Consider the following 108,676-nt stretch of genomic DNA (forward strand, 5'->3'; position numbering starts at 1 on the left):
CCCCGGGGGGCGTACCACCGCCATGGGGCCGCCCCCCGCCCCCCCCCTCCGCCCCCCCCCACCCCCCCCCGCCGGGGGGGCTTTGGCGCCCCGGGACAGAGGGGGGCGCGAAGGAACTCGACGGCGGGTGCTGGGTTCTTTCGCTCCGCTCACCCGATGCCACCCGTGACCGCATAAGCGCCAGCCGTGCGCCCGTCCCCCAAGCGCACCACCGCCGTCACGATCGAGCCATACGGGCCGCGCCAGGCGCTGTGGAACCGCTGATGCTCGGCGGCCGGGACAAACGCACGCCCGCTAAAGCGTGCCCCGCTCCGCTGCAGGGCGGCCGCCTCGCCGTTGATGTGCACTTTGACGCTGGCCGCCTCGGCGGCTTCACCCGGCAGGTCAAGGGTGATGACGATCTCGTCCTGATCGCCGGAAGGCCGCGTCTCCGCTGCGAGCGTGATGGTGAGCGGAGACGCCTTGGTGTCGGCGGCTTGGCCGGGGCGGTCCACAAACACATCGTCGGGCAGCTCGGGCGTGCGCGGCGGGCGGCTGCGGCGCTGCGTGGAGCGTTCGAAATCGCCGGCCATGCGCAGCAGTCTTTCATCGTCATAGGCCTTGCCAGCAAAAGTGAGGCCGACCGGCATTCCGATATCGGCCATGGTTCCCATCGGCACGGTGACGGTCGGGATGCCGAAATGGCGCCAGACCAGATTGCCGTTGGCGACCCAGGTGCCGTTGCGCCAGGCAAGGGTGGCGGATGCCTCGTTGACGTCGGCGTCGGACGGCCCGACATCGGCGGCGGCGGGCAGCACCACCGCCGCGATGTCCAGCGCATCCAGCCAGTCCTCGAAATCGATCCGTCTCGTCGCCTCCAGCCCCTTCAGGCCATCCTCGAGTGTCGGAATGTCTGCAAAAGGCGTGACGCCGGATTTCGCGCGCTCGACATACTCGGCCAGATCGAAGCCTCCTTCATAGCGGTCGGGCAGCGTGCCTGGCGGCCGCGGGAAGATTTTCGGGCCATCGACCGAGGCGAGATCGGGCAGCGCCGGGTCGGCATTGGCGCGTAAAAAGTCGTCCCAGCCCCAGATGCAGAGATCCCAGAGTTCGCGCTCGGCGAAATCCGGCGGCACCAATCCGCGCTCGACCATGCCGCGCGCGCCGGGGCGGTCGCGCTCGTAGTTGGAGACGACCGGGAAATCGACCTCGATCACCTCGGCGCCAAGCCGACTGAGATCGGCGGCGGCCTGCTTCCACAGGGCCAGCACGGACTCGCGGGTTTCGATCGGCTTGTCCGCTTCGCTGTCGCGGCCGATATACATTTTGGGCACTCCAAGCCGCATGCCTTTCAGAGATCCGGCTAGCGGAAGATCGGTATAGCGTGGCGGCCGCACCTCGGAGCTTTTCGGCAGGGTGACCCAAGGCTGCGCACGCCAGAAATCGCCTCGCGTCTCAGGGTCGTCGGCGACGATCACGTCGAGCAGTTCGAGCATGTCGGGGACGCTGCGCGTATGCGGCACAACGACATCCATGGTCGGCACAAGCGGCCAGTTGCCGCGCACCGAAATGACGCCGCGCGACGGCGTGTAGGCGACCAGCGCGTTGTTGGTGGCGGGCGCCCGGCCGGACGACCAGGTTTCCTCGCCCAACCCGAAGGCGCAGAAGCTGGCCGCTGTCGCTGTGCCTGATCCGTTGGACGAGCCCGACGCGAAGGCGGCGGTCAGGTAATCGGAATTGTAGGGGCTCTCGGCGCGGCCATAGACGCCGCGCTGCATGCCGCCATTGGCCATTGGCGGCATATTGGTCAGGCCGATCAGCACGGCGCCGCCGGCGCGCAGCCGGGCAATGGTGAAGGCGTCCTCATTGGCAATGAGATGTTCGAAGGCCGGCGAGCCGGCGGCGACCGTCAGGCCCGACACCTTGTAGCTGTCCTTGGCGGTGTAGGGGATGCCGTCGAGCGGCCCGAGCACAACGCCGTCGCGGCGCCGCCAGTCGGAGGCGGCCGCTTCAATGAACATGTCAGGATTGAGCACCGGGACGGCGTTGAGGGCTATGCCGTGCCGGTCGAAATGCGCGATGCGCCTGAGATACGCCCCGACCAGCTCGACGCTGGTGACGGTGCCGTCATCGAGCGCGCGGCGCAGCTGGTCGATCGTCGCTTCGACGAGATGAAGGCCGGCATCGGTCATCACGGGTCCCACATTTCCACGCACCATGGATGAGCGAGGTGGCCAGCTTCGGCAAGAGCCTATCGCGGTCCTCGTTGGAACTTTTGTCCGGCTGGCGATTTTGGATGTATGGTGCGATTCCGGACGGCCAGGAGGGTGTTGCCGATGACCTCGAAATGCGTTGCGATCCTAGCTCTCGCTGTGGCAATGGGCTCAAGCCTCTGCGTCCCGGCCTTCGCTGGCGACCGGCATCACGACCGCCGGGTCCAATCCGAACGCTACGTTCCCGCCGAAGGCGATCTCATCGACATCCTGTTCGGCGGTCCGCGTTACTACGACCAGCAACTGGTCACGACGGCGGCCGGCGCGTGCTCCTACCATCGCGTCGGACCCGACGCGAATGCGTTGAACAAGATCAACGATCATCACTGCGGGAAGTAAGGCAGTAGGCAGTAGGCAGTAGGCTATGCTTCAACGCCGGCCGCTTTCCTTCATCCGCTCGATGATCTCGGCCATCAGCGCCAAGTCGCGGCTGAATCGGCAAGGTCGGTCAGTGGCTTTCGCCACGGCATGCCCCTTTACGCCAGCGATTCCGCATGTCTTAGGCATGTCTTATAAGAAATTGAGACGCACCAAGATTTAAATTGGTGCTCAGAGATCTTGGCCAGCTTTCGCGTTGCATCCAATCCGCTTGAGGATGTCCTTTACGTGCCCACGTGTGGCTGGACCAACGTCCGTGCCGCGTCTTTGCCTGCCGCGAGGATGCGATCGGATAATTCGGTCCCTTTCACGGCGCGGGCCATTTGAAGCGCACCGATGAGCGTCGCAAAAACAGCAAGCGCCACGCCTTCCGGGTCCTTGGCCCGCGGAAATGCCTCGGCCAATTGGCGCACCAAAGCCAGCAAGTGGTCGGTATAGGCGTCGCGCGTTTCAGGTGGCTGACGCGCCAGCTCCGGCAGCAGCGCGGCTGACGCACACCCTTTTCCCGGATTGTCCCGATGCTCGGCCGACAGGTACGCCTCTATGGCCATCGACGGGCCACCCGAGGCCAATGCTTCCGCCAGTTGCTGCGCCTGAAGCTCCATGGCTGCCGCCACGCTTTCGCGCACAAGCTCCGCCTTGGATTGGAAGTGGGGATAAAACGCGCCGTTCGTCAGCCCGGCGTCGCTCATGATGGTCGCCAGTCCGGAGGCGGCTATGCCGTCGCCGCGAAAGCGGTCGGCGGCTACCTCCATGATCCGGCTGCGTGACGCGTCTTTCCGGCCCTTTTCGTAGCGCATGGCTGCTATTCCTCCTTGCTATTGCATTATAGCCATAATCTGATAGTATGACTGTAATTCAATGGGCACAAAAAAGCTAGCCCCCATGAGTTTGGAGCACGAAATGAATATGAATTCGGGAAAAACCGCGATCGTTACCGGAGCCTCCTCGGGCATTGGCCGCGCCAGTGCCGAGGCGCTAGTGCGGGCAGGGTTCACTGTCTTCGGAACGAGCCGCCGCAAGGCCAACGGCCCGGACGGGGTGACCATGCTGATTTGCGACGTGACCGACGGTGAGGCCGTCGCCGCACTTGTCTCAACGGTGCTCGCGCAGACCGGCCGGATCGACCTGCTGGTCAACAATGCCGGCGTCGGTCTGCTTGGAGGCGCCGAGGAATCCTCCGTGGCACAGGTGCAAGCCCTGTTCGATGTCAATCTGTTCGGTGTCATCCGCATGACCAATGCGGTGTTGCCGTCGATGCGGCGGCGCGGCGAAGGACGCATCGTCAATATCGGCTCGGTATTGGGACTCGTGCCGGCGCCGTATTCAGCGCATTATTCGGCGGTCAAGCACGCGCTCGAGGGCTATTCGGAATCGCTCGATCACGAGGTTCGTGCCTTCAATATCCGCGTCTCCGTCATCGAGCCGGCATTCGTCCGCACCGTCTTCGACCAGAACGGGCTCGAGCCGGATTCTCTGTTGAAAGAATACGATCGGGCTCGAGCCGGGCTCGAAGCGCTGCTTCGCGATGTGATGCCTGTAGCCGACCGGCCGGAAGTGGTGGCGCAGGTGGTCGTCAAGGCGGCGACCGATGCCAATCCGCGACGGCGCTATACTGCCGGCAGGGCAGCGCGGCAGGTCAGCCTGCTGCGCCGCTTTGCCCCCGCAGGAATATTCGACAAGAGCCTGCGCAAGCAGTTCCGCCTGCCGGTTTGAAGAACAGCGAGCAGAAGGTTTCACGCACATGCGATTAGCAACGACAACGCAATTGCCCGGGCCCCACCAGATGGAGGTGCCAAGCATGACGCATGGATTCAATCAGTCGCCCCGCTCACGGGCATCGTTCCAGGACACGCCAACGCGCTCGGTGGATGTCGGCGGCACGGCGTTCGTCTACCGGGAACTCGGCCCCAAGACCGGCGTACCGGTGATCCTGCTCAACCATCTCGGCGCTCAACTGGACAATTTTGATCCACGCATCGTCGATGGCCTCGCCGCGAACCGTCGAGTGATTGCCTTCGACAACAGGGGCATCGGTGCTTCGGGCGGCAAAACGCCGTCAAGCATAGCCGGGATGGCACGGGATGCGGTCGCCTTCATCAGGGCGTTGGGGTTCGAGCAAGTCGATCTCTTCGGCTTTTCGCTCGGCGGCTTCGTGGCGCAGGAGATTGTGCTGACCGAGCCCACGCTTGTGCGCAAGCTAATCCTGGCCGGCACCGGGCCGGCCGGTGGCGAAGGCATCGACAAGGTGACGCCGTTGACGATCTTCGACATGATCAAGGGGGCGCTCACTCTTCGGGATCCGAAATACTATCTCTTCTTCACAAGGACGGCGAATGGGCGCCGCGCCGCCAAAGCATTCCTGCAGCGGCTGACGGAGCGCCAGGCCGATCGCGACAAGCCGGTATCGCTGAGCGCGTTCGGCGCCCAGCTCAAGGCGATCAAGGCTTACGGACTGCAGGCGCCGCAAGACCTGAGCGCCATCCGCATTCCTGCCTTGGTTGCGAACGGCGATCACGACAGGATGGTGCCAAGCGGCAACACCCACGATCTCGCCCGGCGTATCCCTGGGGCGCAACTGGTGATCTATCCGGATGCCGGGCACGGCGGGGTCTTCCAGAACCACGCCGATTTCGTCTTGAAAGCCCTGGCCTTTCTCGATGCCTGACGCCTCTCCTCCGGGCGGTTCCCTCCCGGAGCATCAACAAACATTTTCAGAAAGTCACTGCCATGAAGGCATTCGTCGTCGACAAATATAGCAAGAAGGACACTCTGCGATTGGCCGAGATGCCGGAACCGGAACTCGGGGATAGCGATGTCCTGGTCGAGGTCCATGCCGCAGGGGTGAACCTCCTCGATTCCAAGGTCAAAACCGGAGAGTTCAAGCTTATCCTGCCCTATCGCCGGCCCTTCATCCTGGGCCATGACGTGGCCGGGACGGTTGTCCGCGTGGGATCGAAAGTCCGCAAGTTCAAACCTGGCGACGATGTCTATGCGCGGCCGCGCGATGGCCGGATCGGGACATTCGCCGAGTTCATCGCCATGGATGAAGCCGACGTGGCCTTGAAGCCCAAAAACCTCAGCATGGAAGAGGCGGCCTCGATCCCGCTGGTCGGTCTGACCGCCTGGCAGGCGCTCGTCGGAAGGGCAAACCTGAAGAAAGGCCAGAAGGTCTTCATTCAGGCTGGCTCCGGCGGCGTGGGGACATTCGCCATCCAATTGGCAAAGCACCTCGGCGCGACGGTTGCGACCACCGCCAGTGCGGCAAGTGTCGATCTGGTCAAGGGGCTCGGCGCCGATGTCGTCGTCGACTACAGGAAAGATGACTTCGAGAAAGTCCTGTCGGGCTACGACGTGGTCTTGAACAGCCAGGACGCCAAAACGCTTGAAAAGTCCCTGAATGTGGTGAAACCGGGTGGCAAGCTCATCTCCATCTCCGGTCCGCCGGATCCCGACTTTGCCCGGGAAAAGGGACTGAACCCCGTGCTGAGGCTGATACTACGCTTGTTGAGCCGCGGTATCCGGACCAAAGCCAAACGCCGGGGCGTGGGGTTTTCATTCCTTTTCATGTGGGCGCAGGGTGATCAACTGGGCAAGATCACGTCGCTCATCGAATCCGGAGCAATCCGCCCGGTTGTCGATCGCATCTTTCCGTTCGAAGCGACCAATGAGGCTCTGGCCTATGTCGAGACAGGACGCGCCAAGGGCAAGGTGGTCATCAAGGTCAGATAGCAACTCAGCTGCGAAAGAGCGTCAGCCGCGCCGGGCCGCGTCGATCGCCGCGACGTCTATCTTCTTCATGTCCATCATAGCATCGAACGCACGCTTGGCTTCGCCGCCGCCGGCCGCCATCGCCTCGGTCAGTGTGCGCGGGGTGATTTGCCAGGACACGCCCCATTTGTCCTTGCACCAGCCGCACGCGCTTTCCTGGCCGCCATTGCCGACAATGGCATTCCAGTAGCGGTCGGTTTCCTGCTGATCGTCGGTGGCGATCTGGAACGAGAAGGCCTCGCTCTGTTTGAACGCCGAGCCGCCGTTCAATCCGATGCAGGGAATGCCGGCGACGGTGAATTCGACCGTCAACACATCGCCCTCCTTGCCGGATGGATAGTCGCTCGGCGCACGGTGAACGGCGCCTACCTTGGTGTCTGGAAAGGTCTCTGCGTAGAAGCGAGCCGCGGCCTCGGCGTCCTTGTCGAACCAGAGGCAAATCGTGTTCTTCGGCGTCTTTGGCATTGCGTGTTCCTTTCGATCCGAAGCCGGGTTTCCGTCGGGTCCCACCCACGCTCTTGTGACATAGGTCGCCGACCGTCTCTCGCCACCCTGGCGGAAGCAAGCCGCCAAGCGCTGCCGACCGCTTCGCGTCATAGTCCTCAGTGGGTCGCCGTTTTTCCTCGTCAGGCAGAGATCAGCCCAGAAGATTGCGTGCCGTGCGCATGAAGATCCTTGAGCCGATCGGGATCAGGTCGTCGGGAAAATCATAGTCCGGATTGTGCAACGCAGAGTGCCGCTCGCCCGCACCCAGGAAGAACATCGCCGATGAAGCGCTGTGGCCGAACAGGCCGAAATCTTCCGAAGCGCGCATCGGCAGGGCTTCTTCGCCGTGCGCGACGCCCTCTTCGTTGAGCGCGCGTTGCAGGTGCTCCACCGCGTCCGGTGCATTGACGCTTGCGACGAAGACCTCGTGATAGTCCCACCGGGCAGCGAGGCGATGCTCGCCAGCAATCTTCGTGACCAGCGCCTCGGCGGCGGCGCACAGGTCTGCCATGCGCTCGTCGCGTCGGGTCCGCAGCGTCGCCCACACCTCGGCATGACCAGGCGCGATGCCGAACACGGCTTCGCCCATCGCGGCGTGGGTGACGGTGACCATGCTGAAGTCGTCATCGGCGAAGGTTCCGCGCCCGAGCGCGGGCAGGGCCGGCATCAGTTGGCTGATCGCCAGCATCGGCGAGACGCCGGTCTCCGGCATCGACGAATGCGCGGTCTTGCCCTCCAGCACGATGCGCATGCCGCGTGAGGCGCAGTTGACCACGCCGGTTTTGAGCCGCACCTCGCCGAACGGCACGCCGGGCAAATTGTGCAGCGAGAAAGCGAAATCCGGCGCGATCTCGCCGAAGCGGGGATCGGCGACGACGCCGGCCGCGCCGTTGCCGGTTTCTTCCGCCGGCTGGAACATCAGCACGACGCGGCCGCTTGCAGGCCTCTCGCGCCCCAACTGGCGGCCGAGGGACGCCAGGATCGCCGTGTGTCCGTCATGGCCGCACATATGCGACTTGCCCGGCACGCGCGACGAATGCGGCACGCCTGAAAGCTCCTCGATCGGCAAGGCATCGAGTTCCGAGCGGAACAGCACCGTCGGTCCAGGCCTGCGGCTGTCGTATATGGCCGCGACGCCGTGGCCGCCCAATCCGGTCAGCACCTTGTCCGGTCCCGTATCGGCGAGGAAGTCGACGACCTCCTTTGCCGTCTTCTCTTCTTCGTTCGAGATTTCCGGATGCTGGTGCAACTGGCGCCGCCACGCGGTCAATTCGACGATGTCTCGATTGGTCAGGGTCATGCTTTTTAGCCTCCGCTGCATTCTGACACGCCCGGACGCGGCGTGTCAGAATGCGATGACGAGTATCGACAAATGGCCGCGTCTGCCACACTCCAATCCTCAGGCTTTAGCGGGCCAGAAAATGCGGCACGTCCCGCGAATGGTCTTAGCGCACCCGGCTGGGGCACAGGGCTTTGAACTGGTCCAGCGTATAGTCGTATCCGGAAGCTCCCGAGCCATCCAGCACCACGTTTTCGTCGGTGTCCGATATCAGGTAATCCGTCGTCGCGCCTGCGTCGGGATTGCGGCCCTGGAAGAACATGTTCGCGCCGTAGAAGGTGGTGAATTTGCCGGTCCTGCAATTGGCTGATATCTCAAGATGCAAGGGCGTCTGCAACTCCTTGGCAATGCACTCCTCGGTCACCTTGCCAACATAGTCGCGGCAGAAGGCGGTCGCATTCCGCCTTGTGTGCTTGGCCACGATCCTGGCATCGGAGGACCCGATGCCGGATGTCTTGACGATGGTGACCTCCATTCCCGCCCTGGAACCGTAGTAGAGAGTTCTGGCCTCCGCCGATGTGGCCAGGATCAAAGCGGACAGCACGAGCAGCAAACGTCGCATGAAAGACCTCCCTTTGCCCGGGAAGGATTCCCGCGCACCATCGTTCGGTCAACCTCAATACGCGGTCGCCGCTGGCGCCGGGCTCCAGCTTATTGATTGATCTCGGGTTCGACGAGCCTTGCCAGGTTTCTGAGCGACTCCTGCCAGCCGAGATAGCAGGCCTCGACCGGAATGACGTCCGGAATGCCGGCCTGGGTGATGTCAACCTCAGTGCCGACCGACACCTTTTTCAAGACGACGGTCACCTGGATCTCGCCGGGCAGATTGGGGTCGTCGAACCTGTCGGTGTAGAGCAGGCGTTCGCCCGGAACGAGTTCGAGATACTCGCCGCCGAAGGAATGACTGTCGCCGGTGGTGAAGTTGCGGAAGGACATCTTGAACGTGCCGCCGACCTTTGCCTCGAGGTGATGGACCGTGCAGGTGAAGCCGTTCGGCGGAAGCCACTTCGCCAGCGCGTCCGCTTCAACGAATGCGCGATAGACTTTCTCGGGGCTGGTCGTCAGAACGCGATGCAAACGTACGGTGCCGGGCATATGCTGGATCCTTTCATGGTTGTTTGTTCAGTGCCCAAAGGACGAACGAGGCGTGGCCAGTCCGACATAGGCTCTCGAATTTTTTAAGGCGCGGGGCCGCAACCTGTCCGGCTGGCGCCCGCATGGCGTGCTCTGTTCAACCTCGCGCCCCGGCCAAATGGTCGGCTATTCGATCTAATTTCTTTGCAAGCCGTTAAGGCGACCATGCTGTTAATCAGCATTTGCTAATGTTCAATTCGAATCTGGGACAAGCCATGACCAAGAATCTCGGCAACGCACGTTATATGCCGCCAAAGGACGCCAAGGTCTCCGTGTTCAGCAAGGCCGCACCGGCGCTGTTCCCGCTGGTCGTGGCGGCACTGGGCTACATGATCGGCAAGCAGTTTTTCGGCCTCTAGGCTCGAAAATCGGTCTCCTGTGAAAGGGCAGATCAAGCGCCGATCTCGGTAACCATCTCTGCCCGGCCTCCGCGGAGCGGATACGCTCAAAACGCCTCGGCGGACTGACCATCCAATGTGCGGGCCGTCATTTGCGTTGCAGCCGGCTGTCGCCAGCGTCAAACATGGACGTCGCCGAAGGAAAGTTCGCCGTCGTCGCCGGCCGCGAAGAAGGCAATGGCGAACAGCCCGACATAGAATGCCGCAACAATTGCCACGATCGCCACACCGGGAATCGGGCCAAGGGCAGCGCTGTCGACGGCCTCGCGAAGCGAGCCGACAAAGCCGGTCCTGACACCTACGGCCTGAAGGCTGGGGGTCGATATCTTCACTACCCAGGCCAGCAGCAGGATCAGGAAGAGATAGAGGTAATTTCGCCGCAGGCGGCGCGCCAGCGCGACACGTTGCGACAGCAGGAATTTCGGCGCGCGCAGACCTTCGCCGACGATGAGCAGCCAATCCGAGGCGAAGTCGGGTTGGGGGGAGAAGATTTGTGCGAAATAGTGGCGCTCGAACTGACGCACGCGAGCCCGATAGAAATCGAAGAACCGATAGCGGCGCGCCTCGATCCACAGCAGCAGCAGGATCAGCAGCATGGCGAAAAGCAGCACGCCGTGATGGGCGCTGGCCGTCGACAGCGACACCGACAGCATGGCGGCGACAACGGTGATCGCCCAATTGCTCGTACGGTCGAGGCGGTCGCGCCAGCCGGCCATGCGCGCAATCTCCGCGCGGTGGAAATGCGACATCACGGTGACCAGTTCACTTGGCGAAAGCGATCTGCCGATGGGCGTTGCCGGCGCATCGTTCATGGCGCCCTCCAACCAGATAAAACGCCTCGCACGTGATCTCGTTCCGCGGCGTCCGGAATGGCCGAGGGATTTCGCACCGGCCGGCGGGCCCCCGCCACCGCGGTCAACGATCACATTGCATTGCCGGGTCTTGACCCCACCGCGACGAACCCCAAATCGATCATACCGGTGCCGACGCGGGTGCCGGCTTCATGGCGGCGCCGCGTTGGCCGATGGCGTTGTGACCATCGAACTCGGGCACCAGGTGCCGGAGGCGATGAAGGCGCGCGAGACCGGTCCGGGGCGCTTCCCAGGTGGAGCGGATCGGACCAGAAGGGAGCGAAAACAGCAAGCGCAAATGGGGTCTGGGTCAGACGGCGCATTGTCCCCGGAGCATGGCAGCAAGAGCATGTAAACGAACCAAACAGGATCAAGAAAGGAACAAATGCAATGACCATTCGTGATCTAATGCCATGGAGCCGCGACACCAACCAGGCTCCGACCCTCTTTCGCGACCGCGACCAGGACCCGTTCATGAGCCTGCATCGCGAGATGAACCGCCTTGTCGACGACATGTTTCGCGGCTTCGGTTCACGGCTTCCGTCCATGTTCTCTTCGGCCGGCGGTAGCTGGCCCAGCGTGGAAATCTCCGAAACGGACAAGGAGATCCGTGTGACGGCCGAAATACCCGGCGTGGAGGATAAGGACATCGAGGTGTTGCTCGATGACGGCGTCCTGACGTTGCGCGGTGAAAAACACGCCGAAACCGACGACAAGGAGCGTCAGTTCTCCGAGCGGTTCTACGGCCGTTTCGAACGTCGCATTCCGATCGGCTTCGAAGTCGAAGAGGGCAAGGTCGCGGCCGATTTCCGCAACGGCGTGCTGTTCGTCACTTTGCCGAAGTCCGAAAAGGCGCAGAGCAGGACAAAGCGCATCCCCATCGGCGGCAAGAGCACCAAACACTAGAACAGACCAGCCGGGCGAGCACGTCGCGCACGCCCGGCATCAGTCACCGGATTTCGCGCCGGTCACATGGACCTTGAGAATCCCGCTGCCTTGGGCAACATGGCGGTGATGGGCGGGGCGCGAAAATGAACAAGCCGATTTCTGCCGTTTCGCCGCGCAAGGCGCCGATGGCGCTGAGCGAGGAACTCGTCGCCCGCACGATGCGCGCCGTCGAGGATGCCGGGCCGACACCGGGCATGGTTCACATGACCGACGCCGACTATGCGCGTATCCGCGACGAGGTGCTGGCATCGGCCCCAGCGGGGCCGGCAAAACTGTTTGCCTATGGCTCGCTGCTGTGGAAACCGGTCGGCGAGGTGAGGGGCGGCGAACGGGCGGTGGCGACGGGGTGGCATCGGTCCTTCTGTTTCACAGTCAAGCGCTTTCGCGGCACGGTCGAGCAGCCCGGCCTGATGATGGCGCTCGATCGTGGCGGCCAATGCCAGGGCATGGTGTTCGAGATCGCCGAACCTATTGCGGCCAATCTCGAAGTGCTGCTGCGCCGCGAGATGACCGTCCTGCCCGCCGTCAACGTGCCGCGCTGGCTGCAGGTCAGGACAGGCGACGGCCTATGCCGCGCGCTCGGCTTCGTCGTCGATCCCGCCAATCCGCGCTATGCCGGCAAGCTCGACAAGCAGGTGATCGCGGCGACGCTGGCGAGAGCCGTCGGCCATTGGGGTTCGGGCGCGCAATATCTGTTCGAGACCATCCGCCACCTCGACGCGTGCGGCATCCGCGACCGTAATCTTTGGCGGCTTCAGGAACTGGTGGCCGAGGAGATACGAGGCGTACAGGCCAAGGATGCTTGAGGCCAAAGCATTTTGCGAAGCAATGCCCTTATTTCGGAAGTCGAAGTAGCGAGAATTTAATGAATTGAAAATAGTTCTGCCACCAACGATGACTTGAACACCGGCGCTAGACCCGGTGCGCGTGGGCCAAAGATGCGGTTGCGAGTTGGCGTCGGGTTTGCGGAGAGTGTTGATGAAGAGCTTTGGGGCCATGTTAGCGGGCTATGGTGGCTTTGGGCCGGGTTTCAATTTTCTACGCATTGCGCTGGCTTTTTCCATTGTTTTCTATCACGTTCTCACCAATTCCGACCACTGGGAGCTGGGGCACGGTCCGGTGCTGTGGTTCCTTGAATACAGCCTGGTGCCGATGTTTTTCGCCCTCAGCGGCTTTCTGATCACCGCCAGCGCCCAACGTCTCAGCCTGCAAGATTTCCTGGTCAATCGCGTCCTGCGCATCGTCCCGGCGCTCGCGGTTGATATTCTGGTGTGCGCCTTCATCATCGGTCCAGCCGTCACCACTCTGCCGCTAGCCGACTATTTCACCAATGTAGGGTTCTTCGGCTATATGCTGAACATTATCGGCTGGGTGCATTTTCAACTGCCAGGTGTGTTCACAGGCCACCCGGTGCCGCAGGTCAACGGCGCGCTGTGGACCATTCCATGGGAGATAGGCTGCTACACAATCATGTCAGTCATGATGGTGACAGGTGTGGTGCGGCGGGCGGTGGCGACCGTCCTGCTGCTAGCGGTCTTTGTCCTCGCGGGCCTTGCGGTCGAGCATTTCGCGTCCGCCGGGGCAGGGAACGCCTCAGGCCTACATACGCTCTTCGTCGGCCGCGGCGCCCATCTCATCACGGCCTTCCTGTGCGGCATCCTCGCGTATCAGTTGCGCGACAGGATCCCGATGAGCAGGATGCTGTTTGGTGCCTGCATTGCCGTTGCGGCGTCCGCCATACTCCTGCTTGAAACGAGCGCAACCGAAAGTGTTGCATACCGGCTGGTCCTGATGCCGGTCCTTACCTACATAACGATATACGCCGGCGTTTCGCGCCTGATGTTACCGAGGATTCTGGAGGGTGGTGATTATTCTTATGGCGTATATCTCTACCACATGCCCTTCATCCAGCTCGCTATCCTGGTCGGGCCGCCGATCCTCGTCGGCACGGTAGTCGGCATTGTCACGCTGACTTTGACGGTAGGTATCATCGTCCTCTGCGTCGCCGCAATCTCATGGCACTTGATTGAGAAGCCCGTCCTGTCGCTTAGGAAACGCTATTCACTGACGGGCAGGATGATTGCCGCAGGCGAGGGCCGGCAGTATCGGGAAGAACCCAGCGCCTGCGCTAAATCTGAACGGGCGAGCGTCGCGGCGCGGTAGTTGTTTGTGGACATAATTTCCTGACAGGTTTTGGCGTTCGGTTTCCGGTCGTTTAGCGGACATACGACCGAGCCGGGCGTCCAGCACTCAAGGGGGCCGCTGACACCAGCAGAAACACCGCAAAAAGCACCAGGTGGTTCACGCTGGAAGCGCACTTCTACCTGTTGCTGCCGTTTTTGCTGATGGCGTCCAGGCGTTTCCGCCGGAAAGCGCGGAACCAATCGTGCCTGGGATTCGATCCGTTGTCGCCATCGCCGATACACCAAACATCGTTCACCCGTCCCTGAGCCAAACCAGCATTTCGCCGGGCTCGCGGTTGTCCCAGGCGAAGTAGGGAATGGCGGTCAGGCGCGTCGCTGTCGTGGCCGGCGGTTCGGGCCTGTAGAGCTCGCTTTGCCATCCGTCTGTGGCATCGGCTTGCGCGACAGCCGACAGCGTCACCACGCCGCCGAGAAGCTCCGGCCGATCCCGCGCTTCGAGGCTGGCCGTCCTCGGCAGCGTCAGCCGATGCAGTTGGCTGTCATTGTCGGTCGCCTCGACGCAGTAGATCAGCGGACCGCGCGACAGCGCGACGCGGCCGGCATCCTGGCGCACCCGCGGGTTGGCGTAGAGCCGCTCGATCGGCATTTCGAGATCGAGCCGCACCTGGTCGCCCTTTTTCCATGTCCGCCGGATCGCGGCGTAGCCGTCGCTGGTGACATCCGCCAGCTTGACCGCCTCACCATTGACCTTGAGCGCGGCGCCGGTGCTCCACGCCGGGATGCGCAAATGCAGCGTGAACTCAAGCGGCGACCGCGGCTCGAGCGTGAACTCGACGGCGCCGTCCCAGGGATAGCGGCTTGCCTGCGTCAGGCTCACCGGTGTGCCTGATATGTCGAAGCGGGCGGTCGAGTCGCCATAGAGATGGACGGCCAGCGCGTCGTCGGCCAGGCTGTAGAAATAGCTGCCGATCGAGGCGACCATGCGCCCGATATTGGGCGGACAGCATGGGCAGCGGTGCCATTTCCAGCGATTGTGGGCGCCTCGGCTTTCGAGCGGGTTCTCGTAGAAGAACAGCGAGCCGTCAAGCGACAGGCCCGAGATCGAGCCATTGTAGAGGGCGCGTTCCATCATGTCGGCGTAACGGGCGTTCGGCCCCATGCCGAGCATGCGGCTGGCCCAGAACACCAGTCCGACCGCGGCACAGGTCTCGGCATAGGCGCTTTCGTTGGGCAGGTCGTAGTCGCTGGTGAAACCTTCATTGTGAGCCGACGGCCCGAGCCCGCCGGTGATGTAGAGGCTCTTGGTGGTGAGATCGTCCCACAGACGGTCGAGTGCCACGCGCAAGCTGTCGTCGCCATATTCGGTGGCGATGTCGGCCATGCCCGAATAGAGGTACATCGCCCTGACCGCGTGGCCGACGACCTTGTCTTGCTCGCGCACTGGAATGTGCGACTGGCTGTATTCATAGGTCTTGAAATGATAGGCCTTCGGGTCGGCGCCACGGGCGCGCGCCTCCTCGTCGAAATAATGCGGCTGCTGGCCGCGCTGGTCGATGAAGTATTTGGCGAGGTCCATGTATTTCCGCTCGCCGGTCACCCGCGCCAGCTTGACCAGCGCCAGCTCGATCTCCTCGTGGCCGCAATAGCCCTTCTTCTTGCCGGGCTCGGGGCCAAGCACCGATGCGATATGGTCGGCATAGCGGCACATGATGTCGAGCAGCTTGCGTTTTCCCGTCGCCTGGTAATAGGCGACCGCGCCCTCGATCAGATGGCCGGCGCAATAGAGCTCATGGCAGTCGCGCAGATTGGTCCAGCGCTTGCCCGGCTGGATGCGCTGGTACCAGCTGGAGAGATAGCCGTCCTCTTGCTGCAGCTTGCCGTACATGTCGATGACGGCATCGATCTTCTTCTCCAGTTCGGGGTTCTTGCGCCGGTAGAGCGAATAGGCCGCGGTCTCGATCGTCTTGCCGAGATCGGAATCCCAGAACATCTGCGTGGTCACCGTCGATCCCGTGAATTCCGCGCCCTGGCGGTCGGCCTCGTCGGGCGAGGGCGAGTGGAAAGGAATGACGACGCCTGGCGAGGGCCGGTCCGGGTCGATCTGCTCCAGCATCCGGGCCTCGACGCAGCGGTCGTAGAGGATATCGGCGGTGCGCGTGGCCACCGCGTCGGCGCGGTCGCCCCAGAAGCCGTGCACGTCGACCTGCGGCACCGGCAGCGGGCGGAAGGCGAGCTTTGGTTTCCCGGTTTTTGCGGATGGCGATGCGGTCATGAACTTACTCCATTCGGTCGGTCTATTTCACGGCCCCGGCCATCAGGCCGCGGATGTAGAAGCGCTGCAGGACCAGGAACAGGATGAGGCAGGGCACCATCATCACGGTGACGCCCGCCTGCACCGCACCCCAGTCGATGGCGCCGAAGCGGCCCGACTGCAGTGCCGTCATCATCACCGGCAGCGTGAACTTGGACTGGTCGGTCATCAGCACCAGTGCTGCCAGGAATTCGTTCCAGGCGCCGAGGAAGGCAAACAGCGCGATGGTGACGACGCCCGGCCAAACCAGCGGCAGCATCACCTTCAAAAGCATGGTGACATTGCCGGCGCCGTCCATGCGGGCGGCTTCCTCGATCTCGCGCGGCACGGCGTCGAAGGCGTTGCGCATCATGAAGATCGAGAACGGCAGTTGCAGCGTCACATAGACGCCGACCAGGCCGGTCAGCGTGTTGTGCAGGCCAAGCTTGGTCAGCACCAGGAAGATGGGCGTCAGGATCGACTGGAACGGGATCATGATCGTCGACAGGATGAGGATGAAGAACAGGTCCTTGAACGGAAACCGAAACCGCGAAAAACCGTAACCGGCCAGCACGCTGACGGCGACCGACAGCAGCACGGTCATCACCGAGACGTAGATGCTGTTTTGCGCCGAGACCCAGAGCCCGTCGCCGAAGCTGTTGAGCGTGGCGTAATTCTCCAGCGAGAAGCCTGAGGTTGGCCAGGGCGGCAGCGGCGGCAGGCGTGCTTCGGCCGCCGGCTTGAACGCCGACAGCACCGCCCAGACGATCGGCGCCGCAAACAGCACCGAGGCGATGATGCCGGTCGAATGCTCGCCGATGCGAGCCAGGAGCCGGCGGTTGCGGGAAGCGGCCTGCGCCATCAGTCGAGCCCCTCCGGCTTGCGCAGCAGCCACAGCTGGACGAGGCTAAGCGCCACCAGGACGACGAGCAGCACCATCGAGAGCGCGGCACCATAGCCGAGCTTGAACGAGACGAAGGACTGGTTGAAGATCCAGTAGACCGCCGTCAGCGTCTGGTTGCGCGGGCCGCCGCGCAGGATGATGTAGAACTGGTCGAAGGCGAGGATCGAGCCGGCGACAGACAATATCAGCGCGAGCGCCAGCGTGCGGCGCATCAGCGGCAAAGTGATCGCCCGGAACCTGGCGAACGGCCCGGCGCCGTCGATGACGGCCGCCTCCTGCAGGTCCTGCGGGATCGATTGCAGGCCGGCCATCAGGATGATCATGGTGAAGCCGGCAACCTTCCAGACGACCATGGCGATGATCGACCAGAAGGCCGGCTGGAAGGTGGCCAGCAGGTTGAATTTCTTGTCGATCAGGCCGAGATCGTAGGCAGCCGGGCTGAACAGGCCGGAATCGACATTCAAGAGCCATGACCAAAGCAGGCTGGCCGAGGCGAAACCGACAACCGCCGGCATGAAGAACATGGTCCGGTAGAGATTGGTCAGCGGACGCGGCCGTTCGACGAACAGCGCCAGCGGAAACGCCACCACGAAGATCGCGATGGTGACGATCACGGTATAGTAGGCGGTGAAGCGCAGCGCATTCCAGAACCTTGTGTCGCGCAGAATGGCGACATAGTTGCCCAGGCCGATGTAGCTGTGCTCGCCCATGAGCGGCCAGTTGTGCAGCGACATCCATGCCGTCATGCCGAGCGGGATGAGGAAGAAGACGACGACCAGCGCGACAGCCGGCGCGACATAGAGCAGGCCGATCCACTGCCGGCGGCCGGCGAGTTTGCGGGCGCGGGGCGGGGCGGTGGTTGCTGCGGTGATGACGGTCATGGCTGCTCATCCGTTGGCACTGCGTCCCCCTCCCCCTCGAGGGGAGGGTCCGGCCGAAGGCCGGGGTGGGGTCTTCTGCGAAGCGCGCCGACATCAAGAAAAACGTCGAGCACTTCCGAGGCGACCCCACCCGGACCTGCGGTCCGACCTCCCCTCAAGGGGGAGGTGGGGCGGCCACCCGCCCAGGGAGACAGGCGGGCGGCCGGCAGACGCCGCTTATTTCTGCGGCGCCTGGTCGATGATCGACTGCATCGTCTCCTGCGCATTGGCGATCGCGCCGTCGACATCGTCGCCGAAGAAGACCTCGTTGATCATCTGCGTCCACGGCCCGTTGGCGGAGTTGATCAGGTCGTTGAACACCACCGAATAGGGCGTGCGGCCCTTGGCCATGGCCTCGGCGGCGATCTGGTAGCGCGGATCGAGATCCTTCAGCGCATCCTTCGCGATGTCGCCGCGCACCGGCAGGCTGCCGTATTTGGCGAGGATCGTCTGGCCCTCGAGCGAGTAGGCGAAATCGAGGAACTCCTTCACCACGGGCAGTTTCGTTGTGCCCTTGGTGACGACGAAATTGTCGCCGCCGGCAAAGGACGACCAGCCGCTATCCTTGCCCGGCAGGAAGGTGACGCCGTAGTCGATATCGGGATACTGGGTGTTGAGCGCGCCGATGGCGAAGGCGCCGGACGGCGAGATGCCGATATTGCCGGCGGCGAAGGCAGCAAAGAAGTTGGCGCCGGTATCGGTCTGCGCGCCTGCCGGCACCAGGTCCTTCTTGACCATCGAGCGGTAGAGATCGATGGCGCCGCGCAATTGTGGGCTGTCCAGCGTCGCCTTCGAGCCGTCCTCCGACAGGATGTCGCCGCCCGACGCCCAGATCAGCGGCGTGAAGGTGAAGATGTTGCAGCCGCCGCAATTGCCCGAGAAGTAGAAGCCCTTGATGTTGCCGCCGAGCGCGTTGACCTTCTCTGCGTCGGTCGCGATCTCGGCCCAGTTGGCCGGGCCTTTTTCAGGGTCGAGCCCGGCCTGCTTGAACAGTTTCTTGTTCCAGATCAGCACCGAGGCGTCGGCCGAGAAGGGCAGGCCGTAAATGTGATCCTTGTATGTGCCGGTCTTCACATGCGCCGGCGACAGGCTGGCGAAATAGGGCAGGGACTTGGCCCAGTCGGTGATGTCCTCCAGCTGGCCGGCGGCGGCGAAGGACGGCGTGTAGATCAGGTCGAGCGATAGCGCGTCGGGCGCCGTGCCGCCGGCGGCCGCGGCACCATATTTCGGGATGATCTCGGCATTGGGGATGATGTCCAGCTTGACCTGGTTGGTGTGCGCCTTGTTGTAGGCGTCGACGATCCTCGGCATGAAATTCGAGCCGTCGGCGCGCACCCAGATGTTGGCCGTCTCGGCGGCGGCAGTGCCGAGACCGCTACCCAGAACGGCAGCGGCCAGGGCCAGTTTGGCAATCAGGTTCCTCATGTTCTCCTCCTCCAGGTTTGGCCGCGCTCCGCGGCTTGGCGCCGATTGCGCGGCGCTTGGTTTTCAGCCATCCAGCGGATGACCGCATGACTGCCGCACCACCAGCCGGCACGGCAGTTTTCGAATGCCCGGCGCGGCGGGCTTGCCGCCGACCAGCGAAAGCAGGGTCAATCCGGCTTCGCGCCCGAGTGCGACGAGATTCATGTCGACGGAGGTCAGCGGCGGGCGCGTCGCCTCGGCCACGATCTCCCAATTGTCGAAACCGATGACGCCGACATCGCCCGGAACGCTCAGGCCTCGCTCGCGCAAGGCATCGATGACGCCGCGCGCGATCTGGTCGTTGCCGCAGAAGAGGGCGTCCGGCTTTTCTTTCCCGCCGTCGAACAGGTGCGCCACCGCCTCGTGACCCCAGGCTTCCGACCAGGAACCGAGCAGCGGCTCGGTGACCGGCAGGCCGTTTTCGATGAGCACGTCGCGGTAAGCCCGCGCCCTGGCGTGCACCACGGCAAAACTCGCCGGGCCGGTGACATGGGCGATGCGCTTCCAGCCCAGCCGGCACAAATGCTCGACCGCCAGCCGGGCGCCGTCGGAATCGTCGGAAACAAAGGCGATGGCGTCTGGATCGGGCTGCGTGAAGGCATAGATCACCGGGACGCGCAGATTGGAGAGGTCGACAGGCAAATGGCGATCAATGCGCTTGCCGGTGGCGATGATGCCGTCGACGCGCTTGTCGAGCATGGCGTCGACATGCATCTGGCCCAGCCGCGGATCCTCCTCGACATTGCACAGGAACACCGAGACGCCATTGTCGACCAGCGCGTCCGAAATGCCCGACATCAGTGGCAGCGAGAAGCGGCCATAGGTGTCGTTGGTGAGCAGGCCGACGGTGAAGCTGCGCCGCCGGAGCAGGCTCTGCGCCAGGCTGTTGGGCCGGAAGCCGAGACGCCGGGCCGTCTCGCGAATGCGCTCGCGCGTCTCGCCGGTCATTCGTCCCTGGTCGTTGAGCGCCTTCGAGGCGGTGGCGACGCTGACGCCGGCTTCAGCCGCCACGTCACGCAGGGTGACTGGCTTGGAAAAGACCGGAACAGGCAGATCGTCCGATGCCATCGCGCCGAGAATCCTTAAGCTGGGAAAAGGTTTTCTCTTAAGGCCCGAAAAAGACCCGGCACATGGCCAAGCCTGATCGGAACTGTTTGGAAAAACCTTTTCTCAAGTCAAGGCTAGGCCAGATCGGGAGGTCGTTCAAGGGGAAAAGTGGTTTGGGTCAGGGCAATCGCGTCAGGTTCTGGCATTTGCCCCATCGCCCGAACGCCCGGCAGGCGGGTGAGGGGCGGCGCCAACTTCAACGATTGATGGGCTCGTCCAAAATTGTCGGCGGATACGCAGTCCGGTTCCGGCGAAGCAGCCCATCATCAGCGAAGTGTTAATCGCTTGCGCGCCATGGTGGTCTCCCGCCAAGACAGCAGAGCCTCGCCATGTCCGATACGCCCTACAGTCCGAAAGGCCCGGCGCGGGCCGCGCAGCCCGGCAGGCGCGCGGGGCACGACAGTTCCGACGAACGACACCGCGCCGTCGCCACCATCGCTCGGCTCAAGGCGGAGCTCGCCGCGCAGGCGGCACTGATCGCCAGGCAGGAGCTCTCGTTGGCGCACAGCCGCAAGATCTTCGACCGCGCCTCGGTCGCAGCGCGCCTCGGCGTGTGGGAATGCAGCCTGCCCGACGAGCAGCTGGCATGGACCGACGTGGTCTATGACCTGTTCGACCTGCCGCGTGGCGCAGTGCTCGATCGCTCGGAGATCATCAAATGCTACCCGGCGGAGTCGCGCAAGGCGCTGGAGACGATGCGCGGCCGCGCGATCGCCGAGCGCAGCGGTTTCAATCTCGATGCCGAGATCACCACTTTCGCCGGCCGCAGCCGCTGGATCCGCATCACCGCGACCGTCGAGTGCGAGGCGGGCGTTCCCGTGCGCATCTTCGGCATGAAGCAGGACATCACCGAGGAGAAGATCCTGTCGGACCGGATGCGCTATCTCGCCGAATATGACGTCATGACCGGGCTGGCCAACCGCTGCCGCTTCCAGGCGCGGCTGGCGCATGCAGACGAGGGCCGCCCGCTCGGCGCGCTGCTCCTGGTCGATCTCGACGGCTTCAAGGCCGTCAACGATACGTTCGGCCACGTCGTCGGCGACGAGTGCCTGAAGGAGGCGGCGAAGCGGCTTGCCGCCGGCTGCGGCGAGGCCGATCTGGTGGCGCGCGTCGGCGGCGACGAGTTCGCGGTGCTGCTTGGACCGCATCTCGACCGCGGTGCTGTCTCCAGCCTGGCGCGTCGCATCATCGAGGCGATGGGCAAGCCGGTCGCGGCCTGCGGCCAATCGCTCGGGCTCGGCGCCTCGGTCGGCATCGCCTTCATCGAAGCAGGCGCGTCCGGCGATCTGTTCACGCAGGCCGACACCGCGCTCTATGCCGCCAAGGCGGCAGGGCGCAACACGTTCCGCATCTTCAAGGTCGAGGCCGGCGTGAGAGGCCGCAGCGCCGCGGCCTGAGGGCTGGCGGTTGTTGCCGTACAGCTTCGCCGACCGGGCCTGCGCCTCTTCCACCGATGCAGTCGTTGGCGCCTATTTTTCACTTGGCATGCACAGCGCTCGCGAAAAGAGTGCTATGGAAGGGGCGTGAGCATCCTTTGCTCCGCTCTTCCCGACATTCGAGGTCATTTTCGTGCGTGAACCGTCGCTGCTGCCTGTCTTTGGAAAACTTGGCCTCAAGGCTCCTGTCGCCTTCGCGGCGGCGCCGGCCCGGCCGGCGGGTGTCGTGCCGCGCCTGCGGGAGCTTCTGGCCGCGCATGGCGGCATGGTGCTGAAACTGTCGGTCATTGCCTGGACGGTGCTGATCCTGGGCGCCGTGTTTTTCATGATGCAGGGCTGATCGGGATGGCCAACCGCTACACGCTGCGCATGGAGCTTCCCCAGAGCTGGAGCATCATCGACGTCTTCACCGGCCAGCCTGCCGTTGTCCGGCAAAAGGTGATGGTCGGAATGGGCCCGCGTGAGGCCGAGGACATGGTCATGCAGATGAATGTCCGCGACGTCAAACGCCGCGAGCGGGCCGAGCGCAAGCCCTGATCCGTAGCGGCCATTGCGTCAGGACAGCATTTCGCCGCCGCAAGAAGCCCGCCGCACCTCAAATCGAGGATTCCCGTGAGGCTGATCAGCCGAAATCGGCCGCCGTCAGCACATACATGCTCTTGTGGGTGCGGCCGTAGGCCTTCGATGCCACCTCGCGGATGGTGTTGCTCTCGGTGTCGAATGTGGCGAGGTAGCCGGCTTCATCGGCCGCGGCTCCCGGCCGCATCTTGGCCATGGCGTCGGCGGCGACGGAGAAGGAGATCTGGAACATGCCGTCATGTCCGACGAAACGGATACGCTGGCCGGCCTCGTCATAGCTGCGGCTGCGGTTGGGGAAGGTGAGACTCATGTCTTGGCCTCCGTGGCTTTCTTGGTCACCCGCTTCTTCTTCGGCGTCGGATTGAGGGCCTCGGCGACGCGGTCGGCCTCTTCCTTGGCCAGCCGCAACTCCCTCAGCCTTGCCGTCTTGATCTCCCGCGCCCTCGCTTCGGACATGTATTCGGCGGTTGCCTTGTTTTTCTCCGCTGTCTTTTTCTGCTTGTCGACAAAGCGGGCTTCGGCTTTTTCCATGATCGTCTGATTGCCTTCGGCCATCGAAGAAATCTCCCTTGTACCTGAAATCGTGAAAGTGAACTCGTCCGATAAATAGGCACTCGATCGGCAAAATTCAATCTTTTGAATTATTTGACACTCTGCGGATATCACGAAACCAGCTGCCGAAATAATACTTTTGAATATTTAATTTCGGGTGCGAATAATTTTTGGCACTCCTATCTATCGAGTGCCAATGCGTTTATAGAAAGGGGGCGTGGCCGCCTGTGCCGGCCCCAGAAAGAAAGTTCCCATGAAATTTCGGCCACTCCACGACCGCGTCGTCATTCGTCGCGCCGAAGGCGATATCAAATCCAAAGGCGGTATCATCATCCCCGACAATGCCAAGGAAAAGCCGCAGGAAGGCGAAGTCATCGCCGTTGGACCTGGCGCACGCGATGAAAATGGCGCGCTTGTTCCGCTCGACGTCAAGGCCGGCGACTTCATCCTGTTCGGCAAATGGTCGGGCACCGAGGTCAAGATCGACGGCGAGGACCTTCTGATCATGAAGGAAGCCGACATCATGGGCGTCATCGAGAAGGCCGTCGAGGCCAAGAAGGCCGCCTGACTGGAGCGCCATGCATCCTTCGGGGTGCGCTCCGAGCATTGATCATGGAGGGCAGGGCTCTGCCGTTCTCAACCGAACTGGATAAAAATTATGTCTGCCAAGGAAATCAAATTCTCCACCGATGCGCGCGACCGCATGCTGCGCGGCGTCGAAATCCTCACCAATGCGGTGAAGGTCACGCTCGGCCCCAAGGGGCGCAACGTCATCATCGACAAGGCCTATGGCGCGCCGCGCATCACCAAGGACGGCGTCACCGTCGCCAAGGAAATCGAGCTTGCCGACAAGTTCGAGAACATGGGCGCGCAGATGGTGCGCGAAGTGGCCTCGAAGACCAACGACCTGGCCGGTGACGGCACCACCACCGCCACGGTGCTGGCCGCCTCGATCCTGCGCGAAGGCGCCAAGCTGGTCGCCGCCGGCATGAACCCGATGGACCTCAAGCGCGGCATCGACCAGGCGGTTTCCGCCGTGGTCAAGGAAATCCAGGCGCGCGCCAAGAAGGTCAAGTCGTCGGCCGAGATCGCACAGGTCGGCACCATCGCCGCCAATGGCGATGCCAGCGTCGGCGAGATGATCGCCAAGGCGATGGACAAGGTCGGCAATGACGGCGTCATCACCGTCGAGGAAGCCAAGACCGCCGACACCGAGCTCGACGTCGTCGAAGGCATGCAGTTCGACCGTGGTTATCTCTCGCCCTATTTCGTCACCAATGCCGACAAGATGCGCGTCGAGCTGGAAGAGCCCTACATTCTCATCCACGAGAAGAAGCTCGGCAATCTGCAGGCGATGCTGCCGATCCTCGAAGCGGTGGTGCAGAGCGGCAGGCCGCTGCTGATCATCTCCGAGGACGTCGAAGGCGAGGCTCTCGCCACGCTGGTCGTCAACAAATTGCGTGGCGGCCTCAAGGTCGCGGCCGTCAAGGCGCCGGGCTTCGGTGATCGCCGCAAGGCGATGCTGGAAGATATCGCCGTGCTGACATCGGGCCAGATGATCTCCGAGGACCTCGGCATCAAGCTCGAAAACGTCACCATCGAAATGCTCGGCCGTGCCAAGCGCGTGCTGATCGAGAAGGACACCACCACGATCATCGACGGCGCCGGCACCAAGGCGACCATCCAGGCGCGCGTCGCCCAGATCAAGGGCCAGATCGAGGAGACGACCTCCGACTACGACAAGGAAAAGCTGCAGGAGCGGCTGGCCAAGCTCTCCGGCGGCGTTGCCGTCATCCGCGTCGGCGGCGCCACCGAGTCGGAAGTCAAGGAAAAGAAGGACCGCATCGACGACGCGCTGAACGCAACGCGCGCCGCGGTTGAAGAAGGCATCGTGCCTGGCGGAGGCGTGGCGCTGCTGCGTGCCAGGTCGGCACTGGCCGGCTTGAATGGCGCCAACGCCGATGTCACCGCGGGCATCTCGATCGTGCTTCGGGCGCTCGAAGCGCCGATCCGCCAGATCGCCGAGAATTCCGGCGTCGAAGGCTCGATCGTCGTCGGCAAGCTCACCGACAGCAAGGACCACAATCAGGGCTTCGACGCCCAGAACGAGGTCTATGTCGACATGATCAAGGCAGGCATCGTCGATCCGGCGAAAGTGGTGCGCACCGCGCTGCAGGATGCCGGCTCGATCGCGGCCCTTCTGATCACCGCCGAAGCGATGATCACCGACATTCCGCCGAAAGAAGCTGCCCCGGCAGGCGGTGGCGGCGGCGGCATGGGCGGCTACTAAAGATTCAGTCGGCCTGCGAAGGTGGCTTCATAAAAGCCACCTTTCAGACCTGACCTGAATCAGCCACCCCGGCTCTTCAATGGAGCCTGGATAGCTACCGCCGGGGGTGTTTTCTCCCGGCGTGCAGGCCTCTAGCCCAGGAGACGGATCCATGATCACGTTCGTGCGGAAGCCAGAGACGGTCGTCACGACCGAAAAAACCGAGGAAAGCCGCTTCGACCGCATCCGCAGGATTGCCGCCGACAAGCACAAGAAATCTGATTCCAACACGGCGACGCCATCAAAGAGCGAGCCCAAACGCCCGATGTGAAGCTGCGGCGCCGCCGCCACTTTCCGGCCCGAGCTCGATGCCATTGGCTGAGCCGAGATCCAGCCGATCACCTCCGCAATCCCGGTGGCTGCTATCGGCCTGTCTAGTATTGTCATTATATTAGCTAAGGCGCATATTTCACGGGCAGCGGGCCCTCGGCCGCCAACGCGTCCAAGGGCGCCTGCGTTCGTTACCGAAAAAATCACTCCGTGCCGCTCGAATTATGGAGCAGCCACGAGACAGTGACATTTGGAGGAAATACCCATGAAAGTGACTATTTTAGCAAACTATGCGCCTCATGCCGCCAAAGGATTGATGCAAGGCTCGGACAGGCAAGCCGCGGTCAAGGCGCTTTTTGAAAGCGTTGGCGGCAAGGTGACCAGCATGATGTTCACGCGCGGCATCTATGACGTCGTCGTCAATGGCGAGGTGCCGGACCAGTCAGCCGGGATTGGCATGTCCCTCGCGGTGCGAGCGAGCGGCTCGCTGACCGACATGGTCGTACTGGAAGAGCTCGACATGAAGGCAGTGCTCGCGGCCGCCAACAAGGCCGCCGGCGCGTACAAACCCGCCGGCTGATGGACTTGCCTTCTTGATCAAGGCAGCACGGTTCGATGGACGTGCCGTGCTGTCGGACAGGGCAGCATCACTCACCACTTGACGCGGAAGCCCAGCGAGCCGGTCAGCGCGTGACTATCACCGAAGTCTTCCAGGCCCGTTCGGGCGACGGCTTCGCCAAACACCGAGAACCTGTCGTCGGCCCAGTTGATGGTGCCGCCGATGCCGATGCCGCCCCAGAGCTGCTCGTTGCGGCTCGAAAGGCTGCTGCCGGCGAGGTCGACCGACGAGCCATCGCCGAAGTCGTAATAGAGGTTGGCGATGCCGTAGAGGTTCATGTGGCCGGCGCGGCCCGTGCGGTCCTGCCACTGCGTCTGGTGGTCGAGCGAGAGGCCGAGGCGGCCGAGCAGGCTGTCGTTGGATCCGGGGGTAACCCTTGCGCCGAAGGTATCGGTGAAGGCATCCATGTCGACGGAGGACCAGGCCAATTGAGCTTGTGGCGTCAGCGACCAGCTCGGGTCGAGCATGATGCGCCTGCCCGCTTCGACGCCGAGCGCGTAGCCGACGCTGTTGTTGCCGTCGGCGAGCCGCTGTCCGGCGGTCGCCGAGTCGAGATTGCTGTCGTACCAGATCACCTGTGCTTGGCCGTCGAGGTAGAAGCCCTCCGCGCCGTACCAGGTCAGCGAGCCGGAAACGCCGGTGCCGGTCGTATCGATCGACCCGCTGCCGAACACCGACGACACATCGGCGGACACCGTGCCATACTGGAAGGCAACGCCGCCGATGAGCCGACCGGCCGCGCTGTCGGACAAAAGCATGTCGGCGCCGGTCTGCAGCCTCCAGGTCGAGGTGTCGTAAGTCGTTGCGGTGGCGGAGCTTTGCGGATCGTAGGAGCCGCTGGTGCCTTCGATCCTGCCCCACAACCCTATGCCGGCCTCCGCCTTCACATCATCGGAGACCCCGTCGGCGCCTTGCGCTTCGATGGTCCGTGAGCGGTTGCCGAGCCGCTGCTGCAATGTGCTCAGTTGGTTGAAGCTCTGCAATGTACCGGCATAGGCCTCGTAGAGTGGCGCGCCGGCCTGATAGAGCGGAGTTCCGGGTCCGCCACCATCGATCAGCGCGGAGCGCAAATACCAGTCGCCGTCGGTTGGTGTGCTCGTGCCGCCCTGGTAGAGCCTGTAGGCATAGGCGCCGCCGACGACCGCCTTGTCGCCTTCGAAGGTGTAGTCGCCCTTGAGCGCGAAGGTTCCGTTCGAAACGCCGCCGACATCGACGATCTTGATGCCTTCGAGCGTTTGGTCTCCCGCGCCGCCGAAATTGGCGACCTGGAGCGTACCCGTCCCCGATGTGCCGCCTGCGACAACCAGCATGTCGGTCACCGAACCGTCGGCACCGAGCGCGGTGTTGAGGACGACGGTGCCGCCATCGCCGACATAATCGCCGCTGATGGTCAGCGTATTGCCGAGACCTCCGCCGGCGATGCGCACCGTTCCGGCGTTGGTCAAACCGGCAAGTGTCTGGGAGGTGCCGGCAAGGTCAAGCGTGGCGCCAGAGGCGACGGAGAACTGCGAGGAGGAACTGAACGCCTTGGCCGCGCCCGCGGCGAGCGTGCCGCCGCTGACCGACGTGGCGCCGGTAAATGCCGAGTTGTCCGAGGCGAGCACCAGCGTGCCTTGGCCATCCTTGACGAAAGTGCCGGCGCCCGAGAACACGCCGGCATAGCTGGCATTGGCCGTCTGGTCGAAGGTCAAGGAGCCGCCCGCGCCGATCGAGACATCGCCGCCGAAGCGCTCGGCCGCCGAGACGAGGCCACCCTGGTCGATGGTCCAATCGAGCAGCGAGGTGCCTGCAAGCGTCAGCGTGCCGACGCCGTCCTTCACCATCGCGCCTGTGCCGGAGATATCGCCGGCAAAGCTGGCGTCCGCCGTCTGGTCGAACACGACAGTGCCGGCATTGCCGATGTCGCCACGGATCGAAGCCGCATTGCCGACCAGCGTGCCGGCGGTGATCGAGGTGCCGCCAGTGTAGGTGTTGGCGCCCGTCAAAACCAGCGTGCCGTCGCCGGCTTTCGTGAGAACGCCTGCGCCGGAGATGACATTGCTCAGCGTGAGGATCGTGCCGGGATCGGTCAGGAACGTTCCGCTGCCGGTCAGCGTGACGGTCCTGGCACTGGTGATGTTGGTGGTGGTTTGCAGCGTGCCGCCATTGAAGGTCAAGCCGCCGCTCGAATTACCCAGATTGCTGTCGCTCGATATTTGTAGGATGCCGCCGCTCAGCGTCCACGGCGTGATGGCGGCCGTCGTCCCTGTCAGCGTCCAGGTGCTGTTCCCTGTCTTCTCGTAAAACCCGAACCCGTCGTATTTGGCGCCAGCGCCGATCTGGGACACAGCGAAACTGGTGCTGGTATCGCCGCCCAGCTTGAAAGTGTCGGCGGAGCTGAAGGCAACGACATTGCCCGTGATGGTCGAGCCGGCCTGAATCTCCAGCGAATTGACTCCGCCGGTGAACTCGATGGCTTTGCCGGCTATCGGTGTTCCGCCGCCTGCACCGACGGCGCCGCCGCTGATCGTGCCCGCATTGATGATGGCGATGTTGGCGCCCTTGATCCCCGCGCCGCCATCACCGGCTGTCCCGCCCTGACCACCAGTCCCGCCAATGATCGTCGCCCCTGACGCATTGATGATGGTTCCGCCCGACAGCAACAGAACACCGGCTCCGCCGTCGCCACCGCCGCCCGTGATGGTTCTTCCGCCTGTTCCCCCAAGCAGATTTCCGCTGTTCTCTATCGTTCCGCCACCGGTCAGGACGATGGCAGCACCGCCACCGCCACCGCCGCCCTGCGAGGTGCCGCGGCCGCCAACGCCGCCCCTGACGCTGCCGCCGGCTTCGACGATTACATTGGCTGACGAAAACATACCGACGCCACCACCTCCGCCACCGCCATTGGAGTTAGTGCCCCCAACGCCGCCGGTGCCACCTGTCACCGATCCGCCGCTGGTGACGATACTGTCCGCCGTGGCACTGACGCCGACACCGCCACCGCCACCGCCACCGCCCCTGGCGGTACCGCCCACGCCAGCGGCACCAGCACCGCCGGTCCCACCGCTGACGCTGGTGGAGATAGTCCCACTTGTGGAAATGACCTGGCCCGTAGCACCGGTCGCACCGGGAACGCCGTTTGGGTCGCCAAATGTCGTCGAGGTTCCTCCCGATCCTCCTGGAGCGCCGTTGCCCGTTGTGAGGTCAACGCCGCCGCCGCCGCCACCGGCGGTCGCGCCATTGGCGGCATTCTGACCTGTGGCACTTGCGGGCGCGCCGTCAACGCCTCCCTGTCCAGCACCTGCGCCGCTGCCATTGCCGCCATCAGCCCAAGCGGGCGCGGCGCTCAGCGCAAGGGCGACAGTAAGGATCGTAATGACAGAAGCGCTGGAACGGAGCGATACGGCCGGCTTGCGGCCGGAACGGATATGCGTGGCGAACATCGGTATGGCCCCTAATATCCGAGGCCGCCGCCCCGACTCATTTTTCTGATTTTTTACGACGCAGAACTTCGCCCCGCAATAGACCTATATTCGGGAGGACTACCAAATCGCTAATGTTGGCAAGGAAAGGCAAGCCTGTGATGTTTGCGCGACAGAATATTTTAAATTAGCTTCTGCTTGTTAAATGGAAGTTCTGTTAAATGACGTGGATCCGCTCGTCGGCTGCAACGTCGGGTATCAGTGACCGTCGCAAGGTTCGCCGTGAATACGGTGGCCGGTGCCGCGCGATGCTGCTGAAGGCAGGGGGCGGCACACGAGCCCGGACTATCAGTTGAATGCGCTTCTGCTGGCTTTGACCGGGATTCACGCTAGGTTGTTCCGGTGGTCGTTGGGCGCGGGGCTTGCCGGACTTTGGCAAGCGACCTGTGCGAAGCCGCGATCCTCGATACGGAGACAAGTTCATGTTTACGGCCAAGGCCATCGACACCTCGGACAAGGCCGCGTTCTACCGCGACCTCGCCACCCAACTGAAGGCGCTGCTCGAGGGCGAGCGCGATTCGATCGCCAATGCCGCCAACACCGCCGCGCTGATCTTCCAGATGGTGCCGGACCTCAACTGGGCGGGGTTCTATTTCCTGCAATCGGACGAGGAAATGGTGCTCGGGCCGTTCCAGGGCAAGCCGGCTTGCGTGCGCATCGCCGTCGGCAAGGGCGTGTGCGGAACGGCGGTCGAGCTCGGCACCTCGATGCTGATCAAGGACGTGCATGATTTTCCCGGCCACATCGCCTGCGACGCCGACTCGCGTTCGGAACTGGTGGTGGTGCTCGAGGACGATCAGGGCGTCTTCGGCGTGCTCGACCTCGACAGCCCGCTGCCGGCCCGCTTCGACAAGGCCGACCAGGCCGGCATCGAGACGCTGGCGGCGATCTACGTGGCGGCGAGTTCTTTCGAGGACTGAAGCGCGGCCTGACTGCAAGGCGGCCGAACCTACGGCCCAGCCTTCAGCGCGCGGTTGAAGGCCGCTGACACCATATCGATCAGCTGCGTGTGGATCTCACCGCGCGATCGTCCTGCACCATCATCGCACACCGGGTCGCCTATCTCTTCGGATACGATGATGCCGGAGGCGCCGGGTTTGCATTCACCGAACATGCTGTAGTGGCTTGCATCCTCGATCGTCGCATAGCTCGCCTTTGAAATTGCTTTTGCGATCCCGGATGCGTCGGCAGTCGCGGGGATCTTGCCAGGCCGGCCAAGGTTGACGATGTCGACCGGAATGTTGATGCCGGCAAAGCTTTTGGTGTCAAAGACATCGGAGGGGGCGGGATCAATTGCCATGGCGAAGCGAATGCGCCCGTCCCTGTTGTCACGGCCGGCGGGCCGCAAATCCATGGCGTGGAGATCGACTCCGCTTTGCCTGACCCATTCGCAAAGCGAAGCGTTGAGCAGGTCCGTATCGCAATAGGACGCGAGCAATTTCGGGTCGACGCGCGCACCGGCTATCGCGAGCGCGGTGTTGCCGCCCATGGAAAGACCGATGACGCCCACTTTGCCTTGCTCGAGATGCGCTGAGAAGAAGGCGTTCTTCTCCGTTGCGGTCAGGGTTGCCGTGAGATCGGCGGGCCGCAACCAGAGTTTCATCGTCTCGGCGGCGGAATTGTTTTTCCCCGTATTTCCCGGATGTGTGGGAGCGGCGACGACGAATCCCTGCCTGGCCAAGGGCGTCGCGATCCAACTCAGGGCTTGCGGGTTCCCCGCCAGACCGGCGCCGTGCGAAAGCAGGATGAGCGGAAATTTTCCGCCAGCGATCGGCGCGTCGCGCATGGCCGAAGTCCCGACGAAAAGCGCGGTGTCGCCTGATATAACCATCTCACCGCCCGGTTGCGCCGGATACCAGACCGTCACATCGAGATCGATGCCGCGCTCCTTGGATGGGGCGGGAAGCTGACGAACGCCGACAATGTCGCCGGCGTCGGCCGCGTGTTGCATCAGCGCCGTGGAAACAGCGATGGCACAGAGCGTGATCCAGAATTTCATTGAAATCTCCGTTGTCGAACACGGGCTTTGGCTGGCGAGCCCGGAGGCTCAGCGTCCGGGCAAGTGGCGGTCATGTTCGATTGCTGTGTTGACGCCCCGATATCAGCGGATCGGTGCGAAGCCCGCGACCTCGATCGCGTTCGAGGACGTGCTTTATCGCGATTGAGCACCGTTCAGTGCGGAATGGCGCTTCCTGGTTCAGCCACTCACGGCGCTCGCGAGCGCGGGCGATTGCGCGCTCCGGTCGCGCCAGGCGAGCGGCGTCATGTCGGTGACGCGGCGGAATTCGCGGTGGAAGTTCGACTTGGTCTGGAATCCGACCGCAAGCATGATTTCCGTCACCGACTGATCGGTCTCGCTCAACAGCCGGCAAGCCTCGGTGACGCGGTACTCATTGACATATTGCGACACGTTCCTGGCCGTGGCCCTGTTGATCGCGGCCGAAATCTGCCGTGCCGGAATTGCGGCACGCCGGGCAAGGCGGTTGAGGTTGAGATTGGCGTCGCGATAGAGCTTTTTCTCCTGCATCAGTTCGTTGACCCTGGCGATCGTCTCGGCATCTTTGCCGGCATCGGATGGGGACGAAGCCTCGGCGAACTCGGCGGCATTGATCGGCACATGGCTTTGGCTGGCAGCCGCCGCCGCCACGCCGACAAAGATGAGGATGAAAAGATTGGCGACACCGATCACGGTCGCCGCGCGAGCGCTTTGCCCGTACGCAACCTCGAAGGACACCAGCATGTCGACCATTCCCGACAGGCACAGCGTCACGGCCGCGGCAACGATGGCCCGATAGGCCGGGACCGCCCCGTCGAAAGGGGCAAGACGCAGGCCGTCGGCGCCGGAGCGAAGCAGCCAGAGAATGGCGGCGGCGTAGATGAACTCGATTGATATCAGCGCCACGTCGACCACATCGCGCCAGAAGAGGACCAGCACGAGGACGAGGGCGGCTGGCGTTGCGTGAAGCACCAAAAGGGCCGGCCATCGGCGGTCGCTGGTGCGGATGAGCTTCGAGACGCCGACGTAGAGCAGCGACGGCATGATCGCGGCAGATACGGGCGCGACATAGCCGACTTCGCCGACGCCATAGCCCCACCGCAGTCCGGTGAACACCGATTGCAGCGCGGCTAGCAGGATCAGGCCAAGAAACGGCAGGTTCGGTGCCGACTCATCCTCGCGCCTGGCGACCACCCAAAGCAGGATGAACAGCAACAGGGCGACGACGAAGGGCAAGGGAACAAACGGCATGGATCGGTTGGGGCTCGTATGCTGATACGCAGTGGAGCCTAGCCGATGTGGTTTTGATTCCCAAACGCGCTTGCGCGGACCGGGCCTTTGGCTCCCGGAATTATGCTCATGCGAACTTCACCAGCATCAGGCTGAAGCAGCCGATGAACAGGAAGGCCGAGAAGGCGAGCGCCAGCGGGCGCAGGCCGCGTGAGCGCAGCCGCGAAATGTCTGCCTGCAGGCCCATGGCGGCCAGCCCCATGGTCAGCATGATGGTGGTGGCGAGCGCCATTGCCGACTTCACCTCGGCCGGCACGGTGACCAGGCTGTTCAGCGCCACGACGGCGACGAAGGCGGCGACGAACCACGGCATGGGCGGCCGCGCTGCCGACTGACCGCTGCTTTTGCGGCGGGCCATCAGGCCGAGCGCGATGACCATCGGCGCCAGCATGGCGACGCGGGTCAGCTTGGCGACGGTGGCGATCTCGCCGGACTGGGTGCCGTTCTGGAAGCCGGCGCCGATGACTTGCGCTACCTCATGGATGGAGGCGCCCGCCCACAGGCCGAAAGCGTGCTGGTCGAGGCCGAGCATCGGCGCCATGAGCGGGAAGCCGAGCATGGCGACGGTGCCGAACAAAGTGATCGAGGCGACGGCATAGGTGACGTCCTCGTCGCGCGCATCGGTGACGATGTTGGTGGCGACGATGGCCGAGGCGCCGCAGATCGAGGTGCCGGCGGCGATCAGCCGCGCCAGCTTGGCGTCGACGCCGATCAGCCGGCCGAGCGTGATGGTGAAGACGAAGGTGGCACCGAGCGTGGCAGCGACGATGCCGACGCCGCCGGCGCCGATCGACACCACCTGGCCAAGCGTCAGCTGGAAGCCGAGCAGCACGATGGCGAAGCGCAGGAGCCGGCGCTGCGAAAACGCGATGCCGGCCTTGGCGTGGGCAGGCGTGCCGAGCACGTTGGAATAGATCATCCCGGCGACGACGGCTGTTATCATCGGGCTGAACAAAGCGAAGCCCGAGACATTGCGGGCCGAGAAGGCGACGGCTGTAATCATCGCGACCAAGACGATTCCGGGGACGACGCCATTCCAGTCGAGGGATTTTCGTCCTTGGGCGAGCTCGGCGGAAATCAGGCTATTCGGAATATCGTTCGTGATGTGGGTAAAGGAAGACAATGTAATGCTCCGGGTGGGTATGCCGGAGGAATGCCATTCCAGAACCAATCTTTCCAACGAATTATTTTCGTTAGAACGATCGATTTTTACGAACGATAGCTTTGACTAAAGCTGCGCTTCGATGGCCGCCTTGTCGATCACCGACCAGACGTGCCTTATCCTGTCATCCAGAAATTCATAGAAGACGTTCTCGCTGAACGAGACTTTCCTGCCGTTGACGGGCAGGCCGAGGAAGTTTCCGATCGGCGTGCAGTTGAATTGGAGCCGGCTGGCTATGAAGGGCGTATCCGAGATCAGCAGTTGGATGTCGAAATAGAGGTCCGGAATTTCCCGGAAATCCCGCTCCAGCATCTCTTGGTAACCCGCCAGCCCGACCCGGTCGCCATTATAGTGTACCTCGTCATGGACGAAGCGATGCAGCCGCGCCCAATCCTGATTGTTGAGGCAAGCGATGTAGCCGCGATAGGCGTCGGCGAGGTCGGTGTCGGTCACGGCATTGCTCCGGTGCTGGCGTCCTTGGAAAGGTCTCGGTCGAGCAGGAAGATAGAACGACGGCGGATTCAATCCAGATGGATTGCGCTGCTGGTGCCACGGGGGGCCGACTCCTAAAGCGCGTCGCGTTCGCATGGATTCATGCGACGGGTCTTTTCCAGGCATGGAGCCCACCATAGGTCGAGCACGCGCTCTACGACCGCGTCGCCATCCCGGCCAATTCCTTCGCCAGGATGGTGGTGTTCGCCATGAGCCAGCCTGACGAGGTCGACATCAACGAGATCCTTTTAGGCCGACGGCGCGGAAGTATTGAGGACGCAAGGCTTGTGTCCGGATCGGGCGGGAGCGGCTCAGTTTGAAATTTGGCTTTGTGCGAACTCGCGTTCAGGATGGCAACCATCCCCACCGTCTTGTTCAGCGTCCCGGTCATATTTTTCCATCGATCAAATTGCCGTTGGCGCAAAGTATATAGCGATTCCATGCCCAACAGGCGCGAGGACCAGAACCGCGTTTTGCCGATGCGAGACGCGCTATCGATCGAGCGGCGCCTTGACAGCGCCACGCTTCCTGCTTCAGCTTGAGGCCATGCTCGTTCTCGCGCCCGCCACCGACAAGCGACGCCGCCCCCGCACCATGCGGAACGGCAAGCTGATTGCGCGACGACAAAGGCCGGCGGAATAGATCCGGTTCGTTCGTTTCCAGCCCCGCCCGCGACATAAGCCGGTGGGGTTTTCATGTCTGGAGCACTTTCATGACCATCGTTTCTTCCATCCGGCTTCGGCCGGCCGTGCCGGCGGATGCCGCCGCGATCAGGAATATCGTGCGGGCCGCCTATGCCAAATGGGTGCCGGTCATCGGCCGCGAGCCGCTGCCGATGCGCACCGATTACGACAAGGCCGTTGCCGAGCATCCATTCGATCTCGCTGTCGAGGATGGCGGCATTGTCGGATGATCGAAACCATCCTGACCAACGATCACCTCTGGATCGAGAATGTCTGCGTCGCACCGGATGAGCAGGGCAGGGGGATCGGCCGGCTGCTGCTCGAGCGGGCCGAGCAGAAGGCAGTCGAAGCGGGTCGCCTCGAGATTCGCCTGCTGACCAATGGCGCGTTCGAGGCCAATGTCTCGCTCTACAAAAAGCATTGCTATACGATCGACCGCGAAGAGCCGTTCATGAACGGCGTGACGGTCTATATGAGCAAACGATCGGCAGGCTGACGCAAACAGCCAGATTGCCGCTGGCCCTGGCTCAACGACTGACGCACTGGCTCAACGACTTCGGGGGTTGCGTTTGACAGCGGCGTTTGTGCATCGTTATCTCCAGCCACATATGACGGCCGGTACCGCCACGCGGTGCATCCCCAGGAGAAACCATGTCACACAATCTGCGGTTCTATATCGATGGCGCGTGGGTCGATCCTGTTGTGCCCAACACGTTCGACGTCATAGATCCGTCGAACGAGGATGCCTTCGCGCAAATATCGCTCGGCTCCAAGGCCGATGTCGACAAGGCGGTGGCCGCCGCCAAGCGCGCCTTCAACAGCTTTGGTTTCACCGAGGTCGGCGAGCGGCTCGAGCTCCTGAACCGCATCATCGCGATCTACAAGAAGCGTAGCCCCGATCTGGCGATTGCCGTGTCGCGTGAGATGGGTGCGCCGCGCCAGATGGCGTTGGACAGCCAGGTCGGCATCGGCCTTGCGCATTTGCAGAAGATGGCGGACGTGCTGAAGACGTTCGAATTTCGCCACGTGAAGGGCAACCATCTGGTGGTCAAGGAACCGATCGGCGTCGTCGGTCTGATCACGCCGTGGAACTGGCCGCTCAACCAGATCACCTGCAAGGTCGGTCCCGCTCTCGCCGCCGGCTGCACCATGGTGCTGAAGCCATCCGAGATCGCGCCGCTCGACGCCATCATCTTCGCCGAGATCCTCGACGAGGCCGGCGTACCGAAGGGCGTGTTCAACCTCGTCAATGGCGACGGTCCGGGCGTCGGCCAGGCGCTGTCCAGCCATCCCGACATCGACATGATGTCGTTCACCGGTTCGACCCGTGCCGGCATCCTGGTGGCCAAGGCCGCCGCCGACACGGTCAAGCGCGTGCATCAGGAACTTGGCGGCAAGTCGGCCAACATCCTGTTCGGAGACGTCGATCTCGCAAGCGCCGTCACCAAGGGCGTCGCCAGTTGCTTCAGCAACAGCGGCCAGTCCTGCAACGCGCCGACGCGCATGTTCGTGCCGCGCGACCGCCATGACGAGGCTGCCGGCTATGCCAAGGCGGCTGCGGAAAAATTCACCGTCGGCCCCGCCGATGCGGCGGGCACCAAGCTCGGCCCGGTGGTCAGCCAGATCCAATTCGACAAGATCCAGGACCTGATCCAAGCCGGCATCGACGAGGGTGCGACGCTGGTCGCCGGTGGCCCCGGCCGTCCGGCCGAACTCAACCGCGGCTACTATGTCAGGCCGACGGTGTTCGCCGACGTCACCCACGACATGCGCATCGCCCGCGAGGAGATCTTCGGGCCGGTGCTGACGATCATGCCCTATGACAGCGTCGACGAGGTGATCGCCACCGCCAACGACACCGTCTATGGCCTCGCCTCCTACATCCAGGCCAAGGACATGAAGAAGGCGCGTGAAGTGGCGGCGCGCATGCGCACCGGCAATGTCTACATCAACTATCCCGAGTGGGATGCCGGCCTGCCGTTCGGCGGCTACAAGCAGTCGGGCAATGGCCGCGAATACGCCGAATACGGGCTCGAGGATTTTTTGGAGATCAAGGGCATCGCCGGGTATGAGGCGGCCGAGTAGTGTTTGACATTTTTTGGGGGCGCGGCCGGCGCCGATCCCACTAGGGAACTCTAAGGGCGCGGGCGCGCCCTTGCCATTTGGAGTCCGTCGACCGACCGGGACCTTACCCCTTCTGGGCGCCACAACATGGACATATACCAATTTTTGGTATATGTTTGCATCGTTACCTCAGGGTGAAGCTCATGTCCCGAAATACCTCTGTTTCCCTTGGCGACCATTTCGCCGGCTTTATCGATACGCAGGTTCAGACAGGCCGTTACGGTTCGGCGAGTGATGTCGTGCGTGCAGGCCTGCGGTTGCTCGAAGAGCATGAGGCCAAGGTCCGTGCCTTGCAAAACGCACTCATTGCCGGCGAGGAATCTGGCGTACCCGTTGCCTTCGATAGCACTGCATTCCTGAGGAAGATGCGGGCCAAGCATGCCAAATGAGAGCCGCCAATATCGACTCTCACCGCTCGCCGAAGCTGACTTGGAAGATATCTGGCTCTACACGTTCAAACACTGGTCGCTTGAACAAGCGGATCGGTATCACCACGATCTGATCGGTGCTATCGAGGCCTTGGCCAGCGGCGTCAAAAACGGCCGCCGCACCGAAGTGCGCGAGAACTATTTCAAATATCCCCTCGGTCAACACTTCGTTTTCTTCCGTCAATCCGAAATGATCCTAGATGTCATCCGCATCCTGCATCAACGAATGGACATCGAACGACATCTGTGACGGGCGAAGTGCGTTTGCTACCAAGATCCGTGCGATTTGGCGGGAATGGCAGTGAATCGCACCCTGGATATTGGCCTTTTCAGCAACGATAACAGTGGGATCGTTACCGGCCGCCCGAGAGAGAGCCATCGACTGACAGGCTCCACACCGCGCCTTAATGCCTGAGAATCTTGCTCAGAAAAGCTCGGCTGCGGTCGGTCTTGGGGTGGGAGAAGAACTCGTCGGGCGTGCCGCTTTCGACAATGGCGCCGGCGTCCATGAACACCACGCGCTGGGCGACCTTGCGGGCAAAGCCCATCTCGTGCGTCACCACCATCATGGTCATGCCTTCCTCGGCGACCGCCACCATGACGTCGAGCACTTCGGAAATCATCTCGGGGTCGAGTGCGGAGGTCGGCTCGTCGAACAGCATGATCTTGGGCCGCATGCCGAGGCAGCGCGCGATCGCCACGCGCTGCTGCTGGCCGCCGGAGAGCTGCGCCGGATAGGCATTGACCTTGTCGGCCAGCCCGACCTTGGCCAGTAATTCGCGGCCGGCCTTTTCGGCCTCGGCGCGCGGGATCTTGCGGACATGGATGGGGGCCAGCGTCACGTTTTCGAGCGCGGTCTTGTGCGGGTAGAGGTTGAACGCCTGAAAGACGAAGCCGATCTCGGTGCGCAACTGCGTCATGTTGGTGGCGGGATCGCCGAGGCGCTGGCCGTCGACTACGAGGTCGCCGTCCTTGATCGCCTCCAGGCCGTTGACGCAGCGGATCAGCGTGCTCTTGCCCGAGCCGCTCGGGCCGCAAACGACGACCACTTCGCGCGGCTCGACGCTCAGCGTAATGTCCTTCAGCACGTTGAGCGAGCCGAACCATTTGTTGACGCCGCGAAAGTCGATCATGCCGGTTTTTGTCAGGCTTGGGTTGCTCATGGCTGTTGGCCCTTTGGAATTCGCTGTCACAGCTGCACCTCGCCATGCGCCGCACCCATGCGGCGTTCGAGCCGGCGGGCAAGCATGATCAGGGGATAGCAGACGATGAAATAGCCGACGCCAACGAGGAAGAAGACCAAGAGGCCGTTCGGCACACGCTGCACCACCAGCCAGCCGACGCGGGTGAGGTCGGTGAGGCCGATCGCCGAGACGACGGAAGAATCCTTGATCAGCAGCACATACTGCCCGACCAGCGGCGGCAGCACGATGCGCATCGCCTGCGGCAGCACCACCTGGCGCATGCGCTGCCAGCGCGACAGGCCCGACGCGAGTGCCGCCTCGACCTGGCCGGTCGGTACCGAGCGGATGCCCGCGGCGACGATCTCGCAGATGAAGCACGCGGCCAGATTGGTCAGCGCGATGATGCCTGCGGTGAAGGCGTCGAGCTCGATGCCCAACTCCGGCAGGATGAAGAAGATCAGGAAGATCTGCACCAGGAACGGCGTGCCGCGGATCAGATCGACCCAGGCGCCGATGGCGCCTGATATCAACCGGTTGCCGCCGGTGCGCAGGATGCCGAGGCCGAAGCCGAGCGAGGTGCCGAGCACCAGGCTGATCAGCGACAGCACCACGGTCATGCCGAGGCCGCGCAGGGCCAGTGGATAGGAGCCGGCGAGGCTTTGCAACTGTTGCCAGATCATGTCCGCGCCCCCGCGGTGCCGAGCCAGCGGCTGGAGAGGCCAGCCAGTCCCTTCAGTCCGTAATAGAGCAGCAGGTAGAAGGCGGCGATGGTGAGAAAACCTTCCGCCGGCATGAAGCGGTCGGAGGCGAGCAGCTGGCCGGCGCGCGTCAGTTCGGAAACCGAAATCAGTGACAGCAGTGCGGAATCCTTGACCAGCACGATCGCCTGGCCGAGCAGCGGCGGGATCGTCACCTTGAAGGCTTGCGGCAGGACGACCAGGCGCATGCGCTGGACATAGGTCATGCCCGAGGCGACGCTGGCTTCCACCTGGCCGCGCGGGATCGACAGGATGCCGGCGCGAATGATTTCAGTGATATAGGCGCCGCTGTTGAGCGATAGCGCCAGGATGCCGACGACCAGTTCGGGCAGGACGAAGCCGAGCCGGGGCAAGCCGAAATAGAGGAAATAGAGCTGCGCCAGCAAGGGCGTGGCGCGCACCGCGTCGATATAGGCCTTGGCCGGCACGCGAAACAGCCAGCCGCGCTGCAGGTTCATGGCGCACAGCACGATGCCGACAATGAGCGCGCCGACAAAGGACAGCGCCGACAGCCAGACGGTCGTGATCAGGCCCTGCCCAAACAGAGGCAGATATTCGACGATGGTGCGGAAGCTGAAATTTTCGAGCATGGGCGCGCGGCGGTGAAGAGGGAAGGGCGAATAGCGAATAGCGAGTAGCGAGTAGCGAATAAGGAGTAGAGGAGTAGAGGAGTAGGGAGCAGCAGAGCATGGCCGGAACGGCCATTCCCTACTCGCTACTCCCTATTCGCTACTCCCTTACTTGCTAATTCCTCAGTGGTCTTTCTTCCAGGCGTCGGAATTGACCCAGTAGTCGAGGTTCTTCTGCAGGCGGCCGTCGATGCTGACCTGGTTGAGAAACAGGTTCATCCAGACCAGCAGTTCCGGCTCGTCATAGCGGGTGGCGAAGGCAAGCGGTTCCTTCGACAAAAGGTCCGGCATGATGGTGAAGGAGCCGGCCGGATAAGCGGTCGACTGGCCCTTGACCGCCGAGATGTCGTTGACGCCGCAATCGGCCTGGCCGTTGTTGACGGCGTCGAGCAGCAGCGGACCGCCGCCCTTGTAACTCTTGATATCGGCATCGGGGAAGGCGGTCTTGGCTTCCTTTTCGCCCGTGGCGCCCAGCAGCACGGCGATCTTGGTGCCCTTGGCCTTGCAATCCTCGGTGGTCTTGAACTTGCTGTCGGCCTTGGTGAAGACGGTGCTGCCCGTATACATGTAAGGCGTGGTGAAGGCGACCTTCATGCCGCGCGCCAGCGTCGGCGTCATGTCGGCGACCAGCAAGTCGGCCTTGCCCGAAAGCAGCGCCGGGATCAGCCCGTCCCAGTCGAAGTCGAGGAAGGTGATCTTGACACCCATTTCCTTGGCCATCAGTTCGGCGAGTTCAACCGAACTGCCGGTGCGTTCGCCATTGGCGCCGACCAGTGAGAAGGGAGGTCCCTGGGTCTGCACGGCGACGCGCAGTTCGCCGCGCTTGGTGATGTCGTCCAGTGTTCCGGCTGTGGCGGCAGTGGTGAGCCCAGCGAGCGCAAGTCCGGCGATGAAAAGTCTGGCAATCTTCATTTTGGTAGTCCTCCTTGTTTTATTGTTCCACGTCTTCGTTATTTTTCACCCTTTGGGGGTGCTTTTTTGAGCGGCGGCGCCGTTGTCGGCGGCGGCCACCGTTCGAAAATCCTCAGTCCCAGGCCACCGTTTCGGTGACCTTGATGCCGCGTCTGGCAAGCTCGTCGAAGAAGGGCTCGTCAGGCACATCGAGCAGCGGATTGAGCAAGCCGGGTCTGGTGATCTCGCCACGCGCCAGCATCTGCGCCACGATGCTGGCGGGATAGCCGACGCCGAGGCTCATGCCGAACAGGCCCGAAGCCAGGTCGCGCTCGATGATCAGGTCCGACGTCACCGTCTTGGCGCGGCCGTCTTCGAGCCCGGAAAAGACATTGCGCATCACGCAAAGATCCTTTTCGCCGGGGCCATATTGCAATTGGGGCCCGAGCAGCCGGCCGAGGAATTCGCGCGGACTGTTGGAGGTGCCAGGCACCTTGTCTTCGGAGAGGAAGCCGAGTTCCTTCAGCGGCGCCCAGAAGGCCGACCATCCCGGCCAGCGCAGCGTGTATCGGCCGGAGCGGCGCAACCCCTTGGCTGCGTCCAGCATCTCGACATAATGCAGCGCATCGCCATTGGGGAAGGCTTCCAGCCTGCCGAGGCCCGCGACTTCGATCTCATGGATGAAGGGATTGGCGTGCTGCTGGCCGGCCGGCACCGCGACGCGTTCGCCATCCTCGATCATCACGCTGTCGCGGTTCTGGCTGACCAGGACCATGTCGAAATTCCAGCTCACCTTGTAGCACAGTGGTTTGGCCATCGCCTTCGGCTCGGGGATACCGCCGCAATAGGAATCGATTGCTGTGATAGAGTCGAACTGCCTGGCGGCGCGCGCGTAGAGCACGAGGTCGATGCCGGGGTCGAGCCCGCATTCGGTCATGATCGAGACGCCGGCCTGTTCTGCGGCCGGCGCCAGGTCGGCGATCGACTTGGCGTAATTTGTGGTGACCAAGGGCGTGCGGGTGGTGATCGCGGCCTGAACCGCCTCGTGCATCAATGGCTGCGGCAACAGGTCGATGACGGCGTCGACATCATCAAGTACATTGGCCAGCGCCGGGCCGATCGCGCCTTCAGGCACGACGAAGCGTACGCGGGCAAGATCGGTCAGGCCGGCAAGCCGGGCCGGGCCGTCCGCTGCGGTGTCGACGCAGACGATTTCCTCGACGCCGTTGCTGGCGACGAGGTCGGCGATCGCCGCGCGGCCTTGCAGGCCGAGGCCGCCGAGAACCGCGACCTTCATGCCGGCTCCTTGCGATCGTCCGACCAGCAGCCTTCCGGCAGGCTGACCCATTTGTTGCAGGACGCCATGACGACGAAGGTCTCGCTGCGAACGACTTCGCCCGGTTCGCCGGCGCCAGGGATCAGCTCGCTGGTGACGCGGTAGAGATCGGCGACGTCGCCGGCCACCGTCACATCGACGATGATGTCGAAGCGCCCGGTGACCACCGAGGCCGAGTTGACGAAGGGCAGTTCGGAGATACGCTGCGCCAGCTCGCGGGCCCGGCCGCGCCCCTGGGCGTTGATGCCGACAATGGCCGAGATCAGTTCGGGGCGCTCGGTCAGGTTAAGCAGTCCGACGATCTTGAGCAGGTTGCGGTCGAGCAGGTTGCGCAGACGCGTGCGCACCGTCGGCACCGAAATCGCCAAGATCTCGGCGATGCGGTTGATGCCCGGCTGTGCATCCTGCGACAGCTGTTTGACCAGCCGCCGATCGGTCAGATCGAGATGTTCCCGCAAAGTCCCCGTCTTTCATAAAAGGAAAAAACTTTGGCAATTTTTTTGCCAATGTGCAAACAAGCTACGTCACGAATTTTTGAAATGCAAGGCAATGATTCAGTGTTGATGGGGATAGCGGCGCCGCTTCAGACCAGCGCTGCCGCCAGCAGTTTTGCCTGCGGCGTTAAATCGTCGAAGCGGCGGGCGCAGAGGTTGAGCTGGCGCGTCGCCCAGTCGTCGGTCAGCCGCAATGTGCGCAGCGTCCGCGCCGAACGGCGCGCCGCACTTTCCGGCACGACGGCGATGCCCGCACCTTGCGCGACCAGCCGGCAGACATTGTCGAGGCCGGGCACGCGGACGCGAAAATGCAGATGGCCGCCAAGGCGGGCGGCCTGGCGGGCGATGTGCTCCTGCAGCGCATGGCCAGTGCTGAGGCCAACGAACGGCTCGCCGAGCTGAGACTGGCTGCACGCAAGCCTGGAAGACCAGGCCAGTTCCGCGCGGCGATCACCACCAGCCGATCGATGAAGAACGGTTTCTGCTCGAGATGCGACAGACCGGCCCAGGTTGCGGCGATGCCGAGATCGGCCGTGCCGCTGGCCACGGCTTGCGCGATCTCGTGGCTGGGGCGCTCGTCGAGATCGATGTCGATCCCGGGGTGCGCGGCAAGGAAGGCAGGCAGGATGTCGCGCAGCAACTCGGCTGTGGCGGCGGTGTTGGCCATCAACCGCACGCGGGCGCGGAGACCCGTGGCATAGGCGGCGAGGTCGCCGGCCATCGCCTCGATCTGGTTCTGCACCGCCCTTGCATGGTGCAGCAGCGCCTGTCCGGCCGCCGTCGGCACCACGCCACGGCGGCGGCGCTCCAGCAACCGCGCGCCGAGCCGCTCCTCCATGCCCTTGATGCGGGCGCTGGCCGACGCCAGGGCCAGTCCGGCAAGCTCGGCGCCATGGGTGATGCTGCCACGCTCGGCCACCAGCAGGAACAGCCGGAGATCGACCAGATCGAAGCGCATTTTTTTGCTCCTGCAAACGGTCCGGCGCCCCGGGGGAGGCGGTCGGTTCCTTGCGCCAGCCTTCGCTCTGGACGAAGGCTGGCAACGCAACTTCCACATTGTGATCGGCCGAGATCTTCGTCAAACAGTTTTGCGTAGAGGTCTGTGATGAGCGAACGAGCATCGGGCCGGTTCGGCCTTCTTGAAGGCGCGGCGATTGCGCTGGCAATTGCGGTGGCCTGCTTTGCCATGGCGCGGGCGGAGCCCGGCTTGCAGAGATGCGCGGCGACGACTCCTGTCAGCCGCGATGCCGCGCCGGCAAAAGCCACACCCGAGGCCGCCAGCCCGGATGCCGACGCCACGGACATGCTGCTGCATGACTGATCCCGCCCTGAAGATGCCACCATGCTGAGCGCCGGCGTCCTCGCCTGGATCGGCGCCGTCTTCCTGACAGCCGGCTTCGTCAAGGGCGTCGTCGGCATGGGCTTGCCGACCGTGGCGATGGGATTGCTGGCGGTGACGATGCCGCCGGCGCAGGCCGCCGCTTTGCTTTTGATCCCGTCGCTGGTCACCAATCTCTGGCAATTGCTGACTGGGCCATCCTTTGGCGGCCTGTGCAGGCGGCTATGGACGATGACGGCCGGAATTGTGCTCGGCACCGTAGCCGGTGCCGGCCTGTTGACCGGCACGCATACGGGCGTGGCCTCGGCGGGGCTGGGCGCGGCGCTGGTGCTTTATGCGCTTGTCGGCCTCGCCAAGGCAGGCTTCATCACGCCGGTGCACCACGAAGTGTGGGCGTCGCCGCTGGTCGGCGTGGCGACCGGGTTGGTCACCGGCGCCACCGGCGTCTTCGTCATCCCGGCGGTGCCCTATCTGCAATCGCTGCGGCTGGGGAGGGAAGACCTGATCCAGGCGCTTGGCCTGTCCTTCACCGTGTCGACGGCAGCGCTCGCCATCGGGCTGTTCAGGACCGGCGCTCTGGCATCGCCGACGGCTCAACTGGCGGGGTCGATCCTAGCGCTGGCGCCGGCTCTGGCCGGCATGTTCGCCGGCCAGGCGCTGCGCCAGAAGATGAGCGTCGAGACCTTCCGCAAGATGTTCTTCGTCGGGCTGATGGCGCTGGGGGTATATCTTGTGGGCGAGGCTCTGCGCTAGCGGACGCTTTGCAGCCCGCGATCGTCAGCTGAGACTCGCATTGAGATCGGCGAGCGTGACCATCAGCGTCAATGGCTCGACCAGAGAAGGCTCGAATCCGACAGCCAGATAGAAGGCTCGGGCGTCTTCGGATATGGCGTGCACCAATATGCCTCTGATTCCCAGTATCTCAGCGGCCTGGAGTATCCGTAGACCGGCATCCCTCACGAGCGCACGACCGATGCCTCGGCCATGATGTGCCTTGTCGACCGCCAACCTGCCCAGCACCGCAACCGGGATCGGATCGGGCATATTGCGCCGGAAGCGACCAGGAGCTTCGACCATCTTCACGCCGCCGCTGGCAATGGCGTAGTAGCCAACGACACGGTTGCCATCGCAGGTCACATAGGTACGGGATGCACCGCCCGCCTGATTGGTCCGGGCACGTTTTTTCAACCAATCGTCGAGTGAGGGTATGCCCGATAAAAATTCGCTGAGTTCGTGATGTTCCGCGAGCGGAACCGGGGCCGACAGCGTCACGCAGCGTCCCATGGAGCGTTTGTCGTCATGGTGCGGCGCAACCGATCGTTCGATTGCGGCGGCGCGTCGAGACGGGTCAGAAACGCAGCGTAGACATCCGGCTCGACGGTGAACACAAGCCGGTTGAGCAACGCGTCCTCTGCGGCCCGTTGCGACGCTTCAAGCATGAAGTCGGTGCGATTCTTGCCGAGCAGTTCCGCTGCACGGTCGATCAGATTACGAACTTCCGGCTTGACGCGGATATTGAGCGGAACGCTCTTCGGCAGCGGATGATGTGACGGTGGCATGAATAGCTCCCTTCTTCGTCCAGATCATAGCAGACTGTAATGACATTGTCATTACAGTCGCGCGGCTGAGATTTGCGGACAGGTTTAGCGCACCACCAGCACCGGGATTTCGGTGTAGGACAGCACTTCCGTCGTTTGGCTTCCCAGAAGCAGCTTGCCCAGTCCGCGACGCCCGTGCGAGGCCATCACGATCAAGTCGCAGCCTCGAGCCTGCGACAGCTCCAGGATCGCCTCGGCGGGCCTCTTGTCCTCGACATGCACGACCTCTGCGGAGACGCCGGCCGCGTCCGCCGATGCCTTGCATTTGTCGAGAACCTCCTTGCCATACTTGCGCGCCTCTTCCTGGTAGGCGGCCAGTTCATCGCCCGCGGCAAAGCCGGCCATGGCGCCGCCCCAGGCGAAGACCGGGAATTGTTCGGAGACGGTGATGAAAGTGACGGCGGCACCAATGCCGCTGGCCAGCGCCAGGCCGTGGGCAACGCCCCTGTCGGCCAGTTCCGATCCGTCGGTGGCAATGAGCAGATGTTTGTACATGATGATCTCGACCTGTTGAGCAAGGGCCGATGCCCTTGGATGGCGGGAGCCTTGAAGCGGCTACCCCTGATATAGTTGCGGTATAGGGCTCCTCACAGGTCCAGCCTGACGCGGATCAAGGCCAGGCGACCACGCACTTTGTACCAACCGAATTCCCCTTTCCCATATCGTCCCCTAAGGTGCTCGCGACATCGAAAGGCATCTCATGGGCAGCGCGTTTCCCCAAATCCATCTGGTCCGGCATGGCGAGACGGCGTGGAGCCTTTCGGGGCGGCATACCGGCCGCACCGACATGCCGTTGACGCCGGCCGGCGAGGCGGCCGCGCGCGGTGTCGCGGATCGCCTGAAAGACCTGTCGTTTGCGGCCGTGTGGTCGAGCCCGTCGCAGCGCGCCTACAACACCAGCGTGCTGGCCGGCTTCGGTTCCGAGAGCGTCAAGAAGGACGATCTGCAGGAATGGGACTACGGCGCCTATGAGGGGCTGACGACAAAACAGATCCAAGCCGAGCGGCCCGGCTGGAATGTGTTTCGCGACGGTTGCCCGAAGGGCGAGATGGCGGCCGATGTCGGTGCGCGGGCGGATGCTATCATCAGACAGCTTCGTGAAGCTGGCGGCTCGATACTGGTGTTTTCCAGCGCGCATTTTTTGCGCGTGCTCGCGGCGCGCTGGATCGGCCTGCCACCCGAAGGCGGCGCGCTGTTCGTGCTCGACACGGCCAGCATCAGCGTGCTCGGCTACGAGCACGATCTGGGCGAACCGGTCATTCGGAAATGGAACCAGAAGTAGGGCGGCAGCAACGCCGGCTCGGCGCAACACGCCGTCGCTTCGTCATCCTCTGGCGAAGCAAGGAGCGCAGCGACGCAGCGCAGACCCGGGGATCCATGCCGCGACTTCAAAGCGTTGCTACGGTGCAGAATTGTGTCCGCTGCATTTCACGGGTCTTCGCGACGGATCTTCGCTCCTGCTCCGCCCCGTGGTTGGGGGATGCTTCGGCCAATTCCAAATGTCTCTGCTTGTCGAACTTCCTGATCGCCTCGGCAGCTTTCTGTCAGGAGATGGATGCGATGATCATTTGTTCGGCTCGGGCCAGACGGGCGGCAGGCCGAAGGCGGCGAACAGGTCGGGACCGAGCGGACCAACATAAACAGTCAGCGAGGCGATCTGGCCGTCGGCCGGCTCGATCACATGCAGTGACTGCGCGCGCCACTCGGGATCCTGGTGGCGCCGCGCATAGATCGCGACGGAGGGCTGGCCGTTGGCCCTGGTGGCGACCGCATGGTAGCCGGCGAAATTGGCCCAGACAGTCTCGAAGAAAGTTCGGATCGCCCGGCGTCCCCGGTACCAGTCCAGCCATGGCGGCATGTGGTAGGTGGCGTCCTCGCGCAGCAATTCGACGAAGTCGTCGAGATTGGCGGCCTGCCAGGCCTGCATGTAGCGCTCGAGCAGCAGGCGCTCCTCGCGGTTGGGCCGATCGCGCTGTAGGGGTCGTCCTTGGGGATAGCGCGTCACCAGCGTTGCGCGGGCACGCTGCAGGGCGCTGTTGATCGAGGTGGTTGAGCCGCCCAGCAATTGCGCCGTCTCGAGCGCCGACCAGCCCAGGACATCGCAGAGCAAAAGGGCGGCGCGCTGCCTGGGCGGCAAAAGCTGGATCGCGGCGACGAAGGCAAGCTGCACGGCTTCGCGGGTCTCGTAGCGCGCTTCCGGACCGGGTTCGCCGTCGACGAGATCGGGCAGCTCGACGTCCGGGTAGGGCTCCAGCCATGCGAGCTCGGCGGCGGGTCCGCCGGCGGCGCGCCCCTCGGTCGGCGGCCGTCCGGGCGGTTCGAGAATGCGATACGCCGTGGATCTTGCCTTGATGGCGTTGAGGCAACTGTTGGTAGCGATCGTGTAGAGCCAGCCGCGCGGCGAACCGCGCCCGTCGAATTGCGAACGGCCGCGCCAGGCTTTCAGGAACGTCTCCTGGACGAGGTCGTCTGCCTCGTGCAGCGAACCCATCATCCGGTAGCAGTGCAGCTTGAGCTCGCGGCGGTGGGCCGTTGTCAGGCGCTCGAAGGCCAGCCGATCGAGGATCGGCTGGCCCAGCGGCTCAAGCGGGCCGGGAGCATCTGTCATAGCGAGCCTGCAGTGCTGATTTCGGCCGGCATCCTGCGCGCCTCATGCTGCCGCCGCAAGGCCGCTGCCGCTCACCGTGAAGGAGACGCCTTGCAGCCTGCCGCCGGCGAGCGTGACCACGGCGCGCCCGACATCGGCCGGCGTCTGCACATCGGTCATGCTGGCCAGAAAATCCGCCGGGCTGATCCCGAGATAGGCCGAAACGCCTGTAATGCCGTGTTGGCCGACGCCGGTGCCGGCCATGATGCGCATCGGCACTAGCGCCATGAAGCGAAGGCCAAGGCCCAGCCGGTCGGCCTCCTTCTGGCTGTGGGCGGCAAGAAACATCTGCATGCGCTTGGCGCCGGAATAGCCGCCGGAATTCGGCGGCCCGCCGCTGAGCGCGGCGCCGCTGGAAATCAGCACTACGCGGCTGCCCGGCTTCAGCCTGCCCTGGAGTGCCGCCTTGCAGAACAGGAAGGATGCCTTGACGTCCATGTCCCAGTTGGCGGAAAAGTCCTCCCAGTTTTGTTCCGGGATAGGCGCTGATGGGGCCAGCGCGCCGGCGCAGATCACCAGCACGTCAGGCTGCAGCGCTGCGAACACCGCCTCGGGCGCCGTGTCCTGCGTGGCGTCGGCGGCAAGCGTCTTCACCCTGGGGTGCTCCCAGGACAGTTCCTGAAGGGGTTCCGTGCCACGGGCGACGGCGAGCACGGTCGCGCCCTCGCTCAACACCGTTTCGACGATGGCGCGGCCGACACCCCGGCTGCCTCCAACAACAACGACATTCTGACCTTGTAACGATCCCATGGATCACCTCGCTTTTGCGGCCCGGAGGATTCCGGTGCCTGTAGGTGAAGACAGCGGAGGTGGGTGGGAATCATCGGTGAGGTGCAAAAGTTTTTTCTGCGGCGCTCTCAAGAACCCACCGCCACAGAACGCTACCTTGAGCCCGTTCGCTTACCCGCTCAGCAGCGCGAGTTCCTCCGGCGTTAGATGCCGCGCGCTCCCCTTGGCGAGGTCGCCAAGCTGCAGCCGGCCGATGGCGATGCGGATCAGGCGCAGCACCTCGATGCCATGCGCCGCGAGCAGGCGGCGGATGTGGCGGTTGCGGCCTTCGTCGAGCACGATCTCCAGCCAGGCGGTGCGGCCACCGCTGCGCAAAAGCTCGATCGAACTGGCGGTCAGGGTCTCGCCGTCGACGGTCACGCCCGCGCGGAACTTGTCCAGCATCGCCTCATCCGGCACCGTGCCGATCTGCACGTGGTAGGTCTTGGGCAAATGCGAGGCCGGATCCATCAGCCGGTTCGCAAATTGTGTGTCGTTGGTCATCAACAGCAGGCCTTCGCTGGCCTTGTCGAGGCGGCCGACCGGAGAGACGAAGGGTAAATCGAGCCCTTCGAGGCAGGCATAGACGGTGTCGCGCTGTTGCGGGTCGTCGCGGGTGGTGACCAGCCCGCGCGGCTTGTTGAGGATGAGATAGACCTTGCGCTCGGCAACAATTTGCTCACCGTCGAGGACGATGCGGTCGCGGTTGAGGTCGACGCGCAGTGAGGCATTGCGCACCACCTTGCCGCCGACGCGCACGCGGCCTTCCGCGATCAGCACCTCGGCCTGCGTGCGCGAGCACAGGCCGAGCTTCGACAGCGCGCGGTTTAAGCTGACGCCGGGCGCCGCCTGCCTGCCGCTTGGTGGTGTCCGCCGTGGTGTCATGGTGCCGTCTGTGTTGGTGGAGCCGACAGATGCCACGGGCCGCGATGGCTTCGCAAGCCGTGCTGCTGCCTTCGTGCGCAGGGCATGAAGCAGTGAAGGCATCCGCACCGCCTGGAACGGCGATATTGTCGCCGCTGCATACGCGGTAGACTTGCACCGCATGAATGAGTCTGCCGCGCCGATCATCAAGACAATCGTCATCGCCGCCGCGCCGGCCAGCGTCTGGCATGCCAATCTCTACTGGGGGCCGACCTTGCAGATCCTGAAGGCGGTCTGCGAGCGCGCTTGAGGGCGGCGGGCGTCATCGCGGCGGATGGGTCATCCTGCCCTTACTCTTTGGGGTGTCGGGCGAGAGCCAGCGCGCGAATACGATCGGCGACGGCGCTGTCGACCGGGTTGTAGACGGTCAGGCTCAAATCCGGCCGGCCGTCGACCGCGAACCCCGAATATTCCAGCTCGATATCGCCGAGTTCCGGGTGCTTCAGGCGCTTTGTCCCGTCGCCGTGGCTGAGCACGTCGTTTTCGCGCCACAGCGCGGCAAACTCGGGGCTGACGCTGCAAAGCTCGTCAACGAGCTGGGCGACCTCTGAGACCGCGCCGGCGCGGGCCGCATCGGCGCGGAACGCTCCCACCACGAAACGGGCGAGGCCTTCCCAATCGTGCTGCTTGGCACGGATGACAGGGCTGCGGAACATGAAGCGCAGGATGTTGCGCTGGCCGGCGGGCAGGGCGCTGTAGTCGGTCAGCACGACCTGCGCGGCGCGGTTCCAGGCAACGACGTCCCAGGTGGCGGTCTTGATCAAAGCGGGGCTGGCATCGAGCGTGTCGATGAGGCGCTGCAGCCGGGGGCTGACGCCCTCGACGCCCCTGTAGCGGACCTCGGGCGGGCGCCCCAGCCCGAGCATGAAAAGATGTTCGCGTTCCGCCTCGGTCAGCAGCAGGCCCTTGGCGATGCGGTTGAGGACATCGGCCGAGGGCGCACCGCCTCGGCCCTGTTCCAGCCAGGTGTACCAGGTCGGGCTGATGTTGGCGCGCTGGGCGACCTCTTCGCGGCGCAGCCCCGGCGTGCGCCTGCGCCCGGAAAACCCGAACGATGCGGGATCGAGCCGGGTGCGCCGGTCTTTCAGGAACGCTGCCAGTGAGCCGGCGGAATTGGAGGGCATCCTGTTAGCCATTATACCATGATAGGGTCACTACTTTAATAGAATAATAGACCAGCAATATTACGCAGGCAACTATGCAGGAGATTTTGCATGCGTATCTTTCTCACCGGCGCGACCGGTTTCATCGGGTCGGCGATTGTTCCCGAACTCATCAACGCGGGCCACCAGGTGGTCGGCGTGACCCGCTCCGACGCCGGCGCCGAGGCGCTTGCCGCAGCCGGCGCCGAAGTGCATCGCGGAACCCTCGAGGATCCCGAGGGCTTGCGTGACGGCGCGGCCAAGGCGGAGGCCGTGATCCATACGGCGTTCGATCATGATTTTTCGCGGTTTGCCGACAACTGCGAAAAGGACAAGCGCGTCATCGCGGCACTCGGCGCCGCACTCGCCGGATCCGACCGGCCGCTGGTGATCACCTCCGGCGTCGGCATGGGCGGCCCCGGACACGGCCAGTTGGCCAGCGAGGACGTCTTCAACACCAGCCATCCCAATCCGCGCATCGCGTCGGAACTGGCCGGCAATGCCTTGCTGGAGGCAGGCGTCAATTTGTCGGTGGTGCGGCTGCCGCAGGTCCACAACCCGGTCAAACAGGGCCTCATCTCGCCGCTTATCGAGATCGCGCGTCAGAAGGGCGTCTCGGCCTATGTCGGCGAAGGCCGCAATCGCTTCTCCGCGGGCCATCTCCTCGACGCGGCGCGCCTCTATCGTCTCGCCGTGGAAAAGCGGCAGCCCGGCGCGCGCTATCACGCCGTCGGCGAGGAAGGCGTCGAGGTGCGCGAGATCGCCGCGACGGTTGGCCGGGGCCTGAAATTGCCGGTCGTTTCGATACCGCCGGAAAAGGCGGCGGAGCATTTCGGCTGGATGGGGATGTTCGCGTCCATGGATCTGCCGGCCTCCAGCCAGCTGACCCAGGCTCGGCTCGGCTGGCATCCGACCGGCCCGACGCTGATCGCCGATCTCGAAGCCATGCAATACGCCGCCTGACGGGCTGAAGCCTCGGCGACAAGGCTGGCGAGATACGGCTGGTAACAGTCAGGTTACCGGCCGTTTTGCGAGCGCTCAACCAGGCGTGACGGCGTAGCGCAGATGGACGACCCCGTGCGTCAGCGCCTCGCAGCTCTTCAGGGACAACTGCGTCTTGCCCGCCAGGCCGCTCTCGCCGAACTCGACGAAACCCTGGTTTGCCGCGCGCCCGTCGAGCGCCGGCGCGACGAGAAGGCTCAACTCATCGACGAGCCCTGCCGCGAGGAAAGAACCGTTGATGCCGGCACCGCCCTCGAGCAGCAGCCTGCGGATGCCGAATTCGCGGCCGAGAACCTCGACCATCGCCGAGAGATCGATGTCGGCGGTTTCCGCGACGACATAGGACACGCCGTCGGCGGCGAGCTCGGCCAGATGGCTGTCCGCGACGTCACGCCCGAGCAGCACCACGACATGGTCGCCGCCGATGTCGGGTTTGGAAAAGTGAAGCCTGCCCGAGGTATCGAGCGCCACGGCATAAATGCCCGCACCGGCCCGCGCGAAATGATAGGGCCGGTCGACCTTGCCGGCATTGGCCGGCGGATGCGCGACGGCCTTGCTCATCTCGGCCATGGTGACGCGGCCGACGATCCAGGCGTCGCCCGCGAGGTCATTGTGGATATGCTCATAGAGGCTCGACCATTCGGCCAGGGTGCCGTCGGGGCTCCTGGTGTAGCGGCTCGGGTGGAGGCTGCCGTCAAGGGATGCCAGCATATGGCAGATGATTTGCGGCTTCATGCAATTCTCCAAATCGTGGGCTTTGAAAGTTCAGGCCGTGTTGTCGTGCATATCGTTCTCCCAAAACCGGTGCCACTACTGGGCGATCCGCATTGTCCAGAAATAGTGCCGGACCCAGGGAATGGAAGCCAGGCGCGCCGATCATGCGAGACGGCCGCCACGCGGTGTTGGGGCAGCGCACCGGAGCCGATCGGCGAAGGGCAGGAAGCCCGCAATTCAAAAATCCGACAATTCCGATAAGTTGCCCGGCAGCTCTGTTATATCGATGTTGCACAAATGATTGACCCTGGGCTAGCATCCCCGCGCAGGCGTCGGTGGGAGGCTCTTTTTTACAGCGGCGGCCAGCTGGAGCGGCATGCGTTTTCGGGCGCAGGGAGGATGCTCCAACACTTTGAACCGACGCATGATCCTTCCTGAAACCGATCCCGGTTTTCGGGGGCGTGCGTTCTTGTGGAGGAGGATCCCATGAACAGACGCGAATTCCTGCTGTCGTCCGCGGCCTTTGGCGCCATGATGCTTGCCGCACCCTCGGTGTTTGCGCAGGACAAGCTCACCATCCTGGGCTCGGTGCCCAATCTCGGCTTTCCGTTCTTCGTGCACATGCTGAACGAGATCAAGGCGGAAGCCGCCGCGCAGGGCGTCAATTTGACCGAAAGCGACGGCCAGAACTCGGCCACCAAGCAGACCGCCGACATCGAGGCCGCCCTGGTGCAGAAGGTCAACGCCATCGTCATCTCGCCGCTCGACGTCAACGCGCTGGCGCCGGCGATCGAGGAAGCGGTCAAGGCCGGCGTTCCCGTGGTGACGATCGACCGCCGCGTCGACGGTGTCGAGGGTATTCTGGCCCATGTTGGCGCCGACAACGTCAAGGGCGGCGAGGCCGAAGCCCAGGCTATGGTGGCGGCGTTCCCCAACGGCGCCAAGATCTTCCATCTGCAGGGCCAGCCGGGTGCCGGCCCGGCGATCGACCGCAACAAGGGCGTGCACAATGTGCTCGATCCCCTGAAGGACAAGTACCAGATCGTCTTCGAGCAGACCGCCAATTTCGCCCGCGCCGAGGCGCTGTCGGTGACCGAGGCGGGGCTCGCCGCCAACGGCAAGCCGGACGCCATCGTCTGCGCCAATGACGATATGGCGCTGGGCGCCATGGAGGCCTGCGCGGCGCGCAACTTCACCGACGTCAAGATCTACGGCTTCGATGCGCTTCCCGAGGCGCTGGTCGCGGTGCGTGACGGCAAACTTGCCGGCACCGTCGAGCAATTCCCCGGCGAGCAGTCGCGCACGGCGGTCCGCATCGCGGTGGCGTTCGCCAAGGACAAGACCGAGCCCAAGGAGAAGCTGGTGCTGCTGACGCCGATCGTCATCGGCAAGGACAATCTCGACAAGGCGGAGCGGATTGGCGAGACGAAGTAGAACTTGGCGGGGATCGGCCGATTCGCAAAGCCGGCGGGACAGCACCCCCCTCTGTCCTGCCGGACATCTCCCCCGCAAGGGGGGAGATCGGCTGTTTGTTCTGCTTTCGCCAAATCTTCAACGCTGCAAGGAAGAGCGCCACAAATGACGCTGCCAATCTCCCCCCTTGCGGGGGAGATGTCCGGCAGGACAGAGGGGGGTGTTCAAGCGCTGACAGGGGCTGGTATGAACCGCAATCCGGGAGCACCCCTTGTCGCCAGCTGAAGCCAACGCCCCATCGCCCATCCTGCTCGCCGTCGAGGGCATCACCAAGCGTTTTTCCGGCGTGACCGCGCTGAGCGATGTCTCGCTCGACATCCGCACCGGCGAAATCCTCGGGCTGCTTGGCGAAAACGGCGCGGGCAAGTCGACGCTGCTGAAGATCCTGTCGGGCGTCATGCCGCCCTCCAGCGGGCACATCATCTTCGACGGGGCCGATTATCAGCCATCGAGCCCGCAGGATGCCAAGCGGCTCGGCATCGTCACCATCTATCAGGAGCTCAGCCTGATCCCGACGCTGACGGTGGCGGAGAACATTTTTATCGGCCGCGCGCCGCTCGGTCCGCTCGGACTGGTCAGCTGGCGGCGCATGGAGCGAGACTCCCGCGACATCATCGCCCGCGTCGGCCTGTCGATCGATCCGACGACACCGGTTTCAGCGCTGTCGGTGGCCGAACAGCAGCTGGTCGAGATTGCCCGTGCGCTGTCGCTGAAAAGCCGGCTGATCATCATGGACGAGCCGACATCGGCGCTGACCGAGACCGAGGTGCAGCGCCTGCTGTCGATCATGGATCGGCTGCGCAAGGACAAGGTCGCCATCATGTTCGTCACCCACCGGCTGGAGGAGGCCTCCGCCATCTGCGATCGCATGACGGTGCTGCGCGACGGCAGGCTGGCCGGGCATCTTAACCGCGAGGGTGGGCCAATCGCGCTGCCCAGGATCATCGAAAAGATGGTCGGCCGGGCGGCATCGGAGCTCTATGCGCGGCCGACGCAGCGCGCGGTCGCGGGTGATGTCGTGCTGTCGGTGCGCGGCCTGCGCACCGTGCGCGATCCCGAGGCGCCGCACGCCATCGTGCTCGACGGTGTCGACATCGACCTCAAGGCTGGCGAAATCCTCGGCGTCGCCGGCCTTGTCGGCTCGGGCCGCACGGAGCTGGCGCGCGCCATTTTCGGCGCCGACCGCATCGCGGCGGGTACGATCACGCTCGACGGCAAGCAAATCGCGCCGGCATCACCCGCCGATGCCATCGCGCTCGGCATCGGCCTGGTGCCGGAAGACCGCAAGCACCAGGCGATCTTTGCCGCACTCGGCATCCTGCCGAACTTTTCCGTCGCCTCGCTGGGCAGCTTCAGCAACGGCTTCGGCTTCATGGCCGAGCGGCGCGAGCGCGATGCGCTCGCCGGCTTCAGGAAGATGCTGTCGATCCGCATGGCTTCTGCCGAGCAGGCGATCGAGGGCCTGTCGGGCGGCAACCAGCAGAAGGTGGTCCTGGCACGCTGGCTGGCGCGCGATCCCAAGGTGCTGATCGTCGACGAGCCGACGCGCGGCGTCGATGTCGGAGCCAAGACGGAAGTGCACCAGATCCTGGTGCGGCTTGCGGCGCGCGGCATTGCGGTGATGATGATCTCGTCCGAACTGCCCGAGGTGCTGGCGGTTTCGGACCGCATCGTGACCATGCGCCGCGGACGCATCACCGGCGAGATGCCGGGCGTCGAGGCAAGCGAAGAAAGACTGATGGAACTGATGGCACTCGACCGCAAGGAGACACCATGAGCGTGGCGGAGGAACAGCGCGGCGGCATCAATTTCGCGCGGCTTTTGATGAGTTTCGGGCCGCTGCTGTTCCTGGTGGCTCTGATCGTCGTCTTCACCGTGCTGAAGCCGAGCTTCATGGACCCGATCAACCTGTTCAACATCACAAGGCAGATCTCGATCACCGGGCTGATCGCGCTCGGCATGACCTTCGTCATCCTGACCGCCGGCATCGACCTGTCGGTCGGCTCGCTGCTCGCCTTCTGCGGCATGGTCGCCGCCGTGGTGGCCAAGGGCGGCACCGCCAACACGCTGTCGCTGTCGACCTCCGGCACGCAAGGCTATGGCTGGTTCGCCGCGCTGCTCGCCGCCGTCGTTGTGGGGGCGGCGGCAGGCGGCGTGCAAGGGCTAGTCATCACCAGGCTGAAAGTGCCGCCCTTCGTCGTCACGCTGGGCGGGCTGACGGTGTTTCGCGGGCTGACGCTGACCATCTCCAATGGCGGCCCGATCTCGGGCTTCGACGCCTCGATGCGCTGGTTCGGCACCGGGCTGATCGGCCCCGTGCCGGTGCCGGCGCTCATCTTCGCGGCGGCCGCCATCCTGTGCCACATCGTGCTGCGCTACACGCGCTATGGCCGCGCCGTCTATGCCGTCGGCGGCAATGCCGAGGCGGCCCGCCTGTCAGGCCTGCGCGTCGACCGCATCCTGATCTCGGTTTACGTCATCGTCGGCTTCTTCGCCGGGCTCGCCGCCTTCGTGCTGTCGGCGCGGCTCAACTCATCCGAGGCGGTCGCCGGCATCGGCTACGAGTTGACGGTCATTTCGGCCGTCGTCATCGGCGGCACCTCGCTGTTCGGCGGCATCGGTTCGGTCGGCGGCACAGTGGTCGGCGCGGCATTGATCGGCGTGCTGCAGAACGGGCTGCAGTTCAACAACGTCTCCTCCTACACGCAAAGCATCGTCATCGGACTGATCCTGATCCTGGCGGTGGCGTTCGACCGGTGGCTGAAGTCGCGGGTGAGACGGTGAGAGAGGCGGGACGGGCGGCTACGCCGCCGGAGAGGCATTCGTCCAAGATGAGCAGGAAGTCATGAGGGCCCTTAGCCGAAAGGTTGGTAGGAAAGTCGATCAAGAGCATTGACAGCGGCGAGCCCGGATACGGAATTGGCATAAGCTTTTCCGATGAGGCGGGGACCACTGTAAATACCGAAGTGTCCGCACGTCTGGCGGATCACCATGCCAGATTGGTCGAACGTGTGACGATCACCAACGAGCAGGTGACCTTGCATCTCGCCGGCAACGGCTTTGTAGCCATTTCCTTGGATCGCGAGCGCTTCGCCGACGTGACCGAGGTGCGGGGCCTGGGAGGGTAGGGCGCCGAAGGCACCCGTCAGGCCCGGCGACGAACAAAGCGGCGATGGTTCCCGCGCCGGCCCTTATCCAGGTCTGAACCGTTGAGCGGGCAGTCTTGAACATTCCAAATCATGCACGTCGAACGATCGCCACCCGGGTGCAGTCTGGAAAGACAAGATAGCTGATGGAACCCGCAAATGGCTGGTCCAGTCCTCACGCCGCCTCGCGCGCCCAGAGCCGCTCGCTGTACCGCCGGAAGTAGCGCGCCACGAGCCGTTGCTGTTTGGCCCTGACGAGATCGGGCAGGCGCCGCTCCTGGCGCCAGCGCGGCATGTTGCGCCAGCAGGCGATGACGCGGGCGGCATCCTCGATGGCTTCCCCAGCCGATAGCGCCGGGCCGACCGCGGCCAGGAACAATATCTCCGACTGTTTCAGCTCGTCGATCATCGCCTTGCGCCTGATGTGATCCTGGCGGGCGTGGGCAATACCGTCGCGGCGGATGGCTTCGAAGGCTTCGAGCAGGGCAGGGCTGCCGCCGGTGTAACCGCAGGCGCGGGCGAAATCGGCGGCGTCCATCGTCACTCCCGGGCTTGATGTGGCGGTGGCTTACGCCTCCGACTTACATTTACGAGTTCATATAAGCATAACTCAAAGATATGTAGAAGAAAAACTTTTGGGAATGTTTGAAAACGGCGACTCGACTCCCGGCGCGAAACGCAGGAATATGCGAACAAATCAGGAACAAAAGGCGAAGGAGGGGCGATGGCATTGCCAGGCAGGGAACCAACAATCGCGCATGTCGCCTCGATCTCGGTCGAGTGCGCCGATTGCGGCCGCAACCGTTGGTGGCGGCCCGATCAGTTGAAGCGGTTCGGAGTGACGGGCAATACGCCGCTGGCCGCCTTGTCGGGCCGCATCGTCTGCTCGGCCTGCCGCGCCGACGGGCTGCCGGGAGCGACCGTTACGATCCAGGCGGCGTTCATCGACGAACGCCAGCGGGTGCGCAGCGAAGCGCGGATGCTGAGCGACCGGGAGGTGCCGCTGGAGGGGTCGCGGCGGGCTTGAGAAGGGCGCTGGTTCTGCCTTCTCCCCTTGTGGGAGAAGGAAGAGGCGCCCCACCTTCAATACCCCAGCAACTCCTTCAGCGGAATCACGCGCCAGACGTGCTTTATGGCGTAGCGGTTGAAGGTTAGCGTCTTTGGCGGATTGTACTGCTCGACCATCAGCTCACCCGCGGTGCGCTTGACCAGCTTCTTGATGAAGGCCTTGCCATTGCGCTCGTTTTCTTCCGGAAACGTCTCGATCACCACGTGGTCGCCGGGCACGGCGTCGCGGCCGCCGCAATAGATCAGGTCGCCGGGCTCGTAGCGCGGCACCATGGAATCACTCAGCACGTGCAGCGCGAACACTTTCGGCAGGTTGCGGACGCCCGGCGGGCGCTGGACGTAACCGGCTGGCTCACCGTTGAAGGTGAAATCGCCATCGTCGCCGCCGACGGCCGCGCCCAGCACCTCGATATCCATCGACCCGGCGGGCAAGGGTGCGGCATCGGTGACGATTTCGGCGTCGGCGACCGGGCCGGCATCGTCGAGGAAGACGACCTCGCCCCTGCCGAGTGCTACCGGATCGACGCGCAGGAAGGCGGCGGTCTTCAAGAGGTTCTCGGTCTTGGGCAGGTTGCGGCCGGTTTCCCAGTTGCCGACGGCGGCGACATCGGTGTCGTTGTGCTCGGCAATGTGGCGCATGACCAGGCCGCGCTGCTTGCGCGCCTTGCGGATCGCCGCCCCGACCTTGATCGACAGTTCCGTTTTTGCCATGGCACTCATGTGAGCGATGAAAGCGGCTCTCGTCTATGAAAGAATGGCTTGCATCTATTTTTGAGTTATGCTTATATATGGCCATGCAAAACCTGTCCAGCTTTCATGGTGCCGAGGCGCCTGCCTCACATGAGGCGCATCTGGCGCCTGTCGGCACCCTTCCGTCCTGGCCGTCCTCCTCCCCGGCCGGGGCGAAGCCCGAGGCTTGGTGCTTCAATGCACCAGCCTTGGGTCCGGTCCGCCCGTCCCTGGCGACCGGAACGGCCGGAGCCGCCGCTCCCCTCGGCTCCGGCCCCCAATTCGACCGGTATGGCGCTGGCTTGCCCGCCCGGTCGTGCATCCGCACCCAAGACGGCACCGTCATCCTGATCGACAGGCTGACGGGCAGGGCGGTTTCCGCTCCCGACAGAAAAACCGCCGAGGCGCGGCTTTCGCGCCTCGTCGAACCGGCCGGGCCGCGAAGCCGGTCCGGCTGAGCCAGCGCCCGCCGGCCCTCGAACCACAACCCCTTACCGCGATCCGGCCAACCGGGCCCGACCGCCTGCCTGGCGGCGCGCGGCCGAAGGCAGAACCTTGGATGGAGTCTGGAAATGGCAAGCTATACCGACGCGGAATTGCACGAGATCGCCCGCTGGCTGAAGGACGGGCTTTGCGCCTCCAGGATCGCGATGGCATTCAGCGCGCTGCGCGGCGCGCGCGTGTCGCGCAATGCCATCATCGGCATCGTGCACCGCAACGCCATGCTGGACGCGATCGGCTTTGCCAATGGCAAGGGGCCGCCGGTCGGGGCCAAGCGGGCCGCGGGCAAGTATGCTGGAAGCAAGCTGGCAAATGGCATGCCGGCGCAGGGCATGGCGAGCGCCAAGCCGGCCGCCGGCATGATCGACGCCGCCACCAGCGGTCCCGGCGTGTGCAAGACGGCCGCAGGGCCTAAGCGCGACCCTTCGCCGGCGTGGCTGCCGCCGCGCCTGTTCGTGCGCGAGGTGGGCGTGCTGATCGCCGACGGTGAGACCTACCGTTTCAAGGTGCCGGTGCCGCCGCGTGCGCCCGTCGGCCGCCAGCCGCATGGCGTGGCGATGCGTTTCATCGACTGCCTGTTTTCCCGCTGCCGCGCGCCGCTGGACCTGGCGCTGCAAGAGGACCCCGATAACGACGTGCCGGGCGGCCGGCCGGACGCCGACATGCTGTGCTGCGGCATGCGGACTGGGGCGCTGAAAAGCTACTGCACCTACCACCAGGCGCGCTTCCAGCGCCGCGTGTTTGTGGCGGGATGAGCATCCCTTTTCCGTTCACGGGGAGAAGTGCCGGCAGGCGGATGAGGGACGGCGCGCTGACGTGGCGGATTGAGAGCGGATATGAACTTCAAGCGTCCGATGCCAATTGCGAAGCGCTGGCGCCGCCCCCAATTGCCCTGCCGGGCGTTCGTTGTTCGAAAAGCCAAGCAATTGGCTTTTCGTCCCCTGCGCGGACCACGCCTCGTAAACGGGGAGAAAGAGGCGGAAAAGCCGCCGCAAGCCTATTTAGGCACCTGCCGACCCTGTTTGGGCATGCGGCCTTGCATGGTCTTGGCCTCGAGCGTCATGGCTGGCCCACCTTCGGCCACCAGTATGTTGGCCACCCGGGCAAAGCCGGTGAACACTTTCATGGCGTCGGCTTCGGAAATCTGCGCGGCGATTGCCGCGCCGCAGGCGTTGAGGGCGCTGCGGTACACATGACCGCGCCGCTCAAGCGGCCAGCGCTGCAGGAAATCGGCGGCTTCGCTGACGCTGTCGATCTCTTCGATCTCCCCGTCCATCCGCACCTTGAGCGGCACTCCTGTCTTCATGGTACCCACGGCGTTCACCTTCGCTCTGCGCGCGGCTTCAGCTACCGCGCTCGTAAACGCGCCGCGCCGGCGGGCGGTTGCATCAATTTTTCGGCCCGTGCGCGCCTCTCACGGGCTGGTCACGGCGTCCAGCCAGTCATGGGCGCGGCTTTTCGGCTTGGTCACCAGTATGTTCTGTTGCCTGGCCGCCTTGGTGAGGGCGTTGAAGGCGATGCGCTGGCAGCAGGTGCCGTCGACGGCGAGCGCAACGAGCCGGGCCGCCTCGACATAGCCAGGTGCTGTCTTGTCGGGCCATTTCTGCCTGAGCGCCCCGGCGGCCTCGGCCACCGAGCCGACCAGCATGGTTGTGTTGTCGCAAAAGCGCAGGGTAACCGGCATGAAGGCTGTCATCGGCATCTCTCCCGTAGACGCGGCATAACGTCGAAAATTCGCGCTGGTTCCATTAGCCCGGATGTCGGCATGGAGGCGCTGCCATCCAGCGAACGGCCCTTCATGCAGCTTTATGTCTCCAATTTCATCGGCGACATGTTGCTACTCTCCACCGATCGGGTCGGCGCCTACATGCTGCTCTTGTTGGCGATGATAGGTCGGCGGGACAGCCCTGGCCTGCCGGCCATCTTCCCACGAGGGGAGAGAATGGCCCGGCAGGGCAGAGGGGCGCGCAAAGGATCGCCAGTTCCATTCCATCCCAACACCCTAACCGAGGACCTCAGCCATGCCCAGGAAAACCAAAGCCGCCAAACCGCAGGCGCCGAAACTGCCGAAGGGCGAGGCCGAGCAGGTGCGCATTCGCCGCGAGGTCGGCCATGATTTCGCGCTCAGGGATGACGCCTTCGGCCGCAAGCGGCTGGCCGCCGGCACGCTGGAGGCAAGGCGGGTCTACGAGGTGTCGAATGACGGCTTCACATCCACCGGCGGCATCGTGCGGATGCGCACCATCGATCCGCTGATCGGCATCACCTCGCTGTCGCGCCAGCAGCGCGAGGCCGGGCTGCGCTACCGCGAGGATTTCCGCTGCAGCCAGCAGGCAAGCGTCAAGCCGATGCGCTGGACCGAGCGCGTCGATGGCGGCCACCACGGCGGTGGCATCGCCGACAGCGTGCTCGACGCCGGCCGTGCCCACGCCGCCGCCACCAGGGCGCTGGGCCACTGGGAGGTGGCCGCCGTGGTCCAGAAGGTCTGCTGCGCCGGTGGGTCCATCAAGGGGGTGGCGGAGCAGACCGGCGAGGGCCGGGATGTGGTGACGAAGCTGCTGAAGGTCGGGCTGGATCTGCTGGCGGTGCACTATGGGATGATGATGGGGAGGCGGTAAATGGGGCAAGAGGCGATCCGACCGGCAATGCCGGCCGGATCGGTTTTCACAAGATCAGGTTATCCGCAGACGCGAATCTCCTCGATGATCCTGTGATGGTGGCGCCAGTGCCTCACCAGTTCGATGTGGCAACGGTGGTGTCGGTGGTGTCGGTGGTAATAACGCGGCCTGTAGCCGTTGTCGTAAGTGTCGTACTGGTAATAAGGACGATACACATAGCGATCGCCGTAGTCACCGTAATAGTCGTCGTAATAGTTGTCGGCATAGCCACCGATGCCGATAGTGATACGACTGCGGGCATCAGCGGGGGCAATCATCGCCGCCGCCGAAGCAATGGCGATAACCGAAACAAGCAGGAGCTTCTTCATAGCTACCTCCTTTTCAAGGTTGACCTAATATAACCCCCGAGACGCGGCCGCGTTCCACGGATTCGTAAGACAAAGGATACGGATACCGGCGCGCGAGAGCCCTGGACCGCTGCGGTCGGTGTTCCTGGCGCGCCATCAAAAGAAATTTTCCGGCATGCATTGATTGGCAGGGCCGGGTCCACCCCTCATGTGCCTGCCACCCGGCCTTTCGCAGGCTCAGGGCGTCCGAGAAAAGCCAAACAATTGGCTTTCGCTGCGCGAGCCGCTTCTCACCCCACTCTCAAAACAGCGCCTGCTCCAACGGTCCCTCCAGCGTCTCGGCAAAGGCTGTTGCCAGATGATGCCGGTCACGAAACGCGAGTTGGCCCGATATGACGACATGGCAGGCGGTCGGGCCGCAGAAGCGGTCGGTGAGGTCGATGTAGCGCGTGTCAGGCACGCTGTTCACGACGGCGCGCTCGGCGGCCGCGGCGCTGTCGTTGGCGGCCTCGATCCTGGGCGTGTCGCAGTGCGGCGAGGGTGCTTCGCGCCACCACAAAGCGCGCGCCACGCAGGAATCGGCGAAGCTGGCGTTGATCGGCGTGTCGCGAATGACAGCCGTCTCGACGCCGGCCCGGCTGAATGCCTGCAAGGTCGAGCGCAGGCCGGCCTGCCAGCGCGCTGTTTCGGCTGCGCGGCTGGTGGCGGGCATGTCGCGGATCAGATTGCCGATCGAGAATTCGGAGATCACCACCAGGCGCGGCTTGAGGCGGATGATGTCTGATATCGCCTGCTCGCGCCAAGCGTCGCATTCCGTGTAGTCGCGCTTCAGCACGGCATTGAAGGTGGAGAGCCGCGAGGCGCGGCACGAGGATTTGAGATAGGTGATCACCTTGGTGTCGTTGCGCTTCGCCGCTTCGATCAGCGGCGTCGACCAGTGATCGGCATGCGAATCGCCGAACAGCACGATGGTGTGGGTGGCGTCCGCCGCGCCGAACACGCAAGGTTTTGGCGTCACCGTGTGGAAGTCGAGCAGGCAGCTCTTGTCGGTGGCGCGCACGATGGAAGGTTTTTCGGCCGCCTGCTCGATGCCGCGCTGCGCAGTGTCGATGTTGCGCGCGGCCAGGTGCGCATTGGCATAGGCGACCGCCACGCCGGCACCGGTGAGGGCAACGGCCGGGATCAGCGCCCGGGCGCCCGCCGCCAGCCAAGCGCCACGCCGGGCGGGGTTCTCGATCAGATGATAGGTGAGCACCGACAGCGACAGCGCCAGCACGCCGCAGCCCAGTCGCTGCTGGACGGATAGGTCCGGCACCAGCATGCCGGCATAGACGATGACCGGCCAGTGCCACAGGTAGAGTGAATAGGAGAGCGTGCCGATCCATTGCAAAGGCGGCAGCGACAGAGCGGCGGCCGGCGCAAAAGCCTGCCAGCCGGTCCGCTGTTCGGCCTGCCTGCCGGTCTGTTCCGCGCCGGCGCCGCTCAGCAGCACCAGCACGGTGCCGGCAACCGGCAGCAGGGCACGCCAGCCGGGGAAGGGCAGGTTCTCGCTCAACAAGAGATACGCCGCCGCGATCAGCACCAGGCCGAGCCAGCCCAGTGCAGCCAGCAGCCCTGCGCGGCACCGCAGGAAAGCCACCGGCGCCAGCGTCGCCAGGCCGCCGACGGCGAACTCCCAGGCGCGCAGCGGCGAGAAATAGAACGCCCAGGCAGGTGCTGCGCTGGTCAGCCACAGGCAGGCGGCGAACGAGGCGAGGCCGGCGACGCCGATTAAGGCCGCAGCCGTTCGCCGGCCAGGACGCAGCCATGCGGCCAGCAGAAGCAGTGCCGGCCAGGCCAGGTAGAACTGCTCCTCCACCGACAGCGACCAGAAGTGGATGAACGGATTGCTGGCGGCATCGGCGGCGAAATAATCGAACGACCAGCGCAGCAGCCACAAATTGATGGTGTAGGCGGAGGCAAACATGGCGCCGCGCGAGTAGAGCGCCTGCTCTTGCGGCGCCAGGATGAAGTAGCCGGCGGCGAGCGTGGCCAGGATGACGAACAGGGCTGCCGGCAGAAGCCGCCGCGCGCGCCTGGCATAGAAGCGCCAGAGATCGAGCCGGCCGGTCTCGGCGATCTCCCGCATGAGGTGGGTTGATATCAGCCAGCCGGAAATGACGAAGAAGATATCGACGCCGGCAAAGCCGCCGGGCAGCGCGGTGAGGCCGAAATGATAGGCGACGACGCCGCCGACGGCGAGGGCGCGCAATCCTTGTATGTCCGGCCGGAACGCAGCTGCCACGATAAATCCTTCGTGCAAGCCCAGCCCAGCCCTTGGCAGTGTGGATCAATCGGGCTGATATCGCAATGCAACAAATCTATCGCAGTGCAACATGGCGGAATAGGGAGGCGACACGGAATGCGCCGGTTGCCGCGAGACGGTAAGGAACCAGGGTGAGCCGGCGTCAATTGACGACCGTGGTGCCTTCATGTTGGCAAAGTCAGCGCCGCCCCTCATCGCCCGCCGGGCACTTCTCCCCGTATAATGACGAGGAGAAGGGCAGTCATCGATGGCTCCGCTGATTTGCCTGCGTCGCGGAAGAAGAGCCCAGGTTGCGGCGAGTCACCTTCTCCCCGTCACCATACGGGAAGAAGGTATCGGCAGGCGGATGAGGGGCAGCGCTGACCCTCATCGATCCAGTGGGCGCCTACTTGCTGCCACCGATCGCTTTCGCGTTGCTGCAGAATTCCGGATGGGTGTTGGTGGGGTTGGCGTTCTTGGACTCGTCCTCGCAGGCCTTCATCATCGCCGTCTGGTCGTCCGGCGTCAGCGCCTTCCAGGCTGTTGCGAAGGCGTCATTGCTGACCATCGTCTTCATGCTGGAGTCGGTGTAGAAGGGCTGCATCTTGGCCGGATCGTCGAGAGCCGACGTGCCAGTGTCGCCGGCAGCCAGAGCCGAGCCGGCAACCATCGAAAGCGTCATCGCGCCGAAACAGATCATCTTGATTTTCATGGTGTCATCCTCCTGTTGCTTTGAGATCGTAGAGTAACGATCGTCCTGAAAAACGACAGGTTCGGATGAAAGTTCCAAGATTCAGGCCATCTCGGGTAAAATACAATCGGAAAGAAATTGAAACTTTTTCGGATTTTGCTCGTTTCGGCCAAAGCGGGATTCCATGACAGGAATCATTTGCCGCGCAATTAGGATTGCGCGGTGGTCATGCCCAAGGGGGCCCCCTGTATTTACCGGTCTGGACAATAGGGAAATTGTACGATTCGTACAATCCGGCTATCCAAGCCGCGCGAATGGGCGTATTGCCGGTGGCAAGAGCGACCTCGGATCGGCCTCTCGACATCATGCGATGGAGGGCGGTTTGGATCATATCGATCTGCTCAAGCTTCTGGACTACACGCACGCTCAATTGAGCACGATACGCCAGGTGCTCGCGGCAAGCGGCCACGCCGACACCATGTTCGCCATCGATTGTCTTCTCGGCGCGGCGGCCGAACAGACCAGATGCAAGCTCGCGAGCCTTGAACACGCCGGGATGCCGGTTGGCCGGCACGGCGCGTGGGATGCATGTGGGGAGGCACGGGCCGACGAGATCATGCCGTTGGGCAAGCCGGCCACGGGGAGCCCGAAACCGCGGGCCAGGCGCGCGTCTTGAGCCTTTTCTCAGCCCTCCTTCGAGCATCCGGGCACAACGGACGAGTTCGAAGGGCTTTGGCACCAGATCAGCATGCCACCTTACTCGTTGCCTCTGCCGCTGGTCATCCAAGCGGCGGATAATATCGACCGCGGCACCGGTTGCGCCGCGACTGTCGAGACGCTGCAGGTCCCAAAGCCTGACAACGAAACTTGATATGTCAGGCTGCGCCGATCTCGCCGATCAGCCTGACGTATTCGGCCTCGGGGTCGCCGTAACTGCCATTGGCGAGCTCGATCAGCCCGGCGCGGTCGCGAATGATGATCTCGCCCCGGCGCGCCCGGATCAGCGCGCGACCTTCGAGCAGCTGGAGGGCGACGGTGACGCCTGGCCGCCTGACGCCAAGCATGATGGCCAGGAATTCGTGTGTGATGGTGAGGTGTTCGCCGGGAACCCGGTCGTCGCACATGAGCAGCCACCGCGCCAACCGCTCCTCCAGCTTTAGCCGTGCGTTGACGAGCGCGGTGCAGCCGGTCTGGGTCTGGAGCGTGTTGACGAAGCGCAGCAGGAACATGCGCAAGGTCGCGCTTGCCGCCAATGCCGCTTTGAAAGGGCCGGCTTCGATGCGGATCGCTTCGCCTTCGAGCTGCACAAAGCAAGCATGCGCGGAACGGTCGTCGCCCATCACCAGGCAAGATCCGGTCATGCCTTCGAAGCCAATGAAGCCCACTTCGGCCTCGTGGCCGCTCGTCGTCCTGGCGACCACCGAGCCAATGCCCTGTTCGATGAAGTAGACGGCTTCGATCGGGACATTGGGAGTCGCCAGCATCTTACGCAACGGCAAATCGCAGCGCTGCATATGCGGCTGGAGCAGCGCGAGGTCATCCGCACTCATCCGCCTCAACAGCTCATTCCGGTGTTGATGGTTTTTGCTGGAATCCGGCTTATCCGAATTAGTCATGGCACAGCCCAATGCAGGGCAAGAGCCATCCGATCTCCCAGCCGTCCGCGCCCGTAAAAACGTGCGGACGATCACCTGTGTATAGGGGCTTTGGACAAAAAAATCTAGGAATTCGATTCACGGCGCCCCCCAACGCCGCTCGCATACGAAAAGATCGACCCAAACGTTAGTGTCGGAAACGTACCAAGCGCCGCTTGGTACAAAACCGACATATTGTCCGAGAAAGGCGGATCACGTTGTCTGGGACGCGGATCGCGGGGCGGGGCCAATAAAATCCGCCGGCTAACGACAAAGGCGCCATCTGATATCCGGCCCTGCAAACCCTTCGAAAGCCAGCCAACGGCACAGTTTGCCGGGGGAGAATTGTACGATCCATACAGTGACTACGCCAATATTGACTCTCCCCGCAGGCAAATTAGATTTTCCACCACAGCGTCTGGCAAGTGGGGCGCTGCTCGGAGTGGGGGTTTCTCATGTCGAGCCTTAACAAGCGCCATCCCTGCTTTCATCCTTCCGACCTGCAGCTGTGCCAACGCGTCTTCGATCAGGTCTGCTTCGAACGCAAACTTGACCGGATGTCGCTGGAGCCGGACGTGCAGGAGCTGGCAGCCACGGTGTTTGCTCTTTTCGAGGATGGCTGCAGCAATGAAACCGAATTGCTCGACAGTTTCAGGCGAACACGCCAATGACCAAGGTCAGGGTCACGTCCTCGACGCCCGGGGTTGAAAACGAGCCTTACGACGCCGCGGTCTTCGCAAAGAAATACGGCATGTCGGAGAAAGCCGCGAAGGTCGTGCTGTTCGCAAATGGACCGTCTAGAATGGCTTGCGACGCTGCCGCGCGCTCCTTTATGGAAGCGGTCGCGCGCAGGTCGAAAAAGCAGCCATGAATGCTGAAGATGTGCCGAGGCCGACCGCCGTTTCCATCGAGCGTATCGATTGCCAGTGGGCCGTCCAGATCGTCGAGGACGGTAAAATCACACGGCGTCTGTTCGAGTAAGAGCAATTCGTCCGGAATTTTGCTGCTGGTCAGCGTCCTCTCGTTGGCCTGCCTGTGATGGACGGCACATGAGGCGCCGCAGAAAATCACGGGCAAGGCCATTTAGGCGCGTGCCCTCCAGAACCGCTGGTTCAGGGTGGTCCACGAAGCGAGGGGTGTTCGAATACGTTGAGACAAGCTCACCTCACGTCGATCGTTTTGCGTGTCGTCTTTCGCGCGCCGGGCTTGCGCTTTGCCGCTCCGGTCGAAGCCGGCGCCTCCGAGGAAAGCCGCAGTTCTCGCAGCCGCGCCGTCTTTGCCTCACGCGCCTGGCGCTCGATGGCGATGATCGATTGCGCCTCGCGGGTGGCACGTTCGATCCGGTCTTTATCCTGAGGCAGTCGGGTCAAGGAAGTTCTCCCCTTTCGGTGGCACTCAAAATGCCGGCCGAGAGGAAATGTTCCGGCGACAAGTCGTCCAGGACGGAAAAAATATCATCCCGGTCCGATCTCATTTGTCATTGAGCGCATGCGCATAGCCGCGAGGGGGGCGCCGGCCACGAAACGGGTTAGGCCGACCAAGGGCAACGGGCTCTGTCTCGGTCTTCAGTCCCCCGAACCAGTCTCTCCCAAAAGCCTGATATATTCAGTTTCCGGCTCCCCATATCCGCCATTGGCCAGCGCAATCAGTCCAGGGCGGTCCAGTATGACGACCTCACCCCGGCGCGACCGGATCAGAGCAAGACCTTCCAATTCTTGAAGGGCGATGGTGACGCCTGGCCGTCTTACGCCCAGCATCGTGGCGAGGAACTCGTGGGTGATGGAAAATCGCACCCCCACCACGCGGTCATCGCACATCAGCAGCCACCGAGCCAGGCGGTCCGCCAACTTCAGCCGCGCGTTGACAAGCGCAGTACATCCGGTCTGGGTCTGTAAAGAATTGACGAAGCGCAACAGGAACAATCGCAACGTGGGACTGGTCGTTAAAGCCGCATTGAAGCTGCCTGCGTCAATGCGCATTGCTTCGCCTTCGAGTTGCACGAAGCAGGCTTGCGGTGCGCGGTCGTCGGCCATCACCAGCGAATACCCAGCCATCCCCTCAAAGCCGATGAACCCGATCTCGGCCTCGCGTCCGCTGGACGTGCGCGCGACGACCGACGCAATTCCGCGCTCTATGAAATAAACGGCTTCAATAGGCACGTCGGGCGTCACGAGGGACATTCTCAGCGGCAGGGCTACCCGGTGCAAACTCGGCTCAAGCAGCGCAAGGTCCTCGGCGGTCATCCTCCGCAGCAATTCATTTCGGAATCTTGACTGAGAGGAGGTCTCACAAGCCGGTGCCTGGTCAGTGGCAGTCGATTTTGGAATTTCGCAGTTCAAAGTGTAACTCCCGCAGGGCGGGAGTACGATCGACACTCTCAAGCGCCAGCGCCCGTTCAGTGGCCAGCGACAGAAACACTGTACGCTTCCGACAATCGGTTAGCGAGTCATTAGAAACGCTGCTTGAGAACCGCTGCTTGCTTGCATCTTTTCCCTGGAGGGCGTGGCGACGAATTGGCGGAGTGATCAGCACCATCAGCTTGAGGGAAGCGCGATGCTCCACCGCCACCTGAAGCAATTGTCTCGGCAGGGTATGGTTTCGCAAACTGTCCGAAAGCGTACCCAGAGACCCGCGCAATTGTTCGCCTGGCGGTAACTCGCTAGGTTTCCAGCGCGGCGGATCTCAGGAGCGCCTTGGCCGACGCGGGATCCGGCCCCCCGCCCAACCTGACCCTGCGTCGGCCAGCGATAAAGGTGCCTCGATCGCCGGGCCCATGTGAACGAGGACGCTTGATGCCGAGAGACAGACTCGTCTGATGCCAAGAGACAGATTTGAGTGCCTGCAGGAAACCTCTGGCAGCTGGATGGTGTGGGACTACAAGAGCGGCGCTCCGGCAAGGCTGGGCGGCGCCGAGTTGCAAGGCCAGGACAAGCATCGGGCCGAGATAGCGCGCGACATCCTCAGGCGGATATTTCGGACCGGCCGGGATCCGGTCAAGGACGAGGCCACGGACACATGATGCGACTGGCCGTGCGTAATGAAAAACCCCGCCGGCCGGAGCCTGATGGGGTATTTGATTGGAGGAATTCCGGATCGAATGAGAAACGATCCGGGTGAAACACGCAAACGCCGCGCAAAGGTTCCAGCGCCGGCATGGCCCTGGAGTCGCGCTCTGGCGCTGAAGTTCGTCGCGGGACCGCTCTGGTCGGCGTCAGTCCGCCGACCCCGATGACGGGATTTGCTGCGCCGTCATGGCCGACAGCTTCTGCCGTTTGACCAGCACCGGCTTTTCATAGGTCTTCTTCATGGCTTCCCTCCGCAAAGTTCGATCGCGGCAGCGTCGTCGCCGGCCTCCTTCTTGTCAAGACGTCAAGGGTGGGCGAGGCGGGCAGGCATGTCCCCAGCCGCCAGCGCCGAAAACCTGGCTCAGTTCCTGTCGGCCGGCTTGGAGCGCATGCGCGACACCGTCTCGCGCTCGGCGCGCTTGGAGCGCAGCGGCGGCAGGCCGCGGTCGATCAGGTCCATGTCCTCCAGGACCATGTCGCCCATGCGCTTGAAGGCGATGTCGAGCGCGCCGGCGCGGTGGGCCGAGCGCAGGAAGCCGGGCAGGGCGCGCACCGGGTGATCCGGCGCCAGCGGTTCTTCCGGGAAGACGTCGCTGGCGGCGACGATATGGCCGCTCTTCACCGCCGCCATCAGCGCCGGAAAATCGACGACGCCGGCGCGGCTGAGCAGGATGAAGGCGGCGCCCTTGCGCATGCTGGCGAAGGCCTCGGTGCCGAGAAAGCCCTGGTTCTCGCTGGTCACCGAGGCGACGACGAAGACGAAATCGCTGGTCGACAGCACATCGCCGAGCGACGCCGGCTCGACGCCATTGTCGATGAGGATCGATGGCGGCAGCCAGGGATCGAAGACTTTGGTGCGGGTGCGGAAGCCCGACAGCAGCCGGTTCAGCGCGCGGCCGAGATCGCCGAAGCCGATGATGCCGACATCGGCGCCGGACAAGAGCCGCGCCGTCTGGTTGCCATCGCCGCCCCACAACTCCTTGCCGTTCCGGAAGGCGAGGTCGGCATCGACGATGTTACGGGCGAGGTTGAGCGCCATGGCCAGGCCAAGCTCGGCCACCGGTTCGGCAAAGACGAGGCCGGTGGTGACGACATGGATGCCGCGTTGAAACAGCGTTTCGTAGGGCATGTTGTTGATCAAATTGGTCTCGACATTGAAGACGCAGCGCAGCGCTTTCATCGCTTCCAGCGTCCGCGGCGAGATCGGCGGCTGGCCGACGATGTAGCGGGCCTCTCCCAGCACATCGGCCGGCAGTTTTGCAACGCCGTCGGCGGTGGTCTCGACGACACGGTATTTTGACTTGAGACGCGCCAGTTGCGGCGGTGTGAAGATGAGGTCGAGCGTGCGTGGCTCCGGCGCGCTGATGACCAGCGGCAAGGCATTGTTCGACATGATGATTCCTCCCGGCGCGATCCGCATCACGCTTTCTCGGGGCATTAATTACCTCGGATTAAACGATTTACAACCACGAAAAATCGATTTACTCACATCGGTGGCGGACAAGAATACTGACGTCCGCGCCTCGGGAGGAGGACCAATGGCGCATAGGCAGGCCCAGCAGCGGCGTCCGTCGATCCACGACGTGGCAAGCCGTGCCGGCGTGTCGGCCGCCACAGTCTCCAAGGTCATGGCCGGCGTCACCACGGTGAAGCCCGAGAACGCGCAGCGCGTCCTCGACGCCGTCGAGCTGTTGGGCTACCGCATCGATCCGCTGGCTTCCGACATGCGCCGGGCCAAGCGCCGCATCATCGGCGCCATCATGCCCGAGTTCGAAAGCGAGTTCTTCGGCCAGATGATCACCCAGCTCGAAAGCCTCGCCGAGCAGCGCGGCTACACGCTGGTGGCGGCATCGAGCCGTGAATCCGAGGCACGCGAAAAGGAGATCCTGTCGCGCATGCATGACTGGCGTGTTGCCGGTGTCGTGCTGGCGCCGGTGCGCAACGAGCATGGCCCGGCGGCCGCGTTCATGAAGGCCAACGGCATGACCGGCGTGCTGATCGACCGCGTGCTGTCCGACGACGCCTTCGACACCGTATCGGCCGACAGTGCTTCCGCGAGCGCCGAGGTGGCGCGCGAACTGATCGGCAAGGGCCACCGCCACATCCTGGTGGTCGGCCTCGGCGAACAGGCGGCCACGATGCGCGCCCGCCTCGAGGGCTTTCGCGCCACCGCACGGGCGCTGGTGCCGGATGTGCGCATCGACGTCGTGCTTGCCGAAACCGATGTCGAACCGCTCAGGGCGCAGTTGCGCGACTATTTTGCAAAGGGAGAGCGGCCGACAGCGGTCTACTCGCTGTTCCTCAAGGGTACGCTGGTGGCGCTCTCCGAATTCCGCCGGCGCGGCTGGCACTGCCCCAACGACATTTCGCTGGTCGGCTTCGATGACGCCGAATGGATGCAGGTGACATGGCCGGCCATCGCCGCCGTGGTGCAGCCGGTGCGCCAGATCGCCGGCCACGCCATGGAGGCCTTGTTTGCCAGGATCGGAGGTGGGGAGGGGCCGCCGATCGCGCGGCTCGAGCCTTGTAAGGTTTTGATGCGGGAATCCGTTGGCTCGGCAAGCTTGTCACAGCCAAAACCGACATGAACGAATTCGTCGGCCATCGTCGGCGGCGACATCAGCGCAGCGACGCACGCACAAAGAGCCCAGAGCTGATGAATATCTTGGGGCTGCAAACCTTGTGATTGCGCGGTCCGGCGGCGCCGACAACATCTTCATCCATCTCGACACCTATCACATGCACATCGAGGAGAAGAGTTTCGAGGCCGGCTCGCGACGACGTACGACGAGCCTCAGTTGCATGACGCCCTCGAAGCGGGCCTCGGGTGTCGATGTCGGGAACGGACTTCAGCCTTGTTCGTTGAAATGGCAATTCGCCGATCGGACTCGGCGGGTGGATTCAGCAGAACGAAGGAGAGAGTCATGGCCAGCGAAGCCGACCGCGATCCACTGCACCATACCCAGAAGATGCAGGCACGCCTGCAGGACACCATAGATCATCTTCGCGAGGACATCGGCAAGGTGGACGAGCCCAAGTTCAAGGCGATGTTCGAAACCGCGGCAGAAGTCCTCGGCGGCCTGAAAAAGGCCTTCAGTGACTACGAACAAAAGAATGAGGCCGCCTGGCGCTGACTCCTGCTGGATGCTGTCGAGTTATTGGATGCCGTCCAAATGGTGGACGCGCGTCACGTGGGGGAGTTCCGGAAACGTGATGGGTGCTGTTTCAGCCCACCGCTCACTGACAGGTTTTCCAGTCAGGGAGGGGCAGCACTGTTTCTTCAGTTTATCGAAGATGTCGAAGCGCCAACGCCTTTCTAGATACTGTCGAGCGGAGGGCGGACGTCTAGGCTCGTTTCTCCGGAATAGGCTCGAGCGTCCGCCTCGGCGAAAAGTGTCTGATCTTGCGGCCGACTATAATCAGGCGACGGGCGGTGTTGTTGCGCAGCCGGCGGATACGCCATTCCAATCCGGTCTCGGTGGTGATTGCCTTGGCGTAGAGGCTGGAGCGCATGGCGGTAGCGTCGGCGGCGATCTTGATCGGGTCGTCGTAGAAGGCACAGATCTTGTCGACGCCCATGCCAGGCGTTTCCAGCCAAGCGGGGATGTGGGTCGACAGGCGATCGACATCGGTAGCCACCCGGCGGATGCCGTCACCTTGCGCTGGGCATGTCGTGGAGAACGCGTCGCCTATGAAGACGACGCCGCTCCGGCGGTGGCCACTGGTGGTCGTCAGGCTGACCTGTCTCAATTCGACCGGGCTGGCGACGGCGAAGTTGCCGCATTGCGCTGATATCTCGGGCATCAGTTGCAGAAGCATTTGTTGCGGGTCCGCGCGAAACGCCTGCGTCCACGCCTCGGCAACGGTCCGGTAGACAAACATGTTTGCCCGCATCCGATTGCCGATCCGGAAGACGGTAAGAAAGGCAATGCGGTGCCCAATGCGCCTGGGGTAGAAGGTGAGGGAACGAGAACCGAATTCCTGCGGCGAGGTCGCCAGGTCGAATCCGATCGACAGCGAATGCGCCTTCGACTGCTCAACGCGCTCCACCCCGATGGCGCGCCGCACCGCTTCGCTGTAGCCGGTGGCCACAACCAGCAGCCTGGCGTCAATGACGGTGCCGTTGGTGAGCACAAGGCGCTGCCGGTCCAGCCCAGTTGAGACCTCGGCGACCTTGCCGACCGTCAGCGGCACTTCCGGCGGCAGGGCCTCGCGCAGGCCATTTACCAGCGGGCCGTAGGAGAATCCGAACTCCGAGTCCTGCTTGCGCTTGAAGAACTGTCCGAAGCGGAAGACTTGGATGTCGGTCGTCGGAGTGACGAGGGGCCTGATGACGGGACCGAGGCCGATCTTGTCGAATAATTGCATCTGTTCGAAGCGGGTTTTCTCGGCCCGGAACTCGTCGTGATGGACGCGGTGCGGATCGATCAACGCCACCTTGCGCCCGGCCTTGCCCAGCACGGTTGCCAAGGTGGTGCCGGCCAGTCCGGCGCCAACGATCGCCACTTCGACTTCGGTTTGGCCAGCCTCTGCAATACTCATTTCGCTGCCCTTTCTGATAGCAACTTCCAGATATCCGCCGGACCCAATTCAACCTCAAGCAACCGGAACGCGTGTCTGGCAGAAACAATGTTTAGGTTAATCGCGGACCCGTCGTTTCCAGCGCGGTGCGATCGCCGAGCCATCGATGAATTCAAACCCGCCCGCCTCGTTGAGTGTGTGAAGTTTGCGCCCACTCCATAGCGCACCTGGATTTAAGATGGTTTCAACGACCTGCTCCATGCCGATCAAATCAAGGTGAGAAATGCGAGCGATGCCGAGAGCCGCGCCATAGCTCCCGCGGCAGTCCTGCACCGGGCGCAGCAGGTCGTCGCCGCGCTTGACCATGCGGCCGGCCGGCCGCGCCGAGGCGATATCGATCAGCACGGGATTGTTCGGGTGCGGCGTCCAGGGGCCGCGAAAATCCGGCGCCGACCATAGATGCAGCGCGTCTGAGAAGGCTCCTCCGCCGTCGCGGATGGTGGCGAACAGCCACCAGGCGCCGCCATGCTCGACCAGCGTGGCGTCGCTGGCGACGACGCCGGATAGAAGCGTCGCCTCCTTGACCCATCCGCCGGGAAAGGCGGTGGCCCGGTAGAGATCGACCGTGCCGTTGGCGCAGCTTTCCGGGACCATCCAGACCTCGCCGTCACGCTCGAAGACGAAGGGGTAGGAGAGATGGTAGGGCAGATCCAGCACCGGCTCGGGGCAGCCGAGCGGGCCGGCCGGGCCGAAGGGCACGGCGGAGATGATGGCGCGGCCCAGCCGATGGATATAGTCCTCGACGAACAGGGTTAGCTGGCCTTGGTAAGCGATCGGGAACGGGTCGGCGTAGAAGCGGCTGCCGTCGTCCGGCAGCTCTTGCCAGCCCGATGCCGGATGCTCGCGCAGGTCGAACAGATCGCGGCCGTTGGTTTGCCGCCAGCCGACCTTCCAGTGCGGCGCGTTGTAGCAAAGGTGGTAGATCTTCTGGACGATGCGCCGCGCCAGCGCCTTGCCGGCTCTTACGCCAAGCTTGCCGGCCGAGGGCATTGGCGGGGCAGTGGGTTGCGCCGGCTCGGGCAGATCAGGCACGGATCTGGCCGAGCCGGTCATCGCCGCGACGATCAGGCTGGCCGTGCGCGCCAGCATGTCCTGGAAGGAAGCGAGCGCGATGCCGCCATATTCGGTGCCCAGGCGCCCGGCGGCGATCGCAACACCGCTTTCCTCGATGCGGGCAAGCGGCGTCCGGCCGGCGAGGATCAAGGCCAGCAAGGCCGCTTCGCCGCTGGCGCGATCATAGGTAATACGCCAGACCCGCGTCCCTTCCAGCTCGACATCGCCGCAGAGGTCGACCACCAGGTCGGGCGAAGCGGGCGACTGCGTCCGGTAAGGAGCGAGTGCTGAAAGCGGCACACGCTTCGCCAGCCCATCATCGGACAGGCCGTGTATCGCCGTTTCGAGTTGAAACAGGGCCGCGGCGCTGCGCGGGATGCCGCCGCCCGCGGACCTAGCGTCGACGGACAGCTCGACATCATCAAGTGCTGCGAGGCGTTCCAGCAGCGCGACATGAAAAGCGCGGACGCAGTCGCCGTCCAGGCGCAGGCTTATCCGCATGTTGGAGACCCGAAAAGGCGGTATCCGGCCCCTGCCGACCAGGCCGATCCGGTCAAATTGTAGCCCCATCCGCATACGTCTCCGCTCGCCGCGCACCCAGCACTTCGGTATGTATATTTTTAAGCAAACCGCGTGCCAAAATTCACATGACCTCTCAACATAATTAACAATCTTTTAACAGTTGGAGGAATAGCTAGGTTAGTGCCGCAATCTGATCTTGCCGGCATATGGAATATTGTCGGAGGCAGCCATGCAATCATCCCTGCCAATGGTTGCTCAGCAACACTCTCCGGATGCGGGATCATACGCGGCTTCGACTGTCGAACTGGGCGATCTGAAGCGCATCCTGGTGCGCCGCCGGTTCTGGATCTTCGGCACCGTCGCGCTGCTGACGCTGGTCACCTTGCTCTACGGTCTTTTCACGCCCGCGCTCTACAGCTCGGCGGCGGAAATCCTCATCGATCCGCAAGACCTTCAGGTGGTCACCAACGACGTCAATCCGAGCCGTATCTCACCCGACGGCGGCATCACGCAGGTCGAGAGCCAGGTCAGCGTGGTCCAGTCGACAGGCGTGCTGATGCGGGCGATCGCGGCGACAAACCTGACGCAGGATCCCGAATTCAACGGGCAGGGCTTGCTGTCGCGCCTGCTCGGTTCGGGATCGGCCGAAGGCGACAGGTCGGGGCAGACGCTCGACGCGCTGCGCCGACGCCTGGCGGTGAAGCGGGCCGACAAGGTCCTGGTCCTCGACGTCATCGTCACCGCCAAGAGCGCCGACAAGGCCGCCCTTCTGGCCAACGCCATCGCGCAGGCCTATCTGGTCGACCAGGCGAGTGCGCGCGCGAAGATGGCCAAGGACGCTTCCGAATCCATCACCGCGCGGCTGGACGAGCAGCGCAAACGCGTCCAGCAAGCCGAAAACGCCGTCGAGGCCTACAAGTCGGCCAACAATATGGTGATGGCGGCAGGCAATCTGGTCAGCGACCAAGAGCTGACCGAGATCAACACGCAGCTTTCGGCGGCGCAGAGCCGCACGGCGGCGCTGAAGGCGCAGGTCGACCAGATGCGCCGCAAGAGCGGCACGGCGGATGCAACCTCGGAAGCGATGCGCTCCGCGGTGATTTCAAGCCTGCGGGCACAGGAGGCGACGCTCGTTGACCAGGTCTCGCAGCTCGGCACGGAACTGGGGCCGCGTCATCCGTCGCTGATCGCGGCCCAGCAGCAGCTGCGCGACACGCGCCAGCTCATCGCGCGCGAGCTCGGCCGCATCGCCACCGCCACCGAGACCGACTACGAGCGGGCGCTCGCCAACCAGCAGGCGCTGGAAGCCAAGGTCGCCGGTATGAAGAGCAAGTCGCTCGACACCGACCAGGCCTCCGTGCGGCTGCGCGAACTGCAGCGCGATCTCGAGGCGGTGCGCTCCGTCTACGCGAACTATCTCCAGCGTGCCCAGGAGACGCGCGAGCAGATCAATGTCGACAGCACCAATGCGCGCATCATCTCCAACGCCATGCCGGCCCTGAAGAAGAGCTGGCCGCCGTTTTCGTTACTGTTGTTCGGCGCGATCTTCGGCGGCCTGGGGCTCGGCACCGGTCTGGCGCTGATCGCCGAATATTCCTCGCCGACGGTGCTTTCCAGCGCCCAGATGCAGTCGGCCATCGAGGCGCCGGTGCTGGGCGTGGTGCCGGCAAAGTCAGGCACTGTCCGCCGCTGGTGGCCGTTCGGCGGGAGTGCGGCCGCCGCCTCCAGCCAGAAGACCGATGCCGTCGTCGGCCTTGCGCTGAGGCGCATGTTCAGTTCGGGCCAGCGTCCGCCGGATTGGCCGCTGGTGCCATCCATCCTGGTGACATCGTCGCCGGGCGAGGGCGCGCAGCGCAGCCGGGTGGCACGCTTGCTGGCCAATACAGCAGCATCCAGGGGCAGCCGTGTCCTTTTCATCGATGCCAATGCCAGCGGTGGTGGCCAGAAGGACGCCCAGCCGGGAATCCTCGACGTGCTGCGCGGCGAGTATGCGTTCGAGGCCGTCAGCCACTACGCGGCCGGCAGCAACGTTGCGGTGCTCGGTACGGGCCGCTCAAAGGCGGTCTTCCAAGAAGCGCATGGCATCTACTACGCGCAGCAAATGCTGGCCCACGCCAGCCGGAGCTTCGAACTCGTCGTCATCGATGGCGGCGCGCTGGCTGACAATCTCAATGCCTCGCCGCTGGTTGCCATGGTCGACGAGATTGTGCTCGTCGCCACGCTGAACGCCACGCCGATACGCGACGTTACCGCGACGTCGCAGGCTGTTTCCGTCATGGGGCGGTTGCCAACAGCCGCCTTGCTGGTCGACGAGGCGGCCTGACATGGCCACCCCTTGGGCCACCAGTTGGAGCGGAAGCGCTTCGAACCATGGTGCCGCCGCACCCCGCGCCGTCACGTCGGTCGATGCGCTGACGCGCTTCGGATTGATCGCGGCGGTGGCGATTCTGTTCAGCGTCTCGGGCGGCATGCTGTGGCTGGTGGGCTACAATTACGACGGCCTGTTCGGCAACCCGGCGACCAAGATCCACCCGTCCACCTATCTCATCGTGCTCTTGCTTGCCTGGCGCTCCTGCACATTTGGCAATCCGGTCGGCTATATCGTCCATGTCGCCGACAGGCGGCCGGCCAGCGCGCCGATGGCCGCCATCTCGATCGTGCTCCTGTTCGTCGTCATCGCCAGGCAGCGTCCCGGCATGGCCGGCATGATCGATACGTTCATGGCCGCGGCACTTCTGGTGCTGATGCTCAGCGAGGACGACGAACGAACATTCGCCGGGCTGCAGACCGTCGTTCACGTGGTCATGACTGCGAATGCATTGCTTGCCCTTTTCGAGTTCGCCACCAAGACGTTGATTTTCCCCTATCGCCTCGACGGCGTGGCGTTTACCACCGATCTGCGCTCAAGCGCGTTGCAGGGGCATCCGCTTGCCAATGCCATGGTGACAGCGATCTATGTGCTCGCGCTGTTCTCTGGCGCCAGATCCTTGTCGACGCCTGTGCGCATTGGGTTGATCGGCCTGCAATTGGCGGCACTCGTCGCCTTCGGCGGTCGCTCGGCGATGGTGACGACGATCGTGCTCGGCGGCTGCTATCTGCTTTCTCAGGGCATCACCAAATTGCGCCGGGGACGGGTCAACCTGCTGGGTGCGGCGCTCGGCTTCATGCTTGCCGCGCTGCTGCCGGTCGTCATCGCCGTGGCGGCGTCCTACGGCTTCTTCGACGCACTGCTGGAGCGCTTCGTGTCGGACAGCGGCAGCGCCAATGCCCGCGTCGAGATGTTCGAGCTCTTCAAGTACCTGGAGGTGCGCGATCTGATCGTGGGGCCGGATGTCGATCTGATCGACAGCCTGCGCCGTATCAACGGTCTCGAACAGGGCATCGAGAACCCGATCATCCGCACGATTGTCTATCAGGGCGCCTTCTTCACCCTTTTGCTGACATTCGGCTTCGTGCTGTTCTTGTTTGAGGTGGCGCGCCGCTGCCATTCCGGCATCTGGTTGCCGATGCTGAGCTGGATCATCCTGATCAACACCTCCGAAAGCGTCGCTTCGAAGACGACGCTGCTGACCAAGTTCGTGGTGCTGGCTCTGGTGCTGTACCGGCCGGCGCGGGCGGTGTTGAGACCGGTCAGTCCGCCGGCATGGCCAGGCCAAGCGCCGCGATGATATCAGGGTCCAACGCCCGCGTGGTGTCGTCCATCATACCCATGCCGTCGAAGAGATCCCAGAACGCCCAGGGGAAGCCGAACGCCTCGGCGCTCCGCCTGACGTCGGCGATGTAGCGGGCGCGATCCGGATTGGGCGCGGCGACATAGCGCGCGTCGGTGCGCAGCGCGCCGAACTCGCCCATGACGATGCGTTCCGGCGCAAGGCCGTGGATGTCGGCCCAGGCGCGAACCTCGCCAAGATACTTGTCGACAAACCAGCGATCGGGCCGGGCGTCGAAATAGACTTTCAGCACGCGCTCGGTTTCGGCATAAGCGGCCTGCTTTGCGTCTTCAGGGGTTTCGGTGTCCTGCGCCATGCGCGCCCTGACCGACGCCAGCGTCTGTTCCAACGAGCCGGCGGATGCCGGCCATGGCACATTGTTGAGCGACCGGTAGACGGGCTCGCGCATCCACGGCGCGCCCTGATGGCTGAACAGGTAGGGCTCGTAGAAGTGGAAGGTGAACAGGATCGGCTCGAACGGCGAGAGCGGCGCCGGATCGAGCGCGGTCAATCCGCTCACCATTGAGCCGCAGCCTCCGGTGACGACCAGCGGCAGGGTTGCGGCCGACGCCCTTGCCGCTGTCAGAAGCGCAAGCTGGATTTGCGACCAGACATTTGATGCGCAGGCCTGCGCCGGCTCGTTGACCGGTTCCAGCGCTATCCTGCCGGGCTGGAACCGCTCCAACCTGCCGGCAAGCTCGCCGACCAGCCCGCGATAGAGATCGAAGGCGGGCGCGGCGGTGCTGGAGACCATGCGATCGGGGTTCCAGTAATGGGTGGCGCCATTGGCCTGGATGTTGACGATGATGCCAAGGCCGGCGTCGAGCGTGGCGGTGACGGCCGCGTCCACCATGTCCAGCAACTGACCGCGCGTCTTGGCGTCGGCGGCCAGGAAAGGACCGGGATCGACGGGCAGACGGATGAAATCGAGCCCGGTCTGGCGCAGCCGACCAAGATCGTCTGGGGTCGGTACCGGCCGCTGCGACTGGAAGGGAGGCCAGTCATAGTCGGTACGGGGTGCGGGAAATTCGCGCGTCAGCGAGAACCACGGCCAGGCGTTGACGCCGCGCCGAAACCGCGGTTCGGTGGCGCGGGCGATCGGTGCGATCGAGAGAGGGCCAAAGGCCGCCGCCGTGGACAGCGCCGTCCGCAGCACCCGCCGGCGCGACCAACCTGTCATGCGGTGCCGGCTGATGCGCGATTGGTCGCGAGGGCTTCGGCGGGGCTGACACCGAGAAGCCGATAGGCTTCATTTTCATAGGCAGTCAGGACATCGTCCCAGCGGAAGGCTTCGCGGGCGCGCGCCCTCGCCGCATTGCCGCAGTTGCGGACAAGTTCGTCATCGTCCAGCGCCTGCCGCATCCGCTCGGCGCAACTGTCCTTGTCGGTGAAGTAGATCGCCGCCGCACCGGCGGTCCACCTATTATAGGGATTGTCGTGCGCGATCACCATGTTGCCGGCCGCCAGCGCTTCGACCAGCGACGGGTTGGTGCCGCCCACCGTGTGGCCATGCAGATAGGCGCGTGCGTGGAAGCGCAACGCTTTCACCGTTGCCTGGTCGTAAATGGCGCCCGGCAGGACCACCGAGCCTTTCGCCGCCTTGCGGATGGCGGCATGATACGGGATGTCGTCGGACAGCGTTCCCAGCACCACCAGCTTCATGTCGCGCTTGGCGGCGCAAAAGGCTTCGACGATCGGCAGGATGTTGTTGTCGGGTTCGATGCGCGCGATCGAGACCAGATAGCGCCCGGGCTCGAGGCCGAGCGCCCGGATCGGCGCCTCCGGTGCCGATGTCACCGGATCGGCGCCATAGGCGATGGTGGCGATGGCGCTGCGTGGCCGGCGCGTCGCCAGGTGATCGGCGATCGCGGGATGATCGGCGACCAGCCGATGCGAGGCCCAGGCGCCGATCCATTCATTGAGCCAGAACCAGGTGCGCGCCGCGAAACCCCATTTGGGGCGACGCCACTCGATGCCGTCCATGTTGGTGAAGATTTTGCGCCGCTTCAGCCTGAGCCAGGTCAGGAAGACCGCGCCGTTGTAGCCGAGCACCAGGCATACGCCCGGTCGCCTGGCGGCGTCGCGGACGCATTGCCAGTCGAACTCCAGTGTCGCGCGCGGCCCTTTGGAGGCAACCTGGATGTGAATGAGCTCGATGCCGCGCCAGGTTTCGCTGCGCACCCGCCGGTCGATCCGCTCGACCTCATCCTGGCAATAGACGGCGACCTTCCAGCCTCGCCCGACAAGAAACAGCGCCAGTCTTTCGGCAAAGGTTTCAAAGCCGCCATGGGCCGCGGGTATGCCGCGGGTCCCCAGGATCAGAATGGCAGGCGTCTCTGGTTTCATGGGCGGCGGAACTTTCACGTGATCTCGGATATATTAGTGATTGCTGAATTCAGGAGAAGCAAGTGGCAACTTCCGTGCCATCTCCCTGTTTCAGCGTTCTTGGCAGCGATCATCGCGCGGGGTTGTAAAAAAACGGTGTTGAACCCGGTGGTTGTTTCATTCTCGGTCAACCCTTCTGTGCGTAGCTGTATCGAAACGAAGCAGTGCCAAGGTCGTGCGGCCGGTAGTCGGCCTACTGAATCCGGCATGATTCTTGCGGCAATGCCGCTGCACATTATCGCCCAGCGCGATGGTTGTAGCACCTGGCGGGATACAAAGATGCGGATTGCCTGCGTTCATCAGGGCTATGAACTCTATGGTTCCGACCGCAGCTTCGCGGAGAGCGTTGCTGCGTTGCGCGCCGCGTTTCCGTCGGCCGACATCGAGGTGGTTCTGCCGCGCGGCGGACCTATCGTGCAGATTTTGGAAGCCCATGCCAGCCGGATTGTCTTCGAACCGCTCTGGGTGCTGAGGCGCCAGGCCATCGCGCGCCTTGCAACGGTCGAGATAGCGCGATTGCCGGTTGCCGTTTTCAGGGCGTGGCGGCGTCTCAGGGATTGCGACCTCGTTTACGTCAACACCTCGATCGTGGCCGACTATGCGCTGGCCGCGCGCCTTCTTCCCCACAAGGCCGTCCTGCACATCCACGAGATTCCCGAAGGCGCCATGCGCAGGATACTCGTTGGCCTGATGCACTGGAGCCATGCGGATCTCATCTTCAACTCGCGCGCGACGCGCGCCGCGTTCGGCGATCCCAAGGCCGCGCGCACGCATGTCGTCTACAACGGCGTTGCCGGGCCGGCGACTGTCGAACCGACGACCTATGACGGCAAGCGTCCGTTGCGGGTGCTGCTGCTCGGCCGCATCAACCGGATCAAGGGGCAGGAGGTCCTGCTGGAGGCGATCGCCTCGATGCCGCCGGAGCTGCAGGCGAGGATCGAGGTGCGGCTGGTCGGCGGCGCCTTCGAAAGCACCGAGCGTGAGCGCGCTTTGGCCGAACTGGTCGAGACCATGGGTCTCTCCGGGCGCGTCAGCGTCTTGCCCTTCGTGTCTGACCCTTCGGAGCACTACCGCTGGGCCGATATCGTCACTGTGCCGTCGCGGCGTCCGGAATCACTCGGGCGCGTCGCCATCGAGGCGATGGCCTATGGCCGCCCGCCGCTGGTGTCGGCGATTGGCGGGCTGGTGGAAGTGGTCAGCGACGGCGAGACCGGCTGGCATGTTCCGCCCGGCGACGCGGCAGCTCTTGCCGTGAAATTGCAGGAGATCATCCTGCGGCCCAAGGCCTGGCGCGGTTTTGTCGCTGCCGGGCGCGCGCGCTACGAGGCAATCTTCTCCGAGCCGGTCGCGGCCGCCGCGATCACGGCGATCGCCGCCGACAAGCTGAAGATGACCGTGGCGCGGCCGGGACGGGCGCGGGCCGCCCGCCAAGCGGAGACACGGCCGTGAAGCTTGCGTTCCCGAGCCATCTGGTTCGACGCCTGGTGCTGATGATCGGCGGCGAGGCGATGCAGAGCGGCTTTCACTTTGCCCTCAACATCGCGCTGTTGCACATGCTGTCGGCGCAAGGCTACGGCCTCTTCGCCATCGCCATGGTGATGGGTGGCGTCGGCTTGTCCTACATCAGGTCGCTCACCGCCGTTCCCGCCAGCATATGGATGAGCAAAAGCACCAACAGTGCCGGCGTCGATGCCCATGATGTCGCCTTCGGAACGGCGGCGCTGATCGTGGCGTTGCTGATGGCCGTCGGCACGGCGATCTTGATGCATCTGCTTGGCGATCCAAGCGGGATTGCCGCCGGTTGCTTCGTCGGCGCCTGGTCGCTGCGAAGCCATATGCGCACGGCTTTCTTCGCGCGTCGCCAGCAGGTGGTCGTTTCCATCAGCGATGTCGCTTTTACGATCGTTGGCACCGTCTTGACCGGGCTGACGATCTGGCTGGCCCAAGACCCGCTGCAAATCGTGTTCTACGCACTTGCCGCGGCAAATGTGTTCGGCATTTTCGTCCTGGTTCGGCTGGCTCGGCGCACACTTCGCGTCAGCTTCCGTATGCCGACGCGGCGACGTTATATCAGGCTCTGGCACCAGCTGCGCTGGTCGGCATTCAGCGCGACCACAACCAACATCCAGGGTCAATGTCTGGCGCTGCTGGTCGCGGGCATTGCCGGGCCGGCCGCCTACGCACCGCTGGCGGCGGTTCTGGTGCTGTTTGCGCCGCTGCGCATCATCAGCCTTGCTATCGTAAACATGACGCAGCCGGATCTTGCCAGGCTGATACGGAACCACGAAACAGGCCGTGTTTGGGCGCAGGCAAAGATCTGGGCGCTCGTCATGGGGCTCGGCGGCCTGGTCTATGGGTGCGCGATCATGTTCGTGCTGCCGACAATAAAATCCCAGGCCCTCCAGGATGCCTCGGTCGGCTTCATCGGATTTTTCGTGATCGCGAATTTTGTCCCGATCATGCTCTACATCATGCCCCGCATCGTGCTTGAGATACTCGGCGATTTCCGGATCGTCGCGTTCACCACGACGGGCGGTGCGGTCGTCGGGCTGGTGCTGATCGCGATCCTGCTGGCGATTGCGTCTCCGCCGTGGGCGCTGGTGGGTTCAGCCGTCTCCGAGACCTTCGTGCTCGCGGCATCATGGTATTTCGCGCATCACCGCATATGGAATCTCGAGCATCCGGATGAGGCGCGCTACAGCCGATTGGGCTCGTGGCGGCGGGCAGTCCCGTTCGCAACGGCAAAACGATAGGAGAAGATATGGCAGGCCAGGCAGTGCAAAGTGCTGCGGCGACCGGCTTGTCCGAAGGGCAGGCTTCCAGTCCCGTAACCATCGTCGCCAACGATGCCTACACGGCGCGATTGCACACCAGCCTGGAAGCGGCCAGGCCGCTCTGGCTGCGCTACGAGGCGGACGGCGTGTGCACCGCCCACCAGCATTATGCGTGGGCCGAGGGGATCGTCGCGCGACTGATGCCGAAAGGCGCGGACGTGCTCATCGTGGAGGTGAACGACGCCGCGACCGGCGCGCCCCGGATGCTGGTGCCGCTGATGCGGCGATCGGCTCCCGGCCATCGGGTGATCGAATGGCTGAGCTGCGGCGTTTGCGACTATTCGGCACCGCTTCTGGCCGATGCGAGCCCGTGGACGAGGCAATCCGCACAGGCCGCGTGGGCGGCGGTGCGTTCCGTGCTGCCGCCGGCGGACCGCATCCACATCACGGGAATTCCGCAAAGGATCAGCGGCGTCGCCAACCCGCTGGCCTTGCTCGCGGCCACGCGCGATTCCCTTCATACCAGCTTCGGCCTCGCCATCGACGGCGACCCGGAAACCGTCCTCAAGCGCCTATGCAGGCCTTCGTTCGTCAAGGCCTTCAACAAGGACTGGCGCCGGCTCGAACGGCTCGGCGGCGTGGAACTGGTCGAGGCCAACACACCGGCCTTGGTGGAGCTCATTTTCGGCAGCCTGGTCCGCATGCGGCTCAGCCGCTTTCGCGAATTGGGCCGTTTCGACCTGCTGACGCAGGGGGCGGCTGTCGACTTCTATCGAAACGCCGCCCTCGAGGGGCTGTCGGATGGATCGGTGCGGCTCTTCGGGCTGCGCGTCGGTGAGGCTCTGATCGCGGTCCAATACCTACTGATCCATCAAGTCACCGTTCATGCTCTTCTGATATCAATCGATCAGGGCGCGGTGCCCAACGTGTCACCGGGACTTCTGATCATGGGCAAGTTGATGGGCTGGGCGCGCGAGAAGGGTTTCGACTATTTCGACCTGTCGGTGGGCAACCAGAGCTACAAGGAGCATATGGGCGCCACGGGTTCGACCCTGCGCGAACTTTGCCACGGGATTACGGTGCGGGGCAATGCCGTGACCACCGCCCTCGAGGTCCGCAACCATATCGAGGTGTTCGTGCGCTCCAAACCTCGGCTGCTCAAGACGATCCAGGGACTGATGCGGGGTTTGCGGCGCTCGCGTGGGGGACCGGAATGACAGGAAAAGCACGTGGCAAGCCGGACAATGCAAGTGGTTGCGATGACGGACGATGGGCCGGTTTCCCCGAGTGCCGCCTGCGCCGGTGCCGGCACGTGCTATACGGCGCGGCTGCACCCCAGCTTTGAGGCCGTCAAGCCACTCTGGTTGCAACACCAGGCGGACGGCGTCTGCACCGCCCATCAGCACTATGCCTGGGTCGATGGAATCGCCGCGCGGCTGATGCCCAAAGACGCGGACCTGCTTATCGTCGAGGTGAGCGACGCTGCTACGAGCGCGCCGATCCTGCTGCTGCCTCTGATGCGGCGCCGGGCCTTCGGCCATCATGTGATCGAGTGGCTGAGCTGTCGCGTGTGCGACTATTCGGTGCCGCTTCTGGCGGATGCGAGAGCGTGGACCAGGCCGGGTGCCGACGCCGTCTGGGCGGCGGTCCGCGCCGTGCTGCCGCCGGCTGATCGCATCCACATCACGGGAATCCCGCGGCAGATCCACGGCGTGGCCAATCCGCTGGCGCTGCTTTCGGTGGCGCGCGACTCCATCCAGTTCACCTCCGGCCTCGTCCTGCACGGCGACCCGGAGACGCTCATAAGGCGCATCTGCAAGCCATCCTTCGCCAAGACGTTCCACAAGCAGTGCCGCGCCTTCGAACGACGTGTCGGCCTCGCTCTGGTCGAGGCCGACACGCCGGCGCTGACCGAGGAGCTTTTCGACACGCTGCTGGAACTGCGGCTCAAGCGCTTTCGCGAGCTGGGGCGTTTCGACCTCCTGACGCAGACCCCGGTCGTCGACTTCTACCGCCACGCGGCGATGCAAGGCCTGTCCGATGGATCGGTGCGGCTGTTCGGGCTGCGCGTCGGTGAAGCCTGGCTCGCCTCCATCTACGTGCTGGCCAGAAAAGGCACGCTTCACACCCTCCTGCTCGGCATCGACCAGAATGCGGTCGCCAATGTCTCACCCGGCCTGACGATGATGGGCAAGCTGATGATGTGGGGGCGCGGACAGGGGTTCGACTATTTCGACCTGTCGGTCGGCAGCCAGGGCTACAAGGAACATATCGGTGCCGCGAGCTCGGTTCTGGCGGAGATCTGCGAACCGATGACGGTGCGGGGCAGGGCTGCGAACGCTGCCATTTTGCTGCGCAGCCGGGCCGAAGGCATGGCGCGATCACGTCCGCGGCTGCTCAAGGCAGTGCGGAGCCTGATGAGCCGCTTGCGGCGATTGAAGGACTGAGGGCAGCTATCCGACCTTGGGGAGCCTGGCTGCCAGAAGCGACCGAGTCCGAGGTATCTCAGCCGCAGCTTGACAAAGCACCGGTGCGTGCCCACCTTGCCGCGGCCCGATTGGGGCTTTGGGGATACCGATGAAAAAGACTTACGAAAAGCCGACGCTCAACAAGCGTCAGCAGCTCTCGCGCGTCACGGCGGTCTTCGCCGGGTCGGCACCGACCTGACAGGCAACCGCCGTTCGACGAACGCGACCATCAAACCCGCCGCCGCAAGGCGGCGGTTTTTTTGTGCATCCGATCCCGATCAAGGCGCATGCACCGAAATTGACAGGAGATCGCGTCTCCGTCATCCTTGAGCCCAGTCGCCAGGCTGCGGACAGCGGCCATGTTGCGTGTCAGGGCGACCGAGGGCAGCGTCATGTTCAGTCCCGTCATCGGCCAGAATTCCAAGCGCGCAGCGGTTCGCAAGGCGCTCGATCGCCACAAGGTCTACATCACCGCGCGGAGTTTTTCCGCCGGCACCTACCAGGCACGCGTTCTGGTCGACGGCGAGGCTTATTGGGTCGACGAGTTCCGGCTGAGCCAACTGCAACAAGGGCTGTCGCCAGCGGAGCTTGAGTTGACGCCGGCCACCGACGATTGAGAGCGTGACTGGCTTGTTCCTGGCCGCCGTGCTTCGCTCTTCGTCATGACAACCCCACCAAAACTCAAAGCCTATCGCGCCAAGCGCGAATTCTCGAAGACGCCGGAACCGGCCGGCGGGCTCATTGCCGGCGAAGGCAACCGCTTCGTCGTCCACAAGCATCACGCCACATCGGACCATTATGATCTGCGCCTGCAGGTCGGCGATGTCTTGAAGAGCTGGGCGGTGCCGCGCGGGCCTTCGCTCAATCCGGCCGACAAAAGGCTGGCGGTCGAGACCGAGGATCATCCGCTCGAATATATCGACTTCGAGGGTGTCATCCCCGAGGGCGAATATGGCGGCGGGCCGATGATCGTCTGGGACACCGGCACCTGGGCGCCGATGGACGATGTCGAGAAGAGTTTCAAGACCGGCGCCTTCAAGTTCCGGCTGGCCGGCGAGAAGCTCAATGGCGGCTGGATGCTGACTCGGCTGAAGCCGAAACCCGGCGAGGACCCGAGCAAGAAAAACTGGCTGCTGTTCAAGGAGCGCGATCTCGCTTCCGACACCGCGCTCGACATTCTCACCGCGCGGCCCGAAAGCGTCAAATCCGGGAAACGCATCGAGGAGCTGGTAGTGCCGGCGAAACCGGCCGCCAAACCCGCATCCAGAAAGGGTTCGCTGAAGCCAGGCACTTTGCCGGGCGCGTTCAAGGCCCCGGCACTTAGCCGCATCGAACCGCAACTGGCGACGCAGGTGCCAAAACCGCCGGATGGCGAGGGCACCAAAGAGGTCTGGCTGCACGAGATCAAATTCGACGGCTACCGCACCATGGCGCATCTCGCCGACAGCACGGTCAAGCTGATCACCCGTGGCGGCATCGACTGGACGAAGCGCTATGGCGACTTGGCCAGCGCCTTCGCCAAACTGCCGTGCCGCGATGCCATCATCGACGGCGAGATCGTCGTGCTCGACGCCAAGGGCATCAGCCGCTTCGCGCTTCTGCAGGACGCGCTGGCCGCGGGCGCAGGCAGCAAGCTGCACTTCTACGCCTTCGACCTTCTCCATCTCGATGGGTGGGACCTGACCAAGGCGCCGCTTGTCCGGCGCAAGGCGCTGCTGGCGCAATTGCTGACCGGCCTCGGCGCCAATTCCGCCATTCAGTTCTCCGACCATGTCGAGGGCTCGGGGCAGGGGCTCTACGATCAGGCGTCCGAACTCGGGCTGGAGGGTGTCGTCTCCAAGCGTGCCACCGCAATCTATCAGAGCGGCCGCACCAAGAGCTGGACCAAGACCAAGGCGCTGCAAAGCGATGACTTTGTCATTGCCGGCTACACCAAATCGGACGCGGCAGAGGGTCTGGCAGCACTCGGCCTTGCCGAATTCGAGGACGGTGAATTGCATTATCGCGGCAAGGTCGGCACCGGCTTCGATGCCGGGACCGCGGCTGAATTGCTCGCCAGGCTGGAGCCGCTCACAGCAGGCGCGACGGCGCCGGAGGGGGCGCCGCGCGAAATCATGCGCGAGATGAACTGGGTGAAGCCGCTGCTCTCGGCCCGCATCCACTACGCCAACCGTACATCGGACAATGCGTTGCGCCACGCGGTGTTCAGAGGCTTGCGCGATGTCGGCCTGTCGACGCCGGTTTCTTCAACACGCAAGCGGCTGATCTCGGAGGCCGACCTCGCCACCATCTGGGTGACCAACCCGACGCGGCGGCTGTTCGGCAAGACCGGCCCGACCAAGCTCGACATCGCCGTCTACTACGCGCTGGTCGGCGACTTCATGCTGCCGCACATTCTCGGCCGGCCGGTGTCGCTGGTGCGCTGCCCGACCGGCCTGCCGAAGGACTGCTTCTTCCAGCGTCATGCCTTCACCGGCATGCCGCCCTCGGTGGTGACATTCGAGGCGACCAACTCCGAGGGCGAGACCAAATCCTACCTCTCGGTGGAAGGCGCCAAGGGCTATCTGGCGTTGGCGCAATTCGGCGTCGTCGAGTTTCACACCTGGGGCACCCACCGCACCAGCCTCGACAAACCCGACCAGATCGTTTTCGACCTCGACCCCGGCGAGGGGATTTCGTGGCGCGAGGTGGTCGAGGCTGCCGTGCACATCAAGAGCGAACTGGAGGGGCTGGGGCTGGTGCCGTTCGCCAAGACGTCCGGCGGCAGCGGCATCCACATCACCGTGCCGGTGACGGGCAAGCAGAACTGGAAGAAGCTGCACCAGGCGACCAACGCCATCGCCACGCATTTGGCGGCAACCGCACCCGACACCTTCACCACCACCATGGGCAAGGACAACCGCAAGAAGCGCATCTTCATCGACTATCACCGCAATGCGCGCGGCCATACGTCCGCTGCGCCTTACTCGCTGCGCGCCCGCACCAATCTGCCGGCCTCGACACCTGTGAGCTGGGCGGATCTGGAAACAATCGATTCGCCGCAGGATCTGAACTATGCCTCGCTGCCGGGGCTGTTGGCGACGTCAGGGGACCCATGGGCGGAGATTGATGAGTTCGCGCGGGATTTGCCGGTGGTTGGCGCAACGGCGAAGTAGACGCCGCCCAGGGTCATTGACATCGCATCAAATCGTGTGTATTTATACACACACATGAAGAGCGCCGATGTCATTTCAGCGTTGGTCGCTGATGGATGGTTCGAGGTAGCTCGAAAAGGCAGTCACGCTCAATTCAAGCACAACGACAAACCGGGACGGGTCACCGTTCCACACCCAAAACGAGACATTCCCATCGGCACCCTGCGTAGCATTGAAAAGCAATCTGGACTGAGACTGAGGTGAGAGACATGAAGCAGTATATCGGAGTTATCCATAAGGATGCCGAAAGCGACTTCGGCGTGTTTTTCCCTGATTTTCCTGGGGTTGTAACCGCCGGGAAGGACTTGGACGACGCCCGAGCTATGGCTGAAGAGGCGCTGGCTTTCCACGTTGACGGTCTGGTTGAGGATGGCGAAGCTATTCCGGAGCCATCCTCTCTAGAAGATGTCATGGCGAGCAAGGACAACCGAACCGGTGTTGCGATCCTGGTTTCGCTGAAAGCTGAAGCGAAGAAGGTTGTTCGGGTCAATGTCACCATTCCCGAGGACATTCTCCGTCAGATCGATCAGTATGCGGAATTACACGGCTACAATCGGTCTGGCTTTCTAACTGCTGCGGCGAAGAAGGTAATGGAACTCGGAACCGCATAATTTGCCGCGCAGGATGCTTGTCCGTCGCGCGCGCATCCATCTGCAGGCTCGCAGAACCCAGGTTCTGTGAAGCTTGCGCCCCGCCTCCATCGACGCTTCCGACAATTTGAATTATTCTCTGTCTTCGCCCCCTAGGCGTATTGGAAGATTTCGTCAGGGATTTGCCGGTATCGTGCGGGGTCGGTGTAGGATTTCCGCAGCCTCGTTCGTCCTTCGGACGAAAAGCGCTGCAGTAATGTCAGTGCATGGCCGCGTAGGAGTTTATCATGGCGCCCAGGGCAAGTTGGAAAGGTTACCTCAAACTCAGCCTCGTCAGCTGTCCGGTGCGGCTATACCCCGCCACCAGCGCGAGCGAGCGCATCAGCTTCAACCAGTTGCACAAGAAGACCCACAACCGCATCAACATGAAGCCGGTCGACCCGGAACTCGGGCTCGTCGAGCGTTCGGATCTGGTCAAGGGGTACGAATACGAGGACAAGCAATACATCATCATCGATGATGCCGACCTCGACGCGGTGCGAATCGAATCCAGCCACACGATGAACATCGAGGCTTTCGTCGACGAGGACGAGGTCGACCTCATCTATCAGGACGCGCCGTATTATCTGGCGCCCGATGGCGCGATGGCGGAAGAAACCTTCGCCGTGCTGCGCGAAGCCATGCGCAAATCCGGCAAGCTGGCGATTGCCCGCCTTGTACTGTCCAGCCGGGAACGCGTGGTGACGATCGGCCCGCGCGAGAACGGCATGTTCGTGTGCACGTTGAGGAATCCGAACGAAGTGCGCGGCACAGCTGAATATTTCGGCAACATCCCAGCCGGCAAGCCCGATCCGGAAATGCTGCAACTCGCCGAGGCGCTGATCAAGCAGAAGGAAACCACCTTCGATCCGAAGAACTACGAGGACCGCTACGAGGCGGCACTCATGACGATGATCCGCGAGAAGCTGAAGGGCCACAAGCCGATCATCGCGGCGGCACCCGAGCGCGGCAATGTCATCAATCTGATGGATGCGCTGAAGGCGAGCTTGTCGCAGTCGAAGCCACCGGCCAAGTCGAAGAGCAAGGCCGACGAGGTCGCCAAGCCCGCCGCCAGGAAGGCGGCAGCGGGCGGCGCTGCCGAAAATCCGCTGAAGGCCAATCTGCTGAAGGCGGTCGGCAAGAGCAAGAAATGACGGCACCGGCCGTCCTGGTCCCAGGGGCCGTCTTTGGTACCATCGGCGCGCTGGCGGCGTTTCCGCTGCGGCTGGCCGCACGCGAGGTCGAGCGCCAGCACGGCCAGTTGCGGCGCGGCGTTGTCAGGCGCGCCACGCATGTGGTGTTCGGGCGAGCGCTATTGGCCAAGGCCGGGCTCTCCAGGAACGGTGACGTCGAGATCGAGCGCCGCGTCTCCGCTGAGCGTGTGGCTGGGCGCGTACTCCTCAGTGAAAACGGTTTCCTGCGCCTGCTCGGGCTGATGAAGGCGCCGGAGGCGTCCTCACTGTCCAGGCAATCTCTGATCGAGCAATCGCGGCTATCGGGCGCCGACCTCGGCCTGCTCAGCCTGTTCGACGCTTTCGAGCATGACAGCGAACCCTATTCCTTCCGCGACCTGATCCTGGCGCGCAAATATGCCGGGCTCATCGCCGGCGGTGCGACATGGGGCGCGATCGCGCGCTCCGTCCATCGTTCCGGCCCGGTGGCTTCGCTCACTGCCAAGTCGCTCAATGTCGGCTCGCAGCACGGGCGCGCCGGCGCTATCTATCTCGAGGATGGCCAGAGCGAACTCGACGGCCAATTGCTGTTCGATCTCGGCAACGTCGGTTCGACAGGCGACGATACGCTGGAAGAGCTTTTCACCGAGGCCGAAGCGGCGGAGGAGGGCGGCGACCATGAAGGGGCTGCCGCGCTCTACCAGCGCTGCCTGGCCATCGACCCGAGCGATGCGATAGCCGCCTTCAACCGCGCCAACTGCCTGCGCGCCGGGGGCCACGCGGCGGACGCCGCGCACGATTATGCCCGGGCGATAAAGCTCGACCCGGCCTTCGTCGAAGCCTGGTTCAACCTGGCCGGGCTGATGAGCGAGCAAGGCCGCGAGGCCTCGGCGCGAAGGCACCTGCAGAAGGCGATCGCACTGGACAAGACCTATGCCGATCCGGTGTTCAACCTCGCCCGGCTGGAATTCGACGCCGGCAATCTGCTGGAGGCGCGGCGGCTGTGGGCGCGGTATCTCGAACTCGACGCGGAGTCCGAATGGGCGAGGGTTGCAGCCAAGGGGGTGCAGTTCGTGGATTTGCAACTGGCGCGGACATCGGCGGGGTGAGGGACTGATGGTCGCGCTTGAGCACCCCCCCTCTGTCCTGCCGGACATCTCCCCCGCAAGGGGGGAGATCGGCAGCTTGGGCGCTCCGCTCCTTCTTGCAAAGTGGGAGATTGGCGAAAGCGGCTGAGCGCGCAATCTCCCTCCTTGCGGGGGAGATGTCCGGCAGGACAGAGGGGGGTGCGAAGGAACTCGGCCTCTCGGGGAAGGCCGCCCCATGACCACCTTCCTCTTCGACGGCCACGACACCGCCCCCGTCACCATTCTGCTCGCCCATGGCGCCGGCGCGTCGATGGATTCGCCTTCGATGACGGCCACCGCCAAGGCGCTGGCCGCGGCCGGCTTCCAGGTGGGCGTTTCGAATTCCACTATATGGCCGCGCGCCGCTATGGCCACCGCAAGCCGCCGCCGCGGGCCGAGACGGTGAACCCGGAATGCATCAAGGCGATCGCCGACCTCAGGGGCAAGGGCGTGGCGGGACCGTTGATCATCGGCGGCAAGTCGATGGGCGGGCGCGTCGCCTCGATGGTGGCGGACGAGATGTTTGCCAAGGGTGAGATCGCCGGGCTGCTGTGCCTCGGCTATCCTTTCCACCCGCCGGCCAAGCCTGAGCAATTGCGCACCAAACACCTCGCCGACCTCAAGACGCCAACGCTGATCTTCCAGGGCACGCGCGACGAGTTCGGCACCAGGGACGAAGTTGCCGGCTATGGGCTCTCCGACAGCATTGAGGTTGTCTGGTTGGAGGATGGCGACCACGACCTGAAGCCGCGCAAGAATGTCTCGGGCTTCTCCACCGCCGACCATCTGAAGACGCTTGCCGAGACGGTGAAGGCTTGGGCAGGCAGGGTCGCCTCCTGACCCGTAGATGAAGATAGCCTCCTTCAACATCAACAACATCAACAGCCGGCTGGAAAACCTGCTGGCGTGGCTGACCGTCGCAAAGCCCGATGTCGTCTGCCTGCAGGAACTGAAAGCGCGCGACACGCAGTTCCCGCGCTCGGCCCTTGCGGCGGCCGGATATGGCGTGGTGTGGAAGGGCGAGCCGACCTGGAACGGCGTCGCCATCCTGGCGCGGGGTGCCGAACCGGTGCTGACCCGCGATGTCCTGCCTGGTGATGATGCCGACAGCCAGAGCCGCTACATCGAGGCGGCGGTGAATGGCATCATCATCGCTTGCCTCTATGCACCGAACGGCAATCCTCAGCCCGGACCGAAATTCGCCTATAAGCTCGCATGGCACGCGCGGCTGGAGGCGCATGCCGAACAGCTGCTCGACACAGGCCTGCCTGTGGTGCTGGCCGGCGATTACAACATCGTGCCCGAGCCGCGTGATATCTACCCCACCCGCTCCTATGACGACAACGCGCTGGTGCAACCGGAAAGCCGGGCTTCGTTCGCCGCGTTGCTCGAGCAGGGCTGGACGGACTCGCTGCGCAAGAAACACCCGAAGGAGACGCTCTACACTTTCTGGGATTATCGCCGGAACCGCTGGCCGCGCGACGCGGGCTTGAGGCTCGACCACATCCTGCTGTCGAAGAAACTGGCGCGGCGCCTGACGGCCGCCGGCATCGACCGCGACGTGCGCGGTAAGGATGGTGCCAGCGACCACGCGCCGGTGTGGGTGGAATTGAAGTAAGGCGACTGCTTTCAAGCCACTGGCGGCGGTGGCCTGCCCCTTACCGCCGCCAGCATCATCTGTGCAGCGTCGTCGTCGCAGGCTAGTCTGTTGCAAAGTGCCCCAACGCAGCCGGATTGCCCATGAACACCGACTCCAACAGGACTTGTGGATCGAGGCCGCATGCCTGACCTTGGCCTCGTCGAGATGAGATACTGTTCGGGGCCGTCGTGGTGCTTGCGGCTGCCGTCTGCGCGACTGCATTGTCGGCACTGCCGGCGCACGACTTCGCGGATCGGATTATAGCGCCAGTCGGCTGCCGTGGTCGACGCGGACGGGGGGCGCATTGTTGGGATGGCTCGGGCGCCCGCGTCAACCAGGGCGGCTCGTACCGCCGCATTAGGAGCATTGCATATTGCGCGTCGGCCGAAACTTCCGCGAAAGCGGAATAGGCCGGGGGCTAAAGTGCGGATTCGAGGCCCGAATCTCGCGTCTAAAAACAGTTTCTCTTTCTTGCAGGCGCGTGCCCGAGGCGGCGGTCGCGGTGCCCAAGGCGCGGACAGTCGCGGCGGCGAAGGACGGCAAGATGCTGGCGCGCTGAGGGTGCCGCCTGAGGGCGGAACGGCAAGGAGAAAAATGGCCCGGCGGCCAGGTGCAAAGGGAGGCACGCCGGGCCCGGCCGACTTCTGGCGGTCATCGGCCGACCTCTATATTCGGTGTCTCTAATATTAATGCAAGCGGCCCGATGGATAAATGCCCTCGTCCCGAGCGTCAAACCGCGCCAGGCGCCATCAGCACCAGCCTGACGGCCGCTGCGCTTCAGACAGCGGCCGTGCCCTGCGCGGTGGTAATTTCGATATCGTTCAGTAGCGGTAGAAGTCGCAGATGCGCACCTTCCCTGATCACCCAGTGGCGATGGCGCCAATGCCTCGTCACCTTCACGAAGCAACGGCGATCGTGATGTCCGCGCCGGTAATGATCACGGTCGTGGTGCCGGCGCCGGCAGTGCCGCCCCATATCCCCGTTGCCCGTCGTGATGATGAGACTCGCGCCTTGCGCCGGGGCGACGATGACGGGTGAGGCTCGATCAGTTTGCCGCTTTGCCATCCGCCGCCTGAATCGATCGGGCGGGCGGCGAAGACAGCGCGCGCTGATCCGGTGGCGGCTCGCTGAAATAGAGCGAACCGCCCAGGACGAGGAACACGATGCCCACCGTCATCAACCCGACCATCAGCACGGCAATCGCCGTACCTGGGCCATGGCCTGTCTTGACGATAATGGATCGACGGGGCATCGCGCTGTTCCTCCGAATTGGATGTCGACTGTCGTCCTGCCAGGCCTTTGCGACAAACGACAAGCGGCGCCCGATGTTCCCGTGTGCGGGCTTCAATCGGTCACATCGGGCTTTTGCGTTCTCCCGTGGGACCAAGGTCTTAGCGGTCGGACGCAAAGGTCCAAGGGGGCCTGTTCGGTTCCGGCAATGTCCATTGGACGTTCCATTATTTTAGTCAAAACTGATATAATGCCTGGGCAAAAACTTAGCCGGCCAAGCGTCTTTCGCGAATAATTCGGGCACGGAAAATGTGGTTTTGGCAAGTTGGTCAACAAGATGGTCAAGATGAGTGACGCCGCCTAGCGTCGCCAGCCTCTCTGCAAGTGCTCCGGCTTAGGTCTCGTCGAACCGGCCTTCGCGGGTCGGGTGGCGCTTGATCGCGGCTTCTTCCTGATCGTCGGGCAAGGCTTCGTCGCTGTTCTGGTAGGCGTTGTCGTCGTCTTCTTCGGGCAGTTCGCCGTCCTTCTCGATGTCGCCGTTTTCGGAGTCGGGCAGGATCTGGCCGCCCTTGACCGCGTCCCAATCCTGCTGCTCGATGGTCGGGCCATCGGCCCGCGGTGCATCATCTTCGATGTCGGTGCGTGGTTTGCCGCGCGGTGCCATGCTGGCCTCCAATCCTTCAAAAGACTGGAGGCGAAACTCACGGTGCCGGCGTTTGTTCCCGCGCCCGACTCGCCAAGACGGGGCGTGAGTCTGGATCGCCGCTGGCTTGCACGTCAGCCTATGACTGGTTTGGTCGACCAGCGGATTGCGGTGTCTGTCGTGGCCAGACCCATCTATTATTTGCGTGTGCGAAAGACAAGTCCGGTGAACGGCGCCACGGGACACGACAAACATCAAGGTGAATCGCATTAATATCTGCCCCAGATCGGCAGTTTACCCGTGAAGCTGGAGAGCTATTCCGCGCCAATTTCCGAGCATCGTTCCAACAACCATTGAATACCATGGCCAACCTCGTGATGCCTTCAATTCTTGAATTTGGAATGGAACCCCGGACCTGCGGTGGAGTTTCCATGCAGGGCGGAAGTTCTGTTACCAATAGGAGAATGGTCATGAAACTTCATCTTTCGAGTGCGGCGACCGCGATCGTCCTGATGGGCGGTATCGGTGCGGCGCTGGCGGAGAATGTCGTCGTCGTCCAGCCGGAACAGGAGACGGTCGTTCGCGAATACATCAAGAGGGAGCCGCTTGCGTCGGTGAACCTGCTGGGCGTCGAGCTCAAGCTCGGCTCGTCGGTGCCGGACACGGTCGAACTGCGTGAGGTACCCGACGTCAGATATCGCGTCGCCGTTATCAATCACCGGACGGTCCTGGTCGATCCCGAGACCCGTCAAATCGTCGAGGTCCTGCGCTGAATGATGGCGCCGACACAAGGTTGCCGCGTCGGACTTGGGAAAAGCCCGTCACGACCTGGCGGTCGTGGCGGGCTCTGTTTTTGAGGCCTGCCATGCCTGGTCTATTCGGCGGCGGCGGAAATTCTCGGCAACATCCGGGCCGACAAGGCCGAAAAGGCCGAGGAGATCGAGAGCGACCTCGGCTATTTCTACGAGGATGGCCTGTAGGGGAACCATCTCGACGAGATCGACGAGACGTTTCTTGCCGACATCGACAGGCTGTGGATGTCGGCCGTCGACACGAGGCGGGCGGTTGAAGCTGCCAACCTCCCCACGGGGGAGGGAGGTCGGCCGGCTAGCCCTTCAGCTCACTCGGCTGCCAGCTTGTCTTGCGTGTTCGTGTCGAAGTCACTGGCGTCGTGGCGCTCGTGCAGCTGTAGGGCAGGCTCGCCGAAGGCCCGGTTGACCATGCGGCCGCGCTTGACCGCCGGGCGGGCGTCGATCGCCTGGGCCCAGCGCTGCACATGCTTGTACTCGTGCACGGACAGGAACTCAGCGGAATCGTTATACATGCGGCCAAGCGCCAGCCCGCCATACCAGGGCCACACCGCCATGTCGGCGATGGAGTAGTCCTTGCCGCCGAGGTATTGCGACACCGCCAGCCGGCGGTCGAGCACGTCCATTTGGCGCTTCACCTCCATCGAGAAGCGGTCGATGGCATATTCGAACTTTTCCGGCGCGTAGGCGTAGAAATGGCCGAAGCCGCCGCCCAGATACGGTGCCGAGCCCATCTGCCAGAACAGCCAGGACAGCACTTCGGCGCGGGCCGGCTGCTCGCTGGGCAGGAATTCGCCGAATTTTTCGGCGAGATAGACCAGGATCGAACCGGATTCGAAGATGCGCACAGGCGTCTTGCCGCCGCGGTCCATCAGAGCGGGGATCTTGGAGTTGGGATTGACCTCGACGAAGCCGCTGCCGAACTGGTCGCCATCGTTGATGCGGATCAGCCAGGCATCATATTCGGCGCCCTTGTGGCCGCGTGCCAGAAGTTCCTCCAGCATGACCGTCACCTTGACTCCGTTTGGTGTTGCCAGCGAATAGAGCTGCAGCGGATGCTTGCCGACGGGCAGTTCCTTGTCATGCGTCGGGCCGGCGATCGGCCGGTTGATGCTGGCAAAGGCGCCTCCACTCGGCTTGTTCCATGTCCATACTTTCGGCGGGGTGTATTCGGTCATCTCGGGGCCTCGTGCTCGGGGGGCTTGTGGAAAGGATGGGCTGATCCATCTACAGCTAGGGCTGCGGATCGGGAAGTTCAACTTGCGTTGAACTATTGTTTTATGCCGACGCCGCAGCGAGCTTCTTCCGCGTAAGGGGAGAAGGTCAGCACTACACCCCTTGCACCATCTCCCATGCGGCATAGGTATATGAGATATCGCCTCGCCAAAGCATTGCATCGCAGGACAAAAGCATGACCATCAATCCCAATCCGCGCTCGGTCGTTGCCGTGCGTGCCACCGTTCCCGAAGATGCCTTTACGGCCGGAGCGCTGGGCACGCTCAGGGAAGGCAGCGGCGTCGTCATTCGCAGTGACGGGCTCGTGCTGACCATCGGCTACCTCATCACCGAGGCGGATGAAGTCTGGCTGACCAGCCATGACGGCCGCGTCGTGCCCGCGCACGCGCTGGCGTATGACCAGGAATCGGGCTTCGGCCTGGTGCAGGCACTGGCACCGCTCGGCCTGCCGGCGGTGGCGCTGGGCGATGCCGGCAAGGCGAAGGTCGGAGACGCCGTCGTGCTGGCGGACGGCATCGGCCAGTCGGTGCAGGCAAAGATCGTCACCAAGCAGGAATTCGCCGGTTATTGGGAGTATCTGCTTGACGAGGCGATCTTTATTGCGCCGGCGCACCCGTCCTGGGGCGGGGCAGGGCTGTTCGGCTCCGACGGCTCGCTGCTCGGCATCGGTTCGCTGCGCCTACAGATGAGCCGCAACGGCGAAGTCGCCGACATCAACATGGTGGTGCCGATCGATCTGTTGCCGCCGATTCTCGACGATCTGCTGACGCGCGGCCAGGTGGCCAAGCCGCCGCGCCCGTGGCTCGGCGCGTTGTCGGCCGAAAGCGACGGCAGAGTGGTGGTGATGAGCGTGACCGAAGGCGGCCCGGCGGCCAAGGCTGGCCTGCGCGAGGGCGACATCATTTCCGACATTCGCGACGGGGCGGTCGACGGACTGGCCGATTTCTACCGCAAGCTGTGGGAGAGCGGCTCGGCGGGTGCCGAGATCCCGATGCGGGTGCTGCGCGACGGCCGCGAAACCTGGCTGCGCGTCAAATCGGCCGACCGCAGCAGTTTTCTGAAGAAGCCGCAGCTGCAGTAGGCGCGCCAGCCCGCGATGCATCCGAGACTGCTCAAGACTTTCCTGGCGGTGGCGCGAAGCCGCAACATCACGCGTGCCGCGGAGGTGGTCCACCTCGCGCAATCGAGCGTCAGCGACCAGATCCAGGCGCTCGAAACGGAGCTTGGCGCTGTGCTGTTCACGCGCGCGAAGTCAGGTCTCGAACTGACGCCGGCGGGTATCGCGCTTAGGCCTATCGCCGAGGACTTGTTGCGGCTCGATGGCGAGGCGCGCGCGGCCGTGCAGGCGGCGGCCAGACAGACAAGCGGGCAGGTGACCATCGGCGCGCTGGAGACGATTGCGTCGGCCCGGCTGGCGACCTGGCTGGCTGGGTTCCAGGCCGGCCATCCCGACATCACCGTACGGATGAAGGTGGCGGGCAGCGGCGCGCTGCTGCGCCAACTGGAGGACGGCGAGATCGATGTCGCGTTCTGCTTCGACCGTCGTGATGTGAGGAAGGACGCCGCCGGCGAACGCTTCGCCAGGCGCACGATAGCGGCCGAACCGCTGGTGCTGGTCGCGGCTCCGGGGCAGGGCAGCGTGCCGAGCGACTTGGCCGCGCTTGCCGCACTGCGCTTCGTGGCCACGGAGCCCGGATGCATCTACCGTCATATGTTCGACGCAGCCTTTGCGGAGGCGGGCGTTGCCGCGCCAAAACTTGCCGCTGAAGTCGGCAGCATCGGCACCATTGCGCGGCTGGTGACGGCCGGCGCGGGGCTCGGCCTCGTTCCACGCCTTGCCGTCAAGGAAGCGCTCGCGCGTGGCGACATCATCGAAATGCCTTGGCCCGGCGGGATACGCACGGCGCCGCTGACGATGATCTGGCGCCGCCAGCGCGTTCAGCCGCCGGCGCTCAAGCAATTGCTCACTGCCATGCGCGACACGCTGGTGCCGGTCCCGTCGCCCGCCCAGGACTGGTTCAGGCCTTGAATCGGCGAACCGCTCCAAGCCCTTGTTTGCAAACAACTCCTGACGAAGGCAGCGGCGGTCTAGACCAGGCGGTGGCCACCCTCGACATGCAGCGTCGTTCCCGTGGTAAAGCCGTTGCCGATCAGGAAGGCGATGGCGTCGGCGATGTCGTCGGGTTGGCCGATCCGCGCGACTGGCAACCGCTCGGCCATCGCTGCCAGCGTCTCGTCTTTGCGATCGCCGGCCACCTGGGCCCAGATCGCGGTGTCGACCCAGCCGGGCGACATGGCATTGACGCGGATCGGCGCGAGTTCGACGGCCAGCGCCCGCACCAGCCCTTCGAGCGCCGCATTGACCGCGGCAACGACGGAGCCGCGCGCGGCCGGCCGATGGGCGGCGATGCCGGAGACGAAGGTCATTGAGCCGGTGGCTGCCAGCCGTGGAGCGCCGTGCTTGGCGAGCAGGAGCGGGCCGTAGAGCTTGCTTTCGACAACCCTTTGCGCCGCCTTCAGGTCAAGTGCCGGCAACAGCTGGTAGGCGCCTTCGATGTCGGCCGCGGTGCTGACGATATGGTCGAGCCCGCCGATCCGTGTGAACAGCGCCACGACCTGCTCTTCCCGGGTGATGTCGGCGACAGCCACCTCCAGCCCGGCGGGATTGCCCAGCGTTTCGCGCGCCTGCTGCAGCCGGTCCTCGCCACGCCCGGCGATGACGACCGCAGCACCGGTCTCGACGCAGCGCCTTGCCAGCGCCAGGCCCATGCCGGAACCGCCGCCGACGATCAGGATTTTCTGTTTCGACGTGCTCATTGCGCTCTGCCTTTGGTTGGATGGACATGGCAGTGAATTGGCGGTTCGGCGTGGCAAAGGGAAACGGAAGAAACCGATGATGTCATCGGCAACGCCGATGGCGTGGCGGCAGCCACTCACCCGTCTCAAGCGGTGAAGGCCTCGCCCGAGTCCCAATCCTGAAGGCTATAGTCTGGCCTCCAGGAAGAATGCCGTCGGCGGAACCGCCAACAGAGGGGGCGCGAAGGAACGCCGTACGCGCCCGACAAGCTTGCTGACGGAACTGACAGCAACTCATGCCATGATGCCGGTCAATGACGATAGGCGCGATTCTGGAGGCGGGACGACAGTGAAAGCGATGGCGCGGACGGAACCGAACGGGCAGGCCAGATGATGGCGCCGGTCAAGGTCGATCCCGACAAGGTCCGGGAATTCCCGGACCCGGCGAGCTTCCATGCCTGGCTCGGCAAGCACCACGCCACGGAAAGCGAAATCTGGATCAAGGTGCACAAGGTGGGGTCGGGGCTGAAGTCGATCACGCCGAAGGAAGCCATCGACGTGGCGTTGTGCTTCGGCTGGATCGACGCGGTACGCAAGGGGCTGGACGACAAGAGCTTTCTGCAGCGCTATACGCCGCGCGGCAAGAAGAGCATCTGGAGCAAGATCAACATCGACAATGTCGCGCGGCTGGTCGCCGAGGGCAGCATGACCGAGGACGGGCTGAGGCAGGTCGAGGCGGCCAAGGCCGACGGACGCTGGGCGCGGGCCTATGGCAGTGGCAAGGAGATGAAAATCCCCGATGATTTGCAGGCTGCCATCGATGCCGATCCGGCAGCCAAGGAGATGCTGGCAAAGCTCAGCGCGCAGAACCGCTTCGCTCTCGCCTTCCGCACCCACAACATGAAGACCGAGGCCGGTCGCAAGAAGAAGATCGAGACGTTTGTGGCGATGCTGAAGCGCGGCGAGACGATCTATCCGCAGGGGAAGAAGTAGGGCTGCGACTATCGTCCAGCAATTGGCGCCGCGGTGTCTATCCTGAGGTGAACGTATTGTGTTGATGCAAGAGATTGGTCGAGCGGGCCCTTGCCCGTGCGACCGTCGGCGCTAAAGGCTGCTGCCGGCAAGGATGATGCCGAAGCCGGCCAGGCAGATGGCGCTGGCTCGTCGCAGCGATCGCTGGCCGAGCAGGTTTGAACCGCTGCGGCGAACCATCAGGCCGACGACGATCCAGGCCGCTCCCGCGAGGCCGACCAGAGCGGCGATCGTGGTCAGAAGCTGCACCGTCATGCTTTCGGACTGAACCAGCAAGGCGACGATCGTTGCCTTGGGATTGACGAGCGTGGTGACGAAAACCTGCCTTACTGTCACCAGCCGAACCTCGACGCCGGGATCCTCAGTGATCCAGATGCTGTAGGCGAGCCAGAACAGCCACAGCACCGCACAGATCCTCACGCCGGTCCGTAGCTCGATCCGGGCACCCGTGGAGATCAGGGCGGCCAGTGCGGCCACCGCCAGGATGATCGCCATATAGGCAAGCACAGCCGCGCCCAGCATCGGCACCGTGCGCCGCGCCCCGGATGAAACGGTCGAAAAGGCCAGAAGGATGTTGGTTGGTCCGGGCGTCAGCAACAGCCCGCCCAGCGCCAGAAGATCAAGGTCGAGCATCCCAGGCCATTGTCCTGTATCGTGTCAATCGGCCGGACTGGTAGCGGCGGCGGCGCAATGAGTCGAGCCGACACGGAACCGCGGGGGTGAGCGCCGCTTGCCATCCGCATTAAGCAGTTGAACATCTGAATCGTCGAGCCGCTGTAACTATTTGATTTTACGCCATTCTGGACAGAAAGTCCGCGGCGCGATTTCGCGGAAGTTGCGCCAGGAAAAAAGCCGCCCTCGTTTTTGCGAGTGGCGGCCTTTTCCCGGGATGATGTTGGAGAGGGACGATCAAGCAGCCTTGGCGTGCTAGTGGCCGTGCTTCTTGCCGTGTGCTTCTTCACAATGTTGATGGTCTCTGGCCTGCCGGCCATCTCCTCCACACGGGGGAGATCGCTGTATGCGGCGCTTGCGCCTCTTCCCTCGATGCCGTCATTCGCGTAAGGCGCCGGGCAAATCCTTTCATCGCACGCATTGTCCCGGAAACCGCATGATCAGACTTGAAAGCATCAGCAAGCAGAACGGCCGTCAGCTTGTCTTCATCGAGGCGTCGGCGGCCCTGCAGAAGGGCGAGAAGGTCGGCCTCGTCGGACCCAATGGCGCCGGCAAGACGACACTGTTTCGCATGATCACCGGGCAGGAGCAGCCCGACGAGGGCCAGGTGCAGGTCGATCGCGGCGTCACCATCGGCTATTTCAGCCAGGACGTCGGCGACATGGATGGCCATAGCGCGGTGGCCGAAGTGATGAACGGCGCCGGACCGGTGAGCGAAGTCGCTGCCGAAATGGCAGCGCTCGAGGCGGCCATGGCCGATCCCGAGCAGGCCGAACAGATGGACGAGATCATCGAGAAATATGGCGAGGCGCAGCACCGCTTCGAGGAGCTCGACGGCTATGCGCTGGATGGCCGCGCGCGGGAAGTGCTCGATGGTCTCGGCTTCTCCCAGGAGATGATGGACGGCGATGTCGGCAAACTCTCCGGCGGCTGGAAGATGCGCGTGGCACTGGCCCGCATTCTTCTGATGCGGCCCGACGCGATGCTGCTCGACGAGCCGTCGAACCATCTCGACCTGGAAAGCCTGATCTGGCTGGAATCCTTCTTGAAGAACTATGACGGCGCGCTCTTGATGACGTCGCACGACCGCGAGTTCATGAACCGTATCGTCAACAAGGTGGTCGAGATCGACGGTGGCTCGCTGACCGCCTATTCCGGCAATTATGAATTCTACCAGCAGCAGCGGGCGATCGCCGACAAGCAGCAGCAGGCGCAGTTCGAGCGCCAGCAGGCGATGCTGGCCAAGGAGATCGCCTTCATCGAGCGCTTCAAGGCGCGCGCCTCGCATGCCGCCCAGGTGCAGAGCCGGGTGAAGAAGCTGGACAAGATCGACCGCGTCGAGCCGCCCAAGCGCCGCCAGACCGTTTCCTTTGATTTTCAGCCTGCGCCGCGCTGCGGCGAGGACGTCGTCACGTTGAAGAACGTCCACAAGGGTTACGGCAGCCGGTCCATCTATGAGGGCCTTGACTTCCAGGTCCGCCGCCGCGAGCGCTGGTGCATCATGGGCGTCAACGGCGCCGGCAAGTCGACGCTTTTGAAGCTGGTCGCCGGCGCTTCCGACCCAGACACCGGCACGGTCGCGCGTGGCCCGAGCGTCAAGATGGGCTATTTCGCCCAGCACGCCATGGAAGTGCTGGAAGGCGAGCGCACGGTGTTCCAGACGCTGGAGGACGCGTTCCCGCAGGCCGGCCAGGCGCCGCTTCGGGCGCTCGCCGGCTGTTTCGGCTTTTCCGGCGACGAGATCGAGAAGAAATGCCGCGTTCTGTCAGGCGGCGAGAAGGCGAGGCTGGTGATGGCGCTGATGCTGTTCGATCCGCCCAATCTGCTGGTGCTGGACGAGCCGACCAACCATCTCGACATCGCCACCAAGGAGATGCTGATCACGGCGCTCTCGCAATATGAAGGCACCATGCTGTTCGTTTCGCACGACCGGCATTTTCTGGCGGCACTCTCCAACCGCGTGCTGGAGCTGACGCCTGAAGGCATCCACACCTATGGCGGCGGCTATACGGAATATGTCGAGAGGACGGGGCAGGAGGCTCCTGGGTTGCGAAGCTAAGGAGACGGCGGTTATTTGTGAGGAAGAGTTCCATGTACCCTCCACAATGCGTGGGAAAGGCTCCGGCATGAGAATTGCAATGTCGGTCGCATTGGCCGCGACCATGGCGGGATGCGCGACCTCTCCGGTCGACTATGGGACCTCGCTTTCGCAGCAAGACCAGAAATGGGCGTCGCCCGAATGCCAACAAGCCCGCATGGCGGCTTCGGACTACGAGGCTCGCGAGAAAGAGCATCCGGGATGGGGTTTCGGCGTCTTGCTTGGCCCGTACTCAATGGGACTCGTTGCAGCCATCAAGGAGCATGAGCAGAAGCAACGTAAGCTGTTTGCCCGCGAGGTGCACCTGCAATGCTCAAGCCTCCCGCTGCCGAAGGAGTTGCAGGGCGATCTAAACCCCGCGAGTGCTCAGACAAAATATCCATAGCCACGACCGACGGGCTAGGCCCTGGTCGTCGATGACCGCGAGGCGGTTGTCCGATTATCCCCCTGCCAGCCTCGGCAGCAGGAAGATTTCGGCGCCTTTTGGCAATTCCTTCGACCAGGTGTCGCGATAGATCGTTCCGTCGATGGCGACGGCGATGCCTTTGTCGATCAAGGGCTCGAGGCCGGGATACTGTTCAGCCAGCTTCCTGAACAGCTCCCTTATGTCCTTGGCCTCGATCTCGACCTTGTTCTTGCCTCCGGCGACAGCACCTAGCGATCCCCAGAGCGTCACTTCGACCATCAGCCCGCCCGTTCCTCCAGCGCTGCCAGAATGCGCGGCGGCGACATCGGGATATGCGTCATCCGCACCCCGACCGCATTCGACACCGCATTGGCGATCGCGGCTAGCGGCGGCACGATCGATGTCTCGCCGACGCCGCGTACGCCGTAAGGATGGTTGGGGTTGGGGATTTCGAGGATTTGCGTGTCGATCATCGGCAGGTCCGAGCAGACCGGGATGCGATAGTCGAGGAAGCCGGGATTCTGGAGCCGCCCGTCCTTGCCGTAGATATACTCCTCGTTGAGAGCCCAGCCGATGCCTTGCGCGGCACCGCCCTGGTACTGTCCCTCGACATAGGTCGGGTGCACCGCCTTGCCGGCATCTTGCACGACCGTGTAGCGCAGAACCCTGGTGGCGCCGGTCTCGGGATCGACCTCGATATCGCAGATATGCGTGGCGAAGGAGACGCCCGCGCCGTCGGCGACGAGTTCGCTGTGGCCGGCGATCGGTCCGCCGGTCTTCCCCGACTCGACCGCGATCTCCTTCAGCGAAAGCCGCCCAAGATTGCCGTGCTTCTCGCCCTTGGCAATCGCGTGGCCTTTTTCCCAGACCACGTCGTCGACGGAAATGTCCCACATCTGCGCGGCGCGTTCCCGCAGGATCTTGATCGCGTTGCGGGCGGCCGAGATCGTCGCCATGGAGGACGAGAAGGTGCCCCGGCTTCCGTCCGTCATGTCATTGTAGCCGAGGCTGGAGGTGTCGGCGACAATCGCCTTGACCTGCTCGTAGGCGATGCCGAGTTCCTCCGCCGCCACCAGGGACAGCGATGCGCGGGAACCACCCACATCGACCGTTCCGACGGCGAGCGAGACGGAGCCGTCCATGCCGATGTTGAGGTCCGTGCAGGTCTGGCCGCCGAAGTTGAACCAGAAGCCGCAAGCCATGCCACGGCCCTGGTTCTTGCCCAGCGGCGCCTTCATGTGCGGATGGCTCTTCACCGCCTCGAGCGTCGGGCCGATGCCGATCGGGCCGTAGACCGGGCCATAGGAGGATCTCGTGCCTTCCTGTGCGGCGTTCCTGATCCGGAACTCGACTGGGTCCATGCCGACCTCCTTGGCCAGCTCGTCGATCGCGCTTTCCACCGCGAACGCCGCCATCGGCGCGGACGGCGCGCGATAGGCAGCGGTCTTCGGCCGATTGACCAGCACTTCGTAGCCGACCGTCTTGACGTTCTCGAGCTTGTAGCAGGCGAACGCGGTCATGGCACCGATCTCGGCCCACATGCCGGAATAGGGGCCGCAGGAATAGCGCAGTGTCGCCTCGGCGGCGGTGATCGTGCCGTCCTTGCGGGCGCCGATTCTGACGTCGATCGAGGTGGCGCTGGTCGGACCCGAGGCGCGGAACACCTCGTCGCGGGTCATCACCAGCTTGACCGGGCGGCCGGCCTTTCGCG

The 108,676-nt window shown here is 63.8% G+C and carries 117 protein-coding genes and 2 pseudogenes (1 of these 119 cut by a window edge); 61 read left to right on the top strand and 58 right to left on the bottom strand.

Annotation, left to right across the window (positions count from 1 at the left end; all coding sequences use genetic code 11):
• Nucleotides 1–149 precede the first annotated feature (149 nt).
• Nucleotides 150–2,171 (bottom strand): amidase, encoded by a 2,022-nt coding sequence (locus tag NKH19_RS11360; protein ID WP_352870491.1) that lies wholly within the window; start codon nt 2,169–2,171, stop codon nt 150–152.
• A 144-nt stretch (nt 2,172–2,315) separates the two neighbouring features.
• On the opposite strand from NKH19_RS11360, the gene NKH19_RS11365 reads away from it, so the two are divergent.
• Nucleotides 2,316–2,591, top strand: coding sequence for a hypothetical protein (locus NKH19_RS11365; protein ID WP_352870492.1), 276 nt, complete (start codon nt 2,316–2,318; stop codon nt 2,589–2,591).
• A 263-nt stretch (nt 2,592–2,854) separates the two neighbouring features.
• On the opposite strand, the gene NKH19_RS11370 is transcribed toward NKH19_RS11365, so the two are convergent.
• Nucleotides 2,855–3,430, bottom strand: a complete 576-nt coding sequence (locus tag NKH19_RS11370; protein ID WP_352870493.1) for a TetR/AcrR family transcriptional regulator — start codon at nt 3,428–3,430, stop codon at nt 2,855–2,857.
• A 103-nt stretch (nt 3,431–3,533) separates the two neighbouring features.
• On the opposite strand from NKH19_RS11370, the gene NKH19_RS11375 reads away from it, so the two are divergent.
• The 3 genes from NKH19_RS11375 (at nt 3,534) to NKH19_RS11385 (ending at nt 6,362) form a co-directional block, all read left to right on the top strand.
• Nucleotides 3,534–4,346, top strand: a complete 813-nt coding sequence (locus NKH19_RS11375) for an oxidoreductase (protein WP_352870494.1) — start codon at nt 3,534–3,536, stop codon at nt 4,344–4,346.
• A gap of 85 nt (nt 4,347–4,431) precedes the next feature.
• The gene (locus NKH19_RS11380) at nt 4,432–5,298 is read left to right on the top strand and encodes an alpha/beta fold hydrolase (RefSeq protein WP_352870495.1); all 867 of its coding nucleotides are present in this window, start codon (nt 4,432–4,434) and stop codon (nt 5,296–5,298) included.
• Between the two features lie 62 nt (nt 5,299–5,360).
• The gene (locus tag NKH19_RS11385; RefSeq protein ID WP_352870496.1) at nt 5,361–6,362 is read left to right on the top strand and encodes an NADP-dependent oxidoreductase; all 1,002 of its coding nucleotides are present in this window, start codon (nt 5,361–5,363) and stop codon (nt 6,360–6,362) included.
• Nucleotides 6,363–6,383: 21 nt separating this feature from the next.
• On the opposite strand, the gene NKH19_RS11390 is transcribed toward NKH19_RS11385, so the two are convergent.
• From NKH19_RS11390 to NKH19_RS11405, 4 genes are all read right to left on the bottom strand, one after another.
• Complete coding sequence (locus NKH19_RS11390; RefSeq protein ID WP_352870497.1) at nt 6,384–6,866, bottom strand: VOC family protein; 483 nt, start codon at nt 6,864–6,866, stop codon at nt 6,384–6,386.
• Nucleotides 6,867–7,038: 172 nt separating this feature from the next.
• Nucleotides 7,039–8,187 (bottom strand): amidohydrolase, encoded by a 1,149-nt coding sequence (locus NKH19_RS11395; RefSeq protein ID WP_352870498.1) that lies wholly within the window; start codon nt 8,185–8,187, stop codon nt 7,039–7,041.
• A 145-nt stretch (nt 8,188–8,332) separates the two neighbouring features.
• Nucleotides 8,333–8,788, bottom strand: coding sequence for a hypothetical protein (locus NKH19_RS11400; RefSeq protein WP_352870499.1), 456 nt, complete (start codon nt 8,786–8,788; stop codon nt 8,333–8,335).
• 89 nt (nt 8,789–8,877) lie between these two features.
• Complete coding sequence (locus NKH19_RS11405) at nt 8,878–9,321, bottom strand: SRPBCC family protein (protein WP_352870500.1); 444 nt, start codon at nt 9,319–9,321, stop codon at nt 8,878–8,880.
• Between the two features lie 254 nt (nt 9,322–9,575).
• On the opposite strand from NKH19_RS11405, the gene NKH19_RS11410 reads away from it, so the two are divergent.
• Nucleotides 9,576–9,719 (top strand): hypothetical protein, encoded by a 144-nt coding sequence (locus tag NKH19_RS11410; protein ID WP_352628923.1) that lies wholly within the window; start codon nt 9,576–9,578, stop codon nt 9,717–9,719.
• Nucleotides 9,720–9,877: 158 nt separating this feature from the next.
• Here NKH19_RS11410 and NKH19_RS11415 read toward each other — a convergent pair whose 3' ends face one another.
• Entirely contained in the window at nt 9,878–10,570 is a 693-nt protein-coding gene (locus tag NKH19_RS11415) for a DUF2270 domain-containing protein (protein ID WP_352870501.1), read from the bottom strand.
• Between the two features lie 429 nt (nt 10,571–10,999).
• Between NKH19_RS11415 and NKH19_RS11420 the strand changes: the two genes are divergently transcribed.
• From NKH19_RS11420 to NKH19_RS11430, 3 genes are all read left to right on the top strand, one after another.
• Complete coding sequence (locus NKH19_RS11420) at nt 11,000–11,515, top strand: Hsp20/alpha crystallin family protein (protein ID WP_352870522.1); 516 nt, start codon at nt 11,000–11,002, stop codon at nt 11,513–11,515.
• A 125-nt stretch (nt 11,516–11,640) separates the two neighbouring features.
• Complete coding sequence (locus NKH19_RS11425) at nt 11,641–12,363, top strand: gamma-glutamylcyclotransferase (protein ID WP_352870502.1); 723 nt, start codon at nt 11,641–11,643, stop codon at nt 12,361–12,363.
• A 172-nt stretch (nt 12,364–12,535) separates the two neighbouring features.
• On the top strand, nt 12,536–13,720 hold the full coding sequence (locus tag NKH19_RS11430; protein WP_352870503.1) for an acyltransferase family protein: 1,185 nt from the start codon (nt 12,536–12,538) through the stop codon (nt 13,718–13,720).
• Between the two features lie 273 nt (nt 13,721–13,993).
• Here NKH19_RS11430 and NKH19_RS11435 read toward each other — a convergent pair whose 3' ends face one another.
• The 5 genes from NKH19_RS11435 to NKH19_RS11455 form a co-directional block, all read right to left on the bottom strand.
• Complete coding sequence (locus tag NKH19_RS11435) at nt 13,994–15,973, bottom strand: glycoside hydrolase family 127 protein (protein WP_352870504.1); 1,980 nt, start codon at nt 15,971–15,973, stop codon at nt 13,994–13,996.
• 22 nt (nt 15,974–15,995) lie between these two features.
• Entirely contained in the window at nt 15,996–16,853 is an 858-nt protein-coding gene (locus NKH19_RS11440; protein WP_352870505.1) for a carbohydrate ABC transporter permease, read from the bottom strand.
• On the bottom strand, nt 16,853–17,776 hold the full coding sequence (locus NKH19_RS11445) for a carbohydrate ABC transporter permease (protein WP_352870506.1): 924 nt from the start codon (nt 17,774–17,776) through the stop codon (nt 16,853–16,855). Before NKH19_RS11445 ends, NKH19_RS11440 begins: the two co-directional genes overlap by 1 nt.
• 216 nt (nt 17,777–17,992) lie before the next feature.
• Nucleotides 17,993–19,240, bottom strand: coding sequence for an ABC transporter substrate-binding protein (locus tag NKH19_RS11450; RefSeq protein WP_352870507.1), 1,248 nt, complete (start codon nt 19,238–19,240; stop codon nt 17,993–17,995).
• A gap of 63 nt (nt 19,241–19,303) precedes the next feature.
• Nucleotides 19,304–20,347 carry a LacI family DNA-binding transcriptional regulator gene (locus tag NKH19_RS11455; protein WP_352870508.1) on the bottom strand — a complete coding sequence of 348 codons (1,044 nt, stop codon included), beginning with the start codon at nt 20,345–20,347 and terminating at the stop codon, nt 19,304–19,306.
• Nucleotides 20,348–20,715: 368 nt separating this feature from the next.
• On the opposite strand from NKH19_RS11455, the gene NKH19_RS11460 reads away from it, so the two are divergent.
• From NKH19_RS11460 to NKH19_RS11470, 3 genes are all read left to right on the top strand, one after another.
• Nucleotides 20,716–21,783 (top strand): diguanylate cyclase domain-containing protein, encoded by a 1,068-nt coding sequence (locus NKH19_RS11460; protein ID WP_352870509.1) that lies wholly within the window; start codon nt 20,716–20,718, stop codon nt 21,781–21,783.
• Between the two features lie 172 nt (nt 21,784–21,955).
• Nucleotides 21,956–22,162, top strand: a complete 207-nt coding sequence (locus tag NKH19_RS11465; RefSeq protein WP_352870510.1) for a hypothetical protein — start codon at nt 21,956–21,958, stop codon at nt 22,160–22,162.
• Between the two features lie 5 nt (nt 22,163–22,167).
• A complete protein-coding gene (locus NKH19_RS11470) occupies nt 22,168–22,359 on the top strand; it encodes a hypothetical protein (protein ID WP_352870511.1) in 192 nt (63 codons plus the stop codon).
• 85 nt (nt 22,360–22,444) lie between these two features.
• Here NKH19_RS11470 and NKH19_RS11475 read toward each other — a convergent pair whose 3' ends face one another.
• Nucleotides 22,445–22,711, bottom strand: coding sequence for a DUF1488 family protein (locus NKH19_RS11475; RefSeq protein ID WP_352870512.1), 267 nt, complete (start codon nt 22,709–22,711; stop codon nt 22,445–22,447).
• A complete protein-coding gene (locus NKH19_RS11480) occupies nt 22,708–22,956 on the bottom strand; it encodes a hypothetical protein (protein ID WP_023760015.1) in 249 nt (82 codons plus the stop codon). The genes NKH19_RS11475 and NKH19_RS11480 overlap by 4 nt, the downstream gene beginning before the upstream one ends.
• A gap of 250 nt (nt 22,957–23,206) precedes the next feature.
• Between NKH19_RS11480 and NKH19_RS11485 the strand changes: the two genes are divergently transcribed.
• The 4 genes from NKH19_RS11485 to NKH19_RS11500 all read left to right on the top strand — a co-directional run bounded on the left by NKH19_RS11485 (nt 23,207) and on the right by NKH19_RS11500 (nt 26,132).
• Nucleotides 23,207–23,521 carry a co-chaperone GroES gene (locus NKH19_RS11485; protein WP_352870513.1) on the top strand — a complete coding sequence of 105 codons (315 nt, stop codon included), beginning with the start codon at nt 23,207–23,209 and terminating at the stop codon, nt 23,519–23,521.
• Nucleotides 23,522–23,611: 90 nt separating this feature from the next.
• Nucleotides 23,612–25,243 (top strand): chaperonin GroEL, encoded by a 1,632-nt coding sequence (groL, locus tag NKH19_RS11490; protein WP_352870514.1) that lies wholly within the window; start codon nt 23,612–23,614, stop codon nt 25,241–25,243.
• A 151-nt stretch (nt 25,244–25,394) separates the two neighbouring features.
• Nucleotides 25,395–25,553: a hypothetical protein gene (locus NKH19_RS11495; protein WP_352870515.1), complete on the top strand. Its 159-nt coding sequence runs from the start codon at nt 25,395–25,397 to the stop codon at nt 25,551–25,553.
• A 264-nt stretch (nt 25,554–25,817) separates the two neighbouring features.
• The gene (locus NKH19_RS11500; protein WP_352870516.1) at nt 25,818–26,132 is read left to right on the top strand and encodes a GYD domain-containing protein; all 315 of its coding nucleotides are present in this window, start codon (nt 25,818–25,820) and stop codon (nt 26,130–26,132) included.
• A gap of 71 nt (nt 26,133–26,203) precedes the next feature.
• Here NKH19_RS11500 and NKH19_RS11505 read toward each other — a convergent pair whose 3' ends face one another.
• The gene (locus NKH19_RS11505; RefSeq protein ID WP_352982117.1) at nt 26,204–29,593 is read right to left on the bottom strand and encodes an autotransporter outer membrane beta-barrel domain-containing protein; all 3,390 of its coding nucleotides are present in this window, start codon (nt 29,591–29,593) and stop codon (nt 26,204–26,206) included.
• Between the two features lie 461 nt (nt 29,594–30,054).
• On the opposite strand from NKH19_RS11505, the gene msrC reads away from it, so the two are divergent.
• Entirely contained in the window at nt 30,055–30,552 is a 498-nt protein-coding gene (msrC, locus tag NKH19_RS11510) for a free L-methionine (R)-S-oxide reductase MsrC (RefSeq protein ID WP_352871408.1), read from the top strand.
• Nucleotides 30,553–30,581: 29 nt separating this feature from the next.
• Here the strand turns inward: msrC and NKH19_RS11515 are convergent, their stop codons facing one another.
• Nucleotides 30,582–31,631: an alpha/beta hydrolase family protein gene (locus NKH19_RS11515; RefSeq protein ID WP_352871409.1), complete on the bottom strand. Its 1,050-nt coding sequence runs from the start codon at nt 31,629–31,631 to the stop codon at nt 30,582–30,584.
• Here NKH19_RS11515 and NKH19_RS11520 point away from each other — a divergent pair.
• Nucleotides 31,603–31,797, top strand: a complete 195-nt coding sequence (locus NKH19_RS11520) for a hypothetical protein (RefSeq protein WP_352871410.1) — start codon at nt 31,603–31,605, stop codon at nt 31,795–31,797. The two genes, NKH19_RS11515 and NKH19_RS11520, sit on opposite strands and share 29 nt — an antisense overlap.
• Before the next feature lie 32 nt (nt 31,798–31,829).
• Here the strand turns inward: NKH19_RS11520 and NKH19_RS11525 are convergent, their stop codons facing one another.
• The 3 genes from NKH19_RS11525 to NKH19_RS11535 all read right to left on the bottom strand — a co-directional run bounded on the left by NKH19_RS11525 (nt 31,830) and on the right by NKH19_RS11535 (nt 34,533).
• On the bottom strand, nt 31,830–32,879 hold the full coding sequence (locus NKH19_RS11525; RefSeq protein ID WP_352871412.1) for a helix-turn-helix domain-containing protein: 1,050 nt from the start codon (nt 32,877–32,879) through the stop codon (nt 31,830–31,832).
• Nucleotides 32,880–32,985: 106 nt separating this feature from the next.
• Nucleotides 32,986–34,041 (bottom strand): YeiH family protein, encoded by a 1,056-nt coding sequence (locus NKH19_RS11530; RefSeq protein WP_352871413.1) that lies wholly within the window; start codon nt 34,039–34,041, stop codon nt 32,986–32,988.
• A gap of 105 nt (nt 34,042–34,146) precedes the next feature.
• Nucleotides 34,147–34,533 (bottom strand): ester cyclase, encoded by a 387-nt coding sequence (locus NKH19_RS11535; protein ID WP_352871414.1) that lies wholly within the window; start codon nt 34,531–34,533, stop codon nt 34,147–34,149.
• Between the two features lie 751 nt (nt 34,534–35,284).
• Here NKH19_RS11535 and NKH19_RS11540 point away from each other — a divergent pair.
• The 5 genes from NKH19_RS11540 (at nt 35,285) to NKH19_RS11560 (ending at nt 38,057) form a co-directional block, all read left to right on the top strand.
• Nucleotides 35,285–35,485: a GNAT family N-acetyltransferase gene (locus NKH19_RS11540; RefSeq protein WP_352871415.1), complete on the top strand. Its 201-nt coding sequence runs from the start codon at nt 35,285–35,287 to the stop codon at nt 35,483–35,485.
• The gene (locus NKH19_RS11545) at nt 35,482–35,751 is read left to right on the top strand and encodes a GNAT family N-acetyltransferase (protein WP_352871417.1); all 270 of its coding nucleotides are present in this window, start codon (nt 35,482–35,484) and stop codon (nt 35,749–35,751) included. Before NKH19_RS11540 ends, NKH19_RS11545 begins: the two co-directional genes overlap by 4 nt.
• Nucleotides 35,752–35,906: 155 nt before the next feature.
• On the top strand, nt 35,907–37,340 hold the full coding sequence (locus NKH19_RS11550; protein ID WP_352871418.1) for an aldehyde dehydrogenase family protein: 1,434 nt from the start codon (nt 35,907–35,909) through the stop codon (nt 37,338–37,340).
• A 182-nt stretch (nt 37,341–37,522) separates the two neighbouring features.
• Nucleotides 37,523–37,768 carry a type II toxin-antitoxin system ParD family antitoxin gene (locus tag NKH19_RS11555; RefSeq protein WP_352871419.1) on the top strand — a complete coding sequence of 82 codons (246 nt, stop codon included), beginning with the start codon at nt 37,523–37,525 and terminating at the stop codon, nt 37,766–37,768.
• Complete coding sequence (locus tag NKH19_RS11560) at nt 37,758–38,057, top strand: type II toxin-antitoxin system RelE/ParE family toxin (RefSeq protein WP_352871420.1); 300 nt, start codon at nt 37,758–37,760, stop codon at nt 38,055–38,057. The genes NKH19_RS11555 and NKH19_RS11560 overlap by 11 nt, the downstream gene beginning before the upstream one ends.
• 154 nt (nt 38,058–38,211) lie before the next feature.
• Here NKH19_RS11560 and NKH19_RS11565 read toward each other — a convergent pair whose 3' ends face one another.
• The 8 genes and pseudogenes from NKH19_RS11565 to NKH19_RS33535 all read right to left on the bottom strand — a co-directional run.
• A complete protein-coding gene (locus NKH19_RS11565; RefSeq protein WP_502910908.1) occupies nt 38,212–38,970 on the bottom strand; it encodes an amino acid ABC transporter ATP-binding protein in 759 nt (252 codons plus the stop codon).
• Nucleotides 38,971–38,996: 26 nt separating this feature from the next.
• On the bottom strand, nt 38,997–39,671 hold the full coding sequence (locus tag NKH19_RS11570) for an amino acid ABC transporter permease (protein ID WP_352871421.1): 675 nt from the start codon (nt 39,669–39,671) through the stop codon (nt 38,997–38,999).
• Nucleotides 39,668–40,339 carry an amino acid ABC transporter permease gene (locus NKH19_RS11575; RefSeq protein ID WP_352871422.1) on the bottom strand — a complete coding sequence of 224 codons (672 nt, stop codon included), beginning with the start codon at nt 40,337–40,339 and terminating at the stop codon, nt 39,668–39,670. The genes NKH19_RS11570 and NKH19_RS11575 overlap by 4 nt, the downstream gene beginning before the upstream one ends.
• A gap of 162 nt (nt 40,340–40,501) precedes the next feature.
• Nucleotides 40,502–41,290: an ABC transporter substrate-binding protein gene (locus NKH19_RS11580; RefSeq protein ID WP_352871423.1), complete on the bottom strand. Its 789-nt coding sequence runs from the start codon at nt 41,288–41,290 to the stop codon at nt 40,502–40,504.
• A 112-nt stretch (nt 41,291–41,402) separates the two neighbouring features.
• Entirely contained in the window at nt 41,403–42,566 is a 1,164-nt protein-coding gene (locus NKH19_RS11585) for a saccharopine dehydrogenase family protein (protein ID WP_352871424.1), read from the bottom strand.
• Nucleotides 42,563–43,063 carry an Lrp/AsnC family transcriptional regulator gene (locus NKH19_RS11590; protein ID WP_027035297.1) on the bottom strand — a complete coding sequence of 167 codons (501 nt, stop codon included), beginning with the start codon at nt 43,061–43,063 and terminating at the stop codon, nt 42,563–42,565. Before NKH19_RS11590 ends, NKH19_RS11585 begins: the two co-directional genes overlap by 4 nt.
• Nucleotides 43,064–43,188: 125 nt before the next feature.
• Nucleotides 43,189–43,608 (bottom strand): LysR substrate-binding domain-containing protein, encoded by a 420-nt coding sequence (locus NKH19_RS33530; protein ID WP_502910914.1) that lies wholly within the window; start codon nt 43,606–43,608, stop codon nt 43,189–43,191.
• Nucleotides 43,590–44,156 (bottom strand): annotated as a pseudogene (locus NKH19_RS33535) (LysR family transcriptional regulator); the annotation flags it as partial. The pseudogene NKH19_RS33535 and the gene NKH19_RS33530, both read right to left, overlap by 19 nt.
• Before the next feature lie 48 nt (nt 44,157–44,204).
• On the opposite strand from NKH19_RS33535, the gene NKH19_RS11600 reads away from it, so the two are divergent.
• A complete protein-coding gene (locus tag NKH19_RS11600) occupies nt 44,205–44,420 on the top strand; it encodes a hypothetical protein (protein WP_352871428.1) in 216 nt (71 codons plus the stop codon).
• Nucleotides 44,421–44,441: 21 nt separating this feature from the next.
• On the top strand, nt 44,442–45,191 hold the full coding sequence (locus NKH19_RS11605) for a sulfite exporter TauE/SafE family protein (RefSeq protein WP_352871429.1): 750 nt from the start codon (nt 44,442–44,444) through the stop codon (nt 45,189–45,191).
• Nucleotides 45,192–45,215: 24 nt separating this feature from the next.
• Here the strand turns inward: NKH19_RS11605 and NKH19_RS11610 are convergent, their stop codons facing one another.
• From NKH19_RS11610 to NKH19_RS11620, 3 genes are all read right to left on the bottom strand, one after another.
• On the bottom strand, nt 45,216–45,710 hold the full coding sequence (locus NKH19_RS11610; protein WP_352871430.1) for a GNAT family N-acetyltransferase: 495 nt from the start codon (nt 45,708–45,710) through the stop codon (nt 45,216–45,218).
• A complete protein-coding gene (locus NKH19_RS11615) occupies nt 45,707–45,997 on the bottom strand; it encodes a type II toxin-antitoxin system TacA family antitoxin (protein WP_352871431.1) in 291 nt (96 codons plus the stop codon). Before NKH19_RS11615 ends, NKH19_RS11610 begins: the two co-directional genes overlap by 4 nt.
• An 84-nt stretch (nt 45,998–46,081) precedes the next feature.
• Entirely contained in the window at nt 46,082–46,531 is a 450-nt protein-coding gene (locus tag NKH19_RS11620) for a universal stress protein (RefSeq protein ID WP_352871432.1), read from the bottom strand.
• A gap of 205 nt (nt 46,532–46,736) precedes the next feature.
• Here NKH19_RS11620 and NKH19_RS11625 point away from each other — a divergent pair, with 205 nt between their 5' ends.
• Nucleotides 46,737–47,318 (top strand): histidine phosphatase family protein, encoded by a 582-nt coding sequence (locus NKH19_RS11625; protein WP_352871433.1) that lies wholly within the window; start codon nt 46,737–46,739, stop codon nt 47,316–47,318.
• A 282-nt stretch (nt 47,319–47,600) separates the two neighbouring features.
• Here the strand turns inward: NKH19_RS11625 and NKH19_RS11630 are convergent, their stop codons facing one another.
• From NKH19_RS11630 to NKH19_RS11640, 3 genes are all read right to left on the bottom strand, one after another.
• Nucleotides 47,601–48,644 (bottom strand): RNA polymerase subunit sigma-70, encoded by a 1,044-nt coding sequence (locus NKH19_RS11630; protein WP_352871434.1) that lies wholly within the window; start codon nt 48,642–48,644, stop codon nt 47,601–47,603.
• Nucleotides 48,645–48,686: 42 nt separating this feature from the next.
• Nucleotides 48,687–49,433, bottom strand: coding sequence for an SDR family NAD(P)-dependent oxidoreductase (locus NKH19_RS11635; RefSeq protein WP_352871435.1), 747 nt, complete (start codon nt 49,431–49,433; stop codon nt 48,687–48,689).
• Nucleotides 49,434–49,583: 150 nt separating this feature from the next.
• Nucleotides 49,584–50,336: a pseudouridine synthase gene (locus NKH19_RS11640; RefSeq protein ID WP_352871509.1), complete on the bottom strand. Its 753-nt coding sequence runs from the start codon at nt 50,334–50,336 to the stop codon at nt 49,584–49,586.
• Between the two features lie 160 nt (nt 50,337–50,496).
• On the opposite strand from NKH19_RS11640, the gene NKH19_RS11645 reads away from it, so the two are divergent.
• Complete coding sequence (locus tag NKH19_RS11645) at nt 50,497–50,625, top strand: hypothetical protein (RefSeq protein WP_352871436.1); 129 nt, start codon at nt 50,497–50,499, stop codon at nt 50,623–50,625.
• A gap of 40 nt (nt 50,626–50,665) precedes the next feature.
• Here NKH19_RS11645 and NKH19_RS11650 read toward each other — a convergent pair whose 3' ends face one another.
• The gene (locus NKH19_RS11650) at nt 50,666–51,499 is read right to left on the bottom strand and encodes a helix-turn-helix transcriptional regulator (protein WP_352871438.1); all 834 of its coding nucleotides are present in this window, start codon (nt 51,497–51,499) and stop codon (nt 50,666–50,668) included.
• Between the two features lie 90 nt (nt 51,500–51,589).
• On the opposite strand from NKH19_RS11650, the gene NKH19_RS11655 reads away from it, so the two are divergent.
• Entirely contained in the window at nt 51,590–52,480 is an 891-nt protein-coding gene (locus NKH19_RS11655; protein WP_352871439.1) for an SDR family oxidoreductase, read from the top strand.
• 75 nt (nt 52,481–52,555) lie between these two features.
• On the opposite strand, the gene NKH19_RS11660 is transcribed toward NKH19_RS11655, so the two are convergent.
• On the bottom strand, nt 52,556–53,254 hold the full coding sequence (locus tag NKH19_RS11660; RefSeq protein WP_352871440.1) for a RibD family protein: 699 nt from the start codon (nt 53,252–53,254) through the stop codon (nt 52,556–52,558).
• 465 nt (nt 53,255–53,719) lie between these two features.
• Between NKH19_RS11660 and NKH19_RS11665 the strand changes: the two genes are divergently transcribed.
• The 4 genes from NKH19_RS11665 (at nt 53,720) to NKH19_RS11680 (ending at nt 57,834) form a co-directional block, all read left to right on the top strand.
• The gene (locus NKH19_RS11665) at nt 53,720–54,667 is read left to right on the top strand and encodes a substrate-binding domain-containing protein (RefSeq protein WP_352871441.1); all 948 of its coding nucleotides are present in this window, start codon (nt 53,720–53,722) and stop codon (nt 54,665–54,667) included.
• Between the two features lie 250 nt (nt 54,668–54,917).
• Nucleotides 54,918–56,483, top strand: a complete 1,566-nt coding sequence (locus NKH19_RS11670; RefSeq protein WP_352871442.1) for a sugar ABC transporter ATP-binding protein — start codon at nt 54,918–54,920, stop codon at nt 56,481–56,483.
• Entirely contained in the window at nt 56,480–57,490 is a 1,011-nt protein-coding gene (locus NKH19_RS11675) for an ABC transporter permease (RefSeq protein ID WP_352871444.1), read from the top strand. Before NKH19_RS11670 ends, NKH19_RS11675 begins: the two co-directional genes overlap by 4 nt.
• 83 nt (nt 57,491–57,573) lie before the next feature.
• Nucleotides 57,574–57,834 (top strand): hypothetical protein, encoded by a 261-nt coding sequence (locus tag NKH19_RS11680; RefSeq protein WP_352871445.1) that lies wholly within the window; start codon nt 57,574–57,576, stop codon nt 57,832–57,834.
• 193 nt (nt 57,835–58,027) lie between these two features.
• Here the strand turns inward: NKH19_RS11680 and NKH19_RS11685 are convergent, their stop codons facing one another.
• On the bottom strand, nt 58,028–58,390 hold the full coding sequence (locus tag NKH19_RS11685; RefSeq protein WP_352871446.1) for a hypothetical protein: 363 nt from the start codon (nt 58,388–58,390) through the stop codon (nt 58,028–58,030).
• A 186-nt stretch (nt 58,391–58,576) separates the two neighbouring features.
• On the opposite strand from NKH19_RS11685, the gene NKH19_RS11690 reads away from it, so the two are divergent.
• Nucleotides 58,577–58,879 (top strand): hypothetical protein, encoded by a 303-nt coding sequence (locus tag NKH19_RS11690; RefSeq protein ID WP_352871447.1) that lies wholly within the window; start codon nt 58,577–58,579, stop codon nt 58,877–58,879.
• Between the two features lie 56 nt (nt 58,880–58,935).
• Here NKH19_RS11690 and NKH19_RS11695 read toward each other — a convergent pair whose 3' ends face one another.
• Complete coding sequence (locus tag NKH19_RS11695; protein WP_352871448.1) at nt 58,936–59,640, bottom strand: XRE family transcriptional regulator; 705 nt, start codon at nt 59,638–59,640, stop codon at nt 58,936–58,938.
• 311 nt (nt 59,641–59,951) lie between these two features.
• Between NKH19_RS11695 and NKH19_RS11700 the strand changes: the two genes are divergently transcribed.
• Entirely contained in the window at nt 59,952–60,107 is a 156-nt protein-coding gene (locus NKH19_RS11700; protein ID WP_352982118.1) for a hypothetical protein, read from the top strand.
• A 114-nt stretch (nt 60,108–60,221) separates the two neighbouring features.
• Nucleotides 60,222–60,905, top strand: coding sequence for a GcrA cell cycle regulator (locus tag NKH19_RS11705; protein WP_352871451.1), 684 nt, complete (start codon nt 60,222–60,224; stop codon nt 60,903–60,905).
• Between the two features lie 242 nt (nt 60,906–61,147).
• On the opposite strand, the gene NKH19_RS11710 is transcribed toward NKH19_RS11705, so the two are convergent.
• Together NKH19_RS11710 and NKH19_RS11715 are read right to left on the bottom strand one after the other, a co-directional pair.
• The gene (locus tag NKH19_RS11710; protein WP_352871511.1) at nt 61,148–61,456 is read right to left on the bottom strand and encodes a DUF982 domain-containing protein; all 309 of its coding nucleotides are present in this window, start codon (nt 61,454–61,456) and stop codon (nt 61,148–61,150) included.
• A 108-nt stretch (nt 61,457–61,564) separates the two neighbouring features.
• Nucleotides 61,565–61,846, bottom strand: a complete 282-nt coding sequence (locus NKH19_RS11715; protein WP_352871452.1) for a DUF982 domain-containing protein — start codon at nt 61,844–61,846, stop codon at nt 61,565–61,567.
• A gap of 325 nt (nt 61,847–62,171) precedes the next feature.
• Between NKH19_RS11715 and NKH19_RS11720 the strand changes: the two genes are divergently transcribed.
• Nucleotides 62,172–62,768 (top strand): DUF6456 domain-containing protein, encoded by a 597-nt coding sequence (locus NKH19_RS11720; protein ID WP_352871453.1) that lies wholly within the window; start codon nt 62,172–62,174, stop codon nt 62,766–62,768.
• A 59-nt stretch (nt 62,769–62,827) separates the two neighbouring features.
• Here the strand turns inward: NKH19_RS11720 and NKH19_RS11725 are convergent, their stop codons facing one another.
• From NKH19_RS11725 to NKH19_RS11735, 3 genes are all read right to left on the bottom strand, one after another.
• Nucleotides 62,828–63,136, bottom strand: a complete 309-nt coding sequence (locus NKH19_RS11725; protein ID WP_352871454.1) for a hypothetical protein — start codon at nt 63,134–63,136, stop codon at nt 62,828–62,830.
• 280 nt (nt 63,137–63,416) lie between these two features.
• Nucleotides 63,417–65,399, bottom strand: a complete 1,983-nt coding sequence (locus NKH19_RS11730; RefSeq protein ID WP_352871456.1) for an acyltransferase family protein — start codon at nt 65,397–65,399, stop codon at nt 63,417–63,419.
• Between the two features lie 406 nt (nt 65,400–65,805).
• Nucleotides 65,806–66,111, bottom strand: a complete 306-nt coding sequence (locus tag NKH19_RS11735) for a hypothetical protein (protein ID WP_352871458.1) — start codon at nt 66,109–66,111, stop codon at nt 65,806–65,808.
• A gap of 361 nt (nt 66,112–66,472) precedes the next feature.
• Here NKH19_RS11735 and NKH19_RS11740 point away from each other — a divergent pair, with 361 nt between their 5' ends.
• Nucleotides 66,473–66,766, top strand: coding sequence for a hypothetical protein (locus tag NKH19_RS11740; RefSeq protein WP_352871459.1), 294 nt, complete (start codon nt 66,473–66,475; stop codon nt 66,764–66,766).
• Nucleotides 66,767–66,965: 199 nt separating this feature from the next.
• On the opposite strand, the gene NKH19_RS11745 is transcribed toward NKH19_RS11740, so the two are convergent.
• A complete protein-coding gene (locus tag NKH19_RS11745) occupies nt 66,966–67,640 on the bottom strand; it encodes a Crp/Fnr family transcriptional regulator (protein ID WP_352871461.1) in 675 nt (224 codons plus the stop codon).
• Nucleotides 67,641–68,179: 539 nt separating this feature from the next.
• Between NKH19_RS11745 and NKH19_RS11750 the strand changes: the two genes are divergently transcribed.
• Entirely contained in the window at nt 68,180–68,395 is a 216-nt protein-coding gene (locus tag NKH19_RS11750) for a hypothetical protein (RefSeq protein ID WP_352871462.1), read from the top strand.
• A 46-nt stretch (nt 68,396–68,441) separates the two neighbouring features.
• Here the strand turns inward: NKH19_RS11750 and NKH19_RS11755 are convergent, their stop codons facing one another.
• The 3 genes from NKH19_RS11755 to NKH19_RS11765 all read right to left on the bottom strand — a co-directional run bounded on the left by NKH19_RS11755 (nt 68,442) and on the right by NKH19_RS11765 (nt 69,967).
• Nucleotides 68,442–68,807, bottom strand: a complete 366-nt coding sequence (locus tag NKH19_RS11755) for a hypothetical protein (protein WP_352871464.1) — start codon at nt 68,805–68,807, stop codon at nt 68,442–68,444.
• 77 nt (nt 68,808–68,884) lie between these two features.
• Complete coding sequence (locus NKH19_RS11760; protein WP_352871465.1) at nt 68,885–69,094, bottom strand: hypothetical protein; 210 nt, start codon at nt 69,092–69,094, stop codon at nt 68,885–68,887.
• Between the two features lie 195 nt (nt 69,095–69,289).
• Nucleotides 69,290–69,967: a Crp/Fnr family transcriptional regulator gene (locus NKH19_RS11765; protein ID WP_352871467.1), complete on the bottom strand. Its 678-nt coding sequence runs from the start codon at nt 69,965–69,967 to the stop codon at nt 69,290–69,292.
• 572 nt (nt 69,968–70,539) lie between these two features.
• Here NKH19_RS11765 and NKH19_RS11770 point away from each other — a divergent pair.
• Nucleotides 70,540–70,743, top strand: a complete 204-nt coding sequence (locus tag NKH19_RS11770; RefSeq protein WP_352871469.1) for a hypothetical protein — start codon at nt 70,540–70,542, stop codon at nt 70,741–70,743.
• 407 nt (nt 70,744–71,150) lie between these two features.
• Here NKH19_RS11770 and NKH19_RS11780 read toward each other — a convergent pair whose 3' ends face one another.
• Complete coding sequence (locus NKH19_RS11780) at nt 71,151–72,182, bottom strand: hydroxyacid dehydrogenase (RefSeq protein ID WP_352871472.1); 1,032 nt, start codon at nt 72,180–72,182, stop codon at nt 71,151–71,153.
• Between the two features lie 145 nt (nt 72,183–72,327).
• Here NKH19_RS11780 and NKH19_RS11785 point away from each other — a divergent pair, with 145 nt between their 5' ends.
• A complete protein-coding gene (locus NKH19_RS11785; protein ID WP_352871474.1) occupies nt 72,328–73,377 on the top strand; it encodes a LacI family DNA-binding transcriptional regulator in 1,050 nt (349 codons plus the stop codon).
• A gap of 336 nt (nt 73,378–73,713) precedes the next feature.
• Complete coding sequence (locus NKH19_RS11790) at nt 73,714–73,923, top strand: hypothetical protein (protein ID WP_352608685.1); 210 nt, start codon at nt 73,714–73,716, stop codon at nt 73,921–73,923.
• A 211-nt stretch (nt 73,924–74,134) separates the two neighbouring features.
• Here NKH19_RS11790 and NKH19_RS11795 read toward each other — a convergent pair whose 3' ends face one another.
• Nucleotides 74,135–75,331 carry an FAD-dependent oxidoreductase gene (locus NKH19_RS11795; protein ID WP_352871475.1) on the bottom strand — a complete coding sequence of 399 codons (1,197 nt, stop codon included), beginning with the start codon at nt 75,329–75,331 and terminating at the stop codon, nt 74,135–74,137.
• Between the two features lie 96 nt (nt 75,332–75,427).
• Nucleotides 75,428–76,924: a glucosamine inositolphosphorylceramide transferase family protein gene (locus NKH19_RS11800; protein WP_352871513.1), complete on the bottom strand. Its 1,497-nt coding sequence runs from the start codon at nt 76,922–76,924 to the stop codon at nt 75,428–75,430.
• Between the two features lie 250 nt (nt 76,925–77,174).
• Between NKH19_RS11800 and NKH19_RS11805 the strand changes: the two genes are divergently transcribed.
• Both NKH19_RS11805 and NKH19_RS11810 read left to right on the top strand, forming a co-directional pair.
• Complete coding sequence (locus NKH19_RS11805; protein WP_352871478.1) at nt 77,175–79,268, top strand: GumC family protein; 2,094 nt, start codon at nt 77,175–77,177, stop codon at nt 79,266–79,268.
• Between the two features lies 1 nt (nt 79,269).
• Nucleotides 79,270–80,613 carry a VpsF family polysaccharide biosynthesis protein gene (locus tag NKH19_RS11810; RefSeq protein ID WP_352871480.1) on the top strand — a complete coding sequence of 448 codons (1,344 nt, stop codon included), beginning with the start codon at nt 79,270–79,272 and terminating at the stop codon, nt 80,611–80,613.
• On the opposite strand, the gene NKH19_RS11815 is transcribed toward NKH19_RS11810, so the two are convergent.
• Nucleotides 80,576–81,835 (bottom strand): glycoside hydrolase family 5 protein, encoded by a 1,260-nt coding sequence (locus NKH19_RS11815; protein WP_352871481.1) that lies wholly within the window; start codon nt 81,833–81,835, stop codon nt 80,576–80,578. The genes NKH19_RS11810 and NKH19_RS11815 overlap by 38 nt on opposite strands.
• Nucleotides 81,832–83,001, bottom strand: coding sequence for a DUF1972 domain-containing protein (locus NKH19_RS11820; RefSeq protein ID WP_352871483.1), 1,170 nt, complete (start codon nt 82,999–83,001; stop codon nt 81,832–81,834). The genes NKH19_RS11815 and NKH19_RS11820 overlap by 4 nt, the downstream gene beginning before the upstream one ends.
• Nucleotides 83,002–83,319: 318 nt before the next feature.
• Here NKH19_RS11820 and NKH19_RS11825 point away from each other — a divergent pair, with 318 nt between their 5' ends.
• From NKH19_RS11825 to NKH19_RS11880, 13 genes and pseudogenes are all read left to right on the top strand, one after another.
• Nucleotides 83,320–84,489, top strand: coding sequence for a glycosyltransferase (locus NKH19_RS11825; RefSeq protein WP_352871485.1), 1,170 nt, complete (start codon nt 83,320–83,322; stop codon nt 84,487–84,489).
• A complete protein-coding gene (locus NKH19_RS11830) occupies nt 84,486–85,793 on the top strand; it encodes a lipopolysaccharide biosynthesis protein (RefSeq protein ID WP_352871486.1) in 1,308 nt (435 codons plus the stop codon). Before NKH19_RS11825 ends, NKH19_RS11830 begins: the two co-directional genes overlap by 4 nt.
• Nucleotides 85,794–85,801: 8 nt before the next feature.
• On the top strand, nt 85,802–87,031 hold the full coding sequence (locus NKH19_RS11835; protein WP_352871488.1) for a GNAT family N-acetyltransferase: 1,230 nt from the start codon (nt 85,802–85,804) through the stop codon (nt 87,029–87,031).
• Nucleotides 87,032–87,043: 12 nt separating this feature from the next.
• Nucleotides 87,044–88,261, top strand: a complete 1,218-nt coding sequence (locus NKH19_RS11840) for a GNAT family N-acetyltransferase (RefSeq protein WP_502910909.1) — start codon at nt 87,044–87,046, stop codon at nt 88,259–88,261.
• Between the two features lie 130 nt (nt 88,262–88,391).
• Nucleotides 88,392–88,481, top strand: a complete 90-nt coding sequence (locus NKH19_RS33540; RefSeq protein ID WP_502910910.1) for a putative RiPP precursor — start codon at nt 88,392–88,394, stop codon at nt 88,479–88,481.
• Nucleotides 88,482–88,674: 193 nt separating this feature from the next.
• Nucleotides 88,675–88,899, top strand: a complete 225-nt coding sequence (locus NKH19_RS11845; RefSeq protein ID WP_352871516.1) for a hypothetical protein — start codon at nt 88,675–88,677, stop codon at nt 88,897–88,899.
• A 45-nt stretch (nt 88,900–88,944) separates the two neighbouring features.
• Nucleotides 88,945–91,437 (top strand): DNA ligase D, encoded by a 2,493-nt coding sequence (ligD, locus tag NKH19_RS11850; protein ID WP_352871490.1) that lies wholly within the window; start codon nt 88,945–88,947, stop codon nt 91,435–91,437.
• A 54-nt stretch (nt 91,438–91,491) separates the two neighbouring features.
• On the top strand, nt 91,492–91,680 hold the full coding sequence (locus NKH19_RS11855) for a type II toxin-antitoxin system HicA family toxin (protein WP_352871492.1): 189 nt from the start codon (nt 91,492–91,494) through the stop codon (nt 91,678–91,680).
• Nucleotides 91,681–91,685: 5 nt separating this feature from the next.
• Nucleotides 91,686–92,087, top strand: coding sequence for a type II toxin-antitoxin system HicB family antitoxin (locus NKH19_RS11860; protein WP_352871493.1), 402 nt, complete (start codon nt 91,686–91,688; stop codon nt 92,085–92,087).
• Nucleotides 92,088–92,353: 266 nt separating this feature from the next.
• On the top strand, nt 92,354–93,259 hold the full coding sequence (ku, locus tag NKH19_RS11865) for a non-homologous end joining protein Ku (RefSeq protein WP_352871495.1): 906 nt from the start codon (nt 92,354–92,356) through the stop codon (nt 93,257–93,259).
• Nucleotides 93,256–94,386: a tetratricopeptide repeat protein gene (locus tag NKH19_RS11870; protein WP_352982126.1), complete on the top strand. Its 1,131-nt coding sequence runs from the start codon at nt 93,256–93,258 to the stop codon at nt 94,384–94,386. The genes ku and NKH19_RS11870 overlap by 4 nt, the downstream gene beginning before the upstream one ends.
• A 214-nt stretch (nt 94,387–94,600) precedes the next feature.
• Nucleotides 94,601–95,244 (top strand): annotated as a pseudogene (locus NKH19_RS11875) (alpha/beta hydrolase family protein).
• A gap of 7 nt (nt 95,245–95,251) precedes the next feature.
• Nucleotides 95,252–96,022, top strand: a complete 771-nt coding sequence (locus NKH19_RS11880) for an exodeoxyribonuclease III (protein WP_352871500.1) — start codon at nt 95,252–95,254, stop codon at nt 96,020–96,022.
• Nucleotides 96,023–97,088: 1,066 nt separating this feature from the next.
• Here NKH19_RS11880 and NKH19_RS11885 read toward each other — a convergent pair.
• A complete protein-coding gene (locus NKH19_RS11885; protein WP_352871501.1) occupies nt 97,089–97,295 on the bottom strand; it encodes a hypothetical protein in 207 nt (68 codons plus the stop codon).
• Between the two features lie 372 nt (nt 97,296–97,667).
• Nucleotides 97,668–97,937: a hypothetical protein gene (locus NKH19_RS11890; RefSeq protein WP_352871503.1), complete on the bottom strand. Its 270-nt coding sequence runs from the start codon at nt 97,935–97,937 to the stop codon at nt 97,668–97,670.
• A gap of 449 nt (nt 97,938–98,386) precedes the next feature.
• Here NKH19_RS11890 and NKH19_RS11895 point away from each other — a divergent pair, with 449 nt between their 5' ends.
• Complete coding sequence (locus NKH19_RS11895) at nt 98,387–98,689, top strand: DUF1236 domain-containing protein (RefSeq protein ID WP_352871504.1); 303 nt, start codon at nt 98,387–98,389, stop codon at nt 98,687–98,689.
• Between the two features lie 347 nt (nt 98,690–99,036).
• On the opposite strand, the gene yghU is transcribed toward NKH19_RS11895, so the two are convergent.
• The gene (yghU, locus tag NKH19_RS11900; RefSeq protein ID WP_352871506.1) at nt 99,037–99,903 is read right to left on the bottom strand and encodes a glutathione-dependent disulfide-bond oxidoreductase; all 867 of its coding nucleotides are present in this window, start codon (nt 99,901–99,903) and stop codon (nt 99,037–99,039) included.
• Nucleotides 99,904–100,136: 233 nt separating this feature from the next.
• On the opposite strand from yghU, the gene NKH19_RS11905 reads away from it, so the two are divergent.
• Together NKH19_RS11905 and NKH19_RS11910 are read left to right on the top strand one after the other, a co-directional pair.
• On the top strand, nt 100,137–101,042 hold the full coding sequence (locus NKH19_RS11905; protein ID WP_352872823.1) for a S1C family serine protease: 906 nt from the start codon (nt 100,137–100,139) through the stop codon (nt 101,040–101,042).
• Nucleotides 101,043–101,057: 15 nt separating this feature from the next.
• Nucleotides 101,058–101,990: a LysR family transcriptional regulator gene (locus NKH19_RS11910; RefSeq protein WP_352872822.1), complete on the top strand. Its 933-nt coding sequence runs from the start codon at nt 101,058–101,060 to the stop codon at nt 101,988–101,990.
• A gap of 59 nt (nt 101,991–102,049) precedes the next feature.
• On the opposite strand, the gene NKH19_RS11915 is transcribed toward NKH19_RS11910, so the two are convergent.
• A complete protein-coding gene (locus NKH19_RS11915; protein WP_352872821.1) occupies nt 102,050–102,778 on the bottom strand; it encodes an SDR family oxidoreductase in 729 nt (242 codons plus the stop codon).
• A gap of 372 nt (nt 102,779–103,150) precedes the next feature.
• Between NKH19_RS11915 and NKH19_RS11920 the strand changes: the two genes are divergently transcribed.
• Nucleotides 103,151–103,750, top strand: a complete 600-nt coding sequence (locus NKH19_RS11920) for a YdeI/OmpD-associated family protein (RefSeq protein WP_352872828.1) — start codon at nt 103,151–103,153, stop codon at nt 103,748–103,750.
• 111 nt (nt 103,751–103,861) lie between these two features.
• On the opposite strand, the gene NKH19_RS11925 is transcribed toward NKH19_RS11920, so the two are convergent.
• A complete protein-coding gene (locus NKH19_RS11925) occupies nt 103,862–104,422 on the bottom strand; it encodes a hypothetical protein (RefSeq protein WP_352872820.1) in 561 nt (186 codons plus the stop codon).
• Nucleotides 104,423–104,897: 475 nt separating this feature from the next.
• Here NKH19_RS11925 and NKH19_RS11930 point away from each other — a divergent pair, with 475 nt between their 5' ends.
• Together NKH19_RS11930 and NKH19_RS11935 are read left to right on the top strand one after the other, a co-directional pair.
• Nucleotides 104,898–106,520, top strand: a complete 1,623-nt coding sequence (locus tag NKH19_RS11930) for an ABC-F family ATP-binding cassette domain-containing protein (protein WP_352872819.1) — start codon at nt 104,898–104,900, stop codon at nt 106,518–106,520.
• Nucleotides 106,521–106,587: 67 nt separating this feature from the next.
• Nucleotides 106,588–106,944 carry a hypothetical protein gene (locus NKH19_RS11935; protein ID WP_352872817.1) on the top strand — a complete coding sequence of 119 codons (357 nt, stop codon included), beginning with the start codon at nt 106,588–106,590 and terminating at the stop codon, nt 106,942–106,944.
• Nucleotides 106,945–106,998: 54 nt separating this feature from the next.
• Here NKH19_RS11935 and NKH19_RS11940 read toward each other — a convergent pair whose 3' ends face one another.
• The gene (locus NKH19_RS11940; RefSeq protein WP_352872815.1) at nt 106,999–107,244 is read right to left on the bottom strand and encodes a MoaD/ThiS family protein; all 246 of its coding nucleotides are present in this window, start codon (nt 107,242–107,244) and stop codon (nt 106,999–107,001) included.
• On the bottom strand, nt 107,244–108,676 hold the 3' portion of the coding sequence (locus tag NKH19_RS11945; protein ID WP_352872813.1) for a xanthine dehydrogenase family protein molybdopterin-binding subunit. It continues 829 nt past the right edge of the window; the window shows 1,433 of its 2,262 coding nt (coding positions 830–2,262); its start codon lies beyond the right edge, outside the window; it ends in the stop codon at nt 107,244–107,246. Before NKH19_RS11945 ends, NKH19_RS11940 begins: the two co-directional genes overlap by 1 nt.

It is taken from the genome of Mesorhizobium sp. M1338, assembly GCF_040318045.1.
Taxonomy (GTDB): domain Bacteria; phylum Pseudomonadota; class Alphaproteobacteria; order Rhizobiales; family Rhizobiaceae; genus Mesorhizobium.

Excerpts from the sequence above, each read along its gene's own strand:
- NKH19_RS11525 (WP_352871412.1), bottom strand. The coding sequence starts at position 32,879 with ATGCCGTTTGTTCCCTTGCCCTTCGTCGTCGCCCTGTTGCTGTTCATC.
- NKH19_RS11620 (WP_352871432.1), bottom strand. The coding sequence starts at position 46,531 with ATGTACAAACATCTGCTCATTGCCACCGACGGATCGGAACTGGCCGAC.
- NKH19_RS11715 (WP_352871452.1), bottom strand. The coding sequence starts at position 61,846 with ATGACAGCCTTCATGCCGGTTACCCTGCGCTTTTGCGACAACACAACC.
- NKH19_RS11750 (WP_352871462.1), top strand. The coding sequence starts at position 68,180 with ATGTCGAGCCTTAACAAGCGCCATCCCTGCTTTCATCCTTCCGACCTG.
- NKH19_RS11915 (WP_352872821.1), bottom strand. The coding sequence starts at position 102,778 with ATGAGCACGTCGAAACAGAAAATCCTGATCGTCGGCGGCGGTTCCGGC.
- NKH19_RS11440 (WP_352870505.1), bottom strand. The coding sequence starts at position 16,853 with ATGGCGCAGGCCGCTTCCCGCAACCGCCGGCTCCTGGCTCGCATCGGC.
- NKH19_RS11675 (WP_352871444.1), top strand. The coding sequence starts at position 56,480 with ATGAGCGTGGCGGAGGAACAGCGCGGCGGCATCAATTTCGCGCGGCTT.
- NKH19_RS11890 (WP_352871503.1), bottom strand. The coding sequence starts at position 97,937 with ATGGCACCGCGCGGCAAACCACGCACCGACATCGAAGATGATGCACCG.
- NKH19_RS11920 (WP_352872828.1), top strand. The coding sequence starts at position 103,151 with ATGGCGCCGGTCAAGGTCGATCCCGACAAGGTCCGGGAATTCCCGGAC.
- NKH19_RS11780 (WP_352871472.1), bottom strand. The coding sequence starts at position 72,182 with ATGTCGAACAATGCCTTGCCGCTGGTCATCAGCGCGCCGGAGCCACGC.
- NKH19_RS11385 (WP_352870496.1), top strand. The coding sequence starts at position 5,361 with ATGAAGGCATTCGTCGTCGACAAATATAGCAAGAAGGACACTCTGCGA.
- NKH19_RS11705 (WP_352871451.1), top strand. The coding sequence starts at position 60,222 with ATGGCAAGCTATACCGACGCGGAATTGCACGAGATCGCCCGCTGGCTG.
- msrC (WP_352871408.1), top strand. The coding sequence starts at position 30,055 with ATGTTTACGGCCAAGGCCATCGACACCTCGGACAAGGCCGCGTTCTAC.
- NKH19_RS11860 (WP_352871493.1), top strand. The coding sequence starts at position 91,686 with ATGAAGCAGTATATCGGAGTTATCCATAAGGATGCCGAAAGCGACTTC.
- NKH19_RS11835 (WP_352871488.1), top strand. The coding sequence starts at position 85,802 with ATGGCAGGCCAGGCAGTGCAAAGTGCTGCGGCGACCGGCTTGTCCGAA.
- NKH19_RS11720 (WP_352871453.1), top strand. The coding sequence starts at position 62,172 with ATGCCCAGGAAAACCAAAGCCGCCAAACCGCAGGCGCCGAAACTGCCG.
- NKH19_RS11550 (WP_352871418.1), top strand. The coding sequence starts at position 35,907 with ATGTCACACAATCTGCGGTTCTATATCGATGGCGCGTGGGTCGATCCT.
- NKH19_RS11820 (WP_352871483.1), bottom strand. The coding sequence starts at position 83,001 with ATGAAACCAGAGACGCCTGCCATTCTGATCCTGGGGACCCGCGGCATA.
- NKH19_RS11540 (WP_352871415.1), top strand. The coding sequence starts at position 35,285 with ATGACCATCGTTTCTTCCATCCGGCTTCGGCCGGCCGTGCCGGCGGAT.
- NKH19_RS11880 (WP_352871500.1), top strand. The coding sequence starts at position 95,252 with ATGAAGATAGCCTCCTTCAACATCAACAACATCAACAGCCGGCTGGAA.
- NKH19_RS11805 (WP_352871478.1), top strand. The coding sequence starts at position 77,175 with ATGCAATCATCCCTGCCAATGGTTGCTCAGCAACACTCTCCGGATGCG.
- NKH19_RS11600 (WP_352871428.1), top strand. The coding sequence starts at position 44,205 with ATGAGCGAACGAGCATCGGGCCGGTTCGGCCTTCTTGAAGGCGCGGCG.
- NKH19_RS11460 (WP_352870509.1), top strand. The coding sequence starts at position 20,716 with ATGTCCGATACGCCCTACAGTCCGAAAGGCCCGGCGCGGGCCGCGCAG.
- NKH19_RS11410 (WP_352628923.1), top strand. The coding sequence starts at position 9,576 with ATGACCAAGAATCTCGGCAACGCACGTTATATGCCGCCAAAGGACGCC.
- NKH19_RS11660 (WP_352871440.1), bottom strand. The coding sequence starts at position 53,254 with ATGAAGCCGCAAATCATCTGCCATATGCTGGCATCCCTTGACGGCAGC.
- NKH19_RS11615 (WP_352871431.1), bottom strand. The coding sequence starts at position 45,997 with ATGCCACCGTCACATCATCCGCTGCCGAAGAGCGTTCCGCTCAATATC.
- NKH19_RS11790 (WP_352608685.1), top strand. The coding sequence starts at position 73,714 with ATGGCCAGCGAAGCCGACCGCGATCCACTGCACCATACCCAGAAGATG.
- NKH19_RS11725 (WP_352871454.1), bottom strand. The coding sequence starts at position 63,136 with ATGAAGAAGCTCCTGCTTGTTTCGGTTATCGCCATTGCTTCGGCGGCG.
- NKH19_RS11375 (WP_352870494.1), top strand. The coding sequence starts at position 3,534 with ATGAATATGAATTCGGGAAAAACCGCGATCGTTACCGGAGCCTCCTCG.
- NKH19_RS11650 (WP_352871438.1), bottom strand. The coding sequence starts at position 51,499 with ATGCCCTCCAATTCCGCCGGCTCACTGGCAGCGTTCCTGAAAGACCGG.
- NKH19_RS11925 (WP_352872820.1), bottom strand. The coding sequence starts at position 104,422 with ATGCTCGACCTTGATCTTCTGGCGCTGGGCGGGCTGTTGCTGACGCCC.
- NKH19_RS11735 (WP_352871458.1), bottom strand. The coding sequence starts at position 66,111 with ATGAAAATCAAGATGATCTGTTTCGGCGCGATGACGCTTTCGATGGTT.
- NKH19_RS11710 (WP_352871511.1), bottom strand. The coding sequence starts at position 61,456 with ATGAAGACAGGAGTGCCGCTCAAGGTGCGGATGGACGGGGAGATCGAA.
- NKH19_RS11370 (WP_352870493.1), bottom strand. The coding sequence starts at position 3,430 with ATGCGCTACGAAAAGGGCCGGAAAGACGCGTCACGCAGCCGGATCATG.
- NKH19_RS11580 (WP_352871423.1), bottom strand. The coding sequence starts at position 41,290 with ATGAAGATTGCCAGACTTTTCATCGCCGGACTTGCGCTCGCTGGGCTC.
- NKH19_RS11905 (WP_352872823.1), top strand. The coding sequence starts at position 100,137 with ATGACCATCAATCCCAATCCGCGCTCGGTCGTTGCCGTGCGTGCCACC.
- NKH19_RS11635 (WP_352871435.1), bottom strand. The coding sequence starts at position 49,433 with ATGGGATCGTTACAAGGTCAGAATGTCGTTGTTGTTGGAGGCAGCCGG.
- NKH19_RS11895 (WP_352871504.1), top strand. The coding sequence starts at position 98,387 with ATGAAACTTCATCTTTCGAGTGCGGCGACCGCGATCGTCCTGATGGGC.
- NKH19_RS11885 (WP_352871501.1), bottom strand. The coding sequence starts at position 97,295 with ATGCCCCGTCGATCCATTATCGTCAAGACAGGCCATGGCCCAGGTACG.
- NKH19_RS11630 (WP_352871434.1), bottom strand. The coding sequence starts at position 48,644 with ATGACAGATGCTCCCGGCCCGCTTGAGCCGCTGGGCCAGCCGATCCTC.
- NKH19_RS11480 (WP_023760015.1), bottom strand. The coding sequence starts at position 22,956 with ATGGCCGAAGGCAATCAGACGATCATGGAAAAAGCCGAAGCCCGCTTT.
- NKH19_RS11505 (WP_352982117.1), bottom strand. The coding sequence starts at position 29,593 with ATGTTCGCCACGCATATCCGTTCCGGCCGCAAGCCGGCCGTATCGCTC.
- NKH19_RS11555 (WP_352871419.1), top strand. The coding sequence starts at position 37,523 with ATGTCCCGAAATACCTCTGTTTCCCTTGGCGACCATTTCGCCGGCTTT.
- NKH19_RS11815 (WP_352871481.1), bottom strand. The coding sequence starts at position 81,835 with ATGACAGGTTGGTCGCGCCGGCGGGTGCTGCGGACGGCGCTGTCCACG.
- NKH19_RS11470 (WP_352870511.1), top strand. The coding sequence starts at position 22,168 with ATGGCCAACCGCTACACGCTGCGCATGGAGCTTCCCCAGAGCTGGAGC.
- NKH19_RS11685 (WP_352871446.1), bottom strand. The coding sequence starts at position 58,390 with ATGGACGCCGCCGATTTCGCCCGCGCCTGCGGTTACACCGGCGGCAGC.
- NKH19_RS11565 (WP_502910908.1), bottom strand. The coding sequence starts at position 38,970 with ATGAGCAACCCAAGCCTGACAAAAACCGGCATGATCGACTTTCGCGGC.
- NKH19_RS11745 (WP_352871461.1), bottom strand. The coding sequence starts at position 67,640 with ATGAGTGCGGATGACCTCGCGCTGCTCCAGCCGCATATGCAGCGCTGC.
- NKH19_RS11605 (WP_352871429.1), top strand. The coding sequence starts at position 44,442 with ATGCTGAGCGCCGGCGTCCTCGCCTGGATCGGCGCCGTCTTCCTGACA.
- NKH19_RS11695 (WP_352871448.1), bottom strand. The coding sequence starts at position 59,640 with ATGAGTGCCATGGCAAAAACGGAACTGTCGATCAAGGTCGGGGCGGCG.
- NKH19_RS11485 (WP_352870513.1), top strand. The coding sequence starts at position 23,207 with ATGAAATTTCGGCCACTCCACGACCGCGTCGTCATTCGTCGCGCCGAA.
- NKH19_RS11755 (WP_352871464.1), bottom strand. The coding sequence starts at position 68,807 with ATGGCCTTGCCCGTGATTTTCTGCGGCGCCTCATGTGCCGTCCATCAC.
- NKH19_RS11405 (WP_352870500.1), bottom strand. The coding sequence starts at position 9,321 with ATGCCCGGCACCGTACGTTTGCATCGCGTTCTGACGACCAGCCCCGAG.
- NKH19_RS11395 (WP_352870498.1), bottom strand. The coding sequence starts at position 8,187 with ATGACCCTGACCAATCGAGACATCGTCGAATTGACCGCGTGGCGGCGC.
- NKH19_RS11400 (WP_352870499.1), bottom strand. The coding sequence starts at position 8,788 with ATGCGACGTTTGCTGCTCGTGCTGTCCGCTTTGATCCTGGCCACATCG.
- NKH19_RS11435 (WP_352870504.1), bottom strand. The coding sequence starts at position 15,973 with ATGACCGCATCGCCATCCGCAAAAACCGGGAAACCAAAGCTCGCCTTC.
- NKH19_RS11645 (WP_352871436.1), top strand. The coding sequence starts at position 50,497 with ATGAATGAGTCTGCCGCGCCGATCATCAAGACAATCGTCATCGCCGCC.
- NKH19_RS11655 (WP_352871439.1), top strand. The coding sequence starts at position 51,590 with ATGCGTATCTTTCTCACCGGCGCGACCGGTTTCATCGGGTCGGCGATT.
- NKH19_RS11795 (WP_352871475.1), bottom strand. The coding sequence starts at position 75,331 with ATGAGTATTGCAGAGGCTGGCCAAACCGAAGTCGAAGTGGCGATCGTT.
- NKH19_RS11570 (WP_352871421.1), bottom strand. The coding sequence starts at position 39,671 with ATGATCTGGCAACAGTTGCAAAGCCTCGCCGGCTCCTATCCACTGGCC.
- NKH19_RS11445 (WP_352870506.1), bottom strand. The coding sequence starts at position 17,776 with ATGACCGTCATCACCGCAGCAACCACCGCCCCGCCCCGCGCCCGCAAA.
- NKH19_RS11415 (WP_352870501.1), bottom strand. The coding sequence starts at position 10,570 with ATGAACGATGCGCCGGCAACGCCCATCGGCAGATCGCTTTCGCCAAGT.
- NKH19_RS11800 (WP_352871513.1), bottom strand. The coding sequence starts at position 76,924 with ATGCGGATAAGCCTGCGCCTGGACGGCGACTGCGTCCGCGCTTTTCAT.
- NKH19_RS11825 (WP_352871485.1), top strand. The coding sequence starts at position 83,320 with ATGCGGATTGCCTGCGTTCATCAGGGCTATGAACTCTATGGTTCCGAC.
- NKH19_RS11845 (WP_352871516.1), top strand. The coding sequence starts at position 88,675 with ATGTTCAGTCCCGTCATCGGCCAGAATTCCAAGCGCGCAGCGGTTCGC.
- NKH19_RS11810 (WP_352871480.1), top strand. The coding sequence starts at position 79,270 with ATGGCCACCCCTTGGGCCACCAGTTGGAGCGGAAGCGCTTCGAACCAT.
- NKH19_RS11785 (WP_352871474.1), top strand. The coding sequence starts at position 72,328 with ATGGCGCATAGGCAGGCCCAGCAGCGGCGTCCGTCGATCCACGACGTG.
- NKH19_RS33540 (WP_502910910.1), top strand. The coding sequence starts at position 88,392 with ATGAAAAAGACTTACGAAAAGCCGACGCTCAACAAGCGTCAGCAGCTC.
- NKH19_RS11545 (WP_352871417.1), top strand. The coding sequence starts at position 35,482 with ATGATCGAAACCATCCTGACCAACGATCACCTCTGGATCGAGAATGTC.
- NKH19_RS11430 (WP_352870503.1), top strand. The coding sequence starts at position 12,536 with ATGAAGAGCTTTGGGGCCATGTTAGCGGGCTATGGTGGCTTTGGGCCG.
- NKH19_RS11420 (WP_352870522.1), top strand. The coding sequence starts at position 11,000 with ATGACCATTCGTGATCTAATGCCATGGAGCCGCGACACCAACCAGGCT.
- NKH19_RS11365 (WP_352870492.1), top strand. The coding sequence starts at position 2,316 with ATGACCTCGAAATGCGTTGCGATCCTAGCTCTCGCTGTGGCAATGGGC.
- NKH19_RS11935 (WP_352872817.1), top strand. The coding sequence starts at position 106,588 with ATGAGAATTGCAATGTCGGTCGCATTGGCCGCGACCATGGCGGGATGC.
- NKH19_RS11930 (WP_352872819.1), top strand. The coding sequence starts at position 104,898 with ATGATCAGACTTGAAAGCATCAGCAAGCAGAACGGCCGTCAGCTTGTC.
- NKH19_RS11855 (WP_352871492.1), top strand. The coding sequence starts at position 91,492 with ATGAAGAGCGCCGATGTCATTTCAGCGTTGGTCGCTGATGGATGGTTC.
- NKH19_RS11380 (WP_352870495.1), top strand. The coding sequence starts at position 4,432 with ATGACGCATGGATTCAATCAGTCGCCCCGCTCACGGGCATCGTTCCAG.
- yghU (WP_352871506.1), bottom strand. The coding sequence starts at position 99,903 with ATGACCGAATACACCCCGCCGAAAGTATGGACATGGAACAAGCCGAGT.
- NKH19_RS11515 (WP_352871409.1), bottom strand. The coding sequence starts at position 31,631 with ATGAAATTCTGGATCACGCTCTGTGCCATCGCTGTTTCCACGGCGCTG.
- NKH19_RS11475 (WP_352870512.1), bottom strand. The coding sequence starts at position 22,711 with ATGAGTCTCACCTTCCCCAACCGCAGCCGCAGCTATGACGAGGCCGGC.
- NKH19_RS11690 (WP_352871447.1), top strand. The coding sequence starts at position 58,577 with ATGGCATTGCCAGGCAGGGAACCAACAATCGCGCATGTCGCCTCGATC.
- NKH19_RS11770 (WP_352871469.1), top strand. The coding sequence starts at position 70,540 with ATGCCAAGAGACAGATTTGAGTGCCTGCAGGAAACCTCTGGCAGCTGG.
- NKH19_RS11575 (WP_352871422.1), bottom strand. The coding sequence starts at position 40,339 with ATGCTCGAAAATTTCAGCTTCCGCACCATCGTCGAATATCTGCCTCTG.
- NKH19_RS11625 (WP_352871433.1), top strand. The coding sequence starts at position 46,737 with ATGGGCAGCGCGTTTCCCCAAATCCATCTGGTCCGGCATGGCGAGACG.
- NKH19_RS11560 (WP_352871420.1), top strand. The coding sequence starts at position 37,758 with ATGCCAAATGAGAGCCGCCAATATCGACTCTCACCGCTCGCCGAAGCT.
- NKH19_RS11450 (WP_352870507.1), bottom strand. The coding sequence starts at position 19,240 with ATGAGGAACCTGATTGCCAAACTGGCCCTGGCCGCTGCCGTTCTGGGT.
- NKH19_RS11765 (WP_352871467.1), bottom strand. The coding sequence starts at position 69,967 with ATGACCGCCGAGGACCTTGCGCTGCTTGAGCCGAGTTTGCACCGGGTA.
- NKH19_RS11940 (WP_352872815.1), bottom strand. The coding sequence starts at position 107,244 with ATGGTCGAAGTGACGCTCTGGGGATCGCTAGGTGCTGTCGCCGGAGGC.
- ku (WP_352871495.1), top strand. The coding sequence starts at position 92,354 with ATGGCGCCCAGGGCAAGTTGGAAAGGTTACCTCAAACTCAGCCTCGTC.
- NKH19_RS11455 (WP_352870508.1), bottom strand. The coding sequence starts at position 20,347 with ATGGCATCGGACGATCTGCCTGTTCCGGTCTTTTCCAAGCCAGTCACC.
- NKH19_RS11585 (WP_352871424.1), bottom strand. The coding sequence starts at position 42,566 with ATGAAGGTCGCGGTTCTCGGCGGCCTCGGCCTGCAAGGCCGCGCGGCG.
- groL (WP_352870514.1), top strand. The coding sequence starts at position 23,612 with ATGTCTGCCAAGGAAATCAAATTCTCCACCGATGCGCGCGACCGCATG.
- NKH19_RS11500 (WP_352870516.1), top strand. The coding sequence starts at position 25,818 with ATGAAAGTGACTATTTTAGCAAACTATGCGCCTCATGCCGCCAAAGGA.
- ligD (WP_352871490.1), top strand. The coding sequence starts at position 88,945 with ATGACAACCCCACCAAAACTCAAAGCCTATCGCGCCAAGCGCGAATTC.
- NKH19_RS11390 (WP_352870497.1), bottom strand. The coding sequence starts at position 6,866 with ATGCCAAAGACGCCGAAGAACACGATTTGCCTCTGGTTCGACAAGGAC.
- NKH19_RS11520 (WP_352871410.1), top strand. The coding sequence starts at position 31,603 with ATGGCACAGAGCGTGATCCAGAATTTCATTGAAATCTCCGTTGTCGAA.
- NKH19_RS11665 (WP_352871441.1), top strand. The coding sequence starts at position 53,720 with ATGAACAGACGCGAATTCCTGCTGTCGTCCGCGGCCTTTGGCGCCATG.
- NKH19_RS11360 (WP_352870491.1), bottom strand. The coding sequence starts at position 2,171 with ATGACCGATGCCGGCCTTCATCTCGTCGAAGCGACGATCGACCAGCTG.
- NKH19_RS11640 (WP_352871509.1), bottom strand. The coding sequence starts at position 50,336 with ATGACACCACGGCGGACACCACCAAGCGGCAGGCAGGCGGCGCCCGGC.
- NKH19_RS11870 (WP_352982126.1), top strand. The coding sequence starts at position 93,256 with ATGACGGCACCGGCCGTCCTGGTCCCAGGGGCCGTCTTTGGTACCATC.
- NKH19_RS11425 (WP_352870502.1), top strand. The coding sequence starts at position 11,641 with ATGAACAAGCCGATTTCTGCCGTTTCGCCGCGCAAGGCGCCGATGGCG.
- NKH19_RS11910 (WP_352872822.1), top strand. The coding sequence starts at position 101,058 with ATGCATCCGAGACTGCTCAAGACTTTCCTGGCGGTGGCGCGAAGCCGC.
- NKH19_RS11495 (WP_352870515.1), top strand. The coding sequence starts at position 25,395 with ATGATCACGTTCGTGCGGAAGCCAGAGACGGTCGTCACGACCGAAAAA.